At 69.9% G+C, this 114761-nt stretch carries 99 protein-coding genes and 11 pseudogenes (1 of these 110 running past the window's edge); 60 read left to right on the top strand and 50 right to left on the bottom strand.

The annotated features are described in order from the left end of the window. Window positions 1-32: 32 nt before the first annotated feature. The 3 genes and pseudogenes from AC07FV_RS25090 to AC07FV_RS25100 all read left to right on the top strand — a co-directional run. A pseudogene (locus tag AC07FV_RS25090) lies at window positions 33-188 on the top strand (transposase); the annotation flags it as partial. A 142-nt stretch (window positions 189-330) separates the two neighbouring features. Continuing rightward, window positions 331-906 carry an IS5 family transposase gene (locus tag AC07FV_RS25095; protein ID WP_479089696.1) on the top strand — a complete coding sequence of 192 codons (576 nt, stop codon included), beginning with the start codon at window positions 331-333 and terminating at the stop codon, window positions 904-906. 109 nt (window positions 907-1015) lie between these two features. Next, window positions 1016-1780, top strand: coding sequence for an SAM-dependent methyltransferase (locus AC07FV_RS25100; RefSeq protein WP_479089499.1), 765 nt, complete (start codon window positions 1016-1018; stop codon window positions 1778-1780). Window positions 1781-1958: 178 nt separating this feature from the next. Here AC07FV_RS25100 and AC07FV_RS25105 read toward each other — a convergent pair whose 3' ends face one another. Then, window positions 1959-2588 carry a class I SAM-dependent methyltransferase gene (locus AC07FV_RS25105; protein WP_479089500.1) on the bottom strand — a complete coding sequence of 210 codons (630 nt, stop codon included), beginning with the start codon at window positions 2586-2588 and terminating at the stop codon, window positions 1959-1961. Between AC07FV_RS25105 and AC07FV_RS25110 the strand changes: the two are divergent. Next, window positions 2577-3358 (top strand): annotated as a pseudogene (locus AC07FV_RS25110) (IS5 family transposase); the annotation flags it as partial. The gene AC07FV_RS25105 and the pseudogene AC07FV_RS25110 sit on opposite strands and share 12 nt — an antisense overlap. Further along, window positions 3333-3680: a transposase gene (locus tag AC07FV_RS25115; RefSeq protein WP_479089501.1), complete on the top strand. Its 348-nt coding sequence runs from the start codon at window positions 3333-3335 to the stop codon at window positions 3678-3680. The pseudogene AC07FV_RS25110 and the gene AC07FV_RS25115, both read left to right, overlap by 26 nt. Before the next feature lie 58 nt (window positions 3681-3738). Here AC07FV_RS25115 and AC07FV_RS25120 read toward each other — a convergent pair whose 3' ends face one another. Both AC07FV_RS25120 and AC07FV_RS25125 read right to left on the bottom strand, forming a co-directional pair. Continuing rightward, window positions 3739-4500 carry an aminoglycoside adenylyltransferase family protein gene (locus tag AC07FV_RS25120; RefSeq protein ID WP_479089502.1) on the bottom strand — a complete coding sequence of 254 codons (762 nt, stop codon included), beginning with the start codon at window positions 4498-4500 and terminating at the stop codon, window positions 3739-3741. Window positions 4501-4747: 247 nt separating this feature from the next. Then, window positions 4748-4883, bottom strand: a pseudogene (locus AC07FV_RS25125) (IS21-like element helper ATPase IstB); the annotation flags it as partial. Window positions 4884-5179: 296 nt separating this feature from the next. On the opposite strand from AC07FV_RS25125, the gene AC07FV_RS25130 reads away from it, so the two are divergent. The 3 genes from AC07FV_RS25130 (at window position 5180) to AC07FV_RS25140 (ending at window position 8354) form a co-directional block, all read left to right on the top strand. Further along, on the top strand, window positions 5180-6211 hold the full coding sequence (locus AC07FV_RS25130; protein ID WP_479089503.1) for a BUD32 family EKC/KEOPS complex subunit: 1032 nt from the start codon (window positions 5180-5182) through the stop codon (window positions 6209-6211). 569 nt (window positions 6212-6780) lie between these two features. Continuing rightward, window positions 6781-7589, top strand: a protein-coding gene (locus tag AC07FV_RS25135; protein WP_479089504.1) for an IS5 family transposase whose coding sequence is annotated in 2 segments (ribosomal slippage) — window positions 6781-7123 and window positions 7123-7589 — 810 coding nt in all. Because the reading frame shifts where the segments join, the coding sequence is not laid out codon by codon here. Between the two features lie 123 nt (window positions 7590-7712). Further along, window positions 7713-8354 (top strand): LysE family translocator, encoded by a 642-nt coding sequence (locus tag AC07FV_RS25140; RefSeq protein WP_479089697.1) that lies wholly within the window; start codon window positions 7713-7715, stop codon window positions 8352-8354. Between the two features lie 9 nt (window positions 8355-8363). Here the strand turns inward: AC07FV_RS25140 and AC07FV_RS25145 are convergent. Further along, window positions 8364-8810 (bottom strand): annotated as a pseudogene (locus AC07FV_RS25145) (transposase); the annotation flags it as partial. Here AC07FV_RS25145 and AC07FV_RS25150 point away from each other — a divergent pair. The 3 genes and pseudogenes from AC07FV_RS25150 to AC07FV_RS25160 form a co-directional block, all read left to right on the top strand. Beyond that, window positions 8787-8960 (top strand): annotated as a pseudogene (locus AC07FV_RS25150) (NAD-dependent dehydratase); the annotation flags it as partial. The pseudogenes AC07FV_RS25145 and AC07FV_RS25150 overlap by 24 nt on opposite strands. A gap of 585 nt (window positions 8961-9545) precedes the next feature. Then, complete coding sequence (locus AC07FV_RS25155; RefSeq protein WP_479089505.1) at window positions 9546-10802, top strand: serine hydrolase domain-containing protein; 1257 nt, start codon at window positions 9546-9548, stop codon at window positions 10800-10802. Window positions 10803-10959: 157 nt separating this feature from the next. Then, window positions 10960-11151 carry a hypothetical protein gene (locus AC07FV_RS25160; protein ID WP_479089506.1) on the top strand — a complete coding sequence of 64 codons (192 nt, stop codon included), beginning with the start codon at window positions 10960-10962 and terminating at the stop codon, window positions 11149-11151. A gap of 36 nt (window positions 11152-11187) precedes the next feature. On the opposite strand, the pseudogene AC07FV_RS25165 reads toward AC07FV_RS25160, so the two are convergent. Together AC07FV_RS25165 and AC07FV_RS25170 are read right to left on the bottom strand one after the other, a co-directional pair. Next, window positions 11188-11466 (bottom strand): annotated as a pseudogene (locus tag AC07FV_RS25165) (transposase); the annotation flags it as partial. Window positions 11467-11567: 101 nt separating this feature from the next. Then, window positions 11568-12047, bottom strand: a complete 480-nt coding sequence (locus AC07FV_RS25170) for a hypothetical protein (RefSeq protein WP_479089507.1) — start codon at window positions 12045-12047, stop codon at window positions 11568-11570. Between the two features lie 19 nt (window positions 12048-12066). Here AC07FV_RS25170 and AC07FV_RS25175 point away from each other — a divergent pair. Next, window positions 12067-12485: pseudogene (locus tag AC07FV_RS25175) on the top strand (transposase family protein); the annotation flags it as partial. 125 nt (window positions 12486-12610) lie between these two features. Here the strand turns inward: AC07FV_RS25175 and AC07FV_RS25180 are convergent. After that, on the bottom strand, window positions 12611-12886 hold the full coding sequence (locus tag AC07FV_RS25180; protein ID WP_479089508.1) for a hypothetical protein: 276 nt from the start codon (window positions 12884-12886) through the stop codon (window positions 12611-12613). A gap of 146 nt (window positions 12887-13032) precedes the next feature. Between AC07FV_RS25180 and AC07FV_RS25185 the strand changes: the two genes are divergently transcribed. From AC07FV_RS25185 to AC07FV_RS25200, 4 genes and pseudogenes are all read left to right on the top strand, one after another. Further along, window positions 13033-13377, top strand: coding sequence for a hypothetical protein (locus AC07FV_RS25185; protein WP_479089509.1), 345 nt, complete (start codon window positions 13033-13035; stop codon window positions 13375-13377). Between the two features lie 445 nt (window positions 13378-13822). Next, window positions 13823-14329 carry a GNAT family N-acetyltransferase gene (locus AC07FV_RS25190; RefSeq protein WP_479089510.1) on the top strand — a complete coding sequence of 169 codons (507 nt, stop codon included), beginning with the start codon at window positions 13823-13825 and terminating at the stop codon, window positions 14327-14329. A gap of 68 nt (window positions 14330-14397) precedes the next feature. After that, window positions 14398-14762, top strand: a pseudogene (locus tag AC07FV_RS25195) (transposase); the annotation flags it as partial. 377 nt (window positions 14763-15139) lie between these two features. Beyond that, a complete protein-coding gene (locus tag AC07FV_RS25200) occupies window positions 15140-15886 on the top strand; it encodes a hypothetical protein (protein WP_479089511.1) in 747 nt (248 codons plus the stop codon). Between the two features lie 222 nt (window positions 15887-16108). Here the strand turns inward: AC07FV_RS25200 and AC07FV_RS25205 are convergent, their stop codons facing one another. Then, window positions 16109-16735 carry a TetR/AcrR family transcriptional regulator gene (locus AC07FV_RS25205; protein WP_479089512.1) on the bottom strand — a complete coding sequence of 209 codons (627 nt, stop codon included), beginning with the start codon at window positions 16733-16735 and terminating at the stop codon, window positions 16109-16111. A 140-nt stretch (window positions 16736-16875) separates the two neighbouring features. Between AC07FV_RS25205 and AC07FV_RS25210 the strand changes: the two genes are divergently transcribed. Beyond that, window positions 16876-17637 carry an SDR family NAD(P)-dependent oxidoreductase gene (locus tag AC07FV_RS25210; RefSeq protein ID WP_479089513.1) on the top strand — a complete coding sequence of 254 codons (762 nt, stop codon included), beginning with the start codon at window positions 16876-16878 and terminating at the stop codon, window positions 17635-17637. 40 nt (window positions 17638-17677) lie between these two features. Here AC07FV_RS25210 and AC07FV_RS25215 read toward each other — a convergent pair whose 3' ends face one another. Continuing rightward, window positions 17678-19486 (bottom strand): flavin-containing monooxygenase, encoded by a 1809-nt coding sequence (locus tag AC07FV_RS25215; RefSeq protein ID WP_479089514.1) that lies wholly within the window; start codon window positions 19484-19486, stop codon window positions 17678-17680. A 171-nt stretch (window positions 19487-19657) separates the two neighbouring features. Between AC07FV_RS25215 and AC07FV_RS25220 the strand changes: the two genes are divergently transcribed. After that, the gene (locus AC07FV_RS25220; RefSeq protein ID WP_479089515.1) at window positions 19658-20680 is read left to right on the top strand and encodes an SMP-30/gluconolactonase/LRE family protein; all 1023 of its coding nucleotides are present in this window, start codon (window positions 19658-19660) and stop codon (window positions 20678-20680) included. Between the two features lie 9 nt (window positions 20681-20689). Here AC07FV_RS25220 and AC07FV_RS25225 read toward each other — a convergent pair whose 3' ends face one another. From AC07FV_RS25225 to AC07FV_RS25240, 4 genes are all read right to left on the bottom strand, one after another. Beyond that, window positions 20690-21283, bottom strand: coding sequence for a TetR/AcrR family transcriptional regulator (locus AC07FV_RS25225; protein ID WP_479089516.1), 594 nt, complete (start codon window positions 21281-21283; stop codon window positions 20690-20692). Between the two features lie 600 nt (window positions 21284-21883). Continuing rightward, the gene (locus AC07FV_RS25230; protein WP_479089517.1) at window positions 21884-24868 is read right to left on the bottom strand and encodes a carbohydrate binding domain-containing protein; all 2985 of its coding nucleotides are present in this window, start codon (window positions 24866-24868) and stop codon (window positions 21884-21886) included. Between the two features lie 957 nt (window positions 24869-25825). After that, window positions 25826-26251: a tautomerase family protein gene (locus tag AC07FV_RS25235; RefSeq protein ID WP_479089518.1), complete on the bottom strand. Its 426-nt coding sequence runs from the start codon at window positions 26249-26251 to the stop codon at window positions 25826-25828. A 30-nt stretch (window positions 26252-26281) separates the two neighbouring features. Further along, the gene (locus AC07FV_RS25240; RefSeq protein WP_479089519.1) at window positions 26282-26986 is read right to left on the bottom strand and encodes an SDR family oxidoreductase; all 705 of its coding nucleotides are present in this window, start codon (window positions 26984-26986) and stop codon (window positions 26282-26284) included. A gap of 183 nt (window positions 26987-27169) precedes the next feature. On the opposite strand from AC07FV_RS25240, the gene AC07FV_RS25245 reads away from it, so the two are divergent. Further along, window positions 27170-27802 carry a TetR/AcrR family transcriptional regulator gene (locus AC07FV_RS25245; protein ID WP_479089520.1) on the top strand — a complete coding sequence of 211 codons (633 nt, stop codon included), beginning with the start codon at window positions 27170-27172 and terminating at the stop codon, window positions 27800-27802. 90 nt (window positions 27803-27892) lie between these two features. Here the strand turns inward: AC07FV_RS25245 and AC07FV_RS25250 are convergent, their stop codons facing one another. Together AC07FV_RS25250 and AC07FV_RS25255 are read right to left on the bottom strand one after the other, a co-directional pair. Further along, on the bottom strand, window positions 27893-28087 hold the full coding sequence (locus AC07FV_RS25250) for a DUF6480 family protein (RefSeq protein WP_479089521.1): 195 nt from the start codon (window positions 28085-28087) through the stop codon (window positions 27893-27895). Window positions 28088-28092: 5 nt separating this feature from the next. Then, a complete protein-coding gene (locus tag AC07FV_RS25255; RefSeq protein WP_479089522.1) occupies window positions 28093-28689 on the bottom strand; it encodes a DUF4383 domain-containing protein in 597 nt (198 codons plus the stop codon). A gap of 426 nt (window positions 28690-29115) precedes the next feature. Between AC07FV_RS25255 and AC07FV_RS25260 the strand changes: the two genes are divergently transcribed. After that, window positions 29116-29502 carry an SRPBCC family protein gene (locus AC07FV_RS25260; protein WP_479089523.1) on the top strand — a complete coding sequence of 129 codons (387 nt, stop codon included), beginning with the start codon at window positions 29116-29118 and terminating at the stop codon, window positions 29500-29502. A gap of 100 nt (window positions 29503-29602) precedes the next feature. Continuing rightward, complete coding sequence (locus AC07FV_RS25265; protein WP_479089524.1) at window positions 29603-30220, top strand: hypothetical protein; 618 nt, start codon at window positions 29603-29605, stop codon at window positions 30218-30220. Between the two features lie 228 nt (window positions 30221-30448). On the opposite strand, the gene AC07FV_RS25270 is transcribed toward AC07FV_RS25265, so the two are convergent. Then, window positions 30449-31900, bottom strand: coding sequence for a hypothetical protein (locus AC07FV_RS25270; protein WP_479089525.1), 1452 nt, complete (start codon window positions 31898-31900; stop codon window positions 30449-30451). A gap of 199 nt (window positions 31901-32099) precedes the next feature. Next, window positions 32100-33308: a S8 family peptidase gene (locus AC07FV_RS25275; protein ID WP_479089526.1), complete on the bottom strand. Its 1209-nt coding sequence runs from the start codon at window positions 33306-33308 to the stop codon at window positions 32100-32102. A 454-nt stretch (window positions 33309-33762) separates the two neighbouring features. Between AC07FV_RS25275 and AC07FV_RS25280 the strand changes: the two genes are divergently transcribed. Together AC07FV_RS25280 and AC07FV_RS25285 are read left to right on the top strand one after the other, a co-directional pair. Further along, on the top strand, window positions 33763-34608 hold the full coding sequence (locus AC07FV_RS25280) for an endonuclease/exonuclease/phosphatase family protein (RefSeq protein ID WP_479089527.1): 846 nt from the start codon (window positions 33763-33765) through the stop codon (window positions 34606-34608). A gap of 420 nt (window positions 34609-35028) precedes the next feature. Then, a complete protein-coding gene (locus tag AC07FV_RS25285; RefSeq protein WP_479089528.1) occupies window positions 35029-35880 on the top strand; it encodes an SCO6745 family protein in 852 nt (283 codons plus the stop codon). Between the two features lie 86 nt (window positions 35881-35966). Here AC07FV_RS25285 and AC07FV_RS25290 read toward each other — a convergent pair whose 3' ends face one another. Continuing rightward, entirely contained in the window at window positions 35967-36896 is a 930-nt protein-coding gene (locus AC07FV_RS25290; RefSeq protein ID WP_479089529.1) for an AraC family transcriptional regulator, read from the bottom strand. Window positions 36897-37006: 110 nt separating this feature from the next. Here AC07FV_RS25290 and AC07FV_RS25295 point away from each other — a divergent pair, with 110 nt between their 5' ends. Both AC07FV_RS25295 and AC07FV_RS25300 read left to right on the top strand, forming a co-directional pair. Beyond that, entirely contained in the window at window positions 37007-37690 is a 684-nt protein-coding gene (locus AC07FV_RS25295; RefSeq protein WP_479089530.1) for an NAD(P)H oxidoreductase, read from the top strand. Between the two features lie 637 nt (window positions 37691-38327). Continuing rightward, the gene (locus tag AC07FV_RS25300; protein WP_479089531.1) at window positions 38328-40757 is read left to right on the top strand and encodes a ricin-type beta-trefoil lectin domain protein; all 2430 of its coding nucleotides are present in this window, start codon (window positions 38328-38330) and stop codon (window positions 40755-40757) included. A 178-nt stretch (window positions 40758-40935) separates the two neighbouring features. Here the strand turns inward: AC07FV_RS25300 and AC07FV_RS25305 are convergent, their stop codons facing one another. Continuing rightward, the gene (locus AC07FV_RS25305; protein WP_479089532.1) at window positions 40936-42102 is read right to left on the bottom strand and encodes a pentapeptide repeat-containing protein; all 1167 of its coding nucleotides are present in this window, start codon (window positions 42100-42102) and stop codon (window positions 40936-40938) included. 354 nt (window positions 42103-42456) lie between these two features. Here AC07FV_RS25305 and AC07FV_RS25310 point away from each other — a divergent pair, with 354 nt between their 5' ends. The 5 genes from AC07FV_RS25310 to AC07FV_RS25330 all read left to right on the top strand — a co-directional run bounded on the left by AC07FV_RS25310 (window position 42457) and on the right by AC07FV_RS25330 (window position 52164). Then, entirely contained in the window at window positions 42457-43149 is a 693-nt protein-coding gene (locus AC07FV_RS25310; RefSeq protein ID WP_479089533.1) for a DUF4328 domain-containing protein, read from the top strand. 696 nt (window positions 43150-43845) lie between these two features. Beyond that, a complete protein-coding gene (locus tag AC07FV_RS25315; RefSeq protein ID WP_479089534.1) occupies window positions 43846-46077 on the top strand; it encodes a discoidin domain-containing protein in 2232 nt (743 codons plus the stop codon). Between the two features lie 132 nt (window positions 46078-46209). Beyond that, the gene (locus AC07FV_RS25320) at window positions 46210-48378 is read left to right on the top strand and encodes a discoidin domain-containing protein (RefSeq protein WP_479089535.1); all 2169 of its coding nucleotides are present in this window, start codon (window positions 46210-46212) and stop codon (window positions 48376-48378) included. A gap of 72 nt (window positions 48379-48450) precedes the next feature. Continuing rightward, window positions 48451-49530 (top strand): DUF1996 domain-containing protein, encoded by a 1080-nt coding sequence (locus tag AC07FV_RS25325; RefSeq protein WP_479089536.1) that lies wholly within the window; start codon window positions 48451-48453, stop codon window positions 49528-49530. A 201-nt stretch (window positions 49531-49731) separates the two neighbouring features. After that, window positions 49732-52164 (top strand): beta-glucosidase, encoded by a 2433-nt coding sequence (locus tag AC07FV_RS25330; RefSeq protein WP_479089537.1) that lies wholly within the window; start codon window positions 49732-49734, stop codon window positions 52162-52164. A gap of 420 nt (window positions 52165-52584) precedes the next feature. Here the strand turns inward: AC07FV_RS25330 and AC07FV_RS25335 are convergent, their stop codons facing one another. Continuing rightward, a complete protein-coding gene (locus AC07FV_RS25335; protein ID WP_479089538.1) occupies window positions 52585-53907 on the bottom strand; it encodes an ROK family protein in 1323 nt (440 codons plus the stop codon). Between the two features lie 182 nt (window positions 53908-54089). Between AC07FV_RS25335 and AC07FV_RS25340 the strand changes: the two genes are divergently transcribed. The 4 genes from AC07FV_RS25340 to AC07FV_RS25355 are packed head-to-tail and all read left to right on the top strand — an operon-like array spanning window position 54090 to window position 58697. Further along, entirely contained in the window at window positions 54090-55406 is a 1317-nt protein-coding gene (locus tag AC07FV_RS25340) for an ABC transporter substrate-binding protein (protein WP_479089539.1), read from the top strand. 14 nt (window positions 55407-55420) lie between these two features. After that, window positions 55421-56416, top strand: a complete 996-nt coding sequence (locus AC07FV_RS25345) for a carbohydrate ABC transporter permease (protein WP_479089540.1) — start codon at window positions 55421-55423, stop codon at window positions 56414-56416. 28 nt (window positions 56417-56444) lie between these two features. Then, window positions 56445-57284, top strand: coding sequence for a carbohydrate ABC transporter permease (locus AC07FV_RS25350; RefSeq protein ID WP_375910383.1), 840 nt, complete (start codon window positions 56445-56447; stop codon window positions 57282-57284). Between the two features lie 57 nt (window positions 57285-57341). Further along, window positions 57342-58697 carry a GH1 family beta-glucosidase gene (locus tag AC07FV_RS25355; protein WP_479089541.1) on the top strand — a complete coding sequence of 452 codons (1356 nt, stop codon included), beginning with the start codon at window positions 57342-57344 and terminating at the stop codon, window positions 58695-58697. Between the two features lie 291 nt (window positions 58698-58988). Here AC07FV_RS25355 and AC07FV_RS25360 read toward each other — a convergent pair whose 3' ends face one another. The 5 genes from AC07FV_RS25360 to AC07FV_RS25380 form a co-directional block, all read right to left on the bottom strand. Continuing rightward, on the bottom strand, window positions 58989-59336 hold the full coding sequence (locus AC07FV_RS25360; RefSeq protein WP_479089542.1) for a MerR family transcriptional regulator: 348 nt from the start codon (window positions 59334-59336) through the stop codon (window positions 58989-58991). A 22-nt stretch (window positions 59337-59358) separates the two neighbouring features. After that, window positions 59359-60297, bottom strand: a complete 939-nt coding sequence (locus tag AC07FV_RS25365) for an aldo/keto reductase (protein ID WP_479089543.1) — start codon at window positions 60295-60297, stop codon at window positions 59359-59361. A gap of 123 nt (window positions 60298-60420) precedes the next feature. After that, entirely contained in the window at window positions 60421-60645 is a 225-nt protein-coding gene (locus AC07FV_RS25370; protein ID WP_479089544.1) for a hypothetical protein, read from the bottom strand. A 75-nt stretch (window positions 60646-60720) separates the two neighbouring features. Further along, window positions 60721-61680 carry a hypothetical protein gene (locus tag AC07FV_RS25375; protein ID WP_479089545.1) on the bottom strand — a complete coding sequence of 320 codons (960 nt, stop codon included), beginning with the start codon at window positions 61678-61680 and terminating at the stop codon, window positions 60721-60723. A 434-nt stretch (window positions 61681-62114) separates the two neighbouring features. After that, a complete protein-coding gene (locus tag AC07FV_RS25380) occupies window positions 62115-63500 on the bottom strand; it encodes a cellulase family glycosylhydrolase (protein ID WP_479089546.1) in 1386 nt (461 codons plus the stop codon). A gap of 151 nt (window positions 63501-63651) precedes the next feature. Between AC07FV_RS25380 and AC07FV_RS25385 the strand changes: the two are divergent. Beyond that, window positions 63652-63883, top strand: a pseudogene (locus tag AC07FV_RS25385) (transposase family protein); the annotation flags it as partial. Window positions 63884-64049: 166 nt separating this feature from the next. Here the strand turns inward: AC07FV_RS25385 and AC07FV_RS25390 are convergent. Together AC07FV_RS25390 and AC07FV_RS25395 are read right to left on the bottom strand one after the other, a co-directional pair. Beyond that, a complete protein-coding gene (locus AC07FV_RS25390) occupies window positions 64050-64814 on the bottom strand; it encodes a GNAT family N-acetyltransferase (RefSeq protein WP_479089698.1) in 765 nt (254 codons plus the stop codon). A 359-nt stretch (window positions 64815-65173) separates the two neighbouring features. Further along, the gene (locus tag AC07FV_RS25395) at window positions 65174-65362 is read right to left on the bottom strand and encodes a hypothetical protein (protein ID WP_479089547.1); all 189 of its coding nucleotides are present in this window, start codon (window positions 65360-65362) and stop codon (window positions 65174-65176) included. Window positions 65363-65913: 551 nt separating this feature from the next. On the opposite strand from AC07FV_RS25395, the gene AC07FV_RS25400 reads away from it, so the two are divergent. From AC07FV_RS25400 to AC07FV_RS25410, 3 genes are all read left to right on the top strand, one after another. Next, complete coding sequence (locus AC07FV_RS25400) at window positions 65914-69045, top strand: glycosyl hydrolase 115 family protein (protein ID WP_479089548.1); 3132 nt, start codon at window positions 65914-65916, stop codon at window positions 69043-69045. An 815-nt stretch (window positions 69046-69860) separates the two neighbouring features. Then, window positions 69861-70388 (top strand): DapH/DapD/GlmU-related protein, encoded by a 528-nt coding sequence (locus AC07FV_RS25405; RefSeq protein ID WP_479089549.1) that lies wholly within the window; start codon window positions 69861-69863, stop codon window positions 70386-70388. Between the two features lie 243 nt (window positions 70389-70631). Then, a complete protein-coding gene (locus AC07FV_RS25410; protein ID WP_479089550.1) occupies window positions 70632-71279 on the top strand; it encodes an HD domain-containing protein in 648 nt (215 codons plus the stop codon). A gap of 181 nt (window positions 71280-71460) precedes the next feature. On the opposite strand, the gene AC07FV_RS25415 is transcribed toward AC07FV_RS25410, so the two are convergent. Both AC07FV_RS25415 and AC07FV_RS25420 read right to left on the bottom strand, forming a co-directional pair. Then, window positions 71461-72387 (bottom strand): NADP-dependent oxidoreductase, encoded by a 927-nt coding sequence (locus tag AC07FV_RS25415; protein WP_479089551.1) that lies wholly within the window; start codon window positions 72385-72387, stop codon window positions 71461-71463. Between the two features lie 193 nt (window positions 72388-72580). Then, on the bottom strand, window positions 72581-73219 hold the full coding sequence (locus AC07FV_RS25420; RefSeq protein WP_479089552.1) for an HD domain-containing protein: 639 nt from the start codon (window positions 73217-73219) through the stop codon (window positions 72581-72583). Window positions 73220-73354: 135 nt separating this feature from the next. Here AC07FV_RS25420 and AC07FV_RS25425 point away from each other — a divergent pair, with 135 nt between their 5' ends. Beyond that, on the top strand, window positions 73355-74329 hold the full coding sequence (locus AC07FV_RS25425; RefSeq protein WP_479089553.1) for a GlxA family transcriptional regulator: 975 nt from the start codon (window positions 73355-73357) through the stop codon (window positions 74327-74329). Window positions 74330-74353: 24 nt separating this feature from the next. Here AC07FV_RS25425 and AC07FV_RS25430 read toward each other — a convergent pair whose 3' ends face one another. Then, window positions 74354-75403, bottom strand: a complete 1050-nt coding sequence (locus AC07FV_RS25430) for an oxidoreductase (protein WP_479089554.1) — start codon at window positions 75401-75403, stop codon at window positions 74354-74356. Window positions 75404-75710: 307 nt separating this feature from the next. Between AC07FV_RS25430 and AC07FV_RS25435 the strand changes: the two genes are divergently transcribed. After that, window positions 75711-76385, top strand: coding sequence for a TetR/AcrR family transcriptional regulator (locus AC07FV_RS25435; RefSeq protein WP_479089555.1), 675 nt, complete (start codon window positions 75711-75713; stop codon window positions 76383-76385). A gap of 129 nt (window positions 76386-76514) precedes the next feature. Here AC07FV_RS25435 and AC07FV_RS25440 read toward each other — a convergent pair whose 3' ends face one another. Then, window positions 76515-77228, bottom strand: coding sequence for a S1 family peptidase (locus AC07FV_RS25440; protein WP_479089556.1), 714 nt, complete (start codon window positions 77226-77228; stop codon window positions 76515-76517). Between the two features lie 187 nt (window positions 77229-77415). Here AC07FV_RS25440 and AC07FV_RS25445 point away from each other — a divergent pair, with 187 nt between their 5' ends. Continuing rightward, window positions 77416-77700, top strand: coding sequence for a hypothetical protein (locus AC07FV_RS25445; RefSeq protein ID WP_479089557.1), 285 nt, complete (start codon window positions 77416-77418; stop codon window positions 77698-77700). Window positions 77701-77964: 264 nt separating this feature from the next. Here AC07FV_RS25445 and AC07FV_RS25450 read toward each other — a convergent pair whose 3' ends face one another. Further along, window positions 77965-78486 carry a GNAT family N-acetyltransferase gene (locus AC07FV_RS25450; protein WP_479089558.1) on the bottom strand — a complete coding sequence of 174 codons (522 nt, stop codon included), beginning with the start codon at window positions 78484-78486 and terminating at the stop codon, window positions 77965-77967. Window positions 78487-78779: 293 nt separating this feature from the next. Between AC07FV_RS25450 and AC07FV_RS25455 the strand changes: the two genes are divergently transcribed. Further along, entirely contained in the window at window positions 78780-80021 is a 1242-nt protein-coding gene (locus tag AC07FV_RS25455; RefSeq protein ID WP_479089559.1) for a hypothetical protein, read from the top strand. Between the two features lie 324 nt (window positions 80022-80345). Beyond that, window positions 80346-81098 (top strand): hemerythrin domain-containing protein, encoded by a 753-nt coding sequence (locus AC07FV_RS25460; protein ID WP_479089560.1) that lies wholly within the window; start codon window positions 80346-80348, stop codon window positions 81096-81098. Window positions 81099-81282: 184 nt separating this feature from the next. On the opposite strand, the gene AC07FV_RS25465 is transcribed toward AC07FV_RS25460, so the two are convergent. The 3 genes from AC07FV_RS25465 to AC07FV_RS25475 all read right to left on the bottom strand — a co-directional run bounded on the left by AC07FV_RS25465 (window position 81283) and on the right by AC07FV_RS25475 (window position 84107). Then, window positions 81283-81993, bottom strand: coding sequence for a phosphodiesterase (locus AC07FV_RS25465; protein ID WP_479089561.1), 711 nt, complete (start codon window positions 81991-81993; stop codon window positions 81283-81285). 313 nt (window positions 81994-82306) lie between these two features. Beyond that, on the bottom strand, window positions 82307-82897 hold the full coding sequence (locus tag AC07FV_RS25470) for a hemerythrin domain-containing protein (RefSeq protein ID WP_479089562.1): 591 nt from the start codon (window positions 82895-82897) through the stop codon (window positions 82307-82309). Between the two features lie 10 nt (window positions 82898-82907). After that, a complete protein-coding gene (locus tag AC07FV_RS25475; RefSeq protein WP_479089563.1) occupies window positions 82908-84107 on the bottom strand; it encodes a hypothetical protein in 1200 nt (399 codons plus the stop codon). A gap of 522 nt (window positions 84108-84629) precedes the next feature. On the opposite strand from AC07FV_RS25475, the gene AC07FV_RS25480 reads away from it, so the two are divergent. Beyond that, entirely contained in the window at window positions 84630-85220 is a 591-nt protein-coding gene (locus tag AC07FV_RS25480; RefSeq protein WP_479089564.1) for a BBE domain-containing protein, read from the top strand. A gap of 236 nt (window positions 85221-85456) precedes the next feature. Here AC07FV_RS25480 and AC07FV_RS25485 read toward each other — a convergent pair whose 3' ends face one another. The 3 genes from AC07FV_RS25485 to AC07FV_RS25495 all read right to left on the bottom strand — a co-directional run bounded on the left by AC07FV_RS25485 (window position 85457) and on the right by AC07FV_RS25495 (window position 87617). Beyond that, window positions 85457-85612 (bottom strand): hypothetical protein, encoded by a 156-nt coding sequence (locus AC07FV_RS25485; protein WP_010059700.1) that lies wholly within the window; start codon window positions 85610-85612, stop codon window positions 85457-85459. Between the two features lie 499 nt (window positions 85613-86111). Next, the gene (locus AC07FV_RS25490; protein ID WP_479089565.1) at window positions 86112-86447 is read right to left on the bottom strand and encodes a hypothetical protein; all 336 of its coding nucleotides are present in this window, start codon (window positions 86445-86447) and stop codon (window positions 86112-86114) included. A gap of 285 nt (window positions 86448-86732) precedes the next feature. After that, complete coding sequence (locus AC07FV_RS25495) at window positions 86733-87617, bottom strand: amidohydrolase family protein (protein ID WP_479089566.1); 885 nt, start codon at window positions 87615-87617, stop codon at window positions 86733-86735. 176 nt (window positions 87618-87793) lie between these two features. Between AC07FV_RS25495 and AC07FV_RS25500 the strand changes: the two genes are divergently transcribed. Further along, entirely contained in the window at window positions 87794-88633 is an 840-nt protein-coding gene (locus tag AC07FV_RS25500) for an IclR family transcriptional regulator (protein ID WP_479089567.1), read from the top strand. 97 nt (window positions 88634-88730) lie between these two features. Further along, on the top strand, window positions 88731-88889 hold the full coding sequence (locus AC07FV_RS25505) for a hypothetical protein (protein WP_479089568.1): 159 nt from the start codon (window positions 88731-88733) through the stop codon (window positions 88887-88889). Between the two features lie 22 nt (window positions 88890-88911). Here AC07FV_RS25505 and AC07FV_RS25510 read toward each other — a convergent pair. Continuing rightward, window positions 88912-90423, bottom strand: a pseudogene (locus tag AC07FV_RS25510) (ATP-binding SpoIIE family protein phosphatase); the annotation flags it as partial. A 92-nt stretch (window positions 90424-90515) separates the two neighbouring features. Between AC07FV_RS25510 and AC07FV_RS25515 the strand changes: the two are divergent. The 3 genes from AC07FV_RS25515 (at window position 90516) to AC07FV_RS25525 (ending at window position 92747) form a co-directional block, all read left to right on the top strand. Beyond that, on the top strand, window positions 90516-90677 hold the full coding sequence (locus AC07FV_RS25515; RefSeq protein ID WP_479089569.1) for a hypothetical protein: 162 nt from the start codon (window positions 90516-90518) through the stop codon (window positions 90675-90677). Between the two features lie 345 nt (window positions 90678-91022). Next, complete coding sequence (locus tag AC07FV_RS25520) at window positions 91023-91994, top strand: alpha/beta hydrolase (RefSeq protein WP_479089570.1); 972 nt, start codon at window positions 91023-91025, stop codon at window positions 91992-91994. A gap of 36 nt (window positions 91995-92030) precedes the next feature. Then, window positions 92031-92747 carry an alpha/beta fold hydrolase gene (locus AC07FV_RS25525; protein ID WP_479089571.1) on the top strand — a complete coding sequence of 239 codons (717 nt, stop codon included), beginning with the start codon at window positions 92031-92033 and terminating at the stop codon, window positions 92745-92747. A 278-nt stretch (window positions 92748-93025) separates the two neighbouring features. Here AC07FV_RS25525 and AC07FV_RS25530 read toward each other — a convergent pair whose 3' ends face one another. The 7 genes from AC07FV_RS25530 to AC07FV_RS25560 all read right to left on the bottom strand — a co-directional run bounded on the left by AC07FV_RS25530 (window position 93026) and on the right by AC07FV_RS25560 (window position 99874). Continuing rightward, a complete protein-coding gene (locus AC07FV_RS25530) occupies window positions 93026-94207 on the bottom strand; it encodes an inositol monophosphatase family protein (protein ID WP_479089699.1) in 1182 nt (393 codons plus the stop codon). Window positions 94208-94243: 36 nt separating this feature from the next. Beyond that, window positions 94244-94369 (bottom strand): hypothetical protein, encoded by a 126-nt coding sequence (locus AC07FV_RS25535; RefSeq protein WP_479089572.1) that lies wholly within the window; start codon window positions 94367-94369, stop codon window positions 94244-94246. A 409-nt stretch (window positions 94370-94778) separates the two neighbouring features. Beyond that, the gene (locus tag AC07FV_RS25540; protein ID WP_479089573.1) at window positions 94779-96065 is read right to left on the bottom strand and encodes a caspase family protein; all 1287 of its coding nucleotides are present in this window, start codon (window positions 96063-96065) and stop codon (window positions 94779-94781) included. A gap of 18 nt (window positions 96066-96083) precedes the next feature. Next, on the bottom strand, window positions 96084-96464 hold the full coding sequence (locus AC07FV_RS25545; RefSeq protein WP_479089574.1) for an effector-associated constant component EACC1: 381 nt from the start codon (window positions 96462-96464) through the stop codon (window positions 96084-96086). An 805-nt stretch (window positions 96465-97269) separates the two neighbouring features. After that, the gene (locus AC07FV_RS25550; protein WP_479089575.1) at window positions 97270-97698 is read right to left on the bottom strand and encodes a DUF3618 domain-containing protein; all 429 of its coding nucleotides are present in this window, start codon (window positions 97696-97698) and stop codon (window positions 97270-97272) included. Next, the gene (locus AC07FV_RS25555; protein ID WP_479089576.1) at window positions 97695-98135 is read right to left on the bottom strand and encodes a phage holin family protein; all 441 of its coding nucleotides are present in this window, start codon (window positions 98133-98135) and stop codon (window positions 97695-97697) included. The genes AC07FV_RS25550 and AC07FV_RS25555 overlap by 4 nt, the downstream gene beginning before the upstream one ends. Before the next feature lie 230 nt (window positions 98136-98365). After that, complete coding sequence (locus AC07FV_RS25560) at window positions 98366-99874, bottom strand: FG-GAP repeat protein (protein WP_479089577.1); 1509 nt, start codon at window positions 99872-99874, stop codon at window positions 98366-98368. Between the two features lie 473 nt (window positions 99875-100347). Between AC07FV_RS25560 and AC07FV_RS25565 the strand changes: the two genes are divergently transcribed. Further along, the gene (locus tag AC07FV_RS25565; RefSeq protein WP_479089578.1) at window positions 100348-102174 is read left to right on the top strand and encodes a glycoside hydrolase family 3 protein; all 1827 of its coding nucleotides are present in this window, start codon (window positions 100348-100350) and stop codon (window positions 102172-102174) included. A 121-nt stretch (window positions 102175-102295) separates the two neighbouring features. Here AC07FV_RS25565 and AC07FV_RS25570 read toward each other — a convergent pair whose 3' ends face one another. Next, window positions 102296-102721: a Rid family hydrolase gene (locus AC07FV_RS25570; RefSeq protein ID WP_366767821.1), complete on the bottom strand. Its 426-nt coding sequence runs from the start codon at window positions 102719-102721 to the stop codon at window positions 102296-102298. Between the two features lie 135 nt (window positions 102722-102856). On the opposite strand from AC07FV_RS25570, the gene AC07FV_RS25575 reads away from it, so the two are divergent. The 5 genes and pseudogenes from AC07FV_RS25575 (at window position 102857) to AC07FV_RS25595 (ending at window position 106242) form a co-directional block, all read left to right on the top strand. Continuing rightward, entirely contained in the window at window positions 102857-103366 is a 510-nt protein-coding gene (locus tag AC07FV_RS25575; protein WP_479089579.1) for a MarR family winged helix-turn-helix transcriptional regulator, read from the top strand. Window positions 103367-103406: 40 nt separating this feature from the next. Continuing rightward, window positions 103407-104210, top strand: coding sequence for a hypothetical protein (locus tag AC07FV_RS25580; protein ID WP_479089580.1), 804 nt, complete (start codon window positions 103407-103409; stop codon window positions 104208-104210). Between the two features lie 242 nt (window positions 104211-104452). Continuing rightward, window positions 104453-104803 (top strand): hypothetical protein, encoded by a 351-nt coding sequence (locus tag AC07FV_RS25585; RefSeq protein ID WP_479089581.1) that lies wholly within the window; start codon window positions 104453-104455, stop codon window positions 104801-104803. After that, window positions 104800-105321: a nitroreductase/quinone reductase family protein gene (locus AC07FV_RS25590; RefSeq protein WP_479089582.1), complete on the top strand. Its 522-nt coding sequence runs from the start codon at window positions 104800-104802 to the stop codon at window positions 105319-105321. Before AC07FV_RS25585 ends, AC07FV_RS25590 begins: the two co-directional genes overlap by 4 nt. 45 nt (window positions 105322-105366) lie before the next feature. Beyond that, window positions 105367-106242: pseudogene (locus AC07FV_RS25595) on the top strand (IS5 family transposase). A 10-nt stretch (window positions 106243-106252) separates the two neighbouring features. Here AC07FV_RS25595 and AC07FV_RS25600 read toward each other — a convergent pair. After that, the gene (locus tag AC07FV_RS25600) at window positions 106253-106657 is read right to left on the bottom strand and encodes a hypothetical protein (RefSeq protein ID WP_479089583.1); all 405 of its coding nucleotides are present in this window, start codon (window positions 106655-106657) and stop codon (window positions 106253-106255) included. Window positions 106658-106862: 205 nt separating this feature from the next. On the opposite strand from AC07FV_RS25600, the gene AC07FV_RS25605 reads away from it, so the two are divergent. Further along, a complete protein-coding gene (locus AC07FV_RS25605; RefSeq protein ID WP_479089584.1) occupies window positions 106863-107711 on the top strand; it encodes a helix-turn-helix domain-containing protein in 849 nt (282 codons plus the stop codon). A gap of 217 nt (window positions 107712-107928) precedes the next feature. On the opposite strand, the gene AC07FV_RS25610 is transcribed toward AC07FV_RS25605, so the two are convergent. Both AC07FV_RS25610 and AC07FV_RS25615 read right to left on the bottom strand, forming a co-directional pair. Then, window positions 107929-109689 carry a hypothetical protein gene (locus AC07FV_RS25610; RefSeq protein ID WP_479089585.1) on the bottom strand — a complete coding sequence of 587 codons (1761 nt, stop codon included), beginning with the start codon at window positions 109687-109689 and terminating at the stop codon, window positions 107929-107931. 117 nt (window positions 109690-109806) lie between these two features. Then, entirely contained in the window at window positions 109807-110142 is a 336-nt protein-coding gene (locus AC07FV_RS25615; RefSeq protein ID WP_479089586.1) for a hypothetical protein, read from the bottom strand. Between the two features lie 248 nt (window positions 110143-110390). On the opposite strand from AC07FV_RS25615, the gene AC07FV_RS25620 reads away from it, so the two are divergent. The 4 genes from AC07FV_RS25620 to AC07FV_RS25635 form a co-directional block, all read left to right on the top strand. Beyond that, window positions 110391-111110 (top strand): hypothetical protein, encoded by a 720-nt coding sequence (locus tag AC07FV_RS25620; protein WP_479089587.1) that lies wholly within the window; start codon window positions 110391-110393, stop codon window positions 111108-111110. Window positions 111111-112668: 1558 nt separating this feature from the next. Beyond that, complete coding sequence (locus AC07FV_RS25625; RefSeq protein WP_479089588.1) at window positions 112669-113181, top strand: Pycsar system effector family protein; 513 nt, start codon at window positions 112669-112671, stop codon at window positions 113179-113181. A gap of 38 nt (window positions 113182-113219) precedes the next feature. Beyond that, window positions 113220-113879 (top strand): Crp/Fnr family transcriptional regulator, encoded by a 660-nt coding sequence (locus AC07FV_RS25630; RefSeq protein ID WP_479089589.1) that lies wholly within the window; start codon window positions 113220-113222, stop codon window positions 113877-113879. Window positions 113880-113982: 103 nt separating this feature from the next. Then, a protein-coding gene (locus AC07FV_RS25635) for a nucleotidyl cyclase domain-containing protein (RefSeq protein WP_479089590.1) crosses the window boundary here: on the top strand, window positions 113983-114761 show its 5' portion. It continues 46 nt past the right edge of the window; the window shows 779 of its 825 coding nt (coding positions 1-779); its start codon is at window positions 113983-113985; its stop codon lies off the right edge, out of view.

The following is a 114761-nucleotide window of genomic DNA, read 5'->3' on the forward strand; positions in this document are numbered from 1 at the left end:
TCACCGACAACCAGTGGGCGGTCTAGGAGCCACTGCTACCGAAGAACAACAACCGACGCAACAGGTCACGCAACCATCACCAAGTCATCAACGGGATCATCTACCGGGTTGGTACCGGCTGCCAGTGCCGCGAGTTGCCTCCACGCTTCAGTCCCTGGCAGACCATCCACAAACGGCACATGCTCTGGTCGATCGATGGCAGACGCTGCTACGACACGTCCAAACCATTGCCGACTCCGAGGGTGACATCGACCGGGACAACCCCATCGACTCCACCTCGATCCGCACTCACCTGCACGCCGCCGGAGCGCCAAAGGCACCGCCGCCACCCTGTCGACCACATCAAAGGGGGCAGCGCAAAGATCAGCTCACATACGCGCACTTGTATCTGCGGCCATTCCTGGAGAAGGCGGTGCGGCAGGCGAGACTCCCGGTCGCTCGCGCGGCGGCCTGACGACGAAGCTGCACCTGAGCGCGGACGGCAAGTGCCGCCCGCTGTCGCTGGTCGTGACACCAGGGCAGCGGGCCGACTGTACGCAGTTCGAAGCGGTCACGGACAAGATTCGCGTCCCTCGGCTGGGCCCGGGCCGGCCTCGCCGAAGGCCCGACAGTGCGGGGGCCGACAAGGCATACAGCAACCGCAGAACCCGCACCCATCTGCGCGAGCGCGTTATCCGACACGTGATCCCGGAGAAACGAAACCAGGCAGCCGGCCGCCTGCGCAGCGGATCCCGCGGCGGACGGCCTCCCGGGCTCGACAAGGACCGCTACAAGAAGCGCTACACCGTCGAGCGCGCGAGCAAGCTGAAGCAGTTCAGAGCTGCTGCAACCCGCCACGACGAGCGGGGATACATCTTCCTCGGCACCGTCACCGCCGCAGCACTCCCGATCTGGCTACGCCCGTGACCGGAGGCATGTCCGACTGCCCCCGCCCCGTCCCCTGTGGACCAGGAGTCGACGCAGTAGAGCCAAAACAGGTTGCGACCGGGCACATGATCGGTTTGGGTGCGAACTCGTGACTGCACTGAACGATCTCGTACGTCCGGACCGCTATCCACGCTCCTCTCAGGATGACCCCGCCTGGTTGCTCGATCTCGACATGGGGCCGAACCCGCTGTGGCTGCTGGAAGACCTCGCCCACGATCTCGACCTGCGCGCGGGCATGCGGGTTCTCGACCTCGGCTCCGGCAAGGGCGCCACGTCGGTGTTCCTGGCCCGCGAGTATGGAGTCAAGGTCGTCGCGGCCGACCTATGGATCGCCCCCGAACAGGCGGCAGCGGTCTTCGCCGAGGCGGGTGTCGCTGACCAGGCAGAGGCCGTACGAGCGGAGGCGCACGCCCTGCCGTTCGAGGAGCAGAGCTTCGACGCGATCGTCAGCGTGGACGCCTTCGAGTACTTCGGTACGGCGGACAACTTCCTGCCCTACCTGCTGCGCTTCCTCCGGCCCCAAGGACAGCTAGGCATGGCGACCCCCGCCATGACACAGGAGATCCGTGAACTTGGGGTGATCCCGCCCCACATCAAGAAAGTGGTCGGCTGGGAAGCGATCGCCTGGCACACCGCACAGTGGTGGCGCTTCCAGTGGGACATCACCGAGCTGGTCAAGGTCACATCCGCGCGGCTGCAGCCCAACGCCTGGCAGGACTGGCTGCTGTGGGCCCGGGCCGGCGCTGAACATCATCCCGACGGCCAGAACGCGAACCAGCCCATTATCGACACGCTCACCGCAGACCGCGGAGAATTCCTCTCCTTCGCCCTGGTGACCGCACATAAGAACTGACCAGACGCCACGTCGACGCTCCCTCTCCGGCCGTGACCGGAAAGACAGAACCCAACACCCACCATCCCCCACCAACACCCCTGGAGCCTGTCTGACAATTCCCGTCCAATCAGCAAGGTTCGGCCGAGTTCGCAATGGGAGGCGCGCCGCCCGTCCGGCGGGGATTACCGGGCAGGGCCTACGAACGGCGGGCCAGCAGATGGGCGTCGAGGAAGCCACTTTCGGAGGCTGGATCGTGGAGCAACCGGGCGAAGGCAACGAGCCCGGCATCGGCCAGCAGTTCGGCGAGGCGATCCGCCGGCCAGCTGTAGGCAGGCGCCACCTTGTGGTCGAAGCGGACCGGTTCTTGTTCGTCGGTCCCGAAGAAGGAGACCAGGAGCAGGCCATCCGGCGCCAGGACGCGTGCTTGCTCGGCGAGCAGCTCCGGTAGTTCTCCCGGAGGGGTGTGGATCATTGAGTAGTGGGCCAGTACGCCGCCGAGGGCGGCGTCCTCGATCGGCAGGGATTCCATCCGCGCCTCCTGGAAGCGCAGCGCCGGATGGGCCTGCCGGGCGTGGTCGATCATGCCGGGGGCGAGGTCGAGTCCGAAGGCGTCCAGGCCCAGTTCGTGCAGCATGGCTGTCAGGTGTCCAGGCCCGCACCCGACGTCCGCTGCCCGCGGGTTGCCTGTCGCGCGCACCAGTTCGGCGAAGGTGCCGATCATGGTCCGGGAGAAAGGCTGTGTCTCCAGCCGGTTTGCGAACAGCGATGCGTACAGCTCGACGACTCCGTCGTAGGCCGTCCTGGTCTCGTCCTGATGATTCACCACGGGCAGGACTCTATAGCCGGTCTGATAATTGATCTTGTGTCAGGTCGAGGTGAGTTGACGGATGCGGCATGGGGACGGATAGAGCCCCTTTTCCCCAGGTGGACGGACGGGGCCGTCCGTGGCGTGATCACCGCCAAGTGGTCAACGGAGTGCTGTGGCGGCTACGGACCGGGGCCCCTTGGCGCGACCTGCCCGAGCGGTATGGGCCGTGGCAGACCGTCTACGAGCGGTTCGCCCGCTGGGAAGTCGATGGCACGTGGGCGAAGCTGCTGGAGCATGTCCAGGTCCATGATGACGCGGGGGGCCGGGTGGAGTGGATCGTCGCCGTTGACTCCACGATCAACCGGGCCCATCAGCACGCCGCGGGCGCCCGTAAAAGGGGGACGCAGACAGGGACGAACCGGAAGATCCGGGCCGCTCGCAGGCGCATCAGGTACTCGGTCGATCCCGGGGCGGGCTGACCACCAAGGTCCATCTTGCCGTCGACGGCCGGGGACTGCCGCTGTCGATCGTGCTCACACCCGGAAACGTCAACGACGCCACCGCGTTCGCCGACGTCCTCGACGGGGTCCGCACCCCGCGCGTCGGCACGGGTCGCCCGCGCACGACACCGGACCGTGTGCTGGGTGACAAGGCATACTCCAGGAGGGCCATCCGTCATCTGCTGAGGCGTCGGGGCATCGCCGCCACGATCCCCGAGCGCCGCGACCAGGTGGCCAACCGCCGACGCAGATGGGCGCTTCGGTGGCCGGCCACCCGCCTTTGACAGGTCCGGGCCGACCGCGCACCAAGCCGGACAGGGTCCGTGCGGATAAGGCGTACGGCTCCCGCGCTAACCGGGCCTACCTGCGTAGACGCGGAATCGGTTGCCCGATCCCGGAGAAGGCGGACCAGGTCCGCAACCGCAAGAAGCTCGGCTCCCGTGGCGGACGCCCGCCCAAGTTCGACAAGGACGACTACAAGGAGCGCCACGCGGTGGAGTGCGGGATCAATCGCCTCAAACGCCACCGTGCCGTGGCAACGAGGTACGACAAACTCGCCGTCCGCTATGAGGCGACGGTACTGGTCGCGGCCGTCAACGAGTGGCTGTGACCAGCACGGTCGTAACATTCCCCGTGATCAAAAGCTCAGAAAGCAGTTCGTATGTCCGTTAACTCCGGGTGCTTAACCGGTCGATCTCGGCGAGCACCTGGTCCACATGGGGACGTACCTGGGCCCGCAACGTCTCGCTCCAGCCTTCTTCGGAGTAGTGGCAGTTGAGATAGAGCTGCCTGGCGTGCTCCAGGACGGGGCGATGTTCCGGCGGGAGCTGGGCGAGGGCCCAGTCGGCGGCAGCGTTCTTCGACCTGATCTGACCGGTGGCGAGCGTGGTCCAGATGCGTGCGAAGGTCAGCAGGACGTTGCGGGTGTCGCGGTCCAGGTTGTCGAGCAGGTCGGGGATGCCCGCCACGCTCGCCCGGACCAGGTCTGAGTGCGGGACGGGGCCGAGGACCTGTGCCGGCCGCGGGCCGGTGAGGGAGTGGTCGCCGGTCAGCACCATGGTGATCAGCAGGGCCAGATCGGGCATCGGCTCCGGCCGGGGGGCCTCCCCTGCTTCGTACTCGGCGCGCAGCCACTCGCCGTACAGGAAGTCACAGGTCGGCGGGTATCGCCATGGCTGGACCTCGGACTGGACGACCACGATGAGCTCGACCGGGCGGACCTTGTTCCGGGAGCCGGAGATCTCGAGCAGTCCACCGAGGAGCGCCCGTCGCTCCCGCTCGTCCATCGACCGCCGGGAGACGACGAGCACGTCCACGTCGCTGGCCGGCCTGAGGTCACCGAGCACGGCAGACCCGTGAAGGTAGGCGCCGATGACATCCCCGCCCAGCACACCGCTGGCCAATGCCACGATCTCCTGAAGCTGGTTCACCGCGCCAGTGTCTCCCGTTGTCGGGTCCGACGGCACGGCATTATGGCTCGGCTCGCGGTCCGCCGTCACGCGACTGTGCTGGTCGCAGTCGTCAACGAGTGGCTGTGACCAGCACTTTTCGCAACAGGCCCAAGTCAACAGCGACGCAAGCGCTGCAGTCACTGATTGCACACGGCCGAAGGTGCGGCGATACGCAGTCCTCTCCCCCGCCCCCAACTCCCGTTGGGCGAGGAAAGCTGACCATGGCTTCTCCCGCCCGTACCCGGGTGCTGGCGAGGCGGTAGGAGTCGGTGCCGGTATCAATGATGGTGCCGTTGAAGGTCAAGCGGGCCGACGACGGCCACGCAGAGCCGAAGGCCGGTGAAATTCCTGGCCCAGCCACCCCGCCCACGGATGCACACACCCGGCTGGATTCAGGAACCCATCGACGGCGCAGCCGACACCCTACGCCAAGGTGATCGAGCGGCCGGGTGAAGCACGGCCGACCGCCAGCGTCATCGCAGCCCAGGAGCAGGGCCCGGGGCGCGGGGCGCGGCGGCCGGGCCGGCGAACCCGCTCATGACCGCACCCCCCGGCGGCACGGACTTACTGGGAACATGCAGCGTTCTGCTGCTGCACCATTCGTGCGGCACGCACACTGAGGTCGGCACACAGAGAGGCAATGGTGAAGGGTACAGACATGTCGCACGGCGCGCGCCTGACCGCCCACCGAACGGTTTCTTCGTCCCTGGCCTCCTACAGTGACCAGGCACTGCTGGACATCCTCAACACGGCACCGCCGGTCCGATCTGGCATCGGCGGCAAGTCGGCCCTGTTGGAAGTCGCCGGCACTCCGGTCTTCGTGAAGCGCGTGCCCCTCACGGACGTGGAGAGACAGCCCGATCACGTCGGCTCCACGGAGAACCTGTTCGATCTGCCGGTTTTCTGCCACTACGGCATCGGTGCAATTGGAGGGCCGGGCTTTGGGGCCTGGCGCGAGCTGGCGGTGCACACCGCGACGACGGACTGGGTACTGGCTGCGGAATATGAGGGCTTTCCCCTGATGTACCACTGGCGAGTACTGCCGGACTCGACGCCACTGCCTGAAGAACTGGCTTACGTCGAACGGGCCGTCGCCTACTGGGGTGACGCCCCGCAGGTACGCAGACGGATCCACGCCCTCCAGGAGGCATCAGCGAGCGTCGCACTGTTCCTGGAGTACATCCCGCAGAACCTGCACCAGTGGCTCAACGCCCAGGTCGAAGCGGGTGACGAAAGCACTGACCGGGCCGCCACCATGGTGGAGTCAGCACTGGAGGCCGGCATCTCGTTCATGAATCGCCGCGGGTTACTGCACTTCGACGCCCATTTCGAAAACATCCTGACCGATGGCCAACGGCTCTACTTCGCCGACTACGGCCTTGCCATCTCGTCCAACTTCGACCTGTCACCGGAAGAGATCGCCTTCTTCAACCAGCACCAGACCTACGACCGTCATTACACCACCACATACCTCGTCAACTGGCTCATCACGGCCCTCCACGGGTTCTCACAGCAGGACCGGGACGGCCGCTACGCCCTGGTAAGAGCCTACGCCGCAGGCCAGCGCCCTGAGGGAGTACCAGAAGCGACCGCGGACCTCCTCGTCCGTAACGCCCCCATCGCTGCCGAGACAGCGGACTTTATCCGCCGATTTCAGAGCCAGAGCAGACAGACGCCATATCCGCATTAGACTCGTTCCTTCCCTTCCTCGCGCCATGGCCCCCGCGCGGTACGACTCGGTGAGCCTTTTGAAGCAATCCCTTAACTTGTCGTGCAACCTCGTCTCCGTTGGGGGTAGGGATGGAGCAGGCGGTTTCCGAATCTGTCAGGTACTCCGCGGTGTGTCAGGACTGCGGTGCAGAGCTGGAGTGTTGGGGGACTCAGGCCCTCGTGGATGGCCGCTTGCGGTGGGACGTTGAGTCAACGTGTTCTGCTTGTGGATGTGCAGTAGCCGTGTGCGGTGGCGACGTGCCGGCGGAACGGCGGGATCAGATGCTCTCCGAGCATGGTCCCGCGAGGCTGCAGGTGAGCAGTCCGTCGACCAAAGGTGTGGTCATCATGCGGGTGCTGCGGGCTGAGCTCGGTATCGACCTGACAAGCGCCAAGGCCGTGCTGCGCCGCGTGGTGAGCGGTGATTACTCAGGAACGCTTCCGGAGATGGAACGCGTGGCCCGCAAGCTGAGAGAGTCCGGCGTCGCTGCTGTAGCAACGCGCCCTTAGGCGTCGTTTCCTTTGGCGTGATGGTTCGTTGATCCGTGCATGACGGGTCTCATTGAGCGTCTAGTGCCAGACAATTTGTGGGTGTTGTTCCGGCGAGTGGTGCCACCGACCGAGGTGATACGCCCACAGGGCGGGGGCCGGCGGCGGGCAGGTGATCGTGAGGCTTTGGCGGCGATCGTCTTCGTGGCGACATCGGGTTGCACGCGGTGGCAATTTCCGCCAGTGTTCGGCCCGCGCTGGCAGACGGTCTACCGGCGGTTCGCCCTGTGGAGCCGGGACCGGGTCTGGGCGAAATTGCACCGCCTCATCCTCGATGAACTCGGAGCGCGAGGCGAGCTCGACTGGTCGCGCTGTGCGATCGATTCCGTCAGCCTGCGGGCTGCAAAAGGGGGCCGCTGACAGGACCGAATCCGACCGACCGCGGCAAGCTCGGATCGAAGATCCACCTGATCACCGACAGGAACGGGCTGCCACTATCCCTGGGCATCTCCGGCGCGAACATGCACGACAGCCTGGGCTTGGAGCCTCTCGTGCGAGGCATCCCACCCATCCGGTCCCGCCGTGGCCCTCGGCGCCGACGGCCAGCGAAGCTGCATGCCGACAAAGGCTACGACTACGACCACCTGCGCAGATGGCTCCGCAAGCAAGGAATTCGCCATCGCGTCGCTCGCAGAGGCGCCGACTCCTCACAGCGGCTGGGCCGTCATCGATGGGTGGTCGAGCGAACCATTTCCTGGCTGGCCGGCTGCCGCAGGCTTCACCGCCGCTACGAACGTAAGGCCGAACACTTCCTTGCCTTCGTCGGCATGGCCGCAGCCCTGATCAGCTACCGCCGACTGGACCGCTAGTGCCGCATCAGGCAACGTTCGCCCTGGCTGCTGCTTGTCGGGTGAGAGGCGGCACTGAGCTTCCGCTTCTCAGTCAGTGGAATTGGGTCGACGGGGGCTCGTGCAGTGATCAGCATGACTGCCATGGTGGACACTTCTTTGTACGCGGCCTTCGTGGTCGCAGCTTTCGTTCTGTGCGTCACTCCAGGACCCGACATGATGTTTGTCGTGGCCATGGGCGGGCGCGGCGGACCGACCACAGGCGTGATGGCGGCTCTGGGGGTGGCGTTCGGCGCCTTGGTGCACGCCGTTGCCGCCGCGCTCGGCCTCTCGGTGCTCTTCACGTCACTACCGATGCTCTATGACGCGGTGCGCTGGGTCGGTGCGGCCTACTTGTTCTACCTTGCGGTTGCGGCGCTTCGTGACCGCTCCGGCCTCGGTGGGGACGACGAGGACGCAGCGGCCCAGAACCCTGGCCCGGGGCGGCTCCGGACCTTCCGGCAGGGGGCCGTCACTAATCTGCTCAACCCGAAAGTGATCTTGTTCAACGTGGCCTTTCTGCCGCAGTTCGTGAACCCCGGCCTGGGGAACGCGGGGTGGCAACTTGCGGTTCTGGGGCTCACGTTGGTGCTCGTGGGCCTGGCTGTCGATACCTCAATCGGTCTTATCTCCGGCCGACTCGCGTCGCTACTGCGGCGCAGTCGCCGCGTGGCTCGCGGGCTTAATGTCTTCAGCGGCGCGGTCTTCGCCGGACTCGCCGTTCGGCTGGCCATTGCGTCTGACTAGTGCCGACCAGGCAACGTTGGCCCTGTCGACGACGGCGCGTAGGCGTCGGTCGTCGGCCTGGCGGTTTCGCCAGATGATGTAGCGGCGGATCATGCTGCCCTGCTCCTTGTGGTCGGCGTGGTCCGTGCCGTCGAGGGTGAAATAGCGCAGGGCCGTGAACTGGGCCTCGATGCGGTTGAGCCAGGAGCTGTTCGTCGGCGTGTAGGCCATCTCGACATTGTTCGCCGCCGCCCACGTGCCGACGCGCTGACACCTCTTCGTCGTCAGGTGCGGGGAGAAGTTGCCACTGACGATCGCGATCCGCACCTCTCGCGGGTAGAGCGTGCGCAGGTAGCGGCAGAACTCCAGGAACTGCGTCCGCTTCTTGACCGGCTTGATGTGGCCGTAGAGCTTGTCCTTGGCCAGGTCCAGGGCGGCGAACAGGTGTCGTACTCCGCAGTAGCGGTTGTAGGTTGCCCACCCGTCGTGACCGGCGAGTACCGTCTCGGCGACGTGCGCGATGTCACCGCCGGGTCCTCGCGATTGCGCGGAGAGCTGGGGTGTCGGCCGCGTGTGGCTGTCGCGCATGGGATGAGGGAATTCGCCCGGGCGGGCTGCGCGGGGAGTGATGCCCGGGGCGAGGCCGGTGTCTCAGGACTCCGCATGGACAGCACGGCCTCGAAGCGGCAGCCGCCGGGGGTGTTGCGGACCGTCGCCTGTCCGCGGTGGGCCTCCACGATGCCGCGGCGATGGCGAGTCCCAGTCCCGCGCCGTCCGGAAGGGTGCGGGCGCGCCAGCCGGAAGGGTGCGGGCGTCGACGCCGCGCCAGCCGGTGTCGACGACACGGGGTGAGTTCGGCGGGGACGGCGACCGTGCCGCCGGAGCCAGCACGACCTCCTCCACTCCCCCGACAACTGTCCCGCCCCCGTCGCCGGTCACCCTCACCTTCATCCTGCTCGACCGAGCCGGGCTGGGCGGCGAGGGCTGGGCCGGGGCCTGGTGCATCGCCTGGACGCGGCCGGATGCGTAGCGGTGCTGGTGGCGGTGCGAGACCTGGCCGGTGAACGGCTCGCCTGGAGATCGTCGTCGGCGACAACGCCCCCTGACCGAGGAGGCGATGGCCGGCGGGTGGCGGTGGGGGGGCCAGCACCACCCTCGTCCGGGCAGCCAGCTGGATGGTCCGCAGCGCCGGCCCTCCGTAGCGTTCGGGCCATGGAGATCACGAAGAGTGCTCGGTGGGGCCGGTCCGCACGGTGGCGCGCGGGGCTGGCCGTGGCCGGGGTCGCGACAATCGGGACGGCATCGCTTCTCGGGCCGGGCACTACGGCCCAGGCCATGGGCGCCGGCGGCGGGGACGCGCGGTCGCGGCTGCAGCGGGACGCGGACGCGGTCCGGGACACGGGGGCCACCGGGCTGACGGTGCTCGCCCGCGGCGCGGCCGGGCGCGAGACGCAGGCCCGATCGGGCACCGCGAGCCTGAAAAGCGGGGGCCGGGTGCCCTTCGACGCCTACTACCGCATAGGCAGCGACACCAAGACCTTCACGGCCGTGGCCGCGCTCCAGCTCGTCGGCGAAGGCACGCTGAACCTGGACGACACCGTCGAGCAGTGGTTGCCCGGGATGGTCACCGGCAACGGCAACGACGGCAGCCGCATCACCCTGCGCAACCTGCTCCAGCACACCAGCGGCCTGGCCAATTACACGGACATCGCCTTCGAGGACCCGGCGGAGCTGACGCCCGAGCGCTTCCACGCACAGCGGTTCCGTTCGCAGACCCCTGAGGAGCAGGTCGCCGCGGCGATGGAGCGCGCCCCCGGCTGGCTGCCGGACCCGGATGATCCGGGCGCCGAGACGCAGTGGGCGTACTCCAACACCAACTACGTGCTGCTCGGGATGGTCATCGAGAAGGCCACTGGCAACCCGTGGGCGCAGGAGGTGCACGACCGGATCATCGAGCCGCTGGGGCTGCGCCGCACGCTGATACCGGAGACCTCGCCGTACGTGCCGATGCCGACGGCCGCCGGGTACACGCAGTTCCCCGGCCGGGACGACCTCACCGACACCACGCTGGCCGTGGGCGGCGGCGCGGACGGCGGCATCATCAGCACCACCCGCGACATGAACACCTTCCTGCGCGCCCTGATGGGCGGCCGGCTGCTGCCGCCGGAGCAACTGGAGCAGATGCGCACCACCGTCCCGGCGCCCGACTACGCCAGCGACGGAAGGACCCGCTACGGGCTCGGCCTCGCCTGGCGCCCGGCCGAGGGCTGCGGGGGCGGGATCTGGTACCACGGCGGCACGTCCTTCGGTACCGCCTCCGAGACCGCCGTCACGCCCGACGGCCGAGTGTCGGCCGCGGCCGCCGTCTTCACCACGCGCTTCGGTGACGAGAAGCGCTTCCTCGAGCAAGCGGAGGCCGCGGTCCGTCTGGTGGACCGGGCGGTGTGCGGCGATCGCAAGCGCGAGTGACCGGGGGCGCACACCCACACAAGACACGGCCACTTGCGTGGACCCTGTTCTGCAGGAACGACCCTGTGACTTTGCTGTCAGTGGGGATGCCTGAGCTTTTCCAAGATCACCGGCAGCATTGCTGGGGCGGTATGAGGGAGGGACCGGGGATGGCCTGGTGGGGCACGAGGTCCTCCGTCTCGTGCGGCCGGGCATCGACGTCGCTGCCGGGTACCGCGCCCACGAGGCGGCCGGCCGCAACGAGACCCTGGACGAAGGCGACCTCTACAGCGACGTACGTCCTGCATTGGTCGCCTTGCGGGACCTAGGCATACGCGTGATCGTCACGCGCAACGACTCGCGCAGGTGACCTGCTGCGCGGCCTCGCCCTTCCCGCAGACCTCATGCGTCGAACGTGGCGGTGGGTGATCAGGCAGGTGGCGAGGCCGAGGGAGGCTTCGTGGATGTCGTCGCGTCTCTCCCAGCGGATGCGCAGGCGGCGGAAGCCGTGCAGCCAGGCGATCGTGCGCTCGACGACGTAGCGGAAGATGCCCAGGCCAGTGCCGTGCGGCTCGCCCCGTTTCGCGATCACGGGGCGGATCCCTCGCTGCCGGAGCAGGCGGCGGTACTTGTCGTGGTCGTAGCCGCGGTCGGCCAGCAGTGCGTCGGGGCGTCGGCGGGGTCTGCTCCCACTGGATGCCGGTGTGCAGGACGAAGGGGATCAGCAGCTTCTGTTAGAGCCAGTACGGGTTGTCCCGTAAAAGATCTCCGGGGGACAACGGTGCGCTACCCCATGACCGCGCGAGCAGCGTCCAGAAACGCCAGCCGGTTGTCCTCCAGGTAGTCCCGCACGCTTTCACCGTCGGGCAAGCCTTCCCATACCGTCCGGTTGAGGTCGAGGAAGTACGCGCGGGCCGCGTCGTGCACCGGCAGAGGGAACTGGATGCGGATGAGCCGCTCCGCAACCCACAGCCTGTTCATGACGTCCCGGGTCGTGAGGAACCAGGCGTCCTCCGTGTCCTCCCACTCGGAAGGCCGACTGAAGGCGGAACGTTCGGCCTCGGCCCCCAGCTCGACGAACCGCTCCAGCAGCGCCAGCCGTTCCCCGCGCCGGGCCTCCGATAAGGCGAGCTGCTGTCGTTGCTGCTCAGCGCGTTCCGCCGAGAGTTGAGTTCTGTGCTGGACGAGGTAGGACAACGAGCCGCCGAGGACAACGCCGCCCAGCGATATGAGTGACACCCAGACCTGACCTGACATGCCGGTCATCGTGCCATGCCGTCGGTCTTTGAGACGATCTCGCTGTGGCTGGTGCCATCACGCTTCCGAGCCGTCTTGTGGGTATCCCCGTCCACCGGGCTGAGCCCGCGGCAGTTCGGAAAGCTGGTGACAGTTCTGCGGCGCGAGGGTGCAGACGCGGTCCGCAAGGGACGGCCGTGGGGCCTGCCGTTGGAGGACCGGGCACTGCTGGTCGCCGCGTACTGGCGTACCAACCTGACCATGCGCCGGCTCGCTCCGCTGTTCGGGGTGTCCAAGTCGGCGGCGGACCGGATCATCGACCACCTCGGGCCGATGCTTGCGCTCCAGCCCCGCAGGCGGTTCGCCTAGGGCACCGTGCTCATCGTGGACGGCACCCTGGTCCCCACCCGCGACCACTCCGTGGCCGAGCAGTCGAAGAACTACCGGTACTCCACCAACCACCAGGTCGACACAATCTCAAGTAGGGCCTGGGCCTCGACCACTTCAGCGGCCGCACCTGGCGCGGCTGGCACCACCACGTCACCCTTGTCACCGCTGGCCAAGCATTCCTCACTCTCAGGCGGGCTGATCGGTTACTCAAGGGCTAGGTAGTCAGGTGACGGAGCAGCCAGCTCAGGGTGTTCCATCGCGTACCGATCGCCGTGGATCGACATCATGGCCCAGTGCCAGGCCTCGTCATGGAAGACCAGCCCGCGGAACGACGCCTCAGCCGACTCGTATGGGTAATGCGCCAGGGCGGCCTTTCTTGCCTCCTCCGGCGTCAGTCCGCCGTGATGCTCCATGACCCAGGCGTAGCCACGCCGCTCCAACTGCAGGTAGTCGAGATACTCGGCTTCGGTCCACGTCACGGCGTAAGGGTAGACCGGTCGTCTGCGGGGGTGGCGCGTCACTGAGGCAGGGCACCGTCCTTGTCCGGATCCTGTAGAAGCTTGTGCTCGGCGCGGGCCGGGAAACTCGCGAGCCACCGACACGACAGCTGTGGCAGCCTGCCGGCATGCCGTGGGAGCTGCGAGAACACGCCGGCCGTCACTACGCCGTCCTTTTCCGCTACGCCCTGCCCGACGATGCCTGGGCCGTGGAACTGAGCGAGGTTGTACCGATGGCGACCGAGGGGGCCGAGAATCCCGACACCGCTGTGACCTACTCCCCCGGCCCGGCCTTCTTGGCGGCGCTTGTGCCCGACGAGGACCCGCATCTGCAACCGAACGTCCGTATTTGGAGCCCCGACGAGCGCGTTGTCCCCTTCGAGGTCATGCGCTGGTTCATGAGGCAGGTGGCCGACCAGGTGGAACGCTGCCGCATCGCCTTCGAGCAGGAACGACGTGGAGCAGCGGAATGACCCGGAACGATCAACCACCTGCGCTGGTCGAGTACTACTGGTTGCAGTGGTCCTTCTCTGCGAAGAAGACCGGGTCCCATGACAGCTGAGGACCGCGACAGCGAGATGCGGATCGCCGTCGTCCGGACGAGTCGCCTCACGCTCGTTGACGTGCTCGGCGAGATTCTGAGGTTGGCGTCCGACGGCCCCAGTCGTGGTGGACCACACGAGATGGCGAGATCTCGACGGCATCGTGGTGCAGGTTGCGCCGGGTGACACCTGCGTACGGGCCAGGCTGGCCACACGCACGCGTGCGGCAGCGGGGTCGGCGCGCTGCGGACGCTACGGATCGGGCGGATGCCCGATCGAAGGGACCCGCTGAACCTTCCTGGCAGGAGAGCAAAGCCTACGGCTGCAGAAAAAATCCCAGGGGACGAACGGCCGCACGCTGCTACGGTCAGGCGTCATGAGCTGGCTCCCTGATGACTTCGTCCACCCCACCCTGGTACCGCTGCCGGGCGGTGATCATCACCTGCGGCCGATCCGGGAGGCGGACGCCCCGCTCGACTATCCGGCTGTGATGGGTTCGCGTGAGCGGCTGTGGACCATCTTCGGCCCGGCCTGGGGCTGGCCCGCAGCCACCATGACCTACGAGGCCGACCAGGCCGACCTGCTGCGGCACGAGAAGGAAATCACCGCACACCAGTCTTTCAACTACGCACTGTTCGACGCGGCGGAGACAGCTCTACTCGGCTGCGTCTACATCGACCCGCCAGAGAAGACCGGTGCGGACGGCGACATCTCCTGGTGGGTAGTGGACGAGTTGGTGAACAGCACAGTCGAGCAGGCCCTCGACACGCTGGTACCGCAGTGGATCGCCGCCGACTGGCCCTTCCAGCAGCCGCGCTTCATCGGCCGCGACATCTCCTGGTCGGACTACCTCAACCTGCCGGACACCCCGACGGTTCAGTAGCTTCAAATGAACCGCCCTCAAAGTTGATGATCGAACGACACCCGATCGACTGATCGCAGCAATTGCCCGGCATCTCCGCCGCCAACCTCCACGACAGCCAGGCCCTCACCCTTTGGTCCACGGCATCCCGCTCGTCCGCTCACGTCGCGGGCCGCGGCGCCGACGCCCCAGCAAGCCGTATGGCGACAAGGGCTGCGACCACCGGCACTTCACGCGATGGCTCTCTTCCCACGGCATCCGACACTGCCCCGCCCGCAAGGACATCGAGTCCTCCCGGCACTTGGGCCGGCACCGCCGGGTTGCGGAGAGGACCGTGGCCTGACTGTCCGGCTGCCGCCGCCTCCACCGCCGCTACGAGCGCAAGCCTGAACGCCTCCTCGCCTTCACCACCATCGCGACGACCCTCATACGTCACCGCAGACTCACCAAGTGAATTCACGTCTGGTCATCATCTAGGAGGTGGTCTCACGTGGCGCGTTCGGTCAGTCTTTTGTAGCAGGTCAGCGTGGCTGCGAGGCCTGAGAAACGGGAGCCCCTGCCTTCATAGCGGACGGTCGGGCGGCGGGGGCCGAAGAGCCACGAGATCGACCGCTCGATCTTCCATCGGTGCAGGCCGAGGCGCTCGCTGGACTCGGCTCCGGGTCGGGCGATGCGTGCGAAGATGCCGATGCCGATGCAGGGAGATGCCAGGTCTTCCGAGGCCGGACTGAGGCCCTTGTTGATGCTCTGGCCCCGAATCCTGTCCGCCGGATAGTGTGATCGCCGGGGCGAAGTCGACTCATGTTGAATTCCGGCGCCGGGGGGCAGCCCATGACTAGTTGGTGGCGAAAGAAGTCCGCGCCGGAGAAGGGCGTGCCAGTGGCGGGCGAGCCGGAATTCTCGGCCGAGGCGCGCGGGACGCTGCCTGGGCACATCGACGGACCTGATGGGCGGCGGAAGGTGACGCTGGCCGTGCATGACGACGGCGTGGTGCTGACCGACGGCGATGCGCGCCGCGCCTACCGGTGGTCGGAGGTCGCCCATGTGTGGCACGCCAACGACATGGACGGCGAAGCGGCCGACGGTTCTGTGATCACGAAGTGGTTGCATGAACTGCTGCTGGAGTTCACGGACGGCACGGTCGTGGGCTCACTGCTGGCCGACCCGCCCGTTGTCACGCCGGAGCCCGCCTTCCGCACCGGCCGGTTGTCGTCCTCGCCACCCTCTGTCATCGCACCGCTGATGCAGCGCGTCAAAGTTCCGGTGACCGAACTGCATCTCGCCAGGGCGAAGGCGAGACTCGCGGCCGGCGGACAGGTCGATTTCGGCCCACTGACCGCCACGGCGGACGGGCTGCACCATGACGGCAAGAAGATCCTCTGGCACAACATCACCTCATGCCGCTACAGCGTGGTCATCTTCTCCGAGGACGAGGAGGAACTGGGCGCGATGCTCCGCATGGAGTACGAGGTCGACGGCGGCGCGCACGGATTCCCGTTCGCCTGGCTGCGGATACCCGCGCTCGACGTCCCGGACCTGGATGTTTTGGTGCGGCTCGCCGAAGAGAACCGCACCTGATCAGCAGCGGCCCCTGCCACGATCGGCTTCACCACTTCACGGGACACCCTCGCGCTTACCTGCTGAGGGCGACAGAACCCGGCGTACAGCCCAACTCATGCGTCGTCACCGGCGACTTCCGTTCGCGAGGGGCCTCCGGCGCATTTCAGGGTGCCGTTACTTCGGTCCTCGCGCCGACTGCTCACTGACGGCGTACGACCACGGCGGCAGTGGTTGTCCGAGTCAGGTGAGGCCGGCCTCCGTGAGAACCAAGGCGGTGCGCAGAGTCGCCGCGAGGTCGGTTCGGGCGGGCGCGGGACCGGAATCCGGGGCAGCCGATCGGTAGGCGTGGTGCTCCAGGGCTGCGCGCAGCGCGGCGTTGAGCATGGCTGCCCAGATGGCCGGCCGTACGTCGTCGTCGGGCAGTCCGGCGCGCTCGGCCAGAGCACGTGCGAAGGCGGGTTCCGCTTCGTCGCGGGTCTGCAGCCAGACCGCGCGCAGGCCCGGTTCGGTCCGGGTCAGTCGCAGCAGAGCGCCGACGTCCGGTCCGGTCAGGTCCTCGTCGCCGGCCCACACGTGGTCGAAGGCCTCCTGGAGGGGCCGGCCAGGACCCCACTGCCGCAGCGCGGCGGCGATCGTGTCGATGCCGGTCGAGAACAGCGGCCGTACGCAGCTCTCCTTGGTGGGGAAGTACCGCCAGAGAGTCCTCGACGAGATGCCGACCGCCTGCCCGATCTGCTCGCCCGTGGTGGCGGCGACGCCTTGGGCGATGAAGAGGCCGACCGCGGCATGAGCGATCTCCAGCCGGATGACGGCCTTGCGCTCGTCGGTCAGCGGCGGTCGTCCGGTCCGTCCACGGGCTGCGGTCATCTGGCCCTCCGTCGCCGGTGATCATGTCATGCGTATTCTGCCCCAGGATTTTATGTCACTCAGAGACATAAAATCGTAGGGTGCTGGCACGGCGCGGCAGCGGTCCGCCGCGTCGGCACTTTCGTGAGAGGGAGCGATTGATGACCAAGGGTTCGAACGGGCGCAGCGTGATCGTCACCGGGGCGGGGTCGGGCATAGGCCGCGCGGCCGCGCTGGCTTTCGCCGCCCAGGGCGACCGCGTCGTGGTGGCGGACCTCAACGCCGAGGGGGCTGCGGCGACCGTCGAGGAGATCGAGCTGGCGGGCGGCACCGCGGTGGCCGTCACCGGTGACCTGAGTGAACAGGCGGTGGTGGACGACGTCACTGCGACGGCGGTGGAGCGGTTCGGCGGCGTGGACGTCCTGGTGAACAACGCCGGGATCATGGACAGCATGTCGGCCCTGGCCGACGTGAGCGACGCCGAGTGGGAGCGGGTCATCCGGGTCAACCTCACCGCCCCGTTCCTCCTCGCCCGCGCCGTGCTGCCGTACATGCTGGCCGCGGGACGCGGCGCCGTCGTGAACACCGCCTCCGAGGCTGCCCTGCGCGGGAGCGCGGCGGGTGCCGCGTACACGGCGTCCAAGCACGGCGTGGTGGGGCTGACGAAGTCGCTGGCGGTGATGTACCGCAAGAACGGCATCCGCGCCAACGCCATCTGTCCGGGCGGCACCGCGACCGCCATCGCGGTGGAGGCCGACCGGACGGCTCACGGCCCGGCGGCGCTGGGGCCGCACTTCGTCAATCTCGGCCGTGTGTCCCGGCCGGAGGAACAGGCCGCGGCGATCCTGTTCCTCGCCTCGGAGGCCGCGAGCAACATCAACGGCGCGATCCTGCCCGTGGACGACGGCTGGTCGGCGGTCTGATCAGGCGCCGGTCGTCCACCGCTGGACCCGCGGCAGGCATCTACGCCTGCGTAGGGGTCCTGGGCCTCAGGACCTCGTCCATGGACTCCTCGCGCCACCTCGTCAGGAGGTTGTGGAAGGCGAAGGCGCCCTGGGGGTAGGCGGTCGGTCCGTTCGGCCGGCCCCGCCCCTCACCGTTGTAGTAGCCCGGTGTGCACTCGGCATGGAACCAGGCGTGGTCGGGTGCACCCTCGCCCAGGGTGGCGATCCAGGCGTCCTCGGCCTCGCGGGACGGTTCGACGAGGGCGCCCTCGGCTTCGGCGGCCGCGACGAGGGCAGCGGCGTGAACGGCGTGCTCGTCCAGTACGTGGGTGAAGTTGACGCTGCTGGCGCTCTGGACGGCGCCCAGCTGGATCAGGTTCGGGAAGCCGCTGCTGGTGAACCCGTGCAGGGTCCGCGGTCCTCGCTCCGCCCACGCCTGCAGCAGGGGCACGCCGTCCCGGCCACGGACGGGCAGCCTGCCGGAGTGGATGCCGGAGACCCCGACGGAGAAGCCGGTGGCGAAGACCAAGCAGTCGAGCGCGTACTCGGTGCCGCCGACGACGACGCCGTTCTCGGTCATGCGCTCGATGCCGTGGGTGTCCGCGGTGTCGACCAGGGTGACGTTGTCCCGGTTGAACGCCTGGAGATAGGTATCGGAGAACGTGGGGCGCTTACAGGCATAGCGGTACCAGGGCTTGAGCTTCTCCGCAGTCTCCGCGTCGGTGACGGTCCGTTCGACGCGGGCGCGGATCTCGTTCATCCTGGTGGCGTCCGCCACTTCGTAGGCCGCTTCGAAGGCGGCTCGGTCGCTCGGGCGGCGGAAGCTCGGCAACAGTTTCTCGAGAAGGCCCGCCGACGACGTCCACCGGTCGGCGACGAGATCCTCCTCCACGCTCTCTCCGGAGACGATGCGCAGGAAGTTGTCGCGACGCTCCCGTGCCCAGCCCTCGCGATCGGCGCCGACGTCGCGGGCGGAAGTACGGCGGTTGGCGCGTACGTCCACGCTGGAGGGGGTGCGCTGGAAGACGTAGAGGTGGCCGGCGTCCTCGGCCAGCTTCGGAACCACCTGGATGCCGGTGGCGCCGGTGCCCACGACGCCGACGCGCTTCTTCGCGAGTCCGGTGAGGCCGCCGTCCGGAGAGCCGCCCGTGTAGCCGTAGTCCCAGCGCGAGGTGTGGAAGGTGTGGCCCGTGAACTTCTCGATGCCGGGGATGCCGGGCAGTTTCAGCTCGGACAGGGTCCCGGTGGCCGTGACGACGTAGGTGGCCCGGATTTCGTCGCCCCGGTCGGTCGTGACGATCCAGGTCTCGTGAGCGTCGTCCCACGTCAGCGAGGTCACCGCCGTGGAGAACAAGGCGTCCGCGTAGAGGTCGAACTTCTCGGCGATGCGTACCGCGTGCCGGCGGATCTCCTCGCCGGGCGCGTACTTCCACTCCGGTACGTATCCGGTCTCGTCGAGCAGCGGCAGGTACACGTGCGACTCGACGTCGCAGTGGATGCCCGGATAACGGTTCCAGTACCAGGTTCCCCCGACGTCACCGCCTTTCTCGATGATGCGGACGCGCTCGACTCCCTGCTGGCGCAGGCGCGCACCCGCGAGGATGCCGCCGAATCCACCGCCGATGACCGCGACGTCCACCCGGTCATGCAGCGGCTCACGCTCGAGCGTCTCCTCCGCGTAGGGATCGGCAGCGTAGTAGCCGAACTCGGCGTCGGCGCCGAGGTACTGCCGCGCGCCGTCGGGGCGCACGCGTCGTTCCCGCTCGGCCCGGTAACGCTCCCTGAGTTCGGCGAGCGCCTCGGGGGACGACTCCTGCGAATGTGCCATGTGGGGGCCTCGTCTTCTTCCGCTTCACTGCCAAGGAGCCACCCGCCCGTGAACTGGTGGGGACGTCACAGGACTTGAGCAGCCATGCTCTACGGTAACAACAACCGGACAACGCTGTCCGGTTGGATGTGGGTTGCTTCCGCACACTTTCGGACAGGAAGAGAGATGCACATGCGACGACTCCCGATCCGTCCCCTCGCCGGGGCCGCAACGATCGGCGTGCTGGCCCTCACAGGGTGCGGGACGCAGACGGCGGATGCAGCGCGGGGCCCGGAATCCACCGCGGGCGAGCGGACCATCCGCGCGCAACAGGTCATGCGCCTGACGGAAGTACACGAACAGACCGGGATGACCTTGCTGGAGGGACCGGTCTTCGACGAGGACGGCAAGCTGCTCGTCGTCGACGTCACCGCCCCGGCCGGCGAGCCGAAGGTCCTGCGCGTGAATGTCCGGAAGAAGACGGCGGAGCAAGTCCACACCGACGCTCGCGGCGCCTACACCTCGGCCCAGATCAGCCCGTACGACGGACGGATCTACCTGACCGACTTCGCCCACGGCGACATCGTGAGCCTGGCACCGGACGGCAGCGATCCGCGGACCTTCTTCTCCGGCGAGGTCGACGGATCATCCATGAACCCCGACGACCTCGCCTTCGACCGGGAGGGCCATCTGTACCTCAGCGACTCACGCGGCATGTCCGAGGGCGAGGCCAAGGGCCGCGTGGTGCGGATCGACCGGGAGGGCAAGGACGCCACCGTCCTGGCGGACGGTCTGGCGTCGCCGAACGGCATCTCCTTCGACGCGGCCTACCGCGGGCTGTGGTTCAGCGAGCTGACACAGAACCGCATCTCCTACCTCCTTCTGGACGGCAAGGGCGGCGTGACTTCGCGGCACACCGCCATCCGCGTCGACGGTGGGATCGCCCAGACCGACTCGATCGCGGTGGACGCGGACGGCAACCTGTACCAAGGCCTGCACGGCCGCCCCGCGATGGCGGTGTACGACAAGCACGGTGAGCGCCTGGCGACCGTCGAGGTTCCGGCCCGCGCCGCGGGAGGACTCGAATCCGCGACCAACGTGGCCATCACGCCCGGCGGAACGAAGGCCTACATGACCGTCAGCGGGCCCGGCGGAGGTTATCTCTACCGCTTCGACGCACTCGCGAAGGGCATCCCCCAGTCCAACGGCGGCTGACGCCTGCGCCTACTCCTCGAAGGGCCGCACCGGTCCCACTTCGACACCGAGCAGCCGCCATGCCGCACGCGCCCGGCGCTCCCTCTGCTCGCGGGTCGGGCCGGTGACGGCACCGGAGACCATGGCGACAGCGATCATGAGGTCGTCGTCCGCCGCGGCCAGCCGGTGATCGTCCGGCAGGTGCGCCCGCAGGGCGCGCTCGACCCGCCCGGACAGGGCGTGCGCATAGGCGGGGATCCTGGACGGGCTGCCCGCTCCGTCGGCATGCAGGACGCTGATGAACGCCGCCGACTCCGTCAGGTGCCAGGTCAGGACACCGAGGACTCCCGCCAGGTCCGTGCCCCCCGCGGCCGCCGCTTGCTCGACCTGCCGGACGTTCTCCTCCAGCACCGCACTCGCCACGGCTTCCCGGCTGGGAAAGTGCCGGTACAGAACACCCTGGCCGACCCCGGCACGACGGGCGATCGCGGACAGCGGAGCGTCCAGGCCGCACTCGGAGTAGACCTCCCGCGCGGCGGCGACCAGCGCGGCCCGATTACGGGGTGCGGCCTTCCGCCCCTCGTTCGCGGGCCGCTGCTCCTCCGGAACACGGTGTTGTGTCACTCCGAGAGAGTAACCGGCGGCGCGATCGGCTCGGGCGGTAGCCAAGAGTCCCGTCGGCGGCGCAGGGCCGGGCGAACGCCTGGGGCGACCATGCACAGCCCGGGGCTGCGGCGAGGCGGACGCTGGGCACGCTGTGACGCCCGCGCGTTGTTCGGCAGCCGCAAGATGCGACCTCCGTTCCCTCGGCGACGACTGGGACTGACCGACCGAACCTCGCTCTCCCCCGGTCGGTCGAGAAACGACCACGATGGTGTGACGACGGGTCGAACGACGGGTCGGGTCGGGGCGGCTGACGCGCTCATTTGCAATGGGACGCCGGCAGCGGAACCTGGGTCCCCGAGGGAGCCGACGAACCCGGCCCCGCCTCCCCGGGGAGGGCGGGACGGCAACTTCACGCAGATCGAGATCGTCGGCGGTTGCAACCTCCAGCTCCACGCCTGCCCGGCCGCCCCCTCCCACCCCCACACCGAACTGATCCAGTGAGTCCGTGCGGAAGCCCTCCGCCGACGCGCACGCCACGATCGGCACGGCGAAGGACTCTCCGGGCAGGAGGAGCCTTGGACGACTGTCAGATGACAGAACGACGGCCCTGGCTCTCGGTCACTTCAGGTACGGCCCCGCGGACCCGATCTTCCCCTTCCCGTTCAGGACGTAGACCCGCAGGTTGCCCTTGCCGGGGGCGGTGACGGAGAGCCGTCCGTCGCTGACGGTGCGGACGTCGCCGGTCACCGCGTCGGTGTACGTGCCGTTGGGAATCCCGGTGTAGGTGGCCGCGTGGGTGACGGTGACCATGGCGAAGCTGTCCGTCGATCCGCTGGTGTAGCGGCGTTTGAAGGCCATGTCGCCGCTGACCCCCTCGGTGGAGTACTGGCCCGTCTGGAGTGCGGGGATGGCGCGGCGGATCTCGTTCAGCCGCTGCACGTGCTTGACCAGGGGCTGCTGCAAGGTGCCGGCGACCGCGCCGGAGGCCGACTGCACCTTGGAGAAGTCGTTCGCCGTCACCTCGCCGGCGACGTGGTCGCCGTAGTAGGCGCGGCCGGTGGATGCCAGCGGGCAGGACGGACCGCAGTCGATCTTCTTGCCCTTCTGGAACTCGATCTCGGACCCGTAGTAGAGGGTGGGGATGCCGCGGAAGGTCCACATCAGCGACATGTTCTCCGCCCAGGCGTCCGTGCCGCCCGCATAGCGCTCACTGCCCTTGTTCGGCCCGTAGTCGTGGCTGTCCACGTAGACGACGTTGTAGGTGGCGTCGTTGTAGCTGTCGTCGGAGTCCTTGCCGTTGTGGAAGGCGTTCGACGCGTCGCCGAAGTTCATGTGCATGCGCATGTCGATGACGTGCATGCCGGAGGAGCGGCTGTGGTCCGGGGCGTGGTAGCCGTTGCCGTCCAGGAAGGCGTTGGCCGACGTGGGCTGGTTGCCGGTGCCCTGCTGCTGCTCGTACTCGTACATCTCCAGGGCTGCCTTCTCGTCGTCCGCGTTGTACTCCTTGCGCTCCTTCCATGTGTAGAACTGCGCCGAGTGGTTGACCGAGCCGCGGTTCCACTTGTCGTTGACGAAGGCGGCCACCTCGCCGAAGACGAAGAAGTTCTTCGCGGCCTCGACGCCGTGCTGCTGGGCGACGCGTTCCTGGATCGCGGGCAGGAAGCGGCGGTTCCAGGTGGTGCGCGGGATGTGCACGGCCGTGTCGACGCGGAAACCGTCGACGCCCATGTCTATGTACTTGTTGTAGGCGCCGATCAGGTAGTTCTGGACTTGGGCGTTCTCAGTGTTGAAGTCGGCGAGGTCGTCGTGCAGCCAGCAGGAGCGGGAGTCCTCGCCCTCCCAGTTGCCGATCCAGCAGTTGTGGTAGAGCGCCTTGGGGAACATCCCCGAGGTCGGGCTGGGCCACTGGCAGTTGTAGATGGTGTAGCCCTCGGGGCTCTTGGCGCCAGTGGGTCTGCCCCAGTTGAGGCAGGTGTTGCCGGTCGGCTCCGCGGTGGACCACAGGTCGCCGTTGTAGTAGGACTTGCCGCTCTTCGGCTCGACGGTGAGGCCGTCGTACTCGAAGCCGGGCTGCCTCTCGTCGTAGTGCCAGCTCCACTGGGCGTCGCGTGTCCCGTAGACGGTCGGGGTGAACAGGCCCTTGGCGCCCCAGCGGGAGGAGTGGTTGTAGACGACGTCCTGGTAGATCTTCATGCCCTTGGCGTGGGCCGCGTTGATCAGGTCCTGGTAGGAGGCGCCGGCGGACTCCAGGCGCGGGTCCACCTTGTAGAAGTCGTAACCGTGGTAGCCGTGGTAGTCGTAGTCCGAGCGGTTGAGGACCACGGGAGTGATCCACACGGCCGAGAAGCCGAGGCCCTTGATGTAGTCGAGCTTGTTGAGCAGGCCTTTGAAGTCGCCCCGGAACATGGGGTCGCCGGTTGCCGCGTTGCCGGACTTCTCGTGCTGGCTGCCGCCTCGGTTGTTGGAGCTGTCGCCGTCGTTGAAGCGGGCGGTGAGGACGAAGTAGATCGGGTCCTTGCGCGGGTCCGTGCCCAGCGGCTTGCCGGGGGCGGGCGTCGGCGGCTTCTCGCCGGTGGTGGCCCGGGCGACGGCCGAGGCGGCCGAGACGTTCCCGGCGGCGTCGACGGCCCTGACCGTGTAGGTGTAGGTGGTCTTCGCCTCCAGGCCGGCCTCGGAGAAGACGGTGGAGCCGACGTCGGTGACGACCGTGCCCCTGGTGCCGCCATCGCGCGTGACCTGGTACTTGGTGACGCCCTTGTCGTCCGTGGACGGCTCCCAGGTGAGCACGACGGACACGCCGTCGGCTTGGGCGACGACCTGGGTGGGGGCGCTGGGCGCCGTCGTGTCGGGCGCCTCGTCGGCGCACGGGTCGGCGGCGTCTTCGGTGACGGTGTTGTTCTGCACCGTCGTGACGCCGGCCGGCAGCGTGTAGTCGGCACCGTTGTTGTTGTCCCAGGTGCCGTTGCCGTTGTTGAAGGCCGCCTTCATCGCGGCAGCCGAGCCGAGATCGACCTCCTTCTTCCACCAGCCCGTGCACGCGGCCGTCATGCCGACGCCGGGGGCGGCGGTCCAGGCGCCGCCCGTGGGCTGGTAGTGGATGTTGGCTGTGGTCCAGCCCAGGTTCCGGGTGGAGTAGTAGACCGTGGCCTTGCTCCCGGCAGGGTCCGGGTCGGGGCCCGGGTCGCCGCACGGGTCGGAGTGGGCGACGACGCCGTCCCTGACGGTGATGTCACCCGTGCCGAGGGCGTAGTTGCGGCCGCCGTTGTTGTCCCAGGCGCCGGTTCCGTCGGTGAACGTGGCCTGGAGCCCTGCCGCGGAGCCGAGGTTGACGGTCGCCTTCACCCAGTCCGTGCAGGCGGCTTCCATCCGCACGCCGGGGACCGTGGTCCAGGCACCGCCGTCAGGGGCGTAGTGCAGGTTGTACCGGGTCCAGTTCTTGGTCTTCGTGTAGTAGAAGACGGTCGTGACGCCCTCCGCCGCCGCGACGGGGGCGGTGGGGGGCGCGGTCTCGGCGGGCAGCGCGGTCAGCAGTCCGAGGATGCCGCCGATGGTGAGCGTGACGGCCAAGGGCCGTCTGGGCAACCGTGCGGGGGTGCGATTCATGGGGTCTCCTGACCCCGCCTCAGCGGGTGGAAGGACAACCGGAAAGTTGCTGAAATTCCTTGCAGCACGAGGAAGTTACTCGGCCGCGCCTTCCGCGTAAAGAGGTTGAACACCGCACGACGGCGGAGCGGTCGCCCCTGTCGGCCGCTTTCGGGTTCCGTCCCGCAACGATGACGGGGCCTCGCGCGAGCGTCTCTTCGGCCACGGGCTCATGGGGATGGCTCTATGCCGACGGGCGCGGGGTCGGCAGCAGGTCGACGGGGGTCGTGGCGTCGAACGGCACTCAGGCGCACGACCCGGTCGATCCTTTGCTGGTGGGGCGGTTGGTGACGGGCGGGGTGACCTGCACGCCGCGCGCGCCGGTGCGCCCCGCAAGCCCTCTCCCGGCCAGGCCCGCCGCGGGTCACGGTCGACTGCATGGCAGGTACAACAGAGCAGGTGTGTGAGGGTCGTGGCGACGGAAGCGACTGCCCGAACAGAGAGGACGAGAACCTGGTCGACGGCGTCCGGTGCGAGGAATGCCGGCACTACTGGGAACTGGACGAGACCGAGCGGGGTCGGCGTGCGGCCGTGGAGGAGGGGATCACGCGGCCGGTCGGGGATCCGCGAGAGGCCGGACAAGGAACGGCCGCGTAGCCCGGCGCGATCGCGGTACCTGCCTTCGCCTGACGCCGACGATGGCTCCGGTTCCGCGAGAGACAACCCGGTCGGGCCGGCCGGCCACGTCCTCTCGACGGAACCTCTCCCGCAGTGCGCGCCCACCACACAGCCACCACCCTCGCGGCGAGCGCAGGGGACCCGCACGGGAACCGCCGCGCGGCAGGGCCGTGGTGAGCACCGGCCGCCAGGACGGCCGGCCGCATTCCGCGCACGGCGGCGGCAGTTCCTCCAGGCCCGACCAGGCCGGCCTGATCCAGCAGCCCGTTCGGTCAGGCCGACGGCTCACACAGTGGGGGTTCAGTAAGGAACAGGGCGGTTCTCCTGGACCCAGAGTCGGTGGGCTTCGCTGTCGAGCGGAGGTGGAGCGAGACCGTCGAGCATCCACAGCTCTCTCGGTGTTTCGTCGATGTGGAACTCGCAGTACAGGCCGCGGTCGGCGGTGTGCGGGGCCAGGATGCGCGCGAGGATCTCCCGGGTCCTCTTCCGGATGTCGGGGTCCTCGGTGTGGACGGCGATGTGATCAACCGTGATTCTCACGGCGGTCGCCGTGGGCTCGCCGCCCACGTAGAGGGAGTCGGCGTCGATCTCCTGGAAGACGGTGACGACGTAGAAGGCCGGCAGTCTCCCGAAGCGGGTGTAGAAGCCGGTGATGTCTGCGGAGAACTGCTGCTTCTGCTGCGGCGTGTAGATGCCGGGCGGATGGTAGACGGTCCAGAGCGGCACGGGGACTCCTTCGGGTCGGGGGCCTGGGCGTCAGCTGCGCAGAGAGGGGAGCACGAGGTTCTCGACCGGGCCGGAGAGGACCGCCTTGACCGTGCGGGTGGCCTCGTCGACGAGGACTTCGTTCTCGCCGTTCTCGACACCGTCCAGGACGGTGCGGGCGACCTCGGCAGGCGCGATCTTCTCGGCGGCGACCGCGGCGACCATGTCGGTGTCGGCGAAGCCGAGATGCACACCGACCACCTGTGTGTGCTGCGCGGCCAGTTCGAGGCGCAGAGAGTTCGTCAGCGACCAGAAGGCCGCCTTCGAGGCTCCGTACGCGCCGCTTCCCGCCATCCAGGACAGGATGGAATGGATGTTGACCAGCGCGCCCCCGCCGTTGCCGGCCAGGACCGGGGCGAACGCCTTGGCGACGCGCAAGGGGCCGTAGACGTTGGTGTCGAAGGTCGCGAGGACCTGTGCGAGCTCGCCGGTGAGCAGCGGAGCGGGGTGCAGGACACCCGCGTTGTTGATGACGAGGTCGACGTCGCGTGCCCGCTGGGCCAGGTCGGTCACCGAGTCGTCGTCGGTGACGTCGAGCGGGACGGGTTCGACGCGGGGGTCTTCGACGGCGTGCGGGACGCGTGCGGTGGCGTACACCTTGCGGGCGCCGCGGGCCAGCAGCTCCTCGACGAATGCCTTGCCGATGCCCCGCTGACCGCCCGTGACGAGGGCGACGGAGTCTTTGATCGCGGTCATGCGCACTTCCTTGGCGTGATGGTGCGTCCGGGCGTACGCCTCCGATCCGCAGGCCGGACCTCGGCGACGCATGCGGTGCCTTCACTATAGATGTTAGTCATCATCTAAAAAAGAGCCTGCTGCCGTAGGATGAGCCCCAGGGGCCAGCAGGCCCCGGCGCGCCGGGAGAAAGGGAATGCCGGTATGCCGCGCATGTCGCGCGAGGTGGCCGAACAGCACCGACAGCAGGTGATCCGGAACACCTCGCGGCTGATCCGCGAGAAGGGCGCCGATGGCGTCACCGTGCCCGGGGCGATGGACTCCGCCGGGCTGACACACGGCGGCTTCTACCGTCATTTCGCCTCGAAGGACGACCTGCTGGCCCAGGCACTCACCGCGGCCTTCGTCGAGCGCCGCACCGCCATGGACCGGATCAGTGAGGACCACGACTCCCCGGACGGCGCGTCGGCCAGGGCCTCGTTCCTGGCGATGTACCTCTCCGAACTGCACCGCGACCATCCCGCCGACGGCTGCCCCGCGGCCGCCGTGGCCGCCGACGCGGCCCGGACCGAGCCCGGCACTCCCCTGCGCACGGCCTTCACCGCCGGCCTCCGCGACCTCGCGGACGGCCTGCGGCAGTGGGACGAGCCGGAACGCGAGGGCGGCACCGACGCCGCTCTCGCCGACCTCGCCCTCCTGGTCGGCACCGTCCTGCTGGCGCGCGCCAGCGACGACCAGGAGCTGTCCCACGCGTTCCTCGAGGCTGCTCGCGACCGTCTGGACCCGCAAGGCACGCAGTCGTCCGAGACCTCCAAGGCCTCCACGCCAGGCAGCTGATGCCTGAGTCCTCCGCGACCTCCCGCCCCGCGGCGCAGGGACCAGGGCCGGTGGAACCCGCGACGGGCTCACCGGCTGCGCACCGCAGGGTCAGGGCACCGGTGTCCACAGGTCGACGGAGCGAAGCAGGAAGAACGCGGCCATGATCACGGATCCGGCGACGATCAGACCGAGCCAGAAGTACGGGTGCTCCCAGACGCCGCCGTCCGGCCGCTCTTCGTGAGCCTCCGCTGTCGAACCCTCCACCGGCGGGGTTTCGGTGGGCTTGCCCAGTGGTTCCGTCATGCTGCTCACCGCATTCCTCTCTTGGTCGGGCGCCCCGTGGACGCTCGCAGTTCAGGGGCACCCCCGGCGCTCCGGGTGGTCGACAGCGGGGGCCGTCCCGCGTCCCGCAGGGCGGGGGTCGTCACCGAGTCGCGTACCGCCTGCTCAGGGTGCCTGCGCCGCCAGTACGGGTTGTCGTGCGCGAGCTTGCTGAACACCCTGCCGTACATCCCGAACGTGGCGATGAGCAACCCCATGACGAAGCTGAAGATCACGTTGGTCATGCCGAAGTCGAGGATGTTGGCGGGACGGTCCAGGACGAAGATGTGCGCGAAGCCGCTCAGCACGAAGAGCGCGCCGACCGTCATGTTGAGGACGGAAGCGAAGTTTCCGCCGATGGCGGCGCCGGCCAGCAGCGCCAGACCCACGACGGTGGAGATGGCGCTGAGCGCGACGTTGGTGGTCATCCCGGCGATCGTGTCGCCCGCCGTGGCGAACGGGCTGAGGGCGTCGGCGAAGCCGAGCCCCGCGAAGACGAGCAGGACCACACCGCAGAAGCCTGCGCCGTACCGGTAGACGCTGGCCAGATGGTGATCGACGGGCATTTCGTCTTTGAGCTTCATGAAGTACTTTCGCCCCTTGTGTTCCCTACGGATGCATAAGAGGGGATTGTGATTCCGCGCGGCCGGTGAGGTCGCACGAGCAGAAGAGTCCTCCGCACAGCCCACCCGGAGCCCGCTCGGGGAGAACCATCGCTGTGCGGGTGCCGTCGCCCGTGACGTGCGGGATCACGGCATCGTGGCGACGTCGGACATCTGGATGCCGACCGCGTTCTCGGCCATGGCGCAGGAACCTCCTTGCAGGGCGAGCCGGCCCTTCGTGCGGCTCTGGAACGAATCCGGGAGTCAGAACTTGGTTCAGTTCGAGCGGCCACGCGACCGGTGCGGGTGCCCCCGCACCCGGCACCTGCCCGCCCGTGGCAGCGTGCCGTCAGGGATCCTGACGACGACGCCCGTCACGTACCCGTACGTCGAGGAAGTGGTGCCGTCTTGGCAGTCCTGACCCTCCGTGCTGCCGGGCCAGCGGGAGCCGACACGGTGTGGGACCGGTACGTGTCGGTGGACCGGTGGGCTTCGTGGTCGCCACAGATCGTCGCGGTACGTCCCGTCGGCGCGACGCTGCGGCCCGGCCTGACCGGCACCGTCGTGTCCTTCGCCCGGATCCGCGTGCCGTTCCGCGTCGAGGCGGTCGACGAGGTCCTTCGCACCTGGTCCTGGCAGGTCCGGCTGGGCCCGGTGCGGGTACGACTGCACCATGGCGTGCGAGCGCGGGAGGACGGGTCCGAGACCGTACTGACCATGCGCGGCCCGATGCCCGTGCTGGCCGCCTACGCTCCCCTCGCGCGGCTCGCTCTGGGGCGCCTCGTGCGCTCCTAGGCAAGAAGGCCCCGGCGAGTGCGCCAAGCGGTGCCTGCGCGGCGGCGACTGCGATGTCTCTCGATCGTCCCCGCTCCTGCGTGGTGGATAACCTTCGGGGATGAGCAACGCGACATGGGACGCCCTGACGGCGACGCCCCTTTCCGAAGTGCGCCGCCGCGCGTCCGTACTGAACCAGCTGGCAGGGGTCGAACCGGTCGCGGTGACCGGCGCACGGCGTCTGGCGTGGAACGATGGCGGCGGCCAGTCCGCGGTCTGGTACTTCGCGGAAGACAGCCGCGTGCTACTGCTGACCTTCGACCACGAGTCGGCACTGAATCTCTACGCCGAGGACGACTACGAGCTCCAGGAGTCGTTCTACGACGGTGTTCCCGATTCCCTCGTCGCCCTGGTCCGCGACCGCCCCGAGAACTACGAGTCCCTCAACCTCACGGACCCGGCGACGGGACGGACGATTCACTACGCGGGCGGTGTCTTCTGGTACGACGGCACGCGCTGGCACGTGACCGACGGTCTGTCGGATCACTGTCGCGGCGAGGGTCTGGACCTCTTCGGTGAGTCCGGCTTCGACTACTGCCTCGCGCCCTACCGCTTCGGCCAGGACTTCACCCCCGAGACCGTCGTCGCGAGCCGGGACGAGGACGGTCAGTACGAGGACGAAGGCGAGAAGGAAGCCGATCTGACCGCCATAGAGACGGTCTTCCGCCGGCACGGGTGACGGTCCCCGGCCTGGGTTCCTGGTCAGTGGGAGCGTCGCGTCAGTGGGAGCGGGCGCGGCGACGGCGGTTACCGGGCTCCGGGTTGTTCGGCCCGTCGGCGCCCGGCCCACCGACCGCGCGGAGGCGGCGGCCGTCGTCGACGCGATCGCCGACCGCCCGGCCGGGACCGGGCGGCGGCGGACCCCCGGCTGTCCGAGCCGGTGCACCCGCCGGACGCCGGACGCCGGTCACTCGGCCGCGATGCGCACCACGCCCGTGATGGTGCCCTGGTAGACGACGCCGCCGGGCGCGATGGAGCCGACCATCTGGAGGGTGTCGTACAGCGAGGACGCGCCCAGGTGCTGCCTGCGAACGACGGAGCCCGTCTCGGGGTCGATCTGGGCGTAGGAGTAGGGGTCCAGGAGCGAGGTGGCGTCGCTCCCGGGCAGGAGGGAGCCGCGCAGAACGGTGTGGATGAGCCCGTCCGCCGTCGAGAGCCGGGGTACGGCCGAGGAACGGACGGCGGTGTCCCACTTGAGGTCGCAGCCGCTGCCGTCGGCTCGCAGGTCCACGCGGGTCAGCCCGCCGGCGAAGTCCGCCGAGGACGGCACGCTCTCCCCGGCGCCCTCGGGCAGCGCCGGATAAGGATACCCGTAGGTGCTCGCCACGAAGACGGAACGACCCGCACCGATGGGCGAGTTCTCGCTGCCGCTGCCCCCGGCGAGAAGGACCGGCGTCGAGCAGACCTGGGCACCGGTGTCGGTGCGGTGGACCTCGAGGTGCACGGTGGGTGACGCGTTGTCGACGACGGCGACGTAGTCGGTGCCGGTGGTGGGCCCGAGGAACGTCGGGGTCGAGCCCGTCCCCCAGCTGAGCTGGCCGGGCTTGCGGGCGGGGCCGCGGTCGTAGGCGTGGCGCCAGCGGACGGTCGGGGTACCGTCCGGTGCGGCGGTGAGCAGGTAGGTGGCGTGGGAGGTGGTGACCGCGGTGCCCTCGGGGGCCGTGGAGAGGGAGTTGTCGACGCGTTCACCCGCGGGGAGTGCGAGGGTGCGCACCGCGCCGGTGGCCTCGTCGGCGGTGCCCACGACACCTCCGCCGGTGGCGAACCAGACCCTCCCCCGCCAGTCGGGGGCGAGGCCGGTGACGGAGTCGTCGCCAGGTATCGCCGCGGCGAGGGAGAGTGAGCGGTCGACGTACAGCTGCCATTCCCCGGCCGCGTTCCTGCGGTGCGCGACGCGCAACAGGTTCTTGTCACCGTCCACCACGACGAGCCGGTCCTCGTGGTCGAGGTAGGCGTAGACGCCGCCCAGCAGGGAGCCCTTGGCGAGTGGCAGCCGGGCCAGTGAGGCGCCGGTGGCGGGATCGAGGAGGTGCACGGTGGGGATCCGGGTCAGCACGGGCGTGCAGAGGGCGACGGGGTAGGCGTCGGCGCCGACGAGGACGGTGGGGCACGCCGACTGCAACGCGACACGCTTGGAGGTCAGTCGGCCCGCTCCGGGCCCGGGCAGCGGGGTGGCGTCGGAGGAGCCGGTGTCGCCGTGCATCGTCGCGGTTCCGGGCGGCCCGGCGTACGGGTTGCGCGGCGGAAGCGGGCCGAAATCGGTGCCGGCGGCCTGCGCGGGCGGCAGTGCGGCGGCGAGGAGAAGTGAGACGGCGGCGGCCAGCGCACCAGCGTGCGGGAGCCGGAGGATCGACGGCATCGGGACGGGTCCTGTCGACGGGAGGCACCGGATGGGTGCCGGAGAGGGACACGGGTGCGGGGCGCCGCCGCCCGGTGGAGGGGGGCGGCGGTGTGCCTCGGAGGCGGGCTGCCTCCGAGGCACGGTGCTCAGGACGGTCGGGCCGTGCGCGACGGGGTCACAAGGTCCCGGGTCACGAGGTCCCGAGTCCCGGGCGGGGTCACGGGACGAGCTTGAGCAGCCGGTTGGGCGATCCGGAGCCGGGGTTGGTGACCTTGCCGGTCGTCGCGCCGTTCACGAGGGCCGTGGCGACCTGGGACGGGGAGGCGGAGGTGTGGTTGGCCAGGTAGACGGCGGCGGCTCCGGCGACGTGCGGGGTGGCCATCGAGGTGCCGGAGATGGTGTTGGTGGCGGTGTCACCGGTGTGCCAGCCGGCCGTGATGGAGGACCCCGGGGCGAAGATGTCCAGCACGGAGCCGTGGTTGGAGTAGCTCGCGCGGGCGTCGGTGCTGGTCGTGGCGCCGACGGTGAGGGCCTCGGTGACCCGGGCCGGGGAGTACGAGGAGGCGTTGGCGTTGCTGTTGCCGGCGGCGACGGCGTACGTCACGCCGCTGGCGATGGAGGTGCGCACGGCCGCGTCCAGCGTCGCGGAGGCTCCGCCGCCGAGGGACAGGTTGGCGACGGAGGGACCGGAGTGGTTACGGGTCACCCAGTCGATGCCGGCGATGACCCCGGCGGTCGTGCCGGACCCGTTGTTGTCCAGGACCCGCACGGCGACGATCCGCGCCTTCTTGGCCACGCCGTAGGTGGAGCCGGCGATGGTGGTGGCCACGTGCGTTCCGTGGCCGTTGCCGTCCGAGGCGTTGGTGTCGCCGTCGACGGCGTCGTAGCCGTGCGCGGCGCGGCCGCCGAGCTGCTGGTGCGTGACGCGTACGCCGGTGTCGATGACGTAGGCCGTCACGCCGCTGCCCGCGCTGTCCGGGTAGGTGTAGGTGCGGGACAGGGGCAGGGAGGTCTGGTCGATGCGGTCGAGGCCCCACGGGGCGTTGGTCTGCGTGGTGTCGCTGATGCTGACCCGCTGGTTCTGCTCGACGGCCGCCACCGCGGGGTCGGCGGCGAGACGCCTGGCCTCCGTCCCGGAGAGGGTGGCCGTGTAGCCGTTCAGGGCGCTGCCGTACGTCTTGCCGACGCTGCCGCCGTACTCCTCGACCAGTTTCCTGCCCGCCGGTGAGGAGGCTTTGAATCCGGCGTCCTTGCGGAGGGTGACGATGTAGCTGTCCTGGACGGCCGTGGACGAACCGGCGCCGAGCACCCGGCCCTCGGCGGGAGCGGCCTGAGCGGGGACGGCGGTGAGGCCGCCGGCCAGGGTGCTCGCCGCGACTGCGGCTATCGCGGCGAACCGTATTCTCTTGCTGCGCAGTGTTGCCATGACGAGGGATTCCTCCTGCCGGCGGCGCGCCAGGGTGGGGCGCGCGTCTGTGGGGGCGGGCGCGCACGGGTGCGCACCCCGGCCCGGTGCGTGGCGTTCCGCTCCGGGCTGCGATCAAGGTTTGCCCACCACGCGCAGGGGCAGCAAGGGAGTTGACGAAGCGTCAACAGACCTGCCATGCGCACGACATAAAGGCACGACGGAGTCCGCTCGGTCCCGCCCTCAGCCCCCCTCCCGCCGGGCGCTTTCCCCCGCACCCGTGCCGCGGGGCAGTTCCACGTCGTCACCCGTGAGGTGCCCATGACGGAACGCGAGGCGTACAGCGCCGGGCTCCCCCGCTCGACCCGCTCCCCGTCGTTGCCGGCGAGGCCACTGTTCTTCACACCACGGACGTTGCGAAGTCAGCGGACCTGGTCATGATCGGAATCTCGTGACCCGAGCCAGGAGGCCCACCATGTTCCGCCGGACCCTGACCATCCTCGCAGTTGTCGCGGGCCTCGCCGCGACGGGATCCGCAAGTCCGCTGGCGGCGGCGGAACGTTCTGCCGACCGACCAGGAGCGCGGGTGCTGGAGGTCATGACGTTCAACATCCACCACGCTCAGGGCACCGATGACGTGCTGGACCTGCAGCGCGTCGCGAACGTCATCCGCAAGAGCGGCGCCGACGTGGTGGGCCTCCAGGAGGTCGACAACCACTATTCCGCACGCAGCGACTGGGCGGATCAGCCCGCGGAGCTGGCCGCACTGCTGGGATACCACGTGGTCTTCGGCGCCAACATCGACAACGCTCCGCCGACCGCCGGCGGCCACCGCGTCCAGTACGGCACGGCGATCCTCTCGCGCTACCCGATCACCGCCTCCGACAACACCTGGTTGTACAAGTCTCCGGGTCAGGAGCAGCGCGGCTTGCTCCACGCCACGCTCGACGTGCGCGGCAAGAAGGTGGAGTTCTACAACACGCACCTGGCCGCCAGCTCGCAGACCGATCGCCTGCACCAGACGGCGCAGGTCGTTGACCTCATAGGCAAGAAGAAGCCGGGCATCCTCGTGGGCGACTTCAACGCGCTGCCTGCCGCTCCTGAGTCGGCGCCGTTGCGGAAGGCGTACACCGACGCTTGGGAAAAGTCGGTGCACGGCCGGGGTGATGGAGCGACGTACCCCGCACAGGCCCCCACCGAGCGGATCGACGTCATCTACACGACCCGTGGAGTGGCCCCACTCCACACGCGCGTTCTGGAGGATGACCCGGCGGCATCCGACCACCTTCCGCTGGTCAGCAAAGTCCTCGTCACGCCCTGACCGTCCGTCGTGGTTCCGATCGGCCGTCGGCAGCATTCCACCGCTGGGGTCAGGATCACGCAGCCGACGGTCCGACCGAACCGGCGCTGCCACGGCACGGACCCCTACCGCTCACGTCCGAGAACACGGCCGCCCGCGGCGCGCCGGCGGCCGGCTTCGCCGCTCCGGTGCTCGCCGGCCTCGCCGTCGCCCGGACCCGCGTCGACCGGACCCCCCCCCCGATGTCCCACGCGACCTGGCCGACCGCCCGACCTGGACGACCTGGAGGTCCTGGCGGTCCTGGCGGTCCTGGCCGGGAGCTGCGGGTACGGCTGCCGCCTCCACCCGCCCGCGTCCTTGCCGCACGCCTCCCTTCGCTCGCCGATGAGTTTCGGTGTGCCGAACGGTCCACATCGGTACAGCCGGCACAGGGAGAACCCGATGGGCACGACGCACCGCCATCCGCTGACCCACATCGCCCGCCGCATGTACGACCTCTTGGAGCCGATCTGCCTGGTCACGTACCTCGCCGAGGAGTGCAACGAGGAACTGACAGCACTGGGCCACCGCACCTACTGGGACGGCTACTTCGCCGGCCGCGCCGCACCACTGGGCCGGGTGGAGGCCCGAGTCGTGCACGCGGCGTTCTACAACTTCGCCGATGGGGAAGCCGCGCGGCACATCCCCAGCGCCTGGGAGACGATCCCACCCGAGGCCTCCGTCGCCGCGCGGGAAAGGGGCAGTGCGGCTTCCCTGCGGCGCATCCTGGGCGACGAACTGGCCGGCTCCCCGGGCCTGGTGCGCGCCGCCGACCTGACCACGGAAGCCGCGACGAACGCGCCCACGGAAGGCCGGGTCATGTATGCGGGGATGCGCACCCTTGAGGTGCCCGGCGACCCCGTCGCCCGACTGTGGCATTCCGCGACCATGCTGCGCGAGCACCGCGGCGACGGGCACATCGCAGCTCTCGTCGGCGCCCGCATCGGCGGCACGGAGGCCCACGTGCTCTCCGCCCTGGAACAGGGCATCCATCCCCCGGAGTCCTTCGGGCGCATCCATCACCTGCCGAAGAAGCGCCTGGCGGCAGTCCTGGACGGCATGCGCGAACGCGGCCTCATCGACACCGACGGCCACTTCACCGACACCGTCCGCGCGACCAAGCAACGCGTCGAAACCCTCACCGACGAACTCGCCACCCCGCCGTACGAAGCCCTGTCACCCGCGGAGCTCGACGAACTGATCGCCGAACTCGAGCCCATCTCCGCGGCCCTGGTGGCAGCCGGCTCGCGGTGACCCGCGGAAACCGCGGGACGCAGGGTGGTCACGAGCGACGACACCGAGCACGGCGCGTCAGCCCCGGCCCGGCCACCTGCCGCGGCTCACACCGCCGTTGAGCGGAACGTGCTGGGGCTGAGGCCCTTGTGGCGTTTGAAGGCGTTACTGAAACCGAAGGCGTCGGCATAGCCGACGGTCCTGGCGATCTGGGCGATGCTCAGGTCGGTGCCGGCCAGGAGTGCCTCGGCGTCGTCCATGCGGCACTCGGTGAGGTAGGTGAGGGGCGGACTGCCCATCAGCTCGGTGAAGCGCCGGGCGAACAGCGCCCGGGACACGCCGGCTTGAGCGGCCAAGGAGGCGACCGTCCAGCTCTGGGCGGGCCGCCCGTGGAAGGCGTGCAGGGCGGGGGCGAGGACGGGGTCGGCGAGGCCGCGGTACCAGCCGGGCGCGTCGGCGCCCGCACGGTCGAACCAGGTGCGCAGCGTGCAGACCAGAGCCCAGTCGAGGAGCCGGTCCATCAGTGCCTGCGAGCCTGCGGAGAGCCGCGCGGCGTCGGCGGCGGAGCTCTCCAGCCAGGCGCAGACCTCGGCGTCCTCGGCGACGACCAGGACGGGCGGCAGAGCCCGCAGGAGTCGCTCATGACGGTGCCCCGAGGCACGGTACGCCCCCACGATCAGCGCGGTCGCTTCCTCCGGGCCGGTGCCCCAGTGAATCCCGTCGAGTTCCTGGCCGGTGCACGCGGGGTCCCCGGTGAAGCAGTTGATCTCGTACGCGCTGTGGGGACGCTGGACCGTGGCGGGCTCGTCCGCGAGGCGGAACCGCGCGGGCCCGCGGACGATGGCCGTGTCACCCGCCCCGACGGCCCGCTCGGTGCCGTCGGACAGCAGCAGCGTGCCGCCACCGCGCAGCACGCTGACCATGGTGAGCGGAGCGGCGTCGGCGAAGGTGATGCTCCAGGGCGCTGTCAGGACGGCATGACTGACGACCGAGCCCTCGGCCCGGATGCCGCTCAGCAGTGAACTAAGAGGATCCACACGGAAATCGTAGACGATCTCCTATGTTCCGGAGCGTTTCTCCCATGGATCATCTACGGCGCTGCGGCTGTACTGGACTCACCGCACAGAACGAGCCTTCGGGAGAGACCGTGCCGCAGCACAGCAGTGACGACACCAGGACGGCCCTCGTGGTCGTAGCGCACCACCGCAGCGATTCCCTCACCGCCCACACCGCCCGGCGCGCGGCTGCCCAGCTCGAGGCCGCCGGTTACCGCATCGACCTGCTCGACCTCCACGCCGAGGGGTTCGACCCGCGGATGAACGTCGAGGACCAGCCGGACTGGGGCGACCGCGAGAAGCCGTACTCGGACGAAGCGCACGCCCACATGCGGCGGATCCTCGCCGCCGATGTCGTCGTCGCCGTCTTCCCGGTGTACTGGCAGAGCGTGCCCGCCGTCCTCAAGGGATGGATCGACCGCGTGTGGAACTACGGGTTCGCCTACGGCCGCAGCAAGCCCCGCCTGGCGGGCAAGCGCATGCTGTGGCTGGCCTTGGCCGGCGCCACCGCCGACGACCCCGTCGCGGAGTCGATGCAGTCCGTCCTGGAGACCAACCTGAGCGACGGCATCGCCTACTACTGCGGCTTCTCCCGCTCCACCGTGGGCCTGCTCCTGAACGCGGAGGAGCGACCGCAGCGCATCGACGCCGAGGGCAACCTGCTGGTCGGTGCGGCGGTCGCCGGCGCCGAGCGGGAGGCGCAGTACGCCGATTTGGACCGTAGGGCAGGGAAGTTCGTGGAGGAGTTCCTGGCGGACGAACTCGTGGCGGTCTGACGGCCTCCGCATCCTCTGCGCCGACACTGCGTCAGTACCTGCGGGACCAGCCGGCCCGGCTCGAACCGGCGGACGCCTGAGCTGGGGCCACCCCGTCCCGCCACCTGCCGGTCGAGCGCTCCGCCACCGTTGAACGCCGCAGGTCGAACGGCGGCTGCGCGCTCCAGCAGGGCGGTGCGTGGTCAAGCCTGTTCCCCGAGGGTCCGGCCGGGCCCTCGGGGAACAGGCGTGAGGTGGACGGCACGGACGCCAGTCGCTTCGGCCGGGCGGCAGCAGGGTCTCGGCCGCCCGGCCGTCGACGCACGCGCGCTCCGGGCCCGCGGCCACCCTGGTCCCCGGCAGCGCGATCATGCTCCGCGTCCGCCCACGACGGGCGGTTCCGGCAGGGGTTGGCCGGTGTCCGGCGTGCAGGAGGCGCCCCTTGCGTCCCACGTGCCACAAAGACGCTCCCCGCACGCTCGTCCGGCCAGAACTTTTCCCTCGCTGATGACAAAGCGTGGACGCCCCCGTCACAAGTCCCTACTGTGTCCGATGCGACGCTGTGCGCCCCCTGGGCCCACGCACACCCCCCTCCGTCTCCGGGACGACGGCGCGTCCCGGCAGCGGTGGATCTCCCACTTACCCGATCGAGTTCCTCATGCCCGAGGAACCGTCAGGAGGTAACGTGTATCCACGGCTGTACCCTCGCCGGCCGGGCAGACGCCTGACCGGGACGATCATCGCTTCCTTACTGGCCGTCGGCCTCTCGTCGTCCCCGTCCGCGGCGGACGACCCGGCCGCCGCGGCTCTCCCGCCGCAGGAACCGGGTGTCACCCTGCGCGTCTTCGACGTGCAAACCCCGCTGAGCGAGATCTGCACGCTGAAGGCGGGCCAGACCCCGAACGTCGACAAGCTGATGCCCGTGATCGACTGGTCCTCGGCCGGTGACTTCGGCCTGGAGACCCGCTTCGTCACCCACGTCCTCGGCAACCTCCACGCCGCGCAGGCGGGCAGCTACACCCTCCGGCTCACCAGCGACGACGGGTCCCAGCTCTGGATCGACGACCGCCTGGTCATCAACCACGACGGCCTGCACGGACCGGACGCCCCCAAGGACGCCACGGTCGATCTGACGGCCGGCCCCCACTCGCTGCGCATCGAGCACTTCGAGCGGGACGGCGGACAGCAGCTCACGCTGGCCTGGAAACCGCCGGGCGCCTCCGCCTTCAGCGTCGTACCGAACTCGGCCCTCAGCACGGACGCCGATGTCGTCCGCGTGACGGCGCCGGGCCGCAAGGAGTGCGAGGGCGGTGCCGACTCGCCGGGAGACGGTCTGCCGCTGACCGGTGTGCACCCCAACTACACCCTGACCGACCTCCGGCCGAACGGCTTCGAGCCGCAGGTCTCCGCGATGGACTGGCTCCCGGACGGACGCCTGGCGGTGGCCACCTGGGGAGGCAGCAACAACACCGCGGGCGAGGTCTACCTGCTGAGCAACGTCACCGGCAGCACCGGGCCCGACAAGGTGACCGCCAAGAAGGTGGCCTCCGGCTTGAAGGAGCCGATGGGCATCAAGCACGTCGACGGCAAGCTCTACGTCTCCCAGAAACACGAACTGACCGAGCTCAACGACACCAACGGCGACGAGATCACCGACCAGTACCGCCGAGTGGCGACCTGGCCCTTCGGCGGGAACTTCCACGAGTTCGCCTTCGGTCTGCTCTACCAGGACGGGTTCTTCTACCTGAACCTGTCGGTCTCCATCAACTACGGCGGCGCCACCACCGACCCGCAGCCCGCCGCGAACCGCGGCACCACCATCAAGGTGAACAAGGCGACGGGCCAGGTCTCCTACGTCGCCGGCGGACTCCGCACCCCGAACGGCATCGGCTGGGGCCCTGAGGGCGGCATCTTCGTCACCGACAACCAGGGCGGCTGGCTGCCCTCGTCCAAGCTCGTGCACATCAAGCAGGACCGCTTCTTCAACCACTACACCAATCCGGACGGGCCCTTCGACTCCCGGCCGGTGACCAAGCCGGTGCTGTGGCTTCCGCAGAACGAGATCGCCAACTCCCCCAGTACGCCGCTGATGTTGAAGGACGGACCGTTCGCCGGCCAGATGCTGTTCGGGGACGTGACCTACGGCGGTGTCCAGCGCGGGTTCCTGGAGAAGGTCGGCGGCGAGTACCAGGGCGCGGTCTTCCGTCTCACCCAGGGCCTGGAGGCCGGGGTCACCCGGATCAGCGTCGGTCCGGACGGCGCGCTCTACGCCGGTGGCCTGGGCGCGGGCGGCAACTGGGGCCAGGAGGGCAAGCTCGCCCACGGCCTGCAGAAGCTGACCCCGAACGGCGCCAACACCTTCGACATCCGCGCGATGCGTGCCGTACCGGGCGGCTTCCAGCTGGAGTACACCCAGCCCCTGTCGACGGACACGGCGAACGAACTGGCCGCCCACTACAAGATCAAGCAGTGGCGCTACGTGCCGACCGCCGCCTACGGGGGTCCCAAGGTCGACGAGGAGACACTCACCGCGCAGTCGGCCACGCTGTCCGCCGACCGCAAGACCGTCACCCTCACCATCCCCGGCCTCAAGGCCGACCGCGTCGTGCACGTCCGCTCGCCCCGTCCCTTCAGCTCGGCCGGTGGCGAAACGCTCTGGAGCACCGAAGCCTGGTACACCCTGAACAAACTGCCAGGAGACGTGTCCAGGACCGGTGAGGTGACCGGCGTCAACGGCAAGTGCCTGGACGTCGACAACTCCCAGACGGCCGACGGCACCGAGATCCAGATCTGGACCTGCAACGGCACCGGCGCCCAGCAGTGGACACTGCCGGGCGACGGGACGATACGCGCCCTGAGCAAGTGCCTGGACGTGTCGGGCGGCGGCAGCGCCGACGGCACGAGAATCCAGTTGTGGACCTGCAACGGCAGCGGCGCACAGACCTGGCAGCCGCAGGCCGACGGCACCATACGCAACCCGCAGTCCGGCAAGTGCCTCGACGCCTCCGGCGGCACCTGGAACGACGGCACCCCGGTCCACCTGTGGGCCTGCCACACCGGGGCCAACCAGAAGTGGGCACTGCCCTAGCGATCAGATCGGCATCACCCTCAGCCGACAGCGGCAAGGGCGGGCTCCGGCATCTCCTACGGGGCGCCGCGGCCCGCCCGGTCGGCGTACCCGATCGCTTCGTGACGAGCAGGTGTTGGCCTGTGCTGCCGTCTCAGCCCGCCGACGCTCTGGTGTCGGCCCCCCCCCGGCCGCGCGGTCACGGCATGGATCGCAAGGGCGGGTGCTGCGTCGTGATGCCCGAGGGCTGGAGCAGTGGCGGAGGTTCGGGGCCCGGATCCTCGGTGACAACGACACCGGCGGCCCCGTGGTCGAATCCGGCCGGCCAGCGGGTCCGCTCACTGGCCAGCGCACCGGTCAGACGTGCCTGGACGAGGTCGGCCGTGCTCAGGTCGGAGCCACGCAGGTCGGCCAGGCGCAGGTCGGCACGGCGGAAGACGGCGCCGCCCGCGTCGGCCTTGCGCAGGTTCGCTTCACGCAGGTCGGACTCGGTGAAGTCCGCGTCCCGCAGGTCCGTCTCGACCAGCCGGGCGCCTCTCATGTCGGCCAGGACGCAGCGTGCCCGGCGCAGGATCGCCGTCTTGAGGTCGGCGTGCCGCAGGTCGACCGAGACGAGGGACGCCTGCGTCAGGTTGGCGTGGTAGAGGCCCGCCGCCTCCATGCAGGACCGGTCGAGGTTGACCTCGTGCAGCCACAGCCCGTCACAGTCGGCCCGGCGCAGGTCCGTGACGCTGAGGTTGACCCATGACTGCTCCCGGGGTTGCAGCAGCAACACGCCGAGTCCGGTGAGCGCCACCTGGGCGTCGGCTGCACGTACTTCCAGCGGCACGACGTCGTTGATCGGCACGTCCATGGCCGGAGCCTCGGGTCCGGCGGGCGGCCAGGGCAGGTGCGTGCGCAGGTACGCGGCCTGGATGGAGATGACGGCCTCGCGGTCGCGGGCGGAGTGCTCAGCGATCCGCCAGAGCGCGTGGAGCCCGCCGAGGCGTGTTTGCAGTTTGTCACTGCCGAGCTGATCGACGGCCGTGCTGAACCGGTCGGTGACATGGCCTTCCTGGGTGGCTCGCAAGCCCTCCTGGCTGACGCGTAGTTGCCGCCAGGTTGCGTATGCGCCGAACAACACGACCATGCCGCCCACGGCCTGCAACAGTGTCGTGCGGACGTCGTTCACCGCTTTCAACCGGTCCTGCGCGGCGACACTCGCCCCGGCGAGGTCATGGTCGACGACCAGACTCGGCACGATGACGAGCACCGCCCCCAGCACGGTCACCCCCGTCGCCCCGGCCAGCAGGGCCGCGATCCGACGACGTCTGACCAGCCGGTCGCGCCACGGCCTCGGGCCGTGGTCCGGATTCCCCGTCCTCATGGGCATGGGAGCCTAGGCCCCGCTCAGAAAGCGATCAAGGTGCGGGACCCGGGGGCGCGACGCTCAACCGGCGACGATCTCGTGTTTCACCAAGGGCCGCGCTCCAGGGCCAGTTGGTGCCGGAGGCGGACCGATCGAGGAGAGCCGGGAGCCGAACCAGGGACACGCGCGAGAGAGCCGCCGGCCTGTGCGCGGTCCCCGTCCGGCAGGGCCCGAGCGGCGGTGACGGCCGCCGGCGTGGGATAGAGTCCCGAGGCCGACCGCGCTGACACGGCCGCCCGCCGCGCCGTCCCTGGACAGGTCGCCGCATTCACCACCGACTCGGGGCCCGCCATGACGTATGCGTCCACACCCATGCCCGGTTCGCACCTGCCCCTGCCCGGCCGTGTGCTGCGCTCGCCCATCGGCCTCGCGCACGCCGTCACCGCGCTGCTCGGCGTCGTCATCGTGGTCGACCTGCTGATCATCGCGGCGTCGCTCAACATGCGGTCACTGATGGGCAAGGTCATCTCGGGTGGCGTGGTCGACATCGCCGAGGGCGAGCCGAACCGGGCCGACTACGCGATGGCCGGGTCGGTCGTGCTCTACGGCCTCGCCCTGCTGGCGACGGCGGTGCTCTTCATCATCTGGTTCCACCGGGTCCGCCACAACGCGGAGGTGTTCGCGCCCGAGACGCAGCGCCGGACTGCCGGCTGGGCGATCGCCTGCTGGCTCATCCCCTTCGCCAACCTCTGGATCCCGCGCGGCATCGCCGCCGACGTGCTGCGGGCCGCCCAGCCCGAGCCCCACAGTCCCGTGCTGGAGCACCGGGTACTCCTCAACGCCTGGTGGGGCGCCTGGGTCTGGGCCATGGTCTTCGACCGCTACGCGTCGAACGCGTACGACGACGCCGAAACCCCGGGCGCGATCCGTGACGCGACCGAACTGGTCATGGCCGGTGCCGCATTCGACATCCTGGCCGCCGTGCTCGCCATCCTCTTCGTGCGCCGACTGACCGCCGCACAGCACGCGAAGGCCCTCGCCGGCCCGGCCGTGGCGGGGCGCTGAGCGGAGGCCGTACGCACCGTACACACGGCCTTCAGAGCAACCTGGTTCGGCGCCAAGGGCCGAGGACCCGGAGGATGACGACGAGGCGAGCGCCGCGCGCTGGGCCGCCGCCTCCATGGAGCTGAGCGCCCCGAGGACGACTCGTAGGTTCCCGGCCGGATCTCCCTCCTCGATGAGGACCGCTCACGGATACGCGGCGTGCGTGTGCGCCCGCACTTCCACGGCACACACCTGCGGGCGGGGAAGGTCTCCGGCCAGCCCTTCGCCCTCCATGAGTCGCACGAGCACGGCTTCTCGCGGACCTCCGTTACGACCGACGAGCCGGCCCGACGGTGCGCCGACCGGTCCGCAAGTCCGATGAGCCGCCTTGCCGTTCGTGCCGAGCAGCCCGCTGCGGCCGGAGCGATCCCGACCCGCGGGGAGTGCGCCGGACACGGAAGAGTCCCTCGTCATCGGCCTCGACGCGCCCGCCGGCGGCACGCCCCCGGCCCACCGAGTCCCGGTCCGTCCCTGATCCGGCGAACAGGCCCTGGCCGCCTCGGCCTGCCCCGCCCGCTCCTCCCCCGGACCCGACAAGTCAACGCTGCTTAATGCAAGCCTAAAGAAAAGTCGTGTCAGACTCCTTGACCGAATCTGACACGGCGGGCAAGGTGCCGGAGAGCGCTCTCCCATGTTGTCCATTTCGAGGAGCCCCGCATGCCCGCAGTCGGCATACCCCCAGCCGCGCCGGAGCCACGCAGAGTAGGTCGTCGCCCCGCGGCCCTGACGTCCCGCAGACCCGGCCGCCGCGGTCTCGTCGGAGTGCTGGTCACCGCACTGGCCGCGACCCTTCTCGCCTTCGTCCCCGCCACCCAGGCCCAGGCCGCGCCCGTGCTGCTCTCCCAGGGCAAGCCCGTCACCGCCTCCAGCCAGGAGCACTACGGCACCCCGGCGACCGCGGCCGTCGACGGGGACAACGGGACCCGCTGGTCCAGCGCGGCCGCCGACCCGCAGTGGCTCCGCGTCGACCTCGGCGCCCCCGCCACCCTCAGCCAGGTCGAACTGCGCTGGGAGGCCGCCTACGCCAAGTCCTACCGGATCGAGACGTCCCAGAACGGCACCGACTGGTCGACGGCCTACTCCACCACCACCGGCGCCGGCGGCGTCGAGACCGTCAACGTCTCCGGAACGGCCCGCTACGTCCGCATGCTCGGCACCGCCCGGGCCACCGGATACGGCTACTCCCTCTGGGAGTTCAAGGTCTACGGCACGACCGGCGACGACCCGGGACCGGTCATCCCGGGCGGCGGGGACCTCGGCCCGAACGTGCACGTCTTCGACCCGTCCACGCCCGGCATCCAGGCCAAGCTGGACCAGGTCTTCCAGCAGCAGGAGTCAGCGCAGTTCGGCTCCGGCCGGCACGCCTTCCTGTTCAAGCCCGGCACCTACAACAACCTCAACGCCCAGATCGGCTTCTACACCCAGATCGCCGGCCTCGGCCTGCGCCCCGACGACACGACGATCAACGGTGACATCACCGTCGACGCCGGCTGGTTCAACGGCAACGCCACCCAGAACTTCTGGCGCGGCGCGGAGAACCTCGCCGTGAGCCCGGTCAACGGCACCAACCGGTGGGCGGTCTCCCAGGCGGCGTCCTTCCGCCGGATGCACGTCAAGGGCGGCCTCAACCTCGCCCCCAACGGCTACGGCTGGGCCAGCGGCGGCTACATCGCCGACAGCAAGATCGACGGCCAGGTCGGCAACTACTCGCAGCAGCAGTGGTACACCCGCGACAGCTCCATCGGAGGCTGGTCCAACAGCGTCTGGAACCAGGTCTTCTCCGGCGTCGAGGGCGCGCCCGCCACCAGCTTCCCCGAGCCCCGCTACACGACGCTCGCCACGACGCCGATCTCCCGCGAGAAGCCCTTCCTCTACCTCGACGGCAACGAGTACAAGGTCTTCGCGCCGGCCAAGCGCACCAACGCCCGCGGCACCACCTGGGCGAACGGCACCCCGCAGGGCGAGTCGATCCCGCTGAGCAAGTTCTACGTCGTCAAGCCCGGCGCCACGGCCGCCACCATCAACGCCGCCCTCGCCCAGGGCCTGCACCTGCTCTTCACCCCGGGCGTCTACCACGTCGACCAGACCATCAACGTCAACCGCGCGAACACCATCGTGCTGGGTCTCGGGCTCGCCACGATCATCCCCGACAACGGGGTGACCGCGATGAAGGTCGCCGACGTGGACGGCGTGAAGCTCGCCGGCTTCCTCATCGACGCCGGCCCGGTCAACTCCCCCACGCTCCTGGAGATCGGCCACCAGGGCTCCACCACCGACCACGCCGCGAACCCGACCACCGTGCAGGACGTCTACATCCGCATCGGCGGCGCCGGCCCCGGCAAGGCCACCACCAGCATGGTGGTCAACAGCCACGACACGATCATCGACCACACCTGGGTCTGGCGCGCCGACCACGGCGAGGGCGTCGGCTGGGAGACCAACCGGGCCGACTACGGCGTCCGCGTCAACGGCGACGACGTCCTGGCCACCGGACTGTTCGTCGAGCACTTCAACAAGTACGACGTCGAGTGGTACGGCGAACGCGGACGGACGATCTTCTACCAGAACGAGAAGGCGTACGACGCCCCGAACCAGGCCGCCATCCAGAACGGGTCGACCAAGGGGTACGCCGCCTACCGCGTCGACGACTCCGTCGACACCCACGAGGCCTGGGGCCTGGGCAGCTACTGCAACTACAACGTCGATTCGAGCATCCGCCAGGACCACGGCTTCAAGACCCCCGTCAAACCGGGAGTGAAGTTCCACAGCCTCCTCGTGGTCTCCCTCGGCGGCATGGGCCACTACAACCACGTCATCAACGACACCGGTGCCTCCACGGTCCCGGCCGGCACGACGACCGTGCCGTCCACCCTCGTGTCCTTCCCCTGACCGGCCGTTCCTCGGCCACCGCATCCCCTCCGGGCCGGAAGACGCCCCGCGCCCCGGCCCGGAGGGGCCCTCAGGCGGCCTTCCCCGGCCACCCCGCCCTCGCCTGCCCTCCCCACCCCGCCAGGAGCAGATGTGTCCACACCCCTCTCGTCCCGCAGACCAGCCGGTCGCGCCGCCGTACCCTTGCTCGCCCTCGGCGCGCTGGTGGCGTCGACGCTCGCCGTCGCGGCCCCGCCCGCCCAGGCCGCGGAAGCCCTGCTCTCCCAGGGCAAGCCGGCCACCGCCTCGTCCCAGGAAGGCGGCGGGTACGCCGCCTCGGCGGCGGTCGACGGCAATCTCACCGGCACCCGCTGGGCCAGCCAGTGGAGCGATCCGCAGTGGTTCCAGGTCGACCTCGGGCAGCGCGCCGACCTCAGTCGGGTCGTGCTGACCTGGGAGGGCGCGTACGGCAAGAGCTACCAGATACAGGCCTCCGACAACGGCACGGACTGGCGGACCCTCAAGACCGTCACCGGCGGCGACGGGGGCACGGACGAGATCGCGGTCTCCGGCGCCGGCCGGTACGTGCGCATGCTGGGCACCGAACGGTCCGGTGGCTACGGCTACTCCCTCTGGGAGTTCCAGGTGTACGGGAGCACCGACGGCACGCCCCCGGGCGGCGGCGGGGCGGTCGAGGTCACGGGATCCCAGGGGAACTGGCAACTGACCGTCGGCGGCCAGCCGTACACGGTCAAGGGCCTCACCTGGGGCCCCGCCATCGGCGACGCCCCGAAGTACATGCCCGACGTGAAGTCCATGGGCGTCAACACGATCCGCACCTGGGGCACCGACGGCGGCACCAAGCCGCTGCTCGACAGCGCCGCGGCCCACGGCATCCGTGTCGTCAACGGCTTCTGGCTGCAACCGGGCGGCGGCCCCGGCTCCGGCGGCTGCGTCAACTACGTCACCGACACCACGTACAAGAACAACATGCTCACCGAGTTCGCCAAGTGGGTGGAGGCGTACAAGAGCCACCCGGCGACCCTCATGTGGAACGTCGGCAACGAGTCGGTGCTCGGTCTGCAGAACTGCTACAGCGGCGCGGAGCTGGAGGCACAGCGCAACGCCTACACCGGCTTCGTCAACGACGTGGCCAAGAGGATCCACAGCATCGACCCCGACCACCCCGTCACCTCCACCGACGCCTGGACCGGAGCCTGGCCCTACTACAAGCGCAACGCGCCCGACCTCGACCTGTACTCGATGAACTCCTACGGCGACATCTGCGGTGTCCAGGAGGACTGGGAGGAGGGCGGCTACACGAAGCCGTACATCATCACCGAGGGCGGACCCGCCGGTGAGTGGGAGGTGCCCGACGACGCCAACGGCATCCCCGACGAGCCGACCGACGTGCAGAAGGCCGAGGGATACTCCAAGGCCTGGGACTGCGTCACCGGCCACCGGGGCGTCGCCCTGGGAGCCACCCTCTTCCACTACGGCGTCGAGCACGACTTCGGCGGCGTCTGGTTCAACCTCGTGCCCGACGGGCTGAAGCGGCTGTCCTACTACGCGGTCAAGCGGGCGTACACGGGCTCGACCAGCGGCGACAACACCCCGCCGGTCATCTCGAACATGGCCGTGAGCCCCGCCTCGTCCGCGCCGGCGGGCGGTGAGTTCACGGTCCGCGCCGACGTCCGGGACCCCGACGGCGACGCGGTCAAGTACAAGATCTTCCTGAGCGGCAACTACGCCAACGGCGACAAGCGCCTCGTCGAGGCCCAGTGGCGCGCCACCGGCAACGGCACCTTCGCGGTGACGGCCCCGGAGAAGCTCGGCGTGTGGAAGGTGTACATCCAGGCCGAGGACGGCCGCGGCAACGCCGGCATCGAGACCAAGTCGGTCAAGGTCGTCGCCCCACCCGTCTCCGGCACGAACGTGGCGCTGAACAAGCCCACGACCGCGTCCTCCTTCCAGCAGTCCTACGGCGACTGCCCGTGCGAGCCCACCAAGGCCACCGACGGCCGGACGGACACCCGCTGGGCCAGTGACTGGAGCGACCCGCAGTGGATCCAGGTGGACCTCGGCGCCGCCACTCCCGTCCGCAGGCTCCAGCTCGTCTGGGACCCCGCCTACGCCAAGTCCTACGAGGTGCAGGTCTCGGACAACGGCACCTCCTGGCGCACGGTCCACACCACCACCGCCGGCAACGGTGACATCGACACCATCGACGTCTCGGCGACCGCGCGGTACGTGCGACTGCACCTGACGGCGCGTGGCACCGGCTGGGGCTACTCGCTGCACGAGTTCGGCATCTACAGCTGACCGACGGTGAAGGGCGCCCGTCGGCGCCCTTCGCACCACCCCCACTCGGTACCTCGGCGGGCAGGAGGCCCCATGAGACCACGTTCGAAACTCCCCGCGCTGCTGCTCGGCACCGCACTGCTGGCCAGTGTGCTGGGCGTCGGCACCGTCGCCACGGCGGCCGGTCCCGACAGCGCTCCGGCCGTCTCGGCCGGCGCCTACACCGGACACACCATGGCGGTGTCGACCAGGGCGTCCGCCGACGATCCCGACGGCGACGGCTACATACCGGCCGTCCCCCAGGTCACCGGGGTGAGCCCTTCCCAGGCCACCCCGCCGCCGCGCTACCACAAGGAGTTCCAGGCCAACTGCTCCGTCACGCACACCGCGCCGGACGACCCGATCGTCTACCCGGGGCAGCCGGGCAAGTCCCACGACCACACCTTCATGGGCAACAGGACGACGAACGCGGGCAGTACCACGGCGAGCCTCTACGGCGGCAACACCACCTGCCTCGCACCGGCCGACGCCTCCGCGTACTGGATGCCTTCCCTCTACAAGGGGGACCGGAAGATCCTCCCCGTCGGGCCCCAGGTCATCTACTACAAGTCCGGTATCACCGACTACACCAGCGTGCGGCCCTTCCCCAAGGGACTGCGGTATGTCGTCGGCAACCCCATGCAGAGCGCCCAGGAGTTCCGCGCCCACAAGGGGTTCGTCGAGGGCTGGGAGTGCGGTGACAGCTTCTTCAACGTCGACATCCCGGCGAGCTGTCCGAGCCGGCCCGACGTCCAGCTCAACATCCGCTTCCAGGCCCCCAGCTGCTGGGACGGCAAGTACCTCGACACCCCCGACCACCAGAGCCACATGGCCTACCCGGTCGTCAAACCCGGCACCAACGACAACATGTGCCCGGCGTCCCACCCCGTCGCCCTGCCGATGATCGAGTTCAAGATGGCCTTCCCGGCGAACGGCGACATGAGCGACGTCCGACTGGCCAGTGGACGGGGCTACTCGTTCCACTACGACTTCTTCAACGCGTGGGAGGAGAGGACCCTCAAGGCGCTGGTCGACCACTGCATCGTCGGCGGTCTCCAGTGCGACACCCGCGGCTACGACCAGAACCACCCGGAGCGCGGTGCCGTGCTGAACGCGGACCACCGGCTGCCCTGACCCGTCCGGCCCCGAGGGCCCGGCGGCACCCCACGGTACGGGTGCGGCCGGGCCCCTTCCGCCTGCCCGGACGCCTGCGGGCCCCCGCCCGCCCGGACTCCACGACCCGTCGGTGCGGGGGGACTTGACGGGGGTGAGGTGCACGTCAGACGGTTGGGAGAGCGCTCTCCCAGCGAGGGAGGGGCAGGAAGCGGGGCGGACATGGACGACGGGGCACTGGATCGGCTGATCGGCAGGCTGAGCCTCGAACAGAAGGTGCGCCTGCTCACCGGCGCGACGACCTGGCGCACCGCAGGCGAAGACGCCGTCGGTCTGCGGGAGATGGTGACCTCCGACGGACCCGCCGGGGTGCGTGGCGAGGCATGGGACGAGCGGCGCACCTCGGCCCTGCTGCCCTCCGCCTCCGCCCTGGGCGCGATGTGGGACGAGGAACTGGTCGAGCGGCTCGGCGGCCTGCTCGCCGCAGAGGCCGTCCGCAAGGGTGTCGACGTGGTCCTCGCCCCCACGCTCAACCTGCACCGCAGTCCGCTGGGCGGCCGACACTTCGAGTGCCTCTCGGAGGACCCGGAACTGACCGGCCGTACCGGGGCCGCGCTCATCCGGGGCATCCAGGCGCACGGTGTGGCGGCCACCGCCAAGCACTACGTCGGCAACGACTCCGAGACCGACCGGCTCACCGTCGACGTCCGGGCCGGTGACCGCACCCTGCGCGAGGTGTACCTCGCGCCCTTCGAGGCGGCCGTCGAGGCCGGGGTGTGGCTCGTCATGGCGGGCTACAACGCCGTCGGCGGCACCACGATGACGGCCAGCCCGCTCCTGGCAGAACCCCTCAAAGCGGAGTGGGGGTTCGACGGCGTCGCCGTCTCCGACTGGGCCGCCGTGCGCACCACCGAGGAGACCGGCCGGGCCGCCCTCGACCTGGCGATGCCGGGGCCGGAGAGCCCCTGGGGCGTCGCCCTGGTGCGAGCGGTGAAGGACGGTCAGGTCACCGAGGAGGCGGTCGACGAGAAGGTACGCCGGCTGCTCCGGCTCGCCGCCCGCGTGGGCGCGCTGGAACCACGTCACCCGCGCAGAGCGCCCGCCATGACGTCCCGCGACACCCGGGCGCTGCTGCGCCGCGCCGTCAGTGCCGGTTGCGTGCTGCTGCGCAACGACGCCGTCCTGCCGCTCGACCCCGCCGAGGTGTCCACCGTCGCCGTCGTCGGCGTGCATGCCGCGTCGCCGCGCGTCCAGGGCGGGGGCAGCGCGGGTGTGTTCTGCTCCGACGTGGTCACTCCGCTGGCGGGCATCCGAGCGCGCCTGCGGGGCCGGGCCGGGGTGGTGTACGCACCCGGCCCGGCGCCCGGCTCCCCGCCCGCTCCCCTCGGTACCGACGACTGCGCCGACCCGCGCTCGGGCACCCCCGGCGTGCTCCTGCGGGTCCTGGACGCGGCGGGGCGGGAACTGCTCGCCGAGCACCGGCTCTCGGGCCGGCAACTGGAGCCGGACCTGCCGCCGGGCGCCCACACGGTGGAGATCGCGGCGGTGCTGCGTCCGCGTCAGGCGGGGGAATGGACCTTCGGCGTCGGGGGCTTCGGGCGCATGACGCTCAGCGTCGACGACCGCGTGCTGGTGGACGGGGAGTTCCCCGGTGACACGGACGACCCGGCCGTCGTCCACGTCAACCCGCCCGTGCACACGGTGCGCACGGTACTCGCCACCAAGCGTCCCGTGCACGTGGTGGCGCGGCGCGAGCTGGTGCCCGGCCGAGGGCGCGCCACCGTCGTCACCGCCGCGCCGCCGGAGCCGGACCCGGCGACCGCGCTGGAGGACGCCGTACGGGCGGCCGGCGACGCCGATGCCGTGATCGTGGTCGTCGGCACCACCGAGCACAGCGAGACCGAAGGGTACGACCGGGCCGGGCTGTCGCTGGGCGACGTCCAGGACGGGCTGGTCCGCGCGGTGGCCGCCGCGAATCCCCGCACGGTGGTGGTGGTCAACAGCGGCGGGCCGGTCGAGCTGCCCTGGCGCGACGAGGTGGGCGCCGTGCTGCTCACCTGGTTCCCGGGACAGGAAGCCGGTGGCGGGCTGGCCGACGTCGTGTTCGGCTTCGCGGAGCCCGGCGGCCGGCTGCCCACCACCTGGGCGGCGTCCCTGGCGGACGCACCCGTCACGCGCACCCGGCCGGTCGACGGCCGACTGGACTACACCGAGGGCCTGCACATCGGCCACCGTGCGTGGCTGCGATCCGGTCGCGAGCCCGCCTACTGGTTCGGCCACGGGCTCGGCTACACGACGTGGGAGTACGCGGCCGTGGAGGCTCCGGCGCGCGTCCTGGCCGGCGAGCCGTTCAGGGTGCGGGTGGAGGTGCGCAACTCCGGTGAGCGCGCCGGGCGCGAGGTCGTCCAGGTCTACCTGGCTCGCCCCGGATCGGCGGTGGAGCGTCCCGTGCGCTGGTTCGCCGGTCACGCCGCGGTGCGCGCGGAAGCGGGCGCGAGTGCGAGCACCGAGGTGGTGGTGGGGCCGAGAGCGCTACGGCACTGGTCGGAGGCGGACCAGGGCTGGGTGACGGAGCCCGGTCCCTACCGTCTGATGGTGGGCCGGTCGGTGGGGGACGTGCGGTGGGAGGGGACGGTCACGGTCAGCGGCCCGTGACGGGCGGGACCGCACCTCGACCGGAGCTGCGGCGCGGGGTCCGGGCCGCGGCGCGGGGTCCGGGCCGCGGCGCGGGGTCCGGGCCGCGGCGCGGGGTCCGGGCCGCGGCGCGGGGTCCGGGCCGCGTCCGGGGCTGTGGTGCCGGGAGCGAGGGTGTGACGGGGCCGCGACGCACGAAGGCGGTCTCTGCTTGCGCGGGTGGTGGCGGTCAGCGAGTGGTTGCGATAGGCGATGGGGTGCGGTCGGCGGGTGGTTGCGATCGGCGATGGGGTGCTGTCGGCGAGTGGTTGCGGAGCGGCCGACGGACGGTCACGGCCATCCGGACAGTCACGGCCGACGGACGGTCACGGCCAGCCGGACGGTCACGGCCGACGGACCGCAGCGGGCGGCAGACGGCAGCGGGCGGCGACACCGCGCCGCTCACTGCACCGACCGCTCCCGCAGCGCCGTCCGCCACGCCGGGTCCTGTTCCACGGGCTCGGCCTGCTCCGGCCGGCCACCCCGGGCGAAGAAGTCGGCGAGCGGCAGGATGGCGGCTCCCACGGTGACGGCGTCCGGCCCCAGGGTGCCGAGGTCGATGCGGACACGGGCAGCGGGATACGTCAGGGCGTAGGAGGTCGCGTGGGCCGTCACCGCGTCCAGGAAGCGCCGGCCGAGCTGCAGTCCGGCCCAGCCGCCGACCAGGATGCGTTCGGGCTGGAAGAGGTTGATCAGGTCGGAGAACCCCGCGCCCAGGTACTCGGCGGTCTCCTCCAGGACGGCCAGCGCCGTGGCGTCGGGTTCCGGGCCGGTCCCGGACGCGCGGGGTTCCGGGTAGGCGGCCGCTAGCATCGCGGTGAGCGCGGTCTCCTCGTCCACGCCCGCGGGCGGCCGCCCGCCCGCCTCCGCCCAGCGCTGGAGCAGGGCCTCCGCACCCGCGTACGCCTCCAGGCAGCCCTGGGCGCCGCAGCGGCACCGGCGCCCGCGTACGCGCACCGTCAGATGCCCCCATTCCACGGCTCGGCCCGGTCGCATGTCGTCCCCGACGACGCAGGCGCCGACGCCGGAGCCGAAGAGCACCACCGCCGCGCTCTGCGCGCCGCGGCCGGCGCCGAACCACATCTCCGCCTGGCCGAGCGTCTTGGCCCCGTTGTCGATGTAGTACGGCACGGTGGCGGGCAGGATCCGGGACTCGCGCAGCAGCCGCTCCAGCGGGACGGCGTCCCAGCCGATCGTCTGGCCGTGCACCACCGCATCGTCCTCGGCGGTCCTGGCGACGATGCCCGGCACCCCGATCCCGACGCCGAGCAGCCGCTCCACCGCGATGCCGGCCTCGGCCAGGACCTCGGGGATGCCGTCGCGAAGGTGCGTCATGACGAGGCCGACGTCGTAGCGGTCGACGCGGCGCGGGCCGGTGGCCTCCAACGGCCTCTCGACCCGGGCCAGTTCGGTGAGGGCGAGGTCGAAGAGTTCGATGCGCACCCGGGTCTCGCCGATGTCCACGCCGATCATGTAGCCGCTGCGCGCGCTGATGCGCAGCAGCGTGCGGGGACGGCCGCCGGCGGAGTCGACGCTTCCCGCCTCCTCCACCAGTCCCTCGGCGACCAGCTCGGAGACCACGTTGCTCACCGAGCCGGAACTGAGCCCGGTGGCCGGCCCCAGGGAGAACCTGCTGAGCGGCCCGTCGAAATACAACCGTTGCAATACCGCGGTGCGATTCTCCCGCCGCAGGTCACGCACTGTACGGCCGCTGCGCACTCTCAACCTCGCCCCCTCGTCCGATGCTCCTCACCGCAACTTACATGCGGTGAGGCCCTTGACGCGACCTTCACATGAGGTTTAACTCACATCCTAAATTAAGCCGTGGGGGATTTCAGGGACCGTGGGGCGGCGCTCCGCCCCCCTCCGCGGGCGACCCCGTCACTTTCCGGAAGGCCTCTGGAGTCATGCGCAGAATCAGAGCCGCAGCCGTCGGCGCCGTCACCCTCTCGTTCGCCCTCACCCTGGCTGCCTGCGGCGGGGGATCGTCGGGTTCGGAGGGCTCCAACGAGAAGCCGAAGACCCTCACCTACTGGGCCTCGAACCAGGGCGCGAACCTCGAGGTCGACAAGAAGGTCCTCCAGCCGGAACTCGACAAGTTCGAGAAGGAGACCGGCATCAAGGTGAAGCTGGAGGTCGTGCCCTGGGCGGATCTCCTCAACCGCATCCTCACCGCCACCACCTCCGGCCAGGGCCCCGACGTCCTGAACATCGGCAACACCTGGAGCGCGTCGCTGCAGTCCAGCGGCGCCCTCCTGCCCTGGGACGCGAAGAACTTCGAGGCGATCGGCGGCAGGGACCGCTTCGTGGAGTCCGCGCTCGGTTCCACCGGCGTCCAGGGCCAGGACCCGGCCGCCGTCCCGCTCTACTCCATGGCCTACGCGCTCTACTACAACAAGAAGATGTTCGCCGACGCGGGCATCGAGAAGCCGCCGGCGACCTGGGACGAGCTGGCCGAGACCGGCCGCAAGCTCTCCGAGGACGGCAAGTGGGGCCTCGGTGCCGAGGGCTCCAACCTGTCGAACAACATCCACCAGGTCTTCGTGCTCGGCAAGCAGCACGGCGCGGACTTCTTCACCGCCGACGGCAAGGCCGACTTCACCTCCGACGGGGCCGTGGCGGCGGTCAAGCAGTACGTCGACCTGATGGCCAAGGACAAGATCGTCGCGCCCGGCAACGCCGAGTACGCGCAGAACCAGTCCCTGAGCGACTTCGCCAAGGACAAGACGGCCATGGTGCTGTGGCAGACCGCGTCGGCCACCTTCAAGGCGCAGGGCATGAACGACGACGAGTGGGGCGTCGCGCCCGCCCCCGTGCAGTCCGGCCGGCCGGGCGCGGGCAAGGCCACCAACTCGATGGTCGCGGGCATCAACATGGCCGTGTTCAAGAACACCAAGAACATAGACGGCGCCAAGAAGTTCGTGAAGTTCATGACCAGCGACGAGGAGCAGATCGTCCTCAACAAGGCCTACGGCTCCATCCCGCCGGTCAAGGCGGCCCAGCAGGACGAGGCCTTCAACGGTCCGGCCCTCACCGTGCTGCGGGAGACCCTCGCCACCAGTGCCGCCGCGCTGCCGCAGGTCCCCGAGGAGTCGCAGTTCGAGACCGTCGTCGGCACCGCGGTCAAGGAACTCTTCGCCGACGCAGCCGCCGGCCGTGCGGTGACCACCGAGTCAGTGCGGGCCAAGCTCGAGAAGGCCCAGCAGCAGATGCCCAAGAAGTGAGTGCGGACACCCACATGACTACGACCGCCGACCTCGACGCAGGCGAGCGGACGGCACGCAAGGACGACCCCGGAGCGGCGCCGCGCAAGCGCCGCTCCGGGCGGCTGCGCCGCATCGGACTGCCGTATCTGCTCCTGGCCCCCGCGATCCTCCTCGAACTACTGGTCCACCTGGTGCCGATGGTGATCGGCATCGTCGTCAGCTTCAAGGAGCTGACCCAGTTCTACATCCGCGACTGGGGCACCGCGCCCTGGGCCGGTTTCGACAACTACAAGCTGTCGGTCGACTTCGACGCCCCCGTGGGCGAGGCGCTGCTCAACTCCTTCTTCACCACGTGCCTGTTCACGGCGCTCTCCGTCGGCCTGTGCTGGCTGCTGGGTGTGGCCGCCGCGATCTTCATGCAGGAGTCGTTCCGCGGCCGGGGCTTCCTGCGCACGGTCTTCCTCGTCCCGTACGCGCTGCCCGTCTACGCCGCCGTCATCACCTGGTCGTTCATGTTCCAGCGCGACAACGGACTGGTGAACCACGTCCTGCACGACCAGCTCGGACTCACCGACAGCGCCCCGTTCTGGCTGATCGGCGACAACAGCTTCATCGCGCTGCTCGTCGTCTCGGTGTGGAAGGGCTGGCCCTTCGCCTTCCTCATCATCATGGCCGGCCTGCAGAACATCCCGAGGGACATCTACGAGGCCGCGGCACTGGACGGTGCGGGAGTCTGGCAGCAGATCCGCCGCATCACCCTGCCGGCCCTGCGCCCCGTCAACCAGGTCCTGGTGCTGGTGCTGTTCCTGTGGACCTTCAACGACTTCAACACCCCCTTCGTCCTGTTCGGCAAGGCCGCGCCGGAAGCCGCGGACCTGATCTCCATCCACATCTACCAGTCCTCGTTCCAGACCTGGAACTTCGGAACGGGCTCCGCGATGTCGGTCCTGCTGCTCCTGTTCCTGCTCGTGGTGACGGGTGCGTACCTCTGGTTCACCTCCCGAGGAAGGAAGGCCTCCGATGTCTAGCCCCACCGCCCGCCGGCCCCGCTCCCCCATGGCGGCCCCGCGGTCCTTCCTCTGGAGCCGCCGTGTCTTCCTGACCCTCCTCACGGTCTTCGTCCTGCTGCCGGTCTACGTGATGATCTCCAGCTCGCTGAAGCCGCTGGAGGACGTGTCGGGCAAGTTCGAGTGGTTCCCCTCGGGCCTCACCGTCCGCCCGTACTTCGACATCTGGGAGACGGTCCCGCTCGCCGACTACTTCATGAACTCGCTGATCGTGGCGGGCGCGGCCACGGTCTGCTCCGTCACCATCGCCGTGTTCGCGGCCTACGCGGTCAGCCGGTACTCGTTCCGCGGCAAGCGCGTCTTCACGGTGACCGTGCTGTCGACCCAGATGTTCCCCGGCATCCTGTTCCTCCTGCCGCTGTTCCTCATCTACGTCAACATCGGCAACGCCACCGGCATCGCCCTCTTCGGTTCCCGCGGCGGCCTCATCCTCACCTACCTCACCTTCTCGCTGCCGTTCTCCATCTGGATGTTGATCGGCTACTTCGACTCCGTGCCCAGGGACCTCGACGAGGCGGCCAAGGTGGACGGCTGCGGACCGCTCGGCGCCCTCTTCCGGGTCATCGTGCCCGCCGCGATCCCCGGCATCGTCGCCGTCGCCGTCTACGCCTTCATGACGGCCTGGGGCGAGGTGCTCTTCGCCTCGGTCATGACCAACGACACCACCCGCACGCTGGCGGTCGGTCTCCAGGGCTACTCCACCCAGAACGACGTGTACTGGAACCAGGTCATGGCCGCCTCACTCGTCGTCAGCCTGCCCGTCGTCGCCGGCTTCCTGCTCCTCCAGCGCTACCTCGTCACCGGCCTCACCGCCGGCGCCGTCAAATAGCCGCCCGGACCGCGACCCCCGCCGCACACCACCCGACCACCCCCAGAGAGGCCCTCTGTGTCCGATTCGCCTGACCTCGCCGCCTTCCCCGCCGACTTCACCTGGGGCACGGCCACCTCCGCCTACCAGATCGAGGGCGCCGTCGCCGAGGACGGCCGGGCACCGTCGATCTGGGACACCTTCTCCCACACCCCGGGGAAGGTCGACAACGACGACCACGGCGACGTGGCCTGCGACCACTACCACCGGTGGCCCGAGGACATCGCCCTGATGAAGCGGCTCGGCGCCGACGCCTACCGCCTGTCCATCGCCTGGCCCCGGGTCGTGCCCGGCGGTGACGGGCCGGTCAACGCGGCCGGAATCGACTTCTACGACCGGCTCGTCGACGGCCTCCTCGACGCGGGGATCACCCCCAACATCACCCTTTACCACTGGGACCTCCCGCAGACGCTCCAGGACCGCGGCGGCTGGACCGTGCGCGAGACCGCGGAACACCTCGCCGCATACGCCTCCGTAGTGGCCGGCCGCCTCGGCGACCGCGTCACCCAGTGGGCCACGCTCAACGAACCCCTGTGCTCCGGCTGGATCGGCCACCTGGAGGGCCGGATGGCCCCCGGCCTCACCGACCTGACCGCCGCCGTACACGCCTCCTACCACCTGCTCCTCGCACACGGCCTCGCCACCCAGGCGGTCCGCGCGGCGGCACCGGGCGCACAGGTGGGCCTGGTCACCAACCACTCCACCATCGAGGCCGCCTCGACCCGTCCGGAGGACCTCGCGGCGGCCACCCGCATGGACGGCCACACCAACCGCTGGTGGCTCGACCCGGTCTACGGGCGCGGCTTCCCCACCGACATGCGCGAGCTGTACGGCGTGGAACTGCCCGAACGCCCCGGCGACCTGGACGTGATCGCCTCGCCCCTCGACTGGCACGGCCTCAACTACTACTTCCCGGCCACCGTCACCGACGACCCCCAGGGCCCCGTCCCGTACGCCCGTGAGGTCCGGCTGCCCGACGTACCGCGCACCGGCATGGACTGGCAGATCGACGCCGGCGGCCTGGAGGCCCTGCTGATGCGCCTGACCGACGACTACGGGGTGCGCAAGCTGTACGTCACCGAGAACGGCTCCGCGTTCGCGGACACCGTCCGCCCCGACGGCGAGGTCCACGACCCCGACCGGGCCCGCTACCTGGAACAGCACATCGCCGCCTGCGCCCGGGCGGTCCGCAAGGGCGCGCCCGTGGCCGGCTACTACGCCTGGTCCCTGCTCGACAACTTCGAGTGGGCGTACGGCTACGACAAGCGGTTCGGCCTCGTCCACGTCGACTACGCGACCCAGGCCCGCACCGTCAAGACCAGCGGCAGGCGGTACGCGGACCTCATCCGCAGCCACCGGGAGTCCCACTCCTGACCCCATCGGTACCGCGAAGGGCCCTGTCGTCGGCCCCCGAAAGGGGGAACCCCCGACAGGGCCCGCCTTCGCCGCGCGGCGGAACGTGTCGGTACCGCTCCTCGTGACGTACGCAGGGGCTACTTCTTCTCTCTCTTGTAACTCCAGTAGGCCAGGAGGAAGGCAGCCACCAGGACGAACCCTCCTAGGGCCCAAGTAGCCACTGGATTGTCGAATCCGATTCCGGACGTCGCAGTGATCATTTCTCTCCTGGGGATCCTGCGCAGTCGAGTGTGTCGACGGCGCCCCCGCTCAGCTGTAGTAGGCGATCTTCTCGTCGAGAACCTCCATCGCCCGGTGCAGGGCTGCCACCCGTTGCTCCAGGGTCGCACGGCGCTCGCGGAGGAAGGCCACCCGCTCCTGCGGAGGGTGTTCGGCGCGCAGGAGGGCGACGAACCCCCGTAGGTCCGCGATGCCGAGTCCGGCCTCTCGGAAACAGGTGACCAGGCCGATCCAGAAGAGGTCGTCCTCGGTGTACTCTCTGCGCCCGCCGACGGAACGCCGGATCGGGCCGATGAGCCCTTCGCGCTCGTAGTAGCGCAACGTATCGATGGAGACACCGGTGCGGTCGGCGGCCGCTGCTGGGGCCAGGGCGGTCATGGGGCTCCTTGGGTCCTTGTCGCTAACGTGCTTCGACGAAGCGCGTCAGGTGCTCGTCGCTGAGTCGCACACGGCGTGCGGCGAGTGCCTGCTCGATCTGCTCCACCCGGCTCACGCCGACGATGGGGTCGATTCCCTGCCGCATCAGCCATGCCAGGACGACCTGGTTCCTCGTGGTCGAGAGCTCGTCGGCGATGTCGTCCAGTACCGCGAGCACCCGGGTGGTCCCGGGGTGATCATAGGTTCGCGGAAGTGGCTTGTCCGCGCGCTCGTAGGAACCCCACATCAGCGAGGTGTACGACCACACGGCGAGCCCTTCCGTGCGCGCGAGGTCCAGGTCCTCGGCGGCGAGCATGCGGTGGCCGGCCTCAGCGAGGGGAGTCAGCGGGCGCGGTTGGACGAGTGAGTGGCGCAGTTGCAGCGCCGTCCACGGTTCCACGCGCTGCTCCCGCGCGAGGGACCGCGCGCGCTCGACACGCCAGGCGGCGTGGTTCGCCGCTCCGACCCGCAGGGCCACCCCCTTCGCGACCAGTTCACCGAAGGCGCCGACCGTCTCCTCCAGCGGCACGGTGCGGTCCTCGGCGTGGGCCCAGAGCAGATCGACGTGGTCGACTCCCAGGCGTCCGAGGCTCTCCTGCGCCCCGTCGTGGACGGCGCGGGCCGAGAGTCCTTCGGCGCTTTCCGGCCAGGAGTGCGGAACGAGCGGGTTCTGCCGGACCTTCGTTGCGATCCGCACCGATTCGCGCACGCCCGGACGAGCCCGGAGCCACGCCCCGATGACGCGTTCACTGGCCCCGCCGACGCCGCTGGGATCGGCCCAGAAGGAGTAGCAGTTCGCGGTGTCGAGCCAGACACCACCGCCGGCGACGAAGGAATCAAGGATCGCGAAGGCTCGATCGGGGTCGACGCGGGTGCCGAAGTCCATGGTTCCGAGGACGATCTGAGGGTCAGTGCTCTTCATGTCGCCCATCCTCGGATCTGGAGCGCGCTCCAGGTCAAGAGACCGCTTCCGCGGGAGTAGCAGCTGCGGCCGCTCGCCTTCGACACCGCCCCTGACACCACTCAGCCATACCGATCGGCCGACCTATGGTGCCTGCCCGGGCGGCCGTGCTCGTCCGTTCTCCGGCTTCCCGGTCAGACGGCTGGCGAGGTGGTAGCCCACGGTCACGTCCTGGTACTCGACCCCGGGATCGACCTCTCGGGGCAGGTTGGTCCGCGCACTGCGGGAGACCGACTCGCGCGCTCCGGTGCCGGGGAAGGAGACCAGGGTGCGCGGCGCCTCCTCGAAGCGGAGGCGGTCGCCGCTCACGACCGCCTCGAAGGAGACATCGGGGCCGGAGTCTCCGATGGAGGCCTCGGTGGCCGGGCACAGCGGCGATTCCCTTCACGGCGGCTCGTCGCGCTTTTCGGCGCGGCGGCGCCCCGGGGGTCGCGGGGCGTCGGGCTCGTTGTCGTCGGTACGGCGCCGCCGCACGGCGGAGCCGCCGCCCGCGGAGCCCTCACCGGACCGTCCGGTCGTCCGCCGTGCTGCCGTCCGCCGTGCCGCCGTACGGCCCGATGCCCCGGCGTTCGCGCCCACCCCGGAGGTCGCTCTGCGCACCTTCTCCCCACTTCCGGCCTCCGCGCCGGTTACGCTCCTGCCGGCCTGCTCGGCCTTCCCCCCGACGGCCCGGTCGGCCTCCCCGATCGCGTCGCCGACGTCGTCCACGGCCCGGCCCGCTGCCTTGCCCGCCTCTCCGACGGCTTCGCCCGCGCTGCCGCCGACGTCCTCGATCGCCTCGCCGACGCCTTGTCCGACAGCCCCGGCGGCCTGCCCCACGCCGCTGCCGGCGTCCTCGACCGCGGAGCCGGCGCCCTCTCCGACGTCCTGAACGGCCGAGCCCGCGCCACCTCCGACGTCCCGTACGGCGGATGCGGCACCGCGGGCCAGCTCCTCCAGGATCTGCGGATTGCGGTCGAGCGTGGTGAGGACCCGGTTGATGATGAGTGCGACGTTGTCCAACCGAACTCTCAGCTGGGCTTGTGCCTCCACCCCCGAGATGCCGAGATGGACCTTGCCGAGCACCACGTCGGCGCCCACGTTCAGTTTGAGCAGGTCGAGTACCTCGGCCTGGAGGGAGACGCGGGCCCGCAGATCCTCCACGTCGAGGTCGATCTCGTCGACCTTGAGCCGGGGGACGTCCAGGAAGACGTCGGGACTCCGCTCGTACGGCGCACCGCCCACCCGGGCCGCGACCTCTTCCTCGTCCTCGCCGTCGTCCTCGTCGAGCGGCTCCTGGAACTCGTCGTCGTACGGCTCCACGTCGTCGTCGTACGTGTCCGGCTCCTGCTCGGTGTCTTCCATGTGGTCGGCACCGTTCCTGGCGTGGTGCTGCATCCGCTGCGCCTCCGCGAACTCGCCTGGGCATTTGGTCCCCTTTTGACCAGTATGACCGTTCGAGGCGTTCACAACGAACCAGTGGGCAGTGGGCCGCTTCCGTGCCGGAGCCGCGACGCGCCGCGCCGCGGGACAGGGGCGAATGGAGCACATGATCACTGGGCGACGGCCGTACGGGCCATCGGCCGTACGGCACCGGGCTGCCCTGCCCCGTCACCGGGATGGCCGGACGGGCACCGCCACCGCCTGCGCCGACACTCCCCTCGCACCACCGGGAAGGGTTCCCGGCGGTGCGAGGGCTGGGCCGCCCGAAGACGGCCGGAAAGCCGGAGCCTCCGCTGAGGTCGGGAGCGCTCCCAGACAGCGGCAGGCTGCGGGCGCACCCGGAGCCCCGTCGGGGATCAGCCGGTCGGGAAGTTGTCAGCGGTGCTGATGCGGCTCTTGATCAGCGCCCCGGACTCGGTCAGCACACCACTGCTGCTGTAGTCGCTGCCGTTGCAGGTGCCCGGCTTGAACGCCGCGCTGCCCTCGTTGGCGTCGGAGTACGTCCAGTTCGCGTAGCTGATCTTCAGCTGGTCGAGGAGGTCCAGCCATGCGATGCTGCTCGCCCGGTCCATCGCCCCGCCACCGGTCGCGCTCACCGTTCCGAACTCGGACACGAACAGGGGCAGTCGCGAGGCGGCTCGGCTCACTGCCGCGCGGTAGTTGTCCTTGTGACTCGCGGCGTAGAAGTGGAACGCGTACATGATGTTGGTCGCGTTCACGGGGTTGTTGACCACCTCGCTCTCGTTGGACCCGTCCGAGACCCCCAGCGAGGACCACCCGCGGGTACCGACGATGATGACGGCGTCCGGGTCGGCGGCCCGAATGACGGGAATGACCTGCTCGGCGTAGTTCTTGATGGCCGTCCAGCTCACGCCGTTGGGCTCGTTGGCGATCTCGTAGATCACGTTCTTCTTGTCCGCGTTGCGGGCGGCCACGGACGAGAAGAACGTCTTCGCGCGGTCGAGGTTGTAGTTCGGGTCACCCGGCGTCAACGTGTGGAAGTCGATCACCGCGTACATGCCGCGGGCCTCGGCCATGTCGACCAGGCCGTTCACCCGGCTGGTGAAGCCTGCGGGGTCGGTCTCGTAGCCCTGTTCCTGCACGTACATGGCGACGCGGAACAGGTCCGACTTCCAGTCCTCGGCGAGGGCGTCCAGGGAGGCGCCGTTGTAGCACTTGGCGAACCACTGGATGCCGTGCGTGCTCATGCCACGCAGCTGCACGGGGCGGTTGTACTGATTGCACAGGTTCACGCCGCACACGCGCAGTTGGCCGTTCGTGGCCACCGGCGTCCCGGTCGCGGGCGGGTCGGTCGGGGAGTCCGTCGGCGGATCGGTGACGGAGCCTGTGCAGGTGACGCCGTTGAGCGTGAAGGAAGCGGGCTTCGGATTGGACCCCGTGAAGGACCCCACGAATCCCAGTTCGGCCGAAGCGCCGGTCGGCAGCGTGCTGTTCCAGTCGGTACCGGCTGCGCTGACCGTGGAGCCGGACTGCGACCAGGTCGCGTTCCACCCCTGGACGACCTTCTGCCCGGCATCCGGCATGGCGAACCGCAGGTTCCACCCGCTGGTGGGGTCTCCCAGATTCGTGATCTTCACGCCGGCCTGGAAGCCGCCCTGCCACTGACTGGTGATCGTGTAGTCGACCCTGCAGCCGGTGGCCGCCTGCGCCGAAGGCCCGGCGAGCGTGGTGAGGCCGACGGCCGTCACACAGCTCGCCAGAAGTGCCAAGATGCGTTTCAATGCGTTCCTCCTCGTGCGAAGCGGACACAATCGGATGGGAGCGCTCCCAAAACCCATCGGCCCGAGAACGTACACCTGCGCGCCGTCGCGCGATAGGCATCGGACCGCCGAAGTTCGATGCCGGCGGGCAGCAGTAGCCCCGTTCGCCGGGCTGAGCCCACGCTGCTTCGGCAAGTTGGTCACCCACGTGCCCGGTGGGACCGTGGGCCGATCGCAGCATGGGCGGCCGGCCAGCCTTCCTTTGGAAGATCGAGTGTTGCTGGTTCCTGCGTACTGCACACGACTTGACGCGACGCCGACTCGATCCGCTCTTCGGCGTCTCCAAGTCGGCGGCCAACCGGATCATCGACCACCTCGGCCCCAAGCTCGCCTCCCAGCCTCGGTTTGTGGCTGAGAGGACGTTCTCACTCCGATCCCCATGTGTGGTTTTCGCTGGTCAGACACGAGGCGGCCGCAGCTGGAGGCCCATCGCGGCGACGCCCCGGGCGTGAAGCGTTGCCGATGGACCACCAGGCATTCGGTGAGGAGCGGTGCGGTCGCCGTTACGGGTCAGGGGGCGAGGGCGTACTCGGTGAAGTGGCCGCAGGCGGTGAACCCGAGACGGCGGTAGACGGGTTCCCCGTCGGCGGATGCCTGGAGCACCGCGGTCTCGTAGCCCGCGTCGCGGGCGGTGTGCAGGGTGGCCGCGGTGATGGCGCCGCCGTAACCTCGGCGGCGGTCGGTGGCGAGTGTGGCGATGTTGTAGATGCCGGCGACCCCTGCGTGCAGGAAGACCTCGGCCGAGCAGACGGGACGGCCGTCGACGTAGCCGACCAGGTAGCGGGCGGGGCATTCGTCGGCGAGCGCCCAGGGGGCGGTGTCGGCGAAGAACTGGCGCACCGTGGCGGCGGGCGGGCTCCAGTTCGCGGCGAGGATCGTGGCGTAGTCGGCGAGCTGTTCCGGGGTGGTTGCCGAGCGGATCTCCAGGCCGTCGACGTGCGCGTCGGGGAGGGGGGCGCGCAGGTCCTTCCACATGCCCGCCTCGGTTTCCGATGCCTCCAGGCCGGCGGACCGAAGATGCTCGGCGAGATTGTCCGGCGTGGAGGCAGGGCCCACCCACCAGGAGAAGGGGCGGCCGATGGCGGCAAGGGTGCGGGCCGTCTCCGCGGCGCGGGCCGGGGCGGTGCCCGGGGTGAAGCGGGCCGTCGCGACGATGTTGAAGGTGTCGTCGTCGAGTCCGCTGTCGGCGATCAGCAGATCGGCGGTCTCGATGACGGACGCGCTCTTCAGAGTTCGGTGCAGGTGGCAGGCATGCTCGGCGAGATTCTGCTCCATCGCGAGCGGAAGGTCGGATACATCGACGGACGGGATGTGCATGGGGCTCATGATGATCCATCCCAGCATGCCGTCTGGAGTGCTGGCAGGTCCTTTTCCCCTACCTGTACACGCGCGGTCCAGGAGCTGTCCGCTGGACCAGGGAGTACTGGCAGGGAAAGCACGGTGTGACGAGTCGGGCGGTCAGCGCGCGAGCCTCGTGGCGCACGCCTCGGACGCAGCCCTCGCCCAACGCCACCGTGGCCCCACAGCCCGTGCCGGGAGCAGGGACGGCAGACAGCGTCGTCCCGTTCTTTCCGGCCACATACGTGAGTCCGAACGCAGGCAGAAGGGAGTCCGGAGCCGGCCGGTCGGATTGGTCAGGCAGTCGGGCGGCCGGTGAGAGCCGGCAGAGTCCTTGTCCTGATCCGGCGGTAGGTCCTGAAGCCGTACACGGTCAGCGCGGTCCAGATGACGGTACTGACCAGAGGCCACCACAGATCCCAGCCCTGCTCGCCCTGGACGAGATGGGCGGTCCAGTTCACCGCCCAGCTGGCCGTGAGGACCAAGGCCGCCCACCTGGCCCACCGCCAGATCCGCATCGTTCCCCGGGCCCGGGTTTCCTGTGAACTCTGCTCGTCCTGTCGAAGTCGTGTGCCATCCATACCTACCCGCCTACCCCGCACTCGCCCCTTGCCTCCTGGCCGCTCGGAGAGGGCCGAAAACGGGCGGCTCCACCGGGGGCGTCCAATACCAGTACGAAGGTGACCGTTACCGCAACGACTTCTCCGCCCGCTGCATCGACCCGACAAAGGGTCAGGGACCCTGCCGCCTCCTCGTGCGCCAGAGCATCAGATGACTACTGGCACGGACCTCCCTGACGCCGCCGCCTTTCCTCCCCGCTGGACCCGTCATCTCACAGCGGCAGACGGCAGGTTGCAGACAGCAGACGGCATGCGATGCGATCGCCGGTCCGTCGTCCCCGCAAGTCGCGCACGAACCTCACGGAGCCGTCAGGGCGGTCGAAACTATTCGGACTGTTCGACCCCTGTCCCCCGGCAGTCACGGCCCCCACTATTTGTCATGCCGCTTTTCAAATACGAGGTGAGAGGGGTGTGACATGTCTGCGCACGTCAGTCGCAGAGCTGTCCTCGGGGTCGGGCTGGCCGCGGTGCCCGCGATGTCGTCGGCCGTCGCGCTGCCGGCGCCGTCCGCGTCGGCGGCGGGTGCCGGGGATGGTTTCGGCCTGCGGACGACGGATCCGGGAGCGTACGTCTCCTTCGCCGCCCACCGCCCGCACCCGGGTGCGTTCCCCCTGGTCGGTGCCCCGGTCCTGGTGAGCGACGGCGACCACCCGGGAGTCGTCCGGGCGGCCGCGGACCTGCGCGCCGACATCGCGCGCGTCACCGGGGTGCGTCCCGGCAGCACGGTGGCCCGCTTCGCCGTGCTGGTCGGCACCCTCGGCCGCAGCCGGCTCGTCGACTCCCTGGTGACCTCCGGGAAGCTGGACGTCACCGGTGTGCGCGGCCGTTGGGAGACCTCGTTGCAGACGGTGGTGGACCACCCGATGCCCGGCGTCGAGCAGGCCCTCGTCATCGCGGGCAGCGACCCCCGCGGCACGATCTTCGGCGCCTACGACGTCTCGTACGGCATGGGTGTCTCCCCCTGGTACTGGTGGGACGACGTGCCGCCGGTCCGCCGCGACCGCGTCTGGATCCTCCCGGGCCGTCACACGCAGGGCACCCCGGCCGTGAAGTACCGGGGGGTGTTCATCAACGACGAGAACCCGGCGCTCGGCACCTGGGCGCCCGCGTACTTCGGCCCCGGCAAGGCCGAAGGCCATCCAGGCGGCTTCACCGCCGACTTCTACACCAAGGTCTTCGAACTCCTGCTCCGCCTCAAGGCCAACTACCTCTGGCCGGCGGTCTGGGGCCGGGCGTTCGCCGAGGACGACCCCGACAACCACCGGCGCGCCGCGGAGTACGGCATCGTCATGGGCACCTCCCACGAGGCGCCGATGATGCGCGGTATCGAGGAGTGGAACCGGCACGCCACCCCCGCCGTGCGCGACGCCTCCGGCGCGATCGTCACCGAGGGCCACGACCCCTACGGCGGCACCGGCGAGTGGTCGTACGTGCGCAACGCCGAGGCGATCAAGAAGTACTGGCGGGCCGGCGTGCAGCGCATGGTCGACCAGGGCTTCGAGGGAGTGGTCACCCTCGGCATGCGCGGCAACGGCGACACCAGCCTCCCCGACGGCGACGGCATCGACCTGATGCGGGAGATCATCGCGGAGCAGCGCCGCATCATCGAGGCGGTGACGGGACGCCCGGCCGAGGAAACCCCCCAGGTGTGGACCCTCTACAAGGAGGTCCAGCGCTACTGGGACCGTGGACTGCGCGCTCCCGACGACGTCACGGTCGTCCTCACCGACGACAACTGGGGCAACATCCGCAAGCACCCCGACCCCGCCGAGCCCGCCCGCGGCGGGGGCTACGGTCTCTACTACCACTTCGACTACGTCGGCGTCGGCCGCAACTACAAGTGGGTCGACACCGCCAACCTCACCAACACCTGGGACCAGCTCCACCAGGCGCATGCCTACGGCAACCACGGCCTGTGGGTGGTCAACGTCGGGGACCTCAAGGGCAACGAGCTGCCCACGGAGTTCTTCCTCACCTATGCCTGGGACCCGCAGCGTTGGCCGCAGGAGCGGCTGCCGGAGTGGGAGTGGCGCTACGCCCGCCAGAACTTCGGCGAGGGCGCCGCCGAGACGGTGGCCGGGATCCTCTCGACGTACGGTCGCCTGCAGGCCCGCCGCAAGCCGGAGCTGCTCAACCGGCGTATCACCCTGCGCGAAGGCGAGGTCGTCTACGACGACCAGGAGACGCCCTACTACTTCGCCCACCGGGAACTCGAGCGGGTCACGCAGGAGTGGCAGGACCTGGCGAAGAAGGCGGACCGCGTGGCGCGGAGCCTGCCCGCACGGCTCCAGGACGCATGGTTCGAACTGGTCGGTTACGAGGTCGCGGCCACCGCCAACCTGTACGCCCTGCGCAGGGCGGAGTTCACCAACCTCCTCTACGCCGCCCAGGGCCGGGCCGCGACCAACGACCTGGCCAGGCGGGCGGAGGACGGACTGGCCCAGGACCTCGCCCTGGCCGACCACTTCAACTCGCGCGTGGCGCAGGGGAAGTGGGCGGGCTTCCAGACTCAGCCGCACATCGGCTACGGCGACGTGGACCGCTACGGACCCAACGCCCCCTGGCAGCAGCCGGAGAAGGACAACGTAGCCCTGCCGGACGTGCTGTTCCCGGCGGTGCGGCGCATCGAGGTGCCTGCGGCAGCCGCCTTGGGGGTGTGCGTGGACGGGGCGGAGGACGCGGGCCTGTGGTGGCCGGGCGGGGCAGGCGGCAGACAGGCGGAGCTGCCCGAGTTCAGTCCGTACCAGACCCGCCCGCAGCAGTACGTGGAGATCTTCAACCGGGGCGGTGCCCCCTTCGACTACCGGGTGGAGACCTCCGCCCCCTGGCTCACGGTGGACCGGCCCCGGGGCCGGGTGCGGCAACAGGTCCGGCTGGAGGCCCGAGTCGACTTCACGCGCGTCCCCCGGGACATGGCACAGGCCACCCTCACGGTCACCGGCGCGGGCGCCTCGGTGACCGTGACCTGCACGGCACGCGTACCGTCCCGACGAGGCCTGCGGGGCTTCGTCGAAGCGGGCGGCTACGTGGCGGTCGACGCCGAGCACCACGACCGCGCGGTGGGCACCTGGCGCCGCCTGGACGGCATCGGCCGTACGACGTCGGGCATGACCCTGTGGCCGGTCACGGCGCCGACACAGGCCCCGGGGCGGACCTCGTCCGCCCGCCTGGAGTACGAGGTGACGCTGCTGACCGCGGGGCCGAGCAGGGAGGTCACGGTCTGGGCGGAGGTGTCACCCCGCAACCCGGCCCTGGCGACAGGCGGCGCCCTGCGCTACGCGGTCTCCTTCGACGACGCACCGCCCCAGACGGTCGACATCGTCGCCGCGACGGGCTCCGACGACATGACCATGAACATGCAGTGGGCGCGCAACACCTCCGACAACATCAACCGCACGGTGACGCGTCATCGGCTCGCGGGTCCAGGCATCCACCGCCTGAAAGTCTGGGCGGTGGATCCCACGGTGGTCGTTCAGCGGCTGCTGATCGACACGGGCGGCCTGCCGCAGACGTACCTCGGACCGGCGGAGAGCAAGCGGGTCCGCTAGGACGCGCACCGACAGCCCACGTCAGGGCCGGAGCCCGAGATGCCGCGGGCGGCCCGCCGGCGCCGGCTCCTGACGGGGCTGAGGTCTGAGCACCGACCTGCCCACCGGCCGCCTGCGGTCCGCCGCCCGTACTCCCGACCAGCTCCGGCACAGCGCCCTGTCCGCCCTGCCGCTCGGTGCGCGCGGCACGGTCCAGGCGGCTCGTACGTGCCTGGACCCGCCGGGCGACGGGGCCGCCCGCCGCCGGGAGGCACTGCCGACCCGGCCCCGCCCGGCCCGCGGCTACGAGGCCCGCCCCCGCCGCTCCGAGTTCACAGGACCCTCAGCAGGGCAGTGCCTGTCGGCCGAGCCGATCGCGTTCTCCTCGGTGTCGCTGAGGTGGAAGCAGGTGCCGTTGGCCCACACCGTGACCGATTCGGGCGGTGGTCGATCTGGAATGGCTCGTCCCCACGCGGGGTTCCGGGCCACGGCCCATCCGCCGCAGGCGAGTGGGTGACGATGGCCCATGTTTGCTTCGGAGGCAATTCGTGCGCTTCCGCCCAACGCTCCACGGTCAGCTCCAGCGCGGTCTCTCCGTCATTGCTGATCAACAGTCGCGCCGTTCCCACGCCGCCCATCCCCCGCGCCCCTCTGCACGCCCCGACCCGTGTGCCGTGTGGTGGCAAGCCCGGAAAGCCCGGCCCCCGGTCGGCCAAGCCTGGAGCATACATCCCGCCTGCACAACCGTTGGTTGTGCACGAGGGGCATGGAGTTGTTTGATCCGGCGTGCTGCGCGGTGATGGGATCAGCACATGTCCACTCGCACAGAGCAAGTCATGTACGTGAAGACGCCCGAATCCAGGCGCTATGTAGACCGGGTCGCGGAGGTGACCGACGCAACGTCCCGACTGAACGGGCTCCCGTTCAGCGACAGCGAAGGACGCGCGGAACTACTCGCGGTTGTGTTCGGTGGCCCGCTGCCCGAGTCGGTCGTGATCTATCCCCCGTTCTTCACCGAGTACGGACTGAACACGTCGTTCGGGGAGAACGTCTTCGTCAACCAGGGATGCACCTTCATGGACAAGGGGGGTATCGAGATCGGCAACGGCGTCATGATCGCTCCGAAAGTCAGCCTCATCACCGGAGGCCATCCTCTACCCCGGGCCGAACGCCGCAAGTACCTCTCGTTCGCCCCGATCGTCATCGAGGACGACGTCTGGATCGGGACGGCTGCCGTGGTCACACAGGGAGTCACTATCGGTACCGGTGCAGTGGTCGCGGCGGGCGCGGTGGTCACTCGCGACGTTCCTGCCGGCACTGTGGTCGCCGGAGTGCCCGCCCGGGTGATCAAGACAGTCGACTGAGCCGGCAGCACTGCGAACCGGAGTCACAGCACCTGGCGGTCCGCCGTAGCGACGGCCTGAAGATCGTTTCGGATCGGCGGGTCGTCCGCGCGGCCCTCGACAGAGCCCCCGACCGCAGGGTGATGTCCGTATCCGTGGGATACCTGGCCCTACGGACATGGCACGTGTACCACCCGCGACGAACACTGGTGAGACGCCGGTCGGCCCGGCGCAGCATCCCCTGCTTCGAAGAGGTGACACGCCATGACTGCGGACACGACCCTGACGGCCGGAATCCGCGTGCCCGGCACCAAGCTGGCGCGCGAAGCTACGGAACTGGTCCGTGACAGCACCAGCGAGCTCATCTACCACCACTCCCGCCGCGTGTACTTCTTCGGCAGCCTCCAGGGTCTTAACCGGGACCTCGGCTTCGACCCGGAGCTTCTGTACATCGGAGCCATGTTCCACGACCTCGGTCTGAACGAACAGTTCCGCTCCAGCGGTCGACGGTTCGAGGTCGACAGTGCCGACGAGGCACGTCGTTTCCTGCAGTCGCACGGCGTGCCCGAAGACAGCGTGCGGCGGGTGTGGACGGCGATCGCGCTCCACACCACCCCGGGCATCCCCGAGTTCATGGAACCGGAGGTCGCGCTCGTCACCGCAGGTGTCGAGTACGACGTCCTCGGCATCGGGTACGCGGACGTCTCCGAAAGGGACCGCCAGGACATCGTCGGCCTGCACCCCCGCCCGGACTTCAAGCGGCGCATCCTGACCGCCTTCACCGACGGCATTCGTCCGCGGCCCGAGACCACCTTCGGCAACGTCAAGGCCGACGTGCTCGAGCACTATGTGCCCGGGTTCCAGCGGGGAGATTTCGTGCGCACCATCCTCGACTCGCCGTGGGCGGAGTAGCGCATCCGCGTCGGCGCCTCCTTGGAGGAGCTGCCCGGGAACCCGCACGCGCTGGTCGTTCCCGGCCATCGGCAGCGAGCCCGGCTGCGGCACACCGGCCCTTGGACCACCGTGCCGCAGCCTCCCGATCCGGCGGGCCGGCGGGCCCGGCGAGCGAGGAGACCGCTCCTCGGGCCCGCGCCTACTCTCCGTCCTCGGCTACGCGGATGATCGTGCGCCCTGGGACGCGCTCTCGCTGGGTGAAGGCGGCCACGGCCTCGCCCAGTGGGCGCACCGTGCCGACCCGCACCCGGAGCCTGCCGTCCTGCACTCGCCGGGCGAGGTCGGCGAGGCGTGCGCGGTCGGGTTCCACCACGAAGAAGAGCGCCTGCCCGTCGACGGGGCGCACGGTGGGCGGCTGGGCGATGGTGACGATCGTGCCGCCGGGGCGCACGAGGGCGGCGGAGCGGTCGAGGATGTCCCCGCCGATCACATCGAACACGACGTCGACCTGGCCGGCGTCCTGCCGTCGGGCTGCCTCCAGGTCGAGGAAGGCGTGCGCGCCCAGGTCGAGGACGGTGTCGCGGTCGGCGGATCGGCCCGCGCCGATCACGCGGGCTCCCGCCTCGCGAGCGAGCTGCACGGCGATCGAACCGACCGCGCCGGCGGCGCCGTGGATCAGGACGGTCTGGCCGGTGCCGAGCCGGGCGTGGTCGAACAGGCCCTGCCAGGCGGTGAGGCCGGAGATCGGCAGCGCGGCCGCCACCGTGTGGTCCACGTCGGCGGGGAGCGGGGCGAGGTTGCGGGCCTCCACGGCGACGTACTCGGCGAGCGAACCGTTGCGCGCCCAGTCGGTCGGCCCGAAGACCCGCTGGCCCACGGTGAGCCCGGTCGTTCCGAAGCCGAGTTCCGCCACCACTCCCGAGACCTCGTGCCCGGGCACACTCGGAGTGCGGTCGCGGCCCGCACGGTCGGTCCAGGTTGCGGGCCAGTCCAGTTCTCCTCGGGTGAAGCCCGCGGCGTGTACGCGCACGATGACGTCGTTCTCCGCGGCATGGGGATGCGGGAGGTCCTGAAGGGTCAGCCCGGTGATTCCGGCCTCGCGATTACGTACAGTGATGGCTTGCACGGATGTTCCTTTCCGGACGTGGGGCCTCGGTAGGTGAGTGGGAGCCGCAGGACGCAGATACGTCAGTGGCTTCGCGAGGCGGAAGCGTCGCCGTCCGACCGCCGGCACCTCCTCGGCGGCGGGCCGGCGGGTCGGAGAGGCGGTGCGGCGCCTACGCGGCGAGTCGGTCGGGTCGGTCCCGACTGCCGCCGGGTCATCGCGGCCAGGGAGCGTCGAGGACGCGCCGCACCATGGACCCGCGGCGAAATCCGGGGACGAAGTGTTCCAGAATGTCGGCGTTGACGGTCCCGTACGTGGTGTCGGGGCGGTCCTTGAGACCGTCGACGAACGCATGCAGGAACTCCTTCTTGAAGTCGCCGCGTGGGTGTGCGGCGACGATCTCGTCCAGCTGATCGCCGTCCAGCCGGTCCAGCCCCCAGCCGATCGCGTCGGTCAGTACGCCGTAGTGCGTGACGGCGACCTCGGGTGCCATCCGGCCGGGAACGCCCGGCGTCGAGTGCAGGGCGATCGCCCTCCACACCATTTCGGCGGCGCTTTCGGAGAAGCCGCGGTCGAGCAGGAACTTCCGCGCGTGGTCGGCACCGTCGAGTTCGAAGCGCTGCTGCGTGTCGGAGAACGGGAGCGAGAGACCTGTGTCGTGGAACATCGCCGAGATGTAGAGCAATTCGGGATCGGGTCGGAGACCCAGTCCCCGGGCGTGGAGGGAACCGAGGAGGAAGACCCTCCGTGAGTGGTGGAAGATCAGCGGATTCGTTCGCTCCCGCAGGAAGTCGGTGGCCTCCGCCGCAGCCGAGGTCTCGGGTACTTCCACTCCTGCGATGATGTCGGTCATGATGTGCGTGCTTTCCGATGCGAGGTGCTACGAGTGGACCGTGTGTCCCGCCTCCACGGTGCCGACAGTGCGGCCCCCGGCGCTGCCTCGGTCCGGCCACGAACCACTCGGATCCGGTCACCTCAGGATGGGCCGGTGAGTACCGGCACGCATCATGTGGCGGTCCTCGTCTACGACGGCGTCAAGCTGCTGGACGTCGCCGGCCCCGCCGAGGTGTTCGGAGAGGCGAATGCGCTCGGTGCCGATTACCGGATCTCGCTGGTGTCGACGACGGGCGACGGCGTCGCCTCCTCGGTCGGCATGCGGGTCGCGGTCGACGGCAGTGCCGCCGCGGAGCCGGACCCCGACACGTTCCTGATGCCGGGCGGCGACGTCTTTCCCCGCACCCCCGTCGCACGCGACCTCGTCGAGGCCGCCAGAAATCTGGCCGCCCGTGCCGGCCGGGTCGCCTCCGTGTGCTCCGGTGCGTTCGTCCTCGGTGCGTCGGGGCTGCTCGACGGCAAGCGGGCGACCACCCACTGGAAGATCGCGGGCGAACTCGCCGCCCGGCACCCGGAGGCCCGAGTCGAACCCGACGCCATCTACGTACGTGACGGTACGACGTACACCTCCGCGGGCGTCACCGCGGGCATCGACCTCGCATTCGCCCTCGTCGAGGAGGACCACGGTCCCGAAGTGAGCCGGGAGGTGGCCAGGTCCCTGGTCGTCTACCTGCAACGGGCGGGCGGCCAGTCGCAGTTCTCCGCTCCGCTGCAAGGCCCGCCGCCTCGGTCGCCGGCCCTGCGCCGGGTCGTCGACCTGGTCACGGCAGAGCCCTCCGGGACCTACTCCCTCACCGAACTGGCCGGGCACCTCAACGTCAGTACCCGCCATCTCACGAGGCTGTTCCGGGAGGAGCTCGGCACCACACCGGCCCGGTACGTCGAGTCGATCCGGTTCGACATCGCGAAGTCACTGCTCGACCAGGGGCACACCGCGACGCAGGCGGCGTCCATGGCCGGCTTCCCGAGCTACGAGAGCATGCGCCGTGTCTTCGCGCGGGAGCTGTCCCTCTCCCCCACCGCCTATCAGCGCCGCTTCGGCACCGCCCGCCGTGACCAGACCAGGTAGCGTCCGACGGGCGGAGCCGAACGGTCATCGCGAGCGTCGCCTCCTCCGCAGGGGCAGAGGAAGCGACGCCTGCTCGGGAGTTGCTGCCGCTGACGGGCGACACCCCGCTCCGGGCGGAGCCTTGAGCGGCCCCCGCATCGGAGCCTGGAGGGCGGCCTCGAGGTCGAAGGGGACACCGGTGAGCTGTTCGCTCGCCGTCCACAGCCGCCTGCCCTCCGCGGGGTCGTCGGCGCCCGGGGGGAGCTTGGCGGGCTTGGGCGTGCCGGAGGTCTGGTCCCGTCCGGCGGGGCCGATGAACCGGCCCGCCCGAGCGTACGGGCTGGTCGCCGCGTACAGGGAGGGCCAGGCGGCGCCCTGGGCCGAGCCCATGAGCAGGCGTGCGGCGATCGGGGTCACCATACGGCTCAGGGCGCCGGTGCCGTGCTGCTGGAGATCGGTCATCGCCGACCCCGGGTGGACGACGAGCGCCTCGACGGCGCTGCTTGCGGTGCGGCGCGCGAGTTCGAGGGTGTAGACGATGTTGGCGCGCTTGGACTTGGCGTAGGCGCTCATGGGGCGGTAGCTCCTTTCGCTCATCAGGTCGTCCAGCCTGCCCATCGGCCATCGTGCGGCGATGGCGCTGACCGTGACGACGCGCGGTGCGGAGGAGCGCCGTACCGCGGGCCATATGTGGGCGTTGAAGGCGAAGTGGCCGAGGTGGTTGGTGCCGACCGTCATCTCGAGGCCGTCGCGGGTGGTGCGCCGCTCGGGCAGGTTCATCACGCCGGCGTTGTTGAGGAGCAGGTCGACCGTCTCGGTCTCGGCGATGCGGGTGGCCGCGTCGCGGACGGAGGCGAGGTCGGAGAGGTCGAGCACGAGGGTGTCCGTACGGGCCTCGGGGGTCGCGGCGCGCACCGCCTCCGCGGCCTGGTCCAGCTTGGTCCGGCTGCGGCCGGCCAGGATGACGCGGGCCCCGTGCCGGGCGAGCGCGCGGGCGGTCTCGAGTCCGATCCCGCCGTTCCCGCCGGTGATCAGCGCGGTGCGGCCGGTCTGATCGGGTATGTCGTCGGGCGTCCAGTGGTCCACTGCGGTCACGCTCCTCGGATGCGTTGATGTGTGCTCGGTCGTGCGGCGTCCGACCGGGTCCTGACACCGGTCCGGAAGGGCGTGCCGAGGATGCCCTCGGCGGAGGGCGCTTCGGCGATGACCTGGTCGGTGTCCGGACGCGGGCCACCGAGGGCGGCGGCATCGACCGCGGTGAACTTCTGGTCGGCGCCACGGCGTGCTCCAGGTCGGCGCCGCGCCGGATCCTTTTTCAGACCGGTGGTCTGTTCAGCCTGCGCACCAACATAGGAGACCGCCGGTCTGATGTCAAAAGACCGGCCGTCTGTAATCTAAGGGCATGACGAACTTCCAGCGTGCTCGCAGTGAGGAGCAGCGTGAGACACGGCGCCGGGCCATCCTCGACACCACGGCCGCCATGCTCGAGGAGATGCCGGTCGGCGAGATCAGCCTGAACGAGCTGAGCCGCCGGGTCGGGCTGGCGAAGTCCAATGTGCTGCGCTATTTCGAGTCGCGTGAGGCGATCCTGCTGGAGTTGCTCGATCGTGCCTGGCGGCAGTGGGTGGCCGACCTGCCCGCCCTGGTACACGCCGACGTCGACCAGGACGCCCCGGTGAGCGGGCGTGCGGAGCGGTTCGCCGCCGTCGTCGCGGACTCCCTCGCCTCACGCCGGGTCCTGTGCGACCTGCTGAGCGCTCAGGCGGGCGTACTGGAGCACAACGTCTCCCCGCAGGCGGCCGCCCGCTACAAGCACGCGGCCGTGGCCAACGTCGCCGGCATCGCGGCGCTGACCCGTCGGCACCTTCCGGAATTGGGCGACCATGCACCTCAGTTGACCGCAGCCATGATCATGGCCATCGGCGCCGTGTGGACCCATGCACGGCCCTCCCCGGCGATGCTCGCCGCCTATGAAGCCGACCCCTCACTCACCGCGTTCAAGCTGGACTTCGCGACCGCACTGCGGGAGATGCTGGCCACGCTCATCGTGGGCACCGTGGTCCGCGCCTCCGCCTGAGCGCGTCCCGGCAGTAGCGGCCCGGTACGGCCCGTGGACGGTACCGGCAGAGGCGAGGCAGTCGGCCGCGGCCCCGGGAGGGTGGCGAAGTCACCCTCGCCCCAGCGCTCCGCACGCCGGTGGCGCCGGTCAGTAGATGCTCAGTCCGTACGCCGACAGCCACTCGACCACCGGCTGGTAGTAGGTGAAGCCTCCCGAGCTGCAGTTGCCGCTGCCGGCGACGATGATGCCGAGCGCGGTGGTACCGGAGAAGGCCGGGCCGCCCACGTCTCCGGGTTCGGAGCAGGCAGTGGAACGGAAGAGGCCGCTCACGCTTCCTCCGCCGTAGTTCACCGTGAGGTTGACCGCCTGGACGGTCCCGCAGCGGAGTCCGGTGGTGCGTCCCACGTGGCAGACCGACTGGCCGACGACCGGGCGCGCCGCGGCGGTGATGTCACGGGTGCCGGCCCCGGCGCCCAGGGAGACCTCGCCCGGACGGGCGACCGTCGTACCGGTGTACCGGACGGTCGCGTAGTCGTTGCCGGGAAAGCTGCTGCCCGCGGTGACCCCGACGGGGACGGTGAGGGCGGCGTCGGCGTACCAGGTGGTGCCGGCCGTCTGCGCACACCGGCCCGACAGCAGCGCGAACTCGGCGGACCCGGAACGGGCGTTGAACCCGACGGTGCACCGGGAGCCCGCGCTGTACAGCGTGTCGCCGCCGCGCACCGCGAGGGCGGCCTGCCTCTCCCGCGGCGCGGCGTCCGCCACCGGGCCGAGGACGGTGGTCCAGCCCAGGAGCAGGGCCAGGAGGACGACGGCGTGGACGGCGACGTGCGCGAGGCGGTAAGAACGCGTGCGAGCCACAGCAGCCTCCAATGTCATGGACTGGCCATTGTGACCCCTTCGGAGCCGGGCGGTCAGACCCAAAGCCGCCAACCCCCGGTCGGTCACGGGGAGGCTCGCCATGGCCCGTTGTCACCGTTGCTTCGCCTGGTGCGATGTGCAAGCGTGACCGCGACCGCGTTGCCCAGCCCGTCGCGAGGGGAAGATCATGCGTGCACGTCGAGTCGTCGCGTCCGTCGGTGCGGCCGTGGGGATCGGGCTCGGCGCTCTGACCGGCGCCACCGCCGAGGCCTCCGAGGGGGCGGCCCCTCAGGTCACCGCACAGCCGGCGGCCTGCAGCCAGATCACCTCGCGCCCCGGTGACACCTTCTCCCAGTATTCAGCAAGCTTCGGCATCAACGTCTACAAGCTTCTCTACGACAACAGCAACTGGTTCCACGGGGGCCCCGACGACCTCGTCCCCCCGGGCAACCGGGTCTACATCTGCCCCTGAGCCCGGAATCCGTGTAAGAGGGTCCTCGAACCCGGCATGCGGAGGGCGGCCCCACAGAGTCGGCGCGCAAAGCAGGCCCCTTGCCGCGAACGGTCCTGTTCCGGGCCGTTCATGAGCCAGACCGTCATACCAACCGCTCCGACCGTCATGCCAACCGCTCCGGAAGCAGGCAACAGGACTGCTGGTAGACGCGGCCGGGGCTGCTCGAGCACGGCCGCCGGCGGCAGGCAGTGCGGCGGGCCCACGACCGCCGTTGTGGCGGGTTCACAGGCTCTTGCGCAGGAGAACGCACATCGTCTCGTGGCGACGGATCGACCCGTCGGGTCCTTCCTCGTCCCAGGCGTCCGGCTCACGGCCGTATGCGACATAGCCGAGGCGCTCGTACAAGGCACGCGCCCGGGGGTTGTCCTCCTCCACGGCGAGTGCGGCCCGGCGCAGCCCGCGGTCCCGGATCCGTCGCTCGGCTGCTCGGACGAGCAGTGTCCCCAAGCCGCAGGACTGCAGCGCCGGCAGTACGGCGAGCTGCCACAGGGTTCCGGCTCCCTCGACGACTTGGTAGTCGATACCGCCGATCGCCACCGGCAGATCCGCGGGAGCGCAGACAGCAAGGTATTCCACCTCACCCGCCCCAACGCGCTCCAAGGCCCGTTCCACGTGGCGCAGATGGGTGCCCGATCCCGACCATGTGCACGCCGGTAGATCCCGGGGCAACAGATCGCGCACCCTCACCGGCAAGGTGACGGCGGCTTCAGCGAAGTCGTCTTGAGTTTTCACGCACAGAAGCATGCGAGGGCTGCGACGGCACCACAACGGATTTACCACGGGTCGTTCCGGTAGGTCCGAGGCAGCGACCGTGGAAGCCTCAGAGACAAGAACCTACTGGTGATCAATCTTCCACGGCAATGATCAAGTGGAGTGGCCAGGGGCAGAATAAGCCCCTCCGTGATCACTCATGGCCGCTTCCGACCTCGCGCGACCATTCCCGTGGCCGCTACATTTTCACTTGACAGGACGCGATCAAGGGGGAACAGGTGACGATGCGCTCCGCAGGAACCGTCAGCAGCTTCGGCAGATTACCTATGGCGGTGGTCGCCGCGGCGGCAGCCGTCGCAGCCACCGCCATAGGCCTTTCCGCCTCACCAGTTGCCGCCGCACCCACCGAGGTGACGGCAGCCCAGCCCGGTGGCACCTGTACCGCAGCCGACCTCGGCACACGCCACCCGTACATCAAGACCACCGAAGTGTCCCCGACGATCACTCACTTCAAGGGCTGGTACGTCACCGAGGGCACCACCGGCAACCAGACCATCACCACCAGTACCCAGACGACCATCACGGTCTCCGTCGGCCTCAACGGCAACGTCGAGGGCAGCTTCGCCGTCGAGGCCCTCGGCCAGGTCGGCACCGGCCTGGGCCTGAACGTGAAGGTGGACTACTCCTCCACCAGCAGCGAGTCGAACTCGGTCGGGTGGACCTTCAGCCAGCCCGGCTACTACGGCGTCTACAAGGGCACCAAGAAGGTCACCGGCACATACGGAAGCCTGAACTGCAACCGGACCCAACAGGGCGACGGCAGCTGGACCCTGAAGTGGGCCGAGGGGCCCGGCAGCGGCAGCTTCACCACCTACACCACCCTCGAAGAAGGCGCGGTGCGCTGCCAGGACGAGGTACCCGCGGGCAGCATCATGGCGAAGGCACAGGATCTCCTCGACTGCGGCTCGGCCGCCGCGAAGGCCGCGCACCCGGCGGGTGCGGTGGCGCCGACGGCGAAGCAGGAGCAGAGGCCGGACAGCCTCGCGCGGCCCTCGGCTCTCACCAGCGGCATGTCCGCCGCCCAGCCCGAGGTCAGCGCGCGCGGCGCGCGGGCCGCTCTCGACTGCCAGACCCAGGTGTACAGGATCGCCGTCCCCGGCAAGTCCCTGTCCTGGGGTGCGCCGCTCCTGGCGGACGACGGTGTCCGCCTGCGCCCCTCCACGATCTTCAGCGCCCACCTGGACAACTGGCGTCTGTGCAACGTCACCGAGCACAACGGGGTTCTCGAGGCGTCCCTGTGGAACTGGGGCAACGGTGGATGCGCGACCATCACCGAGCAGAACGCCGCCACCGACCGGGCGGTCCTGATGACGGTCCCCTGCACGGAGGACGACCTCCAGCGCTTCTACATCTACCGCGACGTACCCGGCAGCACGAAGATCGGCGTGCAGAACAAGTACACCGGCTCCATGATGGGCCACGACCGGTACGCGGACGGCGAGTTCATACGCCAGTACTCCAGCGGCAGGCCGGACGGTACGGGCACCTACTCCTTGATCGGAGTCTGACGGGCCAGATTCTGTGAGCGGCTCGACGGGGAGTTCCCAGCCGAGCCGCTGTCTCATCGCCGGCCGCGATTTCCCCTGCATGGTCGGACCAGCGGGCCGGGCGGCTCGTGAAGCGCCTTGGTCACCGGCCTCCGCGGTGACCTCCGGGCGAGGAGCCCTCAGGCGGTGAGCAGCCGCGCGGGTGGGCACTCGGCCTGTGTGTGGGAAGGAGCCCGTGATGGACAGTCCAGGTCACGAGATGTCTCATCCACCGGAACGAGTCACCGGCGACGAGCCCGCCCGTGAGAGCGGCCAGGCGCCCGGCGTCGAGGAGGGAGTGGAGCCATGACGGTCTCGATCGCCGAGCAGGACGCCGCTTCGCTCGGCGGCCGGAGAAGCATTCTGTGCCGCCAGCGCCGTGATCACGCGGAACTCGACGTCATGATGGCCCGCTACCGGTCCGGGGGGATGCCCGCCACGAAGCGAGACGCTTTGTGGCTGGACATCGTGCAGCTGGTGTTCAGCCACGCCTTCGCCGAGGAGACCGTGCTGTGGCCGATCCTGCGGCGCGTCCACCCGGCCGGCGAAGAGCTGACCGAACAGGTCGAACAGGAGCACCAGGCCATCAACGAACTGATCGCCCGCGTCGAGCGGACGCCAGACGACGCCCGCCGTGCCGGGTGGATCGAGGAGGCGTTCGTACTGATCTCGCAGGACATCCGCGACGAGGAGGACGAGCTCCTCCCCCGTCTCAGAGAAGCGTTCAGTGACCGCCGACTGCGGAACATCGGTGCCGTATGGGAAGCGGTACGGGCCACCGCACCCACTCGTCCCCATCCTGCGGTGTCACGCCGGCCCCCGGGGAACGCGCTGAGCGGTGTTCCGCTGAGCGTGTTCGACCGGCTGCGGGACCTCTCCCCCGTTGCCTCCCCGGCTGCCCGTCGTGCCACCGTGCTCCTCGCGGGCATGGCCGCGGCGGCCGGCTGCTCGGCCGTGGCCCGTCGCGCTCTCCGGCGCCCCCACCGCGGGGGAAGACCACGGCGGGCTCGCCATGCCTCATACGCGATCTCACCGCTCATCCGCTCGGGCGCGCCGTGACTGCAGGACGCTTGCGGAAACCGGACGCCGGCAGGCAATCGGCCTGCTGCTGATCCTCGTCACGCCGGGACTGATGGCCGCGCCCGGCATCGTAGGTCGACCGGAGAACGCCAAGGGCCCCCATTTGCCCACGCTCCGCACGTCCGGCGGAGCCTGGTCACCGCCTGTGCAGGTGTGGGCGAGGTTACTCCGGCCGGTGCCGACCGGTGATCCGTCCTCGGCGGGACCCGGCGTAGGCGGCGTCGCGCAGACGGCGCAGCCGTCCGGTGGGCCGCAGTCCGGGCAGGCTGCGTGCGTACGGGTCGTAGGACACGGTGCCGGTGGCCGGGGCGGCGTGCGCCGCCAGCAGGGACAGCGACGCGAAGGTGGTCCACGGCTCGTCGGGGGCTGCCGCACGCAGGTCGAAGCGGACGGGTCGGCGGGCGAGTTCCTGCCACAGTGTCGGCAGGGTGTCTCCGCGGGCGCCGTCCCCCTCCGGGACCGGAAAGGCTGCCAGGACCCGTTCGCGCTCCCCCATCCGGTAGGACAGCAGGGTGGAGTACGGGCCCCGCAGAGCGTTCGGGCGCGGGAGCGGCAGGTGGCGACCGAGCCGGCCGCGGCGGCTGGAGGTGAACAGCAGGTCGATCGCGTTTCCCAGGCTGTCGGCGTCCTCGACCCGTACGGCCAGGCCCAGGCCGTCCGGCAGCGGCCGGGGCAGCCCGAGCGCCCGGGACCAGCGCACCGTCGCCGTGTAGGAGCCGGGCCGGTCCAGCCAGGGCACGCCCCAAGGGGCGTCCGGACGGCCGGTCACGGTCAGCGTTCCCGTGCACAGCACGCCGTGGGGGTGCAGGGCCGGTGCCGAGCGCCACCGGGCCACCCGGCCGGCGACACGGCGGGCGATGCTACTGATGATCACGCGGCCCCTCGGAGTATGGAGCGGATGACGGCGCGGACACATCCGTCGGTCCTCTGCTTCCCACCTTCTGCGTCGCGGGTGCCTGGCTGAGCGGGTGAATGTGGCTCGCGGGGCGGGCCGTCGCCATCCCGCCGAGGACCCTCCGTCCGGCTCCGGATTTCCGTGACCGCCGAAGTGAAACGGCACCGCGTCCCGAAGCCGGCGCTCTTGAGGGACCCATCGCGGTCGCCGGCCCGTTTTGGTCAGCCCTGGCCGTGGGTCAGACGCTCCGCCCGTGGGCCCGGGAGGAGCCGCCCGGCCCCACCGGTTGGAGTCAGTCCTTGCCCATGGCTTTGCGAACGGCGTCCTTGGTACGGTCCATGAGGGCGGCCACCGGCCCCAGTGCCATGTTCTTCGCCGCGGATTCGACCCCTGGGTGGGGCCGGGTCGGTGCCATCGCCTCGGCGGCCTTGATCGCCTTCGCCATGCCGGCGAGGTCGGCAACGTCGGCGCTGCGGCGGATGTGCGTGAACTCGTAGCGTTCCTCGGCCCGCGCGTGTTCCTGGACGTCCCTGCGCAGCTTCATCAACTGCAGCATGAATTTCGGGTCGTCGGTGTCCGTGTCGTCGAGCGCGGACAAGGTCTCCTTGGCGGCCTTCTCCTCGGCGAGACGGTCCTTCACCACCTGCTCGCCACCGGGGAAGCCCTTGCGGGCGAAGGGGTGGACGACCTCCTCCTCGGCCGTCTCGTGCACCGCCAGCAGGCGCACCAGGCGGCGGAAGGCGTCCCGGCGTTCCTCGCCCTTGGTGGCCTCGACCTCGTCGAAGAGGTTGCGGATGTCGCCGTGCTGGCGCATCAACAGGGAGACGACGTCGTCGTCCTCGGCCATGTCGTCCCCGGCATGCGGGGTCTTCAGCTCTGACATCGCGGTCTCCCTACTTCTCGCGCTGGGAGGGGTCGGGGTGCTCGCCCTCGGTCTGGACGCGGTACTCGCGGCCGAACATCCCCTGGTGCTCGTGGATCACCCGGTCGCTCGGCGGGGCCTCACCACCGTGGATCTGCTCCTGCATCTGCTCGAACCGCTCGTGCGCATCGCGGACGTAGCCCGCGCCCAGTGTCGTGAGGTCCATCTGGGTGTCGAGCAATTCGCGCACGTACCCCTTGTTCGGCTCGAAGGTGAGCACGTTGGGCAGCTCCGGGGCGAGCACGGAGGCGGGGTCGCGGCCGTCGTGCGTGCGCATCAGATCGCAGGCGGCGTGCAAGTGCTCCAGCTCCATGTTCAGGTGCAGCTCCCAGATGGCCTTGACCTTGGGGTCGCTCTCCTGCTCCATGAAGGAGTAGTACAGGTAGCACTCGTTGTACTCGTGGTTGACCAGCTGCTCCCACCACGTCTCACCGGGGTCCACCAGGGACTCGTAGTGGGTGACGTGCTCCTCCTCGATCAGCCCGATCTCCTGGTAGAGCTGGCGGGCGATCGGCTCCATGTAGGTGGGGCCGGTGTTCATGTAGAAATTCATGGTCTGCTGCTCCGCCGACATGATCGTCAACGCGTGCAGCTTCGACAGCGGGTTCGTCTCGTCCTTGGCGTAGGGATCGCGGACGTTGTCCACCGGATTGCGGTGGTGGAACCTGGTGGGCCGGCCGGGCATGACCTCGGTCAGGCCGTCGACGATCGACTCCGCCTTGCGGTGCTCGATCATCTCGTACAAGTTCGCGTACCGGTACAGGTGGTCGAAGTCCTCCAGCACACCGAACTGGTACGCCTGCTTCAGGTACGGGTCCGGCTCCATCCGCGCCACCCACGCCGTCAGGTCCACGGCGACCTGCTCGTAGGCGATCGTCGTCTCCAGCACCGAGGAGACACCCGGCAGGAGCCAGTTCACGACCTTCTGCTGCTGCGCCTCGATGTAGCGGACCCGCGCAAGCTGTCGCTTGACCTCCGGGTCGACCGTGTTCCGGGCGAGCTGGTGGCTGAACAGGATCGCCTCCACCTCGATCCCGTTCATCGTGATGATCCGGCACCGGGTGTACGGGTCGCAGTGGTCCGGGTCGATCGGATCCACGTTCAGTTCGCGCCAGCTGCGCAGCTGGCGGTCCAGCGGGATACCCCGCTGCTCCAGCGGATTGAACGTCATGGGGCACTCTCCTCATTGAAAGGCCGAACGGGTGGAGTACCCCAAGCTCGCCGTATCACGTCCGCGGGGCGGTGGCCATGCTTCGCAGAACGACGGAGCCACGCCACACCCCACGCCCGGCCGGCTGCCTCTGTGCCCCTTCTGACCTAATCGAGGGCGCGCGTGTACGCCGGCCGGACTCCGAATGCCGACCGAGACAGGACGCGGACTCTCCGAGCGGTCGGGAGGCGCTCAGCCGCGTACGGATTCTCCCCCCGTTCGCCCGGAACCGGCCGATGATCTCGTTCGTCGGGCCGTAGCCGCACACGATGAACGTCTGGTGGGGCTCCCCCGCGTTCTGGGTGGCCCGAGGGGCGGCCGCAGCCGAGCACGCCGGTGTCCTTCCCCACGAGCTGGGTGAACGTGCCGGTCTCGGGTGAGGAGCCGGGCCGGTCCCAGCCGTGGATGCCCGTCCAGCGGGCCTCGTACCAGCGGGACCTTGCCGCTCGACGGCACGGGGATCGGTCGGGCGAGGAGCGTGCGGTGCGGCGGGGTGCGTGCAGGAGTGCCTGCTGGGCGTCCGGACGGCTGATCGCGCCCTGCGACTACGCGCGGGCGGCGAGCGAGGCGGACCGCTGGGGCGGCGGCACCCTCGGGCCCCGGGTAGCCTTCGCCGCCAAGTCACACATCGTGCGCGCACCCCTCGCCGCGCCGGCAGTGGCCGACATGGCCGCGGAACTCGCCCGCCCGCACCGCTTCGTGGGCGTGGGCGGGGCCGGCGGCCTGCTCATCGACGCCCTCGGCGGCGCCGTCGACGAGCGACCACCCGCCGCAACCGCCTTCCCCCACCGAGCCGCCGTCGGTGTCGTGCAATACCACTCCTACTGGTACCAGTTCACCGACCGCACGCACATTGACCGCCGGCTCGCCTGGCTACGCGGCGTCCACGCCACCATGGAGCCCCACCTCGGAACCGGCGGCCACACCAACGGTATGGACCCCGAACTCACCGACTGGCGCACCGCCTACCACGGCGACAACTATCCGAGGATGCAGCAGGTGGAGGCCGCCTACGACCCGGAAGAACTGTTCACCTTCCCGCAGGCGGTGACATCCGGCCCTGGCGCAGTCTGATCTCCGGCCGGGCAGCCGGCCGGCGAAGCGCCGGGGACGCCGTGAGGGCACGGTCGGCTGACAACACAAGGGCGGCGTGGGCCGGGGCCCACGCCGTTCCCATCTGTCTCTGTGGAGGGACTCTCACTTCGTCCCGGCCTCGAGTGGTCCAGAGGCTCCTCGCGGTGTGGAGGCTCCGGCGCGGAGGGAGCTCTGGACGGTCACTCGTTGCAGCGAGTCGGTGAGGCGCCCTGCCTCTAGAAGAAGTGCTTGCGTCCACCGACCGCGCGACCGGTCGCACCCAGGATCCACAGGATGGCGCCCACGAGGATGAGGATGCCACCGATCGTCGTCAGCAGACCCATGCCGACAAGCAGGCCGATGATCAGCAGAATCAGTCCAAGAATGATCATTTCAAAGCTCCATCGCTATTTCCGACTCAGACGCGTGTGCGTTCCAGCTTCACAACGGCTCGAGTTCGGCCTCAGGTGTGGGGTCCTGACCTGCTCCGACTGCCAGGACCTTCGTGCGATAGCCCTTGTGCCCGGCGACACAGGGTTCACACACCTCCTCGAAAATTCATTCACGAAGAGGTTGCTGGACTCGCGGGCCGAGGCCACCTGGAACCCCGGCCGGTCCGTGACTGGCCCGCCGTGCGGGCTCTCGTCGAGCTGCTGATCCTGCTCGAGGATCTCCGTACGGTCGCCGCGTCCATCCCTGCTCGACGCATCGCGGCGTCGAGCAGGGGCGGGAAAGCGAGGCATCCTGGTCTCCGGTCCGCTCCGCACAGCTTCCGGCTTCCGTGCCGGGTGGTGTCTGTCGGCAGTGTCGCCGGAGTCAGGTCGTGACGCACATACTCCGCGTGTTCGGGAGCTGGGATGCCCGGCCCTGAGCGGGTTCCGCCCGGGCGGGTCAGATGCCCATGGAAGCCATTTCGATGGCCGTGCGGTAGTTGGCCGAGGCGGTGACCACGCACGCACGGTAGGTCCGGTCACTCTTCACGGCCAGGAAGTAGTCGCGCAGGTTCTTCCAGTAGTTGACCAGATACCCGAGTCCGGGCACGAAGCCGGCCGGGCGCGGCACGAGGGCGAAGGCCTCGCTGCACTCGAGGATCTCGCCCGTGGCCGTGGACAGCACGCCGGCCACCTCCGCGTTCATGTTCCAGCCGGCAGCCAGCTGGGGTGTCCAGATGGCGCCCGCGACGGCACGCAACTGCTCCTGCTCCTCGGGCGTGGGGTCGCTCGTCACTGTCGCCTGCGCGCTCAGCGGTGCCCCGGTCGGCGCACTGCCCGCGGCTGCCGCGGCCGGACCGGCTACTGCCGTCGCCACCAACACAGCCGCGACCGCGACCGCGATCCTGGCGCCATGACGTCTGCTGTTTCCGCTACCTGTCGTCATCGTGTGTCCCTCCCCTGGAAAGCCTTCGACGCCCGAAGGTGACACGGCCCCGACCGCACGGTCAACGGCGACAATCACGCCACGCTTCTCCTCCCCCGACCTGCCGTCCCGGTCGCGGCTCACCGCCCGTCTCCCTCAGTCCTCGGGCAGTGACTGCGCGGGTGTGGGCGCGGCGAACAGTCGTCGGGCGTTGCGGGTGGTGAGGTCCCGCCAGGTGTCGGTCGCGGACGGCTGCGCGGCCGAGTCGACGGACTCGACCTGGGCGACGGCCAGGTCGGCGGGTGTCCAGCAGTAGTCACTGCCGTACAGGAGGCGTTCGGTGCCGAAGGCCGCGTCGAAGGCGGGGATCTGGCGCGGGAAGGGTGTTCCGGCCATGTCGTACCAGAGGCGTCCCAGCTGTTCCAGGGCGCTCGGGGCGCCCGTGGGGCCGCCTCCCAGCATGGTGCGGAACAGTTCCAGGCGGTCGGCGAGCAGCGGCAGTGCTCCCCCGCCGTGCGTCAGGACCCAGCGGATGCGCGGACGCCGGGTGAGTACGCCGCGGAAAAGCAGGTCGCTCGCGGTGCGGGCGGTGTCGAAGAGGAACTCCAGCATCGGCCTCGGACGGCCCAGGGAGAGGTCGTCGGCATGGGGCGGGGACGTGGGGTGGACGAAGACGACGGCGCCGCGTCGGTCGAGTTCCTCCCACAGCGGTTCGAGCCGGGGATCGCCGAGGTAGAGGCCGTGGTGGTTGGTCTCCACCGTCACCCCGTCCGCACCGAGTACGTCCAGGGCGTGCGCGGCCTCGGCGAGCGAACCTTCGACATCGGGCGGGGGGAGCGAGGCGAAGTGTCCGAAGTGCTGCGGATGCTGGGCGCGGACCCGGGCGCCGAAGGTGTTGACCTCCCGTGCGAGGGCCCGGGCGGCGCCGTCGTCGCCGAAGTGCACGCCCGGCGAGGAGATGGACAGGTACGACTTCTCGATTCCCGAGCGCCGCATCAGGTCGAGGTGCCGGTCGGCGGTCCAGGTGGGCCAGCCGGGCATCCCGTCGGGGTGTTAGATGCCGGCGGACCGGGCCGCGGCTACGTAGTCGTCGGTGACGAAGTGGGCGTGGACGTCGATGAGTCCGGACGAGGTCATGCGGAGGCTCCTGGTTCACGGGGCTGGACGGGACCACCGTAGGAGGGGGGGTCGTAGAGTGGTACGGGTAATTTCGATGAATGGAACACGACGTGAGTGAGGCGGGTGCCTCCCCCAGTGACGCTCGGGTGCGGCGCGGCGGGCGGCCCGCCGAGGGGCAGCCGGTCATCGACCGGGCCTTCGCCCTGCTCGGCGCGTTCGACAGCGACCACCGGGCGCTGTCCCTGGCGGACCTCGCGCACCGCAGCGGCATTCCCCGCAGCAGCGCGCTGCGGCTCGCCCGCTCGCTCGTGCACGTGGGTGCGCTGGAGCGTCTCGGCGACGGCCGTTTCGTCGTGGGGCTGCGGTTGTTGGAGACCGCGTCCCTGGCGCCTCGTGGGCACGGTCTGCGGTCCGTGGCCATGCCTTTCATGGACGATCTCTTCCACGTCACCCGTCAGCATGTGCTGCTCGCCGTGCGGGACCAGGCGGACGCTCTGCTCGTCGAACGACTGTCGGCACGCGACGCCAGTCCGGTGCGCTACCGCGTGGGCGGCCGCCTTCCCCTAGCGTCCACCGGGGTCGGCCTGGTGCTGCTCGCCTTCGCGCCGGCCACCGTGCAGGACCACGCGATCGCCACCTACCAGCCCGGGACCGGGGACGACGACATACGCGACCCCGCCGACCTGCGCCGTGCGCTCGCGGAGGTACGGCGTGGCGACTACGCCGTCGGCCGCCAGAGTGAGCCCTGGCGGCTGAGCACCGTGGCCGCGCCGGTGCGGGACGGCGACGAGGTGGTGGCCGCGCTGTCGGTCGTGGCACCCACCAGCGGGTTCCCGGACGCGGGCTACGGCCCCGCCGTGCGGGCGACTGCCCGGGCGATCTCCCGGCGGCTGGCACAGGACGGCCGGCGTGCGATCCCCCTGACAAGTGGCGAGTGATTCCCCTGACGAGTACCGACGCGCGTCCGGGAGACCGACCGCCCGGCGACGCTGTGCCCCGCAGGACGAGTCCCGCGCCCGTCACCGTCGTGGGGTCATGACTGTCGAGGGCGTCATCACCGCCATCACCGCCATCACCGTCATGGCCGTCATGGCCGTCATGGCTGTCATGGCTGTCATCACCGTCGTCCGAGCGGCGTCGTCGGTGGATTCAGCGGTGGTCCGTTCGGCCCTCCGCCGGGGCGGACACCTGTGACGGAGCGTGAGCGGTGGGCGTCTCAGTCGGACAGTTCCTGCTCGACCCAGATCGTCTTGCCCGTCTGTCCGTACCTGCTCCCCCACCGTCGGCACAGCTGAGCCACCAGGAACAGCCCCCGGCCCCCTTCCTCGCTGGTCCGGGCCCGGCGCATGCGGGGCTGGGTGTTGCTGGGATCGGTGACCTCGCAGAAGAGGGCCTCGTCGCGGATCATGCGCAGCCCCACGGGCCCGCCCGCGTACCGCACGGCGTTGGTGACGAGTTCGCTGACGATCAGTTCGGTCACGAAGGCGTTGCCCTCGAGGCCCCACTCGGCGAGTTGGTCGGTCGCCGCCTCTCTCGCCGAGGCGACCGCACGCGGGTCGGCGGGGAACTCCCAGGCTGCGACGGAGCCCGTTCCCAGAGCGGAGGCGCGCGCGAGCAGGACGGCCGCGTCGTCGCGCGGGGGATGCGCTCCGGAGCCGGTCATGAGCGCGTGAGCGATCGCGGTGAGGTCGCCGCCGGAGGACCGGAGCCGCGCCAGCCGGTCCGCCAGTTCGCGGGTGGCCGCGCCGAGGTCGGTGCCGTGCCGCTGGAGCAGGCCGTCGGTGTACAGCGCGAGGACCCCGTCCGGGGGGATGTCCACGGTCGTCGTCTCGAACGGCAGACCGCCCACACCGAGGGGAGGCCCCGGTCGCATGGTCACCTCGGTGACCTCGCCGTCCGGCAGGGCCAGCAGCGGCGGGGGGTGTCCCGCCGCCGCCATCGTGCAGCTTCCGGCCACCGGGTCGTGCACGGCCACCAGGCAGGTCGCGCCGACCACGTCGCGTTGTGCGGGTTCGACCTCGCAGGCCAGCCGCGACACCAGGTCGTCCAGGTGGGTGAGCAGTTCGTCGGGGGGCAGTTCCAGGTCCGCCAGCGTCTGCACGGCGGTGCGCAGTCGCCCCATGGTGGCCGTGGCGTGCAGACCGTGGCCGGTGACGTCTCCGACGACGAGTGCGGTGCGCAGCGAGGGCAGCTCGATCGCGTCGTACCAGTCCCCGCCGATCTCGGCGCCCCCCGCCGCGGGTCGGTAGACGCCCGTCGTCTCCAGGACGCGCGTGGAGGTGAACGCCTGGGGCAGCAGTCGCCTCTGGAGGGTCACGGCGGCGCGGTGTTCCCGGGTGTACCTGCGGGCGTTGTCCACGCCGAGAGCCGAGTGGGCCGCGATCTCGGCCAGCAGCACCGTGTCCTCCTCGTCGAAGGGCTCGGACTCGTCGGTGCGCCAGGCGGCCACCAGGCCGAGCACCAGGCCGCGCGCGAAGAGGGGGGCGGCGATCATGGAGTGGCCGCCCTCGGGCGCCGCGAGACGCAGGTGGGCGTGGTCCCGGAGCCCCTGGACCAGGGTCTCCCGGTCGATCAGGATCGTGCGGCCTTCCTGGAGCTCGCGGATCATGGGCAGATCGGGGAAGGCGGGAACCTGCTCACCGGACTGGAGGAGTCCGGGCGGCCACGTACCGCTCGCCGATTTCACGGCCGTCCGGCGCAGGTGGAGGTCGCCGCCGCCGACGGGCGGAACGCCGGGCCGACGGCTGGCGCATCGTCGCGCTGGACCCCGTCTACGAGCGCGACACGCTCAGCGCCTGCCTGCCCGGCACGCCCCTCACGGTGACCGCCGCGGAACTCGCCGGCTTCCGGCGGCCGTACCGCATGCTCGCCTACGTCCTCGGCCGCCGCGGGTACACCGTCGCGCAGGACCTGTACGGCGACGACCGTCCGGATGCCGTACGCGGGCTGGAGCGGGCGGCTGCGGACTGGTTGCACGGCTGACGAGTCGGCCGGTGCCTCACGGTCACCGGTACGGCCGCGACGCACGGGGCCCGCCGGATGCCGACCGGAACGGACCTTCTCGCTCTCGACGAGGACGGGACCGCGTGCTCCCCTGCCCGGCGGCCCCGCGACGCGATCGCCGCCGGCGTGTCGTCGCTCCTCACCTGCTCCTGAACCTCTCGGGGTCCCTCCCGTGCGCTACGGGATCAGAGTCCGTGCGCGGGTGTGCAAGTGCCCCCGTAGCGGCGGCCCTAGCGTGGCTGTGAACGGTCCGGTTGTCCTTCGGCCCCGTCGCGGGGCGCACAGCCGGTCACACCGACACGCACGTGATCCTCAGGAGCAGACATGTCCCAGACGTTCGAGCCGGTCCGGCCGGTGCTCGAGCCGGCCGCCGCGGCGTTCGCGGAGGCGACCGCCAACCCCCCGTATCTGTTCGAACTGGCCCCGGCGGAGGGCCGCAAGGCGGTCGACGAGGTGCAGTCCGGGGACGTCGTCAAGCCGGACGTCGACGAGGAGTGGATCACCGTGTCGGGCGGGCCGACGGGCAGTGTCCGTGCCCGCATCGTCCGGCCCGCCGGCGCCGAGGGCACCCTGCCCGTCGTCCTCTACATCCACGGCGCCGGCTGGGTCTTCGGCAACGCCCACACCCACGACCGGCTGGTACGGGAACTCGCCGTCGGTGCGCACGCGGCCGTGGTCTTCCCGGAGTACGACCTCTCCCCCGAGGCCCGCTACCCGGTCGCCATCGAGCAGAACTACGCGGTGGCCCGGTGGATCGTCACCGACGGCGCCACCAAGGGGCTCGACGGCGACCGCCTCGCCGTCGCCGGCGACTCCGTGGGCGGCAACATGACCGCCGCGCTCACCCTCATGGCCAAGGAGCGCGGGGATGTCCCCCTGGTCCAGCAGGTCCTCTTCTACCCGGTGACCGACGCCGCCTTCGACACCGCGTCGTACCACCAGTTCGCCACCGGGTACTTCCTGCGCCGCGACGGCATGCAGTGGTTCTGGGACCAGTACACCACCGACGAGGCGGAGCGCGCCCAGATCACGGCCTCCCCGCTGCGGGCCACCACCGAGCAACTGGCCGGGCTGCCGCCGGCCCTCGTCATCACCGGCGAGGCCGACGTCCTGCGGGACGAGGGCGAGGCGTACGCCAGCAAGCTGCGCGAGGCCGGCGTGCCGGTCACCGCGGTCCGCTACCAGGGCGTCATCCACGACTTCGTGATGCTCAACGCGCTGCGCGGAACCCACGCGGCCGAGGCGGCCGTCAACCAGGCCGTCGCCGTCCTGCACACCGCGCTGCACACCCGCTGACGCCCCGCCCCTACCCGCCTCGGGAGCACAGACACCATGGGCACCACTCCCACCGCGCTACTCGTCCACGGCGCGTTCGCCGACGCCGGCAGCTGGTCCGGCGTCATCGCGGAGCTTCAGGACCAGGGCATCCCCGTCGTGGCGCCGCCGAATCCGCTGCGCGGCCTGGCCTCCGACGCCGCGTACATCGCCGCGCAGGCCGCCCAGATCGACGGCCCGGTCGTACTGGTCGGCCACTCCTACGGCGGGGCGGTCATCTCCGTGGCGGGCACCGCCGAGAACGTCGTCGGCCTCGTCTACGTCGCCGCCTACGTTCCCGACGAGGGTGAGAGCCTCGGCGAGCTGCAAGAACGTTTCCCGCTGTCGCCGCTGGTCAGCAACCTGTCGGAGAAGACGTACCCCGTCGCCGGCGAGGAGCCCGGGGTCGAGGTCACGATCGCGACCGACGCGTACCCGGGCATCTTCGCCGCCGACGTCCCCGCCGAGGTGACCAGGGTCCTGGCAGCGGCGCAGCGTCCCCTGGCCGCCTCGACCTTCACGGAGACCGCCTCGGCCGCGGCGTGGCGGGACAAGCCGTCCTGGGCGCTCGTGGCCGGCGCGGACCGGGCGATCAACCCGGAGGTGGAACGCTTCGGCGCGCGGCGCGCCGGGGCGACGGTCGTCGAGATCGACGGCGCGTCGCACGCCGTGGCCGTCTCCCGGCCCAAGGACGTCGCCGCCCTGATCCGGGACGCGGTGCGCGCGACCACCTGACGCGCCGGTAGGCGGCAACCCGCGCGACGGCCGCGCGGCCGTCGCGTTCGGCCGTGCCGAACGGATCAACCATGTGCGGGGCAGCCGCCCTGGTGCAGGCAAACGATCACGCGGTCGGTCCGAGGGCAGCCGCTTCGGCTGCGGAACCGATCGCGAACGGTGACCGGCGGGGAGCCGATCGGCTGCCGGCGGAGAGAGTGGCCCGCGTCCCGGTCGCGCCGCTGGACTCCGCGGAGGAGATCGCCCGCTTCCTGCCTCCTCCCCGACCGGTCACGGCACTATCTCCGGCCGCGCGTCATCGACATCAACCGCTCATGGGTCTCCTCGTCGGCGGCCACCACGAGCCCACGGGCTCCTTCACCCACCGGGGCACCGTCGATGCCGGTGACGACGCAGCCGGCAGCCCGGCACACGGCGATACCGGCCGCGAAGTGCACGCTCCCGGACAGGTAACCCCCATCGGTGACATACGCGGCGCGCCGGCCGGCGGCCACCCAGGCCAGCGCCAGCGTCGTGGACACGACGCGCGGGCGGAAGCCTTGGACGAACCCGGGGTGGGCCAGCAGATCCACGGCCCGGAACTCCGGCGCGCTCGGGAACGGCGGATCCAGATTGACGTCCACCAGCCGGGAAGCGGATGAGGGCGTCAGTGGCGCGTCGTCGGCCCCGTCGGACGCCACCCAGGCGCTCTCCCCGTCGGTGAGGAACACCTCGCCGCTGAACGGGTCGGCCACGGCCGCCGCCCCGTCGCGCAACGCCACGTTGACGGCCACCAGCATGGTGCCGACGGCGTAGTTGAGCGTGCCGCACAGAGGGTCGACGAGCCACTGCCGACCGGAGCCGGCGGCGCCCTGCTGTCCGCCCTCCTCGCCGAGCACCGCGTCGCGGGGCCGTGCCGCACGGATCACGCCGAGGATCGCCTTCTCGGCCTCCACGTCGGCGGCGGTGGCGAAGTCCCCCGCACCCTTGTCGATGCGGTCGAGTCGCCGCCCGTACAGGGTGCGGACCACGTCCGCACCCGCCCGGGCGCCGGCTGCCGCGACCGCGGCATCAGTCGACCTCGCGTATGACTTGATCACGGCGAGCAGACTATCGAGGCGTGGCCACCGGGCAGCGGGTAGTGCCGGGTTGTCAGGGCGGGCGCCAGTTCGCTGCCCGGGAAGCGGCCCGCCAGCTCCAGAGGGCTTTCGCCCTTGTCGGGGGCTAAGCCGCCCAGGTACACGAGCCTTCACGTTGGCGTGGCCGCGGGCCGCGTTGGTGATGACCGCGCCGCCGTAGGAGTGGCCGACCAGGACGACGGGGCCGGGGACGGTGTCGGTGACGCTGGAGACGTAGGCGGCGTCCCCTTCCAGGTCACGCAGCGGGTTGGCCGGCGCGATCACCTGGTAGCCGGCCCTCTGGAGCAGGGCGATGGTGTCGCTGAACCCCGATGCGTCGGCGAAGACACCGTGGACCAGGATGGCCGTCGGCTTGGCGCCCCGCGTCTCGCCGTCGGTTCATGCCGCGGGTCGGGTGGCGGGGGCGCCCGGCGAGGAACTCGCCTGGGCGGAGGCGGTGCCGGCGGCGACGAGGACGGACACGGCCAGCGTGGTCGGCAGCCGCTTCGCGGAGGGGGTGCGCATGAGGGCTCTCTCGGGAGGTGGGACGGGCTCCGGGGTGGGGGCGGGCGTCCGTGACACCGGATCCTCGGACCGCCGTTGGCGAAGCGGAAGGGCACGTCGGTCGGGCAGGCGGAGCAGTGGTCGGCCGGGAGGGAGGGCGAGTCGTGGTCGGTCGACCGGGAGGGCGCGGGGAGGAGCCGGCCGGTCAGTCGGCCAGGAAGGCGAGCAGATCGGCCGTGTCCCCGGATATGTAGAGCGCCTCGTCCTTCCTACCGAACTCGTACTCCTCCGCCGCGCCGGAGGGTCTGTCGTCCATCGACGGCCCCGACGGCCCCATACCCAACGAGGCCGCCACTCGCCTCTCGGCTTCGCCGCACCTGACGCCCACGCGGGATAGGCGCATGGCTCGGATCGACCCGGTTCGGCGTGGTCATTCGGTCAGGTCGAGATCGTACTTCCGGGTCAAGTCCCGTACTTTGACGAGGAGGTTGCAGAGCTGGGTGTCCCCAACTCTTCCGTGCGGTAAGGAGAAAGTGGTCTCATCAGAGGTCAGGAGTACCTCGTACTGGGGAGTGGGGTACGCGTACGCGGGCTTCCCGTACCATTCCGCGCGGGCCTGCTTGTACCTGTACCAGAAGGACTCCACAGGCTCGACCTTGACGGACCACCGGTGCAGATCCGTGTAGTCGACCTGGGCACAGCTGTTTCCGTTCTTGGCGTGGCTGAACTTCACGGACCTCGTCGTGAGGGCCGTGAACCGGTTGCCCAGCAGCGTACGGTGCTCGAAGAGCGCGAGCAGGCGCTCCCCTTCCTGCTGCGGGCCGAGTCGGGGCTCCCAGGAGAGCGACCGCTCCACCCGCGCATCCGCCGTGCCGGTTCCGACTTCTGTCTGGAGCAGACGGAACAACTCGTCCTGGAAATCCTGCCATCGTTCCACCGGCGACGGCGTACGCGTGCCGCCGGGCTTCGTGGGGCCGCCGAAGGCCCGGTTACGGGCGATCCGCACCAATGGGGTGTCGTCGGCGCCCAGAATGCGCGGGGTCGAGATGCCCGCTGACCGTAGCCGCTCGCGGACCCGGTGGTGGATGGCCTGGAGGGTGAGCGTCTCCTCCTCGTCCTCGATACCGTCTTTCAGCGTGGAGATCAGGCGCGCGGTGTACGCCGTGTAGTCGGCCCCCTGCGGCGCCCTGGAGATCTCCGTGACGTCCGAGGACACGAGAGTGCACGCGCCACGAGTCCTCAGTGTTTGGTAGACGGTGTTCTCCCCGCCCATGGAATCGTCGAACGCTCTGGCGCTGAAACAGGTATCCAGGACGATCACCTTGTGACGCGCTTTGATGCGCGGTTCCCAGAGCAGGTCCTGCAAGTCGGCGTACCTGAGGGCCTTGGTCCCGTACTCGCCCTCGCTGTTGAAGTCCGGCAGGGCGAGGTAGAACCGGTCCGTGGCCGGGTGGATCATGCCGTGCCCCGCGAAGTAGACGAACAGCGTGTCCGTTGCCGCGCCGGCCTCACCGACCGCGCTCAGGAACTGCTCCCTGGTCGGCTGGGGGATTTCGACACATCGTCCGTCGGGAAGTCCCCAGACGTCCGGGTCACGGAGGACCCGTGCCAGACCGCGGATGTTGTTCTCGACGGCCGGGAGGTTCAGGAGGTCGCTGCCAGGGGCCTGGTGGAAGACTCCGGCTATGACCGCGGCCGACTGGCGCGGATCGCGCAACTGTCCGCTCATGCCCGGCTACTCTTCCATCGCGTCGTCGCCCCACACCTCTTCAGCGCGCTCCTCGGCGCGGTCAGGTGCGGTGTCCACACGGGAGACGTCCGCGGAGTGGCCCCGGTCGCTGGACACACGGACCTGCTGCGTCGAGCCCCTCGTCGAGCACCAGGTCGCGATGCTGACGATCAGGCTGCTCAGGCCGATCGCGGAGGAGACGGCGAAGTTCAGCCACTCCAGTCCGCCGCTCATCGCCTCCGGGTCCGGCTCCGCGGCGCCCGGCGTGATCTCGGGTGATGTGGTCACGTCGTTGTCCCGTTGCAGCCATCGGCTGAGTGACCGGGTCTGCTCACCGTCCGGGTCGGCGATGACCGCTAGCGAGATCAGGTGCTGCTGATCGCTCAAAGCAGTTGCCCCCGTTTCTGCTCGAGACGTCCGTACCTCTACGGAGGGGCTTGCGCCGGTTTCCTCACGCAAGTCCCTCGTACGGGAATGGCGTTCGTTCGAGCGATTCCTCCCCCACCCGTGGGACAGGCAAACCGCGCCACCACACCGCGGTGGACACCCGGCAGGGTGCGCGTCCTGTACACGGAGTCCAGGCGAGCCACGTGACGGCTCAGTTCCGAGCGGGCCCGGGTGGGCAGGTGCCGGATGATGTCGTCCAGCACGTCGCGGGCGTGGCGTACGTCGTCGAGGGAGCAGCCCCGGCACGGGCACCGCGCGTCCCGCGGATAGAGCGGCCGACGGCCCACGGGCCGCAGGAACGCCCGGTAGCGCCGCAGCGCGAGGTCGGTGACCCCGGGGAAGACGACGTAGCCGCCGGAGAGTCTCTCCGCACGGTGGATCGACATGCTGGTACGTGGGGAGAGTCCGCGGATGCGCTGCGGCGGCGGTTCGTCCCAGGCCCGGACCCGAGGTGTGGATCGTCCGGCGCGCAGCGCGCCTGGCCGTCTACGCGGCATCGGCCTTTCGAGATGGGGTCATGCACGCCATGATGCCCTGCGCGCGCCCATCGGAGCACATGAATTGCGGGACGCTCGGGCCCGGGCAGGGCGCGCCTTTCCAGCCGGGGGCACGCAACGGCCCGGGGACGGCGGAGCGTGTCCGCCGTCCCCGGGTCTGGGCCGCCCGCGCCCGGCTTCCCTACTCGCCGCTTCTTCTCTCCCCGCTTCTTCTCTCCCCGCTTCTTCTCTCCCCGCTTCTTCTCTCGCTACTTCTTCTTGCGGCGCAGCAGCACGCAGGCGACGACGAGAGCCGCTCCGGCCGCCACGAGCGGCGTGCGGTTGTTCCGTACGGGTTCGGGGGCCTGGTCGTGCCAGACCTGCCTGGCCTGTCCGGCCTTGGTCCTGGCCTGCCCCGCCGCTGCCGCGGCCTTCGCCGTGACCGGTTCGGGCAGCTTCTCCTGCACCAGCTGTACGGCCTGGGCCGCCTTGGCCTTGACCTCTCCGGTCAGCTCCGTGGCCTTCGCCGACGCCTGCTCCTTCGCGGCCACGGCCTTCTCCTGGACGCGGGCCTTGACGTCGGTCTTGTCGGCCAGGGCCTCGACCGTCTCCCCCAGTCGGTGGCGGGTCTGTTCGACCTGCTCGCGCAGTTCCTCCGGGCTCTGGGCAGTGGGTTCGTCGTGGGGCGGCTGGGTCATCGCTTGGCACTCTCCTTGATCTCGGCCACGTCGGCCTTCACGCTGTCGATGGTCCGCTCGGGTGCCGGCGGGGCGGCCCGGCTCACTTCCTTCTTGCCCGTCATCGCCAACACACCCGTGACCGCGCCGAGAACGGCGGTGACGATCAGGGCAGCCGCCCATACCGGCAGCGGTATCGCGAGGGCGGCGATCGCCGTGGCGATCAGCGCCTGCAAGGTGAAGAAGCCGGCGAGACCGGCCCCGCCGAACAGGCCGCCGCCCTTGCCGTACCGCTTGCCCTTCTCCTTCATCTCCGCCTGCGCCAGCCGCATCTCCGCCCGCACCAACTCGGTGAGCTGCTGCGACGCACGCTGCACCAACTCCCCCACCGGCTCACCACTCGAGGAAGAACGCCCGGAATGGCCGCCGGAGGCGGGACGGCTCGTCTCAGCCATCATCAACACCCTCCTGCCGTAGAGACCGTCCGGGTCCCACGGGAGGGCGAAGAAACACCTGCCCGTTGCCGCCCTCACAAGCCGTTCACAAGAAGGTTCCGCGCACCTCGGGTTGCCGCCGGCGCACCGCCCGGACGGAGGTCAGGGCTGTGCGACGGCGTACCGCGCGCACGACACCGTCGTCCGGAGTGAGGAGGCCGCCACCGACCGGGAGGGCGGCCTCCCTCGCGGAGTTACTCGTCGATCGCCGCGCCGAAGCGCGCGTCGGCCGTCGGCGCCCCGAGCCGCGCCCCGTCGTAGGTCCACGTGCCGGCGGCGACCAGCCCCGACGGCGAGGCGGGTACGACCCATACGAAGCCGTCGTCGGTGTTCTCGCCCGGTGCCGCCGCCAGGAGCCCGAAGAGGCCGTCCTTGTCGGCGTCGATCAGCCGTACCTGACCGCCCCAGCGGTCCGACTTCTCCGCCGTACCGGGGATGTCGGCGAGCTGCTGGTCGAAGCTCTTCACCCCGACGTCGCTGAATCCGGTCCGGTCGCCGCGCAGCACCCACACGGCGCCCGCGTCGGGCACGGTGCCGATGTCCTCGCCCGGCGCGCCCACGGCGAGGTCCGGGTGGCCGTCGCCGTCGGTGTCCCCGGCCGACAGCTCGGCGCCCCACTGGTCGCCCGCCTCAGAGGTACCGGGCACGCCGGTGGAGTCCTGGGTCCAGTACTGCGCCGGCTCGGGTTCGAGCCCCGACAGGTCACCGCGGCCCAGGTAGAGGGTGATCCCGCCGCCCGTCGGCGCGCCGGCACCGGTGTCACCGATGACGAGGTCGTCCTGCCCCGTGCCGTCCCAGTCCCCGGAGACGACGGCCGGACCGCCCGGGAACGTCCCCCCGTCGCCGAGGCCCCCGACGTCCGGCGCGCCGTGCAGTACGCGCACGGTGCCGGTGCCCGGTCGGCTCCCGGTGGTGACGCCGGAGACGGCCAGGTCGGCCCAGGGGTCCTCGTTGTAGTTGCCGTGGCTGAGGCTGCGGAACTCGAAGCCGGTGTCCCGCGGCGCGACGTCCCCCGCCCGTATCCCGCGGTCCGCCATCGTCAGCCGCTGCGCGTCCTGGCCGGGCGTGTGGGTGAAGAAGAGCAGGGCGTCGTTCTCCAGGACGGCGATCGAGTCCCGTGGGTCGGCATCCGGGTCGGCCGGGTCGGGGGCGAAGTAGCGCGCGGCCTCGACGGCCCGCCCGAAGCGGGCGCCCGCCCGCGGGTCGTCGTTCTCCAGCCACGTGCTGTCGGAGCCGTGCAGTCCGGTCGGCGATCCCCAGAAGACGACCGCGCCGCCGGCGTCGGCCAGGCCCGTGAGATCTTCGTCCGGGATCGCGACGACGGCGTCGTCGTAGCCGTCGTTGTCCAGGTCGCCCGAGGCGACGGCCGCTCCGAAGCCGTCGCCGGCTTCCACGGCGCCGGGCACGCCGGAGACGTCCTGGTGGAGCACGCTCTTCTTCGTCGTACTGAGACCGCTCGACGAGCTGTACTGCACCGTGACGTACCCGGCGCCCGTGGCACCGTTCACCGTGGCGCCCGGGGCGCCGGTGAGCACATCGTCGAACCCGTTGCCGTCGTAGTCGCAGTTGCGCTGCTGCCAGCCGATGGACGGGAAGGGTACGGCGGTGGCTGCGGCCTGGGCCGCGGGGGCCGCGACCAACGCGCCGCCGCCCAGGGTGAGGAGTGCCGTGGCCGTGACGGCCAGTTCTCTGATGTGACGCACGGGAAACCCTCCTTGGTCTCCGGGACTGCCCACGACTGCCGACGGCCGTGTCGCGGGCGAGATGTGCAGCCCCTGGTCCGGGCACGGCGCCGTGGCGGGGACCGGTGCGGGTGCCGGAAGGCACCGGTCCCCGACGCGGCCCCACCACGGACAGGGGCGTGCGACCGTGTGCGTCTCCCCGCCGTCGGACGGAGCGGTGAGGGCACGGACCTTGCTGCGTTCACCGAGGAGACATCCGCGCGTCGCCGAAGGTTGTACCCGGGCCACTGTGGAGCCGTGGTGCGCGGAGCAGTCCCGCGCGACGCCGTCGGGGCACCCGCGCCCACGGAATGATCCCCCTGCTTTGTCTAGACCTATTTTGTCTAGACCTCTTGCCCCGCTCGTGACCAGCGGGCTACGTTTCCCGCTGTTCGGAAGTCCTTTGCGTTTCCTTCGACTCCCTTGACGAGCAAGGCCGGAAGGAGCATGCCCGCATGCAGGACCGAAGCATGTCCAGACGAACCGTTCTCGCCTCCGCGACCGTGGTCGCCGCGAGCGCGACGGGGGTCGTGGGCACTGCGGCCACCCCCGCGGTCGCACACGGGCGCGACCACCGCCTCAAGAAGATCATCTCCAGGATGAGCGTCGAGGCCAAGATCGGCCAGCTGTTCGTGCCGTACTTCTACGGCACGTCGGCGAGTTCTCCGAGCCAGGTCGACCAGGACCGCAACCTCAGGGAACTCGGCGTCCGCACCGTGGCCGAGCTGATCGCCAAGTACCACCTCGGCGGTGTCATCTACTTCTCCGGCTGGACGAACAACATCCAGGACCCCCGCCAGGTCGCGGACCTGACCAACGGCGTGCAGCGGGCCTCGCTCGCCCTGCCCACCCCCGTCCCGTCCCTGATCTCCATCGACCAGGAGCACGGGGCCAACGTCCGTATCGGCAGCGGGGCCACGCAGCTGCCGGGGGCGATGGCGCTCGGCGCGGGCCGCTCGCTCTCCGACGCACGCACCGCCGGACTGATCTCGGGCACCGAACTCGCCGCCCTGGGCATCCACCAGAACTTCGCCCCGGTCGCCGACGTCAACGTCAATCCGGCCAACCCCATCATCAACGTCCGCTCCTTCGGCGCCGACGCCCGTGCGGTCGGCCGCATGGTGGCGGCCCAGGTGACGGGTTACCAGCGGGCCGGCGTCGTCGCCTGCGCCAAGCACTTCCCCGGCCACGGGGACACCGGGGAGGACAGCCACACCGGACTGCCCGTGATCACCCACACCCGCGAGGAATGGGACCGGATCGACGCCCCGCCCTTCAAGGCCGCGATCGCCGCCGGCGTCGACTCGATCATGACCGCGCACCTCCAGGTGCCCGCGCTCGACCCCAGCAACGAACCGGCCACCCTGTCACCCGCCATCCTCCAGGGCGTGCTGCGGGACGAACTCGGCTTCGACGGCGTCATCGTCACCGACGCGCTCAACATGCAGGGGGTGCGCACCAAGTACGGCGACGACCGCGTACCCGTCCTCGCCCTCAAGGCCGGCGTCGACCAGCTGCTGTTCCCCCCGAACATCGACGTCGCCTACCGAGGCGTCCTGGCCGCCGTCCGCAGCGGAGAGATCACCGAGGACCGGCTCGACGAGTCCGTCCTGCGCATCCTGCGGGTGAAGGACAAGGTGGGACTGCTCAGCGGCAGCCCCTACGTGTCCGCGAAGGAGGTCGACCGGGTCGTCGGTGCCCGCAAGCACCGCCTCGCCGCCGCCCGGATCGCCGAGCGCACCACCACCCTGCTGGTCAACGAGGACGAGGCGCTCCCGCTGCGCCGCAGACAGCGCAGGCTGCTCGTGGTCGGCGCGAGCCCGGCCTTCCCGACCGACGCCACCCGCACCACGGTGCCCGAACTGGCCGGGGCCTTCGACGAACTGGGCTACAGCACCACCCACCTCGCCACCGGCCGGGCCCCCGACACGGCGAAGATCGACGAGGCCGTGGCCGCCGCACGGGGGCGGGACGCGGTGGTGGTCACCACCGACAACGTCGGCGCCACCAGCACCCAACGCCTCCTGGTCTCACGGTTGCTCGCGACCGGCGTCCCCGTCGTCCACCTCGCCGTGCGCAACCCCTACGACATCGCCCACCTCGGCGAGGTCCCGGCATCACTGGTCTCCTACTGCTGGACCGAGGTCGAACTGCGCGCGGCCGCCCGGGTGATCGCCGGCCGGGTCGAGCCGCACGGCAAACTGCCCGTGCCCGTCCAGCGGGCCGACGACCCGAGCGAGGTCCTCTTCCCCGCCGGGCACGGGCTGTCGTACGACGCCTGACCTCCGCGCGCTCCGCAGGACTTCCCGCCCCGGTGCCTCCGGAAGGAGCACCGGGGCCGGCCGGGCGGCCGTCGGCGGGACGTGCGGACGGGGTGGGTGGTGAGCCGGTGGTGACCGGTGTTCAGTCACCGCTGCCGACGATGGCGGTGACGCGGATCTCCACGCGCATGGCGGCCAGGCCCAGGACCGTGACGCCGGTCTCGGTCCAGATCGGCGCGCGGCCACCGAGTCGACGCCGGAACTGCTCGGCCATGACCGCGTTGTGGTCCTCACCGATGACGTCGTCCCCCGGCGCGACCTTGTGGTACGAGTTCACATGGATGACGTCCTTCCACGTCGCACCGACCGTGGCGAGCGTGCGCTCCACGTTGTCGAACGCCTGGATGATCTCGTCCTCCAGCGCATCGGGGACGACCAGGTCGTCGTCCACGCCGGCCTGGCCGGAGATCTCGACCCGGTCGCCGACACGGACGGCCCCGCTGTAGCCGAGGGCCGCGTGCAGCTTCTCGCCGAAGCCCGGGGTGATACCGAAGGTGACGGTGCCCATGGTGTTTCCTCTTCCCGTCCGCAGGGTGCGCGCCTCTCGTATGAGTTCACGCATGAAGTGAACTTAACCATGCAACGACTTCAAGCGTAAAGTGATTCCCGAACCGGCCGGCCGGACGGCGGGACGGGAAGACGCATGAGCGACACGGGAGAAACCATGGGCGGCACGGGCCCGCAGGAGGACGACGAGGAGCCGCGATGGCTCGACGAGCAGGAGAAGACGGCGTGGACGGGGCTGATCTCCCTCGTCCTGCTGCTGCCCGGCAGACTGGAGTCGCCACTGCGGCGGGAGCACGGCCTCACCCTGTTCGAGTACCTCGTGCTCAGCCACCTCTCCGAAGCCCCGCGACGCACATTGCGGATGGGAGAGCTGGCCTTCCTCGCCAGCGGGTCGCTCTCCCGCCTGTCCAACGTCGTCAAGCGCTGTGAACAGCGCGGCTGGGTCGTGCGGGCACCCGACCCGGAGGACGGGCGTTACACCCTCGCCGGACTCACCGAGGCCGGCTTCGACCTCGTGCACCGGGCGGCGCCCACGCACCTGCGCGCCGTGCGCCGCGTCGTCCTGGACGAACTCAACGCCACCGACCAGAAGGCCCTCGCCCGCATCGCGAACAAGCTCCGCGTCGTCCCCGACGACTTCGGCTGACCGCTGCCCGGGCGCTACGGCACCCGCAGAGGGAAACCCGATGACGCACCGTTGGACCGCGCTGACCGCGGCCGTGGAATTCACCCTGACCGGCCACTTCCGCAATCGTTTCGCCCTGCTCCTGACCGCCTTCTTCATCCCGACCTGGATCTACCTGGTCCGCGCCACCGCCGTGCCGAAGGCCGTGGCGTTCGACAACAGCGCCCTCGGTATCGAGGTGACCGCCTCGATGAGCCGCACGATCCAGGTCACCAGCGCCTTGCACGCCGTCACGGTGATCGCCGGTTCCATGATGTTCATGGCCACCTTCAGCGCCCGGGACATGGACCAGCGCCTGGTACTGGCCGGGTACCCCCGTCCACAACTGCTGGCCGGCCAGGTCGTCGCCCTGCTCGTCATCACCGTCGTGCTGACCTGCTACACCACCGTACTGCTGCGCCTGTCCTGGCAGTTGACCCAGTTCTGGACGGTCGCCGCCGCCGTGGCGGGGGCCAGCCTGGCCTACGGAGGGCTCGGCATCCTGGCCGGGTACCTGCTGCGCGGGGAACTCGAGGGATTCTTCGTCGTCGTCATGGCCACGCTCATCGATGTCGGCCTGCAGAGTCCCGTCTCCAACCCGGCCGGCGACCAGCGGGGGCTGAGCATCCTGCCGCTGTACGGCCCCTCGCAGGCTGCGCCGGCCGTCGCCTTCACCGGCACCCCCGCCCTCTGGTGTGCGGCGCGAGCCCTTCCCTGGTTCGTCGCGGCCTCCCTGCTGGCGATGCTCGTCTTCGCCCTGCGCACCCGGCACCACAGCAGACCGCACCTCGCGCCCGCGCGGGCTGACCCGGTGGACGCGGGGTGAGCACCACCCGCCGCCGCGTCGCTGTGAACGTACCCGAGCCGCACCCCGCCGTGGGCCTGCCCTCACGTCCCGACGGTCCGACACGCTCCAGGGGGCCATCACCGGCGCTCCCCCTGCTCGTTGGGTACGCATGACGCGCGACGACAGCCAGGACACGTGGGAGTGCGGCCGATGACCCTACGCCCCGGTGCCGGCCTGCCCTCGTCACCTGGGCCCGGACCCACCGGCTTCCGCTGCACACCGTGACCGTGCATCCGGGCCTGGTCGACACCACCCTGGCCTCTCACGCCCTGCACGCCGCCGGCCGGAAGGCCGAGGCCCGCCTGCTGCGCGGCCTGCAGACAGGGTGGGCCTCGCCGAGCACGGCGGCATGGACGCTGGTGCGCGCCGCCACGGATCCCCGCATCGACGCCGGTGAGTTCCTCGGCCCAGGAGGCCGCTGGGAGTGCTCGGGCCCGCCCGTGCGGGTGCGCGCCGCGCGGCGGGCGGGCGACGCCCGGGCCGCCCAGCGGCTCTGGGACCTCTCCCAGGAGTTGACCGACCGTGCGTTCCGGCCGGCGCCGCCGGCACCGAGCCACCACACACGCGCATGACCGCCCCCGCACCCGGCACCAACAGGCTCCCGGGCCGCCGACGGCAGCGCCTCCGGCGCCAGGTGGGGAACAGCCGGCTGCTGCGCCGGTGGGGCCCGCGTCTGCTGCCCCGCCTCGACCGCCGATTCCAACGCTGGACCCGTCGCCGCTGGATGTTCAGCCGACTGCTGGTGCCCACCCTCGTCCCGCACACCACCCGACGCGACGGCACACCGTGCCGCACACCCCTGCTGACCGACGCGACCGCGTCGGGCACCTTCACGGTCATGGCCACCAACTTCGGCCGGCCCCGACACCCCGCCTGGTCCCACCATCTGCTGCGCGACCCGCACGCGTGGGTGGACTGGCACGGCCGGACCATCGCGGTGCGCGCCCGCCTGCTGACCGACCAGGAACTACAAGCCGCCCGGGGCCGCATTCTCGCCAGGATGCCGTGCTTCGACGACTACGCCCGAGAGTCCGGACGAGTCGTCCGCGTCTTCACCCTCGTCCCCGTGACCTCGGCCGAGGACCGCTAGGCCGTGTATCGAAAGTGGATCTTGAGCAATGAATGATCGCGGTTCATGGCGCGGGGAGATCTCACGGACGAACAGTGGGCAATGTTGGGGCCGTTGTTGCCAAAGGGGACGAAGGCGGGACGGCCGCCCGTCTGGCCCCGACGACAACTGATCAACGGCATACGGTTCCGGGTCCGTACTGGTGTTCCGTGTCGGGACATACCCATCGAGTACGGGCCTTGGGGCCGGATCTACGACCTGTTCCGCCGATGACAGCGGAACGGCACCTGGCACCAAGACCTCACCCAGCTCCAGTCCCTGGCCGACGCGAAGGGTGAGATCGTGTGGGACCTGAGCGTCGACTCCACGGTGTGCCGAGCCCATCAGCATGCGGCTGGGGCCAGGAGACAGGGCGACCTGCAGAAGGAACCGCCGGGCGGCAACTTCACCGAACCCGGTGATCATGGACTGGGACGCTCGCGCGGCGGGTTCACCACCAAGCTGCACCTATCCATCGAGCAGGGCCAGAAGCCTGTGTCGATCGTGGTGACGGCTGGGCAGCGAGGGGACTCGCCGCAGTTCGAGCCCGTCCTGGGCAAGGTCCGCGTGCCACGCCTCGGACCCGGCCGACCGCGCACCCGACCCAATCGAGTGCGCGCCGACAAGGCGTACGCCTCCCGGAAGAACCGCGCCTACCTGCGACGGCGCGGGATCCGCTGCACCATCCCAGACAAGGCCGACCAGTCCCGCAACCGCAAGAAGCGCGGCTCCCGCGGCGGCCGGCCGCCGAAGTTCGACCCGGTCGACTACCGTGAGCGCCACGCTGTCGAATGCGGCATCAATCGCCTCAAGAGGCACCGGGCCGTGGCCACGAGGTACGACAAGCTGGCTGTACGCTACGAGGCGACCGTACTGGTGGCTGCGATCAACGAGTGGCTGTGACCTGACGGCGTCAGGCCAGACTGCGGCGTGCCAGGGCGAGAAACTCCGCTTTGACCGGCTCCAGGCGCTCGGCCAGGTTCCCCTCGTCACGCTCCTGCCAGACCGCTTGATTCAGGGCGCGGGCGTAGGCGGTCGTCGGTGTGTGAAGGCCAGGGGCGCACAGCAACTCGATGCTCTTCTCGGCTATCCGAAGACCGTCCATTGCCGGCCTGGCCGTCACATACCAGTCATCGCCGACCTCCCATCGGGGCGGCCTCGCATGCGCCACGCCCTCAGCCTCCAGCGCGCACCGGATGAACTCCAGCACGGTCCTGATCTGCTCAGCACGTCGCTCCTCCACTCGCGCCGCAGCTCGCCTTTGCCCGTCAGCCCGGTCAGCTGCCCGCTGCGTCGTGCGCTGGGTCAGGTACGTCAACGCACCACCTACAGCCACACCGGCTATCGAAATCACTGGGGTCCACAGGTCTCCTGCCACAGCCGACTACTACCAGTGCCTGCCCATCGACCGCTGCCGATTTTGCGAGACAGGCTTGTACCCAGATTCCAAGCCGCTCCAAGACCCACTTCCGATACACGCCCTACGAGCTCGTGCACGGTAGGCGGTAAGAGGCCGAGCCTGGATGGTTGATCATGGCCGGGTGGTGGGGAACTCGACGCGTGCGGCGATCATCAGTAATAGGCGGATCACAGGCCTGACTGCCGGAGTGATAGCTGAACTCGTCGAGGAGATCGGTCCCTTGTGGCAGGAGCGTCACCAGGCGAGGCTTGCCGCTCGACCGCGGAAGCGGGCCGTGGGCGCCGGCGCGAAGCACCGGCTGGTGTTCGTCGACCGGCTCCTGGCCACGCTCGTCCATCTTCGTCATGGGGTCACCCACGACGTGCTGGCCTGCTGGTTCGGAGTGGACCGCTCCACCGTCACCCAGGCCGTCGGCCAGGTGCGGCCCCTGCTCGCCGAGAGAGGGTGCACCGTCAGCCCTGACGTGCGGCTGCGGTCTAAGGGGTTCCTCTTGGCGTCATCGACACGAGCGAGGACATCTTCCGAGAGCCGCAGTTCCACTCGAGGTTGCTTCCACGGACGACCGGGGCCTCCGTGCTGGTTCCCATGTTTCCGGCCCATGTGCCAGCGGCGTACCGGCCCAGGGAGGGCGCTGTGCCACCAGCGGCGGAGCAAGTCCAGCCGGGCCAGCGTGATGAAGCCGTCCAGTGCGGAAAGGAACCGCACATCGTCATCGCGAGATAGACCTGTGTCGAACTCCTGCTCCAACTCAGGACGTTCAGCGCCCTCCATCTCGAGGTCATCGACCCACCGCGCCCACATCCCCGTGGCACCGGGGTCAGCAATCATTGCGACCCGCTGGAAAGGAGCCTCGGCGGCCTCGCGGACGGCCCTATCGGCACGCAGCTTGATGGCCTGCAATGCGGTCCACACCTCGGCGATCGCCTCGCGATCGTGCGTGGCCACTGCGTGACTGCATGCCTGAACGAACCGGTCGTAGACGCCGGCGCGGTCCTCGCGGCGGCCATGCCTGACGACCGTGATGGGGTTCGCCGCCGCACGGGCCGCACTGATGAGCTGCGCGGCGGCCCGTCCCGATAACCCACTCACCGGATCCGTCATGGCCGGGACTATAGCGAGGCCGAGGCCCCTCATCGACGCCATGGCAAGCACCCCGCCCCCACGGTGGGTTACGCGTGCCGGGCACCACCAGGACTGATCACATACGTGCTGGTGCCCTCCACGCTGGCCCCTGGACGACAGATCAGTTGCCAGCTGTCTGCGTCTTCCGCTGCTTCAACCAGCGCTGAAGGGAAGTCGATCCGCTCCATTCCGAGGCCGAGTTCACGTTCCTGGCCGGCGAGCGTGACGGTGAGCGGAAGGTAGAAGGTTCGCTGCTCCGGGACGTCTCCCTGTGTGACCGGGACAGGGGAGACTCCCTTGGGCAGGGCCATCTCGGCCCGAGCCCACCGATAGGTGAGCGTCTCATGGCGCAGCAGACGTGCGATCCACTGCAGTCGGGCGGCCTCCACGAGGGTCGTCTGCAGCAGGTCGGGCATCACGAGCTGTTCTGTTGTGTGTTCCTGCACCACCGACAGGGCCTCGGCCACAGCGGCGGCACGCGCGGCCATCACGTGCATGTCGCTGTTCGGGTCGCCCTGGAACGGCATCGGTTCGCTACGGACGGGGCCATATGGGGCGGCAGCGCGAATGCTGTGCGGTGCTTTGAGCCTTGCCATGAAGCGCAGGGCCGGGAGGACCTCCTCGGGAGGGAGTCCTTCCAGGGGATTGCGGCTGAACCGCATCGTCGTTTGCCGCTTACCCTCCAGGGAGGTCAGAATCTGCACCTCCAATACGCCGGAGGCATCACGGCCGAGTACTGACAGCCCTTTCCCGGAGATTCCCCTGCGGGTCGGTTCCATTTCGAAGGTAAGACTTTCCAGCACTTGTCCGGCTTCATTCAACAGCTGCAGCCGCAGCTTGCGGCCGGGGGCCTCGTCCCGCCAGGCCGGCCCCAGACTGACGGTGCCGCTGGAAAACTGGCCGCCCAGCCCGCCGGGCAGGTCCATGGTGCAGTCGAAGGAGGCGGTCTCGGCGGAGGACACCGTCACAGGCGTGCCGTACGTCAAAGCCTCGTGGAAGGCCTGCGGTACGGGCTTGTCCTCGGAGAAAGACACCGTCCACTTGATGCCCAACTCATGGTCTCGGGTGGCCTGTTCGTAGCGGGCGTAGACACGGAAGGTGATGCACGGCCCGTCACTGTCCTGGGTCTGGCTGGCAAAGACGAGCATCGGTTCGTCCTGCGGCATCGTGCGGTCCTGATCTACCGAGAAGCTGTACCGGTAAAACGGATCGTGGGCATTGAGCGCCCGATAGAGACTTTCCAGACCGCTGGTGGCGTCGGCAGCCTGGAAGGGATTCGGCTTGCCCTCCTCGAGGGCCCGGTCGGCACGCTGCTGGAGACCCATCAGGTCCAGCAGTTGCTTCTGCAGCGCCAGCACCCGCTCCAGTCCGTTACCGAGGAAGTAATCGATGACGTCTTGGTACTTGGCCGCCAGGCCGTTGAGCTGGCTCAGCCCCATCCACTCGCAGGGGTATTCGGCGTCCTGGGTGAGCGTGCTGAACCAGGCGAAGCGGTTTTCTTTGGTGGCATCCAGCGGGAGAACCAGGTGCCAGGCCGCGATGCGGCCCCCCTGCGAGGCCGCATATACCTGTACGTCGTGGTAGGAGTCTGCGATCTGCTTCTTCTGGTTCGACGTGAGATTAGTCGGGAAGTACTTGATCTGGTAGACCACCCAGCCGTCTTCGGTGACTTCGACGACGTCGATGCCGCCATCACCTTTCGAGGGGCGGATTCGTACAGCCTGGAGATGTTCACGGCACAGCATGACGGCGACCACGTTTTCCGTCTGGGTCGGCTCCAGCGTGGTCCACGGCACCAACATCAGCATTCCCTGCCCTTGCCCTGTAAGCGGTTGATTCCGGATCCATCATCTCGGGGGGCACTGACAATGCGGGGGCCGCCGACCGTCCCTGCGAGATCGCTGCGGGGACGGTCGGCGCCGGCCTCAGTCAGAGGAGGCGGCAGCGGCCTGATAGCGCTCCGCGTAGCCGCGCGCCCTGGTCCGGGCGTCGGGCGCGTGGAGGACGAGGGTGTGCGAGGTGAAGTAGTCGATCCGGTCGGAGGTCGTCAGGACCAGCCCGTCGTCCCGCAGGCGATGTTCGGTGAATCCGGAGAAGGTGCCATCGGCGATCGGGATGCTCGCCCACGGGTTGTGCAGGACGTGGAAGCTCTCGCTGAAGGTCTCACGCTCTTCGGGTCCGTAGTCCCCCACCACGTAGGCGTGTTCAAGGGGGCGGTCCGCGTTGGGGTCCGGGTCGGGCAGGCTTCCATACCGCAGCATGGCGACGTCGTCCGGGCCGTAGCCCAGCTCGGTGCCGATGCGGTGGAACTTCGCGACCGTAGCGCTGTTGGAGAAGATGACGGCCGACAGGGTGCGGCTTCGGGCTGGGCGAACAGGCCGCTGGGGATACTGGTGTCGCCTCGCCGATGTTCCGTAATTTTTTCGCTGGTCAGCACGAGGGTTCCGTGGTCGTCTCGTGTGGCTACATCGCGGCGGCCATACAGGTAGTTGGCCAGCGGAGTGACCGTGTGGAACAGCGAGCTGAGGTGGTGGAAGGACTCCAGGGCGATCACGAACGGGCGGCCTTGCACGTGAGGGGCTTGCCAGTAGGCGGACCGCTTGTCGAGCTTGCGGCGCAGCGCCTTGGCGGACTGGAGTACGAACTCTGCTTCGGCGTCGTCCAGGTCTGCGGGGACCAGGGGGTGCTTGCCCTGTGGGAGTTGCTCGAGGTCGGCCTCAGGGGACGCGCCTTGGGCGGGGTTGCTGGTGGTGGCCTCGATGGCTACCGGGTGGTCTCCCCCGAGGAGGAAGTCCGGCGCTCCCCCGGTGTGCTCGAGGGTGTGCCCTTGTTCGTGGAGCGCCGCGAACAAGGCCAGCTCCAGGACGCGGGGAGAGAAGCCGCCTGTCTGGAACTCTCGGATGAAGCTCCGGTCAGCGCCGCCGAACGCGGCGAAGGTTTCATCCATCAGCCGCCGGGTGGCCTGGTGGATGTGGTGGTCGCGGAGGACGCGGAAACGCGGGTCGGTGACCTCGTCAGTCACCTTGCGCACGCGATCGAACAAGCTGCTGGGCATAGGCGCATATTCACACCAGATCACCAGTTCGATCTAACGTTTTATCGATCAACTCAAGACCCGCTGCCCACGTGCGAGCGGTACTGGCTCGCGGCTGCACCGTCGAGCCGCGCGGACCACCCGCCCGACTTTGCCGCTGCGAGGATCGGACGCCACGGAGGTACCGCAAGCTGAGGCAACGCTGATCGGGAGCGCGTCTGGCCTTTTCTGCGACTGCGATGGGGTTCAGTGCTCGGGGACCTGAGGACCTGAGAGGCCGCTACCTGGAGGCAGGCTCCGCCGGACACAGCGGGGCCAGCTCCTCCGCCCGGTTAAGCTGACAGGCACCCTTAACTACCCCCAGCCCGAAGGTCGTCTCAATCGACCTGGCGTGTCGCCTCAATCATTGGCGCACCCCAGCTTGTAGGCAACAAGAGACGCGAGTCGCCATCCAAAGCCCCTTTGATCGTCTTCTCAATTTTTGGCGGCTACCAGGTAAGAGGGCCCACTGTCAACGGCAAGCCGCCATTCCAGTTGAGACGACATATACGGGAGTCCCTGGTCGACCGATGGTCGGAAGCAGTGTGGTGGGACTACGTGATCGCCCCTTTTTCTGGCGTCAGGGCACGTGGTGGCTGTGCAGTTCTGGGGGCGGGGTGACTGGTCGTCCTGGATCGAGTCCGAACAGCGGGTCTCCCTGTACGGGACGGCAGCCGGCGTCGTTTCCGCCATCGGCGGTCTGAGTTCCATTGCCATCTCCATCTACCTGTCCAGCAACGGTGAACGCATTCGGGCTGTCCGGCGGCACTACCAAAGCGAGCTGCGGCGCAACTGGAAGGCGCTGCTTGGACGCACTCCGCCTCGAAGCGGCGAGCGACGCCCTCGCGGTGGACCCACTGCTGCTGGCGCTCGAGGACCTCAAGGCACAGAAGGACGCCGTCGACACTCGGATCCGTCAACTGCTCGCCTACGGGCGTGAGTTCCATGGCAGTCGCCCCTACGGGCCAGGAGCTCGCCCGCGCTGCCGGATACAGCTTTTCCGGGGTGCGCACCGCCTACAGCGAAACGGAGATCGATCAGGTCGTCACCCAGATCACAGAGAGCCGAACCGGCCTCGCCGCGCCAGTGCCGAGCACAGCAGTTAAAGGCGCCAAACAGGCTTCCGCGCGACGTCAGACAGGAAAGGCACAGGGCCCACCCCCTCAGCCAGCTCCGTCGCCGTGCGGCGGACACCCGGCTTGTCGTGCGGCATCGACCCTCGACACCAGCCCAACCCGCACGGCGGAGCCGCTTCAGGCCCCCTCGCACGTCCTCCAAACGCGCCATCAGTTTCTCGCGTCAGATGACGGATCCAGGGCACCGGGCACCGCCGAACCTGCCCTGTGCAGCCCCGGCCCGGTGGAACATCGGGCGGGCATTCTCCGCAGCCGGACGTGCCGTCAGCCGTGCAACAGCACGGTGGTGATGGCAGAACCGGCTGCAGCGGCGCGTAGCGCTGCCGTCGGACGGAACACTGCAGGTTCTTCAATTCGTGCGACCAGCCACGGCTTCTAGGGAAGAGGCGGCGGGTGAAGTACGCGGAGCCCCCAGCACTCACTCTCCTCCTGCTGCTCATCAGTTGCACCAGGCGCTGCCAGAGGTGTGACGGCTGCGGCACCGGCGGCGCCCGGTTCTTGGCAGTGACGGCGCAGGATTTTCGGAACGATGGTCGGGCACAGATCACCGGCTGCTGAGGGAGCGGGAGAGGAACACTATGTTCGTTGGCGGGGGCAACTCCGAGTCTGCCGAATTCCTGCATCGACTGAGAAACGAGGCGGACGCCATGTTCACGGAAGTGCAGCGGGCGGACACAAAGGCGACCACGCTGTGCGGTGTGGCGGGGGGACTGCTGACTGTCGATGCGGCAGTCCTGATGGGGATGCACACGTCGGCATGGCTGCCCATGACCGCCCTGGCGTGCGCTGCCGTCTTTCTCGGTCTGGCTCTGCTCATGGCCATGGTGGCGATTCGTCCTGTTCTGCCGCGCGAGGGCGGGCTCAGAACGTTCACCCGCCTGCCATCGGACGGCCGTCGTGCAGGCGAGAACCAACCGGCCGTCTCGGCCGTGAGCGTGGACGAGCTGACGCGCGCGGAGACCGAGCGGCTGGAGTTGTTCATGTCGTTGGCTCATCAAAAGTTCCGGGCCGTCAAATGGGCGGTCGACTTCGCCACAACTGGCCTCATCATGGCTGGAATCGGCTTATTGCTCCTATACCTCACCGCTTGAGAGCATCACGGCTGACGGCCACTGCATTCAGGGGGAGCATGTATCAGCCGCATATCTCTGTGATCGGCCCGCGCCTGTGGTCCGAGCTGTCCGGCCTGGCTCCGGTCCGCATGCGGCCGGCCAGGAGTGTGCTGTTGCGGCAGGGGGACCCCGGCACCCACGTCGTGCTGCTGGCCTCCGGCTCGACTCTGATCACGCTGACCGGAGTGCATGGGGAGCGGGCCTTGCTGGCCGTGCGCGGCGCTGGCGAACTACTCGGCGAACTCGCCGTCCTGGACGATCAGCCTCGTACCGCATCCGTCATCGCTGCCGAGGACTGCCGGGTCCACATCATCCCGGCCAGCGACTTCCTCGCGTTCGTCGACCGCCACGGCCTCCAGACCGCCCTGCTGCGGCACGCCATCGCAAGGGTCCGCGAAGCGGAGGCAGTACGGCTGGAGATGGCCACCGCGGCGGTCCCGCTCCGTCTGGCATCCGCCCTGGGCCGCCTGCTGCAGGCAGCCTCCGCGACCGGCGCGCAGTACGTCGTACGGCTGACCCAGACCGAGCTGTCACAGATGATCGGCGCGTCACGCAACGCCGTGGGAGCAGCGCTCAAACCCTGGCGCGAACAGGGGTGGCTGATCACGGAAACCGCCGGCGGCCTCCTCATCCGCGACATCGCCTCGATCCAGTCCCACGCCAACGCTGACAGGTGACCGACCCCACCCTCACGGTGCCCACTGCTGGGCACCAGCCCGGCCGGCAGGCGCCCAGCATGGGGCATCCACACAGCCCCTGCGCGACGAAAGGCCGCCGACCATGCCCTCTGACGCGTCGCACGACACCGCGGATGTACCACCGGAGTACGCCCTCCTGGTGGTCGACATGAAGGAGTACAGCCAGATCCCCGAGGCGAAGATGGCGCCCACCCGTTCCGATCTCGACGACATTCTCGCCACCGTGTTCGCACAGTGCGGGGTCGACGAGGCCACCAAGCTCGACAGCGCGGTCAAGGACCGCGGCGACGGCGCCATCTTCGTGCTGCCCGCCCGGCACGCAGCACGGCTGGTCGACCCCCTCATGGGACACTTGTGCCGGGCGCTGCAACGCCACGAACGGACCCGGCTGGCCAGCGCACCGCCGATCCGGCTGCGAGCCAGCGTGCACACTGGTCCCCTGGAGCCGTCGGCCCACCGCGGGGACGCCGCCAACGATGCCTGCCGTCTCGTCGACAGCGACGCCGCCCGCCAGGCCATGACCGCTGCCGCCGACCACCGTGTGCCCCTGGCCGCCGTCATCTCGGACACGGTCTTCCGCCGCACCGTGCGCGCAGGCCGCACTCCGGACCTCGGCGCCCACCACTTCCAGCCGGCCACGGCCCGCGTCGAGGGCAAGCCGGACTTCGAGGAGACGTGCTGGCTCTTCGTCCCCGGGCTCGCGCCGGCCGTGATCAGCCCGTACCTCACTGCCGACAACGCGGACGCGCCCGCTGCCCCTGCGCAGCGCAGTTCCTCGGCGCGCACTCCGGAGGGCGGCACATCCGGCAAGCGCCAGGACAGCGTGCGGCAGAAGGGCAAGGCCAGCGGCAAGGCCCGGCT

The organism is Streptomyces sp. NPDC045956, from assembly GCF_056430705.1.

Coding starts and splice junctions, on each gene's coding strand:
- AC07FV_RS25460 (WP_479089560.1), top strand. CDS start 80,346: ATGACGGTCTCGATCGCCGAGCAGGACGCCGCTTCGCTCGGCGGCCGG.
- AC07FV_RS25220 (WP_479089515.1), top strand. CDS start 19,658: ATGCGACGACTCCCGATCCGTCCCCTCGCCGGGGCCGCAACGATCGGC.
- AC07FV_RS25485 (WP_010059700.1), bottom strand. CDS start 85,612: ATGATCATTCTTGGACTGATTCTGCTGATCATCGGCCTGCTTGTCGGC.
- AC07FV_RS25450 (WP_479089558.1), bottom strand. CDS start 78,486: ATGCTTCTGTGCGTGAAAACTCAAGACGACTTCGCTGAAGCCGCCGTC.
- AC07FV_RS25245 (WP_479089520.1), top strand. CDS start 27,170: ATGCCGCGCATGTCGCGCGAGGTGGCCGAACAGCACCGACAGCAGGTG.
- AC07FV_RS25315 (WP_479089534.1), top strand. CDS start 43,846: ATGCCCGCAGTCGGCATACCCCCAGCCGCGCCGGAGCCACGCAGAGTA.
- AC07FV_RS25470 (WP_479089562.1), bottom strand. CDS start 82,897: ATGTCAGAGCTGAAGACCCCGCATGCCGGGGACGACATGGCCGAGGAC.
- AC07FV_RS25275 (WP_479089526.1), bottom strand. CDS start 33,308: ATGGCAACACTGCGCAGCAAGAGAATACGGTTCGCCGCGATAGCCGCA.
- AC07FV_RS25455 (WP_479089559.1), top strand. CDS start 78,780: ATGGCGGTGGTCGCCGCGGCGGCAGCCGTCGCAGCCACCGCCATAGGC.
- AC07FV_RS25365 (WP_479089543.1), bottom strand. CDS start 60,297: ATGAAGAGCACTGACCCTCAGATCGTCCTCGGAACCATGGACTTCGGC.
- AC07FV_RS25610 (WP_479089585.1), bottom strand. CDS start 109,689: ATGCTGATGTTGGTGCCGTGGACCACGCTGGAGCCGACCCAGACGGAA.
- AC07FV_RS25230 (WP_479089517.1), bottom strand. CDS start 24,868: ATGAATCGCACCCCCGCACGGTTGCCCAGACGGCCCTTGGCCGTCACG.
- AC07FV_RS25305 (WP_479089532.1), bottom strand. CDS start 42,102: ATGAGGACGGGGAATCCGGACCACGGCCCGAGGCCGTGGCGCGACCGG.
- AC07FV_RS25625 (WP_479089588.1), top strand. CDS start 112,669: ATGTTCGTTGGCGGGGGCAACTCCGAGTCTGCCGAATTCCTGCATCGA.
- AC07FV_RS25400 (WP_479089548.1), top strand. CDS start 65,914: ATGTCTGCGCACGTCAGTCGCAGAGCTGTCCTCGGGGTCGGGCTGGCC.
- AC07FV_RS25535 (WP_479089572.1), bottom strand. CDS start 94,369: ATGCGCACCCCCTCCGCGAAGCGGCTGCCGACCACGCTGGCCGTGTCC.
- AC07FV_RS25630 (WP_479089589.1), top strand. CDS start 113,220: ATGTATCAGCCGCATATCTCTGTGATCGGCCCGCGCCTGTGGTCCGAG.
- AC07FV_RS25300 (WP_479089531.1), top strand. CDS start 38,328: ATGCCCGAGGAACCGTCAGGAGGTAACGTGTATCCACGGCTGTACCCT.
- AC07FV_RS25200 (WP_479089511.1), top strand. CDS start 15,140: ATGACTAGTTGGTGGCGAAAGAAGTCCGCGCCGGAGAAGGGCGTGCCA.
- AC07FV_RS25555 (WP_479089576.1), bottom strand. CDS start 98,135: ATGATGGCTGAGACGAGCCGTCCCGCCTCCGGCGGCCATTCCGGGCGT.
- AC07FV_RS25265 (WP_479089524.1), top strand. CDS start 29,603: ATGAGCAACGCGACATGGGACGCCCTGACGGCGACGCCCCTTTCCGAA.
- AC07FV_RS25155 (WP_479089505.1), top strand. CDS start 9,546: ATGGAGATCACGAAGAGTGCTCGGTGGGGCCGGTCCGCACGGTGGCGC.
- AC07FV_RS25575 (WP_479089579.1), top strand. CDS start 102,857: ATGAGCGACACGGGAGAAACCATGGGCGGCACGGGCCCGCAGGAGGAC.
- AC07FV_RS25340 (WP_479089539.1), top strand. CDS start 54,090: ATGCGCAGAATCAGAGCCGCAGCCGTCGGCGCCGTCACCCTCTCGTTC.
- AC07FV_RS25570 (WP_366767821.1), bottom strand. CDS start 102,721: ATGGGCACCGTCACCTTCGGTATCACCCCGGGCTTCGGCGAGAAGCTG.
- AC07FV_RS25580 (WP_479089580.1), top strand. CDS start 103,407: ATGACGCACCGTTGGACCGCGCTGACCGCGGCCGTGGAATTCACCCTG.
- AC07FV_RS25185 (WP_479089509.1), top strand. CDS start 13,033: ATGCCGTGGGAGCTGCGAGAACACGCCGGCCGTCACTACGCCGTCCTT.
- AC07FV_RS25240 (WP_479089519.1), bottom strand. CDS start 26,986: ATGACCGCGATCAAAGACTCCGTCGCCCTCGTCACGGGCGGTCAGCGG.
- AC07FV_RS25445 (WP_479089557.1), top strand. CDS start 77,416: ATGCGTGCACGTCGAGTCGTCGCGTCCGTCGGTGCGGCCGTGGGGATC.
- AC07FV_RS25435 (WP_479089555.1), top strand. CDS start 75,711: ATGACGAACTTCCAGCGTGCTCGCAGTGAGGAGCAGCGTGAGACACGG.
- AC07FV_RS25605 (WP_479089584.1), top strand. CDS start 106,863: ATGGTTGATCATGGCCGGGTGGTGGGGAACTCGACGCGTGCGGCGATC.
- AC07FV_RS25500 (WP_479089567.1), top strand. CDS start 87,794: ATGGAACACGACGTGAGTGAGGCGGGTGCCTCCCCCAGTGACGCTCGG.
- AC07FV_RS25255 (WP_479089522.1), bottom strand. CDS start 28,689: ATGAAGCTCAAAGACGAAATGCCCGTCGATCACCATCTGGCCAGCGTC.
- AC07FV_RS25360 (WP_479089542.1), bottom strand. CDS start 59,336: ATGACCGCCCTGGCCCCAGCAGCGGCCGCCGACCGCACCGGTGTCTCC.
- AC07FV_RS25140 (WP_479089697.1), top strand. CDS start 7,713: ATGGTGGACACTTCTTTGTACGCGGCCTTCGTGGTCGCAGCTTTCGTT.
- AC07FV_RS25505 (WP_479089568.1), top strand. CDS start 88,731: ATGACTGTCGAGGGCGTCATCACCGCCATCACCGCCATCACCGTCATG.
- AC07FV_RS25565 (WP_479089578.1), top strand. CDS start 100,348: ATGCAGGACCGAAGCATGTCCAGACGAACCGTTCTCGCCTCCGCGACC.
- AC07FV_RS25170 (WP_479089507.1), bottom strand. CDS start 12,047: ATGACCGGCATGTCAGGTCAGGTCTGGGTGTCACTCATATCGCTGGGC.
- AC07FV_RS25525 (WP_479089571.1), top strand. CDS start 92,031: ATGGGCACCACTCCCACCGCGCTACTCGTCCACGGCGCGTTCGCCGAC.
- AC07FV_RS25405 (WP_479089549.1), top strand. CDS start 69,861: ATGTACGTGAAGACGCCCGAATCCAGGCGCTATGTAGACCGGGTCGCG.
- AC07FV_RS25310 (WP_479089533.1), top strand. CDS start 42,457: ATGCCCGGTTCGCACCTGCCCCTGCCCGGCCGTGTGCTGCGCTCGCCC.
- AC07FV_RS25410 (WP_479089550.1), top strand. CDS start 70,632: ATGACTGCGGACACGACCCTGACGGCCGGAATCCGCGTGCCCGGCACC.
- AC07FV_RS25190 (WP_479089510.1), top strand. CDS start 13,823: ATGAGCTGGCTCCCTGATGACTTCGTCCACCCCACCCTGGTACCGCTG.
- AC07FV_RS25350 (WP_375910383.1), top strand. CDS start 56,445: ATGGCGGCCCCGCGGTCCTTCCTCTGGAGCCGCCGTGTCTTCCTGACC.
- AC07FV_RS25210 (WP_479089513.1), top strand. CDS start 16,876: ATGACCAAGGGTTCGAACGGGCGCAGCGTGATCGTCACCGGGGCGGGG.
- AC07FV_RS25330 (WP_479089537.1), top strand. CDS start 49,732: ATGGACGACGGGGCACTGGATCGGCTGATCGGCAGGCTGAGCCTCGAA.
- AC07FV_RS25205 (WP_479089512.1), bottom strand. CDS start 16,735: ATGACCGCAGCCCGTGGACGGACCGGACGACCGCCGCTGACCGACGAG.
- AC07FV_RS25520 (WP_479089570.1), top strand. CDS start 91,023: ATGTCCCAGACGTTCGAGCCGGTCCGGCCGGTGCTCGAGCCGGCCGCC.
- AC07FV_RS25270 (WP_479089525.1), bottom strand. CDS start 31,900: ATGCCGTCGATCCTCCGGCTCCCGCACGCTGGTGCGCTGGCCGCCGCC.
- AC07FV_RS25615 (WP_479089586.1), bottom strand. CDS start 110,142: ATGCTGCGGTATGGAAGCCTGCCCGACCCGGACCCCAACGCGGACCGC.
- AC07FV_RS25285 (WP_479089528.1), top strand. CDS start 35,029: ATGGGCACGACGCACCGCCATCCGCTGACCCACATCGCCCGCCGCATG.
- AC07FV_RS25550 (WP_479089575.1), bottom strand. CDS start 97,698: ATGACCCAGCCGCCCCACGACGAACCCACTGCCCAGAGCCCGGAGGAA.
- AC07FV_RS25215 (WP_479089514.1), bottom strand. CDS start 19,486: ATGGCACATTCGCAGGAGTCGTCCCCCGAGGCGCTCGCCGAACTCAGG.
- AC07FV_RS25280 (WP_479089527.1), top strand. CDS start 33,763: ATGTTCCGCCGGACCCTGACCATCCTCGCAGTTGTCGCGGGCCTCGCC.
- AC07FV_RS25475 (WP_479089563.1), bottom strand. CDS start 84,107: ATGACGTTCAATCCGCTGGAGCAGCGGGGTATCCCGCTGGACCGCCAG.
- AC07FV_RS25590 (WP_479089582.1), top strand. CDS start 104,800: ATGACCGCCCCCGCACCCGGCACCAACAGGCTCCCGGGCCGCCGACGG.
- AC07FV_RS25375 (WP_479089545.1), bottom strand. CDS start 61,680: ATGGAAGACACCGAGCAGGAGCCGGACACGTACGACGACGACGTGGAG.
- AC07FV_RS25420 (WP_479089552.1), bottom strand. CDS start 73,219: ATGACCGACATCATCGCAGGAGTGGAAGTACCCGAGACCTCGGCTGCG.
- AC07FV_RS25325 (WP_479089536.1), top strand. CDS start 48,451: ATGAGACCACGTTCGAAACTCCCCGCGCTGCTGCTCGGCACCGCACTG.
- AC07FV_RS25390 (WP_479089698.1), bottom strand. CDS start 64,814: ATGGAGCAGAATCTCGCCGAGCATGCCTGCCACCTGCACCGAACTCTG.
- AC07FV_RS25495 (WP_479089566.1), bottom strand. CDS start 87,617: ATGCCCGGCTGGCCCACCTGGACCGCCGACCGGCACCTCGACCTGATG.
- AC07FV_RS25130 (WP_479089503.1), top strand. CDS start 5,180: ATGTCGCACGGCGCGCGCCTGACCGCCCACCGAACGGTTTCTTCGTCC.
- AC07FV_RS25345 (WP_479089540.1), top strand. CDS start 55,421: ATGACTACGACCGCCGACCTCGACGCAGGCGAGCGGACGGCACGCAAG.
- AC07FV_RS25250 (WP_479089521.1), bottom strand. CDS start 28,087: ATGACGGAACCACTGGGCAAGCCCACCGAAACCCCGCCGGTGGAGGGT.